Annotated in this window: 104 protein-coding genes (2 of these 104 cut by a window edge); 38 read left to right on the top strand and 66 right to left on the bottom strand. The window is 69.2% G+C overall.

The window, feature by feature from the left end; genetic code table 11:
• Window positions 1-506: the 3' portion of a Bug family tripartite tricarboxylate transporter substrate binding protein gene (locus AB6807_RS19120; protein ID WP_371085777.1), read on the top strand. It extends 205 nt beyond the left edge of the window; only the last 506 of its 711 coding nucleotides appear in the window; its start codon lies off the left edge, out of view; the stop codon is at window positions 504-506.
• 92 nt (window positions 507-598) lie between these two features.
• On the opposite strand, the gene AB6807_RS19115 is transcribed toward AB6807_RS19120, so the two are convergent.
• A complete protein-coding gene (locus tag AB6807_RS19115) occupies window positions 599-1,579 on the bottom strand; it encodes a Bug family tripartite tricarboxylate transporter substrate binding protein (RefSeq protein WP_371085776.1) in 981 nt (326 codons plus the stop codon).
• Window positions 1,580-1,690: 111 nt separating this feature from the next.
• Here AB6807_RS19115 and AB6807_RS19110 point away from each other — a divergent pair, with 111 nt between their 5' ends.
• The 7 genes from AB6807_RS19110 (at window position 1,691) to AB6807_RS19080 (ending at window position 8,719) form a co-directional block, all read left to right on the top strand.
• Entirely contained in the window at window positions 1,691-2,608 is a 918-nt protein-coding gene (locus AB6807_RS19110) for a LysR family transcriptional regulator (RefSeq protein WP_371085775.1), read from the top strand.
• Window positions 2,609-2,878: 270 nt separating this feature from the next.
• Window positions 2,879-3,658 carry a TatD family hydrolase gene (locus AB6807_RS19105; RefSeq protein ID WP_371085774.1) on the top strand — a complete coding sequence of 260 codons (780 nt, stop codon included), beginning with the start codon at window positions 2,879-2,881 and terminating at the stop codon, window positions 3,656-3,658.
• 149 nt (window positions 3,659-3,807) lie between these two features.
• Window positions 3,808-4,950 carry an ABC transporter substrate-binding protein gene (locus AB6807_RS19100; RefSeq protein ID WP_371085773.1) on the top strand — a complete coding sequence of 381 codons (1,143 nt, stop codon included), beginning with the start codon at window positions 3,808-3,810 and terminating at the stop codon, window positions 4,948-4,950.
• A 1-nt stretch (window position 4,951) separates the two neighbouring features.
• On the top strand, window positions 4,952-5,980 hold the full coding sequence (locus AB6807_RS19095) for an adenosine deaminase (RefSeq protein ID WP_371085772.1): 1,029 nt from the start codon (window positions 4,952-4,954) through the stop codon (window positions 5,978-5,980).
• Window positions 5,977-6,810 carry an ABC transporter ATP-binding protein gene (locus AB6807_RS19090; RefSeq protein WP_371085771.1) on the top strand — a complete coding sequence of 278 codons (834 nt, stop codon included), beginning with the start codon at window positions 5,977-5,979 and terminating at the stop codon, window positions 6,808-6,810. The genes AB6807_RS19095 and AB6807_RS19090 overlap by 4 nt, the downstream gene beginning before the upstream one ends.
• On the top strand, window positions 6,807-7,673 hold the full coding sequence (locus tag AB6807_RS19085; RefSeq protein ID WP_371085770.1) for an ABC transporter permease: 867 nt from the start codon (window positions 6,807-6,809) through the stop codon (window positions 7,671-7,673). The genes AB6807_RS19090 and AB6807_RS19085 overlap by 4 nt, the downstream gene beginning before the upstream one ends.
• A 41-nt stretch (window positions 7,674-7,714) precedes the next feature.
• Window positions 7,715-8,719, top strand: a complete 1,005-nt coding sequence (locus AB6807_RS19080; protein WP_371085769.1) for an isopenicillin N synthase family dioxygenase — start codon at window positions 7,715-7,717, stop codon at window positions 8,717-8,719.
• Between the two features lie 49 nt (window positions 8,720-8,768).
• On the opposite strand, the gene AB6807_RS19075 is transcribed toward AB6807_RS19080, so the two are convergent.
• The 7 genes from AB6807_RS19075 to AB6807_RS19045 form a co-directional block, all read right to left on the bottom strand.
• Complete coding sequence (locus tag AB6807_RS19075; protein WP_371085768.1) at window positions 8,769-9,773, bottom strand: LysR family transcriptional regulator; 1,005 nt, start codon at window positions 9,771-9,773, stop codon at window positions 8,769-8,771.
• Between the two features lie 130 nt (window positions 9,774-9,903).
• Window positions 9,904-10,692: an enoyl-CoA hydratase-related protein gene (locus AB6807_RS19070; protein WP_371085767.1), complete on the bottom strand. Its 789-nt coding sequence runs from the start codon at window positions 10,690-10,692 to the stop codon at window positions 9,904-9,906.
• A gap of 2 nt (window positions 10,693-10,694) precedes the next feature.
• Window positions 10,695-11,525 carry an SDR family oxidoreductase gene (locus AB6807_RS19065; protein WP_116909788.1) on the bottom strand — a complete coding sequence of 277 codons (831 nt, stop codon included), beginning with the start codon at window positions 11,523-11,525 and terminating at the stop codon, window positions 10,695-10,697.
• 31 nt (window positions 11,526-11,556) lie between these two features.
• Window positions 11,557-11,985, bottom strand: coding sequence for a MaoC family dehydratase (locus AB6807_RS19060; RefSeq protein ID WP_116909789.1), 429 nt, complete (start codon window positions 11,983-11,985; stop codon window positions 11,557-11,559).
• An 11-nt stretch (window positions 11,986-11,996) separates the two neighbouring features.
• Window positions 11,997-12,437, bottom strand: coding sequence for a MaoC family dehydratase N-terminal domain-containing protein (locus AB6807_RS19055; RefSeq protein ID WP_371085766.1), 441 nt, complete (start codon window positions 12,435-12,437; stop codon window positions 11,997-11,999).
• Window positions 12,438-12,447: 10 nt separating this feature from the next.
• Window positions 12,448-13,632, bottom strand: coding sequence for a lipid-transfer protein (locus AB6807_RS19050; RefSeq protein ID WP_371085765.1), 1,185 nt, complete (start codon window positions 13,630-13,632; stop codon window positions 12,448-12,450).
• Between the two features lie 58 nt (window positions 13,633-13,690).
• Window positions 13,691-15,265 (bottom strand): long-chain-fatty-acid--CoA ligase, encoded by a 1,575-nt coding sequence (locus AB6807_RS19045; protein WP_371085764.1) that lies wholly within the window; start codon window positions 15,263-15,265, stop codon window positions 13,691-13,693.
• Between the two features lie 96 nt (window positions 15,266-15,361).
• On the opposite strand from AB6807_RS19045, the gene AB6807_RS19040 reads away from it, so the two are divergent.
• Window positions 15,362-16,387 carry an AraC family transcriptional regulator gene (locus AB6807_RS19040; protein ID WP_371085763.1) on the top strand — a complete coding sequence of 342 codons (1,026 nt, stop codon included), beginning with the start codon at window positions 15,362-15,364 and terminating at the stop codon, window positions 16,385-16,387.
• Window positions 16,388-16,436: 49 nt separating this feature from the next.
• Window positions 16,437-17,012, top strand: coding sequence for a GbsR/MarR family transcriptional regulator (locus AB6807_RS19035; protein WP_116909793.1), 576 nt, complete (start codon window positions 16,437-16,439; stop codon window positions 17,010-17,012).
• Between the two features lie 64 nt (window positions 17,013-17,076).
• Here AB6807_RS19035 and cydX read toward each other — a convergent pair whose 3' ends face one another.
• The 11 genes from cydX to cynR form a co-directional block, all read right to left on the bottom strand.
• A complete protein-coding gene (gene cydX / locus AB6807_RS19030; RefSeq protein ID WP_116909794.1) occupies window positions 17,077-17,226 on the bottom strand; it encodes a cytochrome bd-I oxidase subunit CydX in 150 nt (49 codons plus the stop codon).
• Window positions 17,227-17,242: 16 nt separating this feature from the next.
• Entirely contained in the window at window positions 17,243-18,397 is a 1,155-nt protein-coding gene (cydB, locus tag AB6807_RS19025; protein WP_371085762.1) for a cytochrome d ubiquinol oxidase subunit II, read from the bottom strand.
• Window positions 18,394-20,055: a cytochrome ubiquinol oxidase subunit I gene (locus AB6807_RS19020; RefSeq protein ID WP_116909796.1), complete on the bottom strand. Its 1,662-nt coding sequence runs from the start codon at window positions 20,053-20,055 to the stop codon at window positions 18,394-18,396. The genes cydB and AB6807_RS19020 overlap by 4 nt, the downstream gene beginning before the upstream one ends.
• Window positions 20,056-20,098: 43 nt before the next feature.
• A complete protein-coding gene (locus tag AB6807_RS19015) occupies window positions 20,099-21,814 on the bottom strand; it encodes an amino acid ABC transporter ATP-binding/permease protein (RefSeq protein WP_371085761.1) in 1,716 nt (571 codons plus the stop codon).
• Window positions 21,811-23,508, bottom strand: coding sequence for a thiol reductant ABC exporter subunit CydD (cydD, locus tag AB6807_RS19010; protein ID WP_371085760.1), 1,698 nt, complete (start codon window positions 23,506-23,508; stop codon window positions 21,811-21,813). Before cydD ends, AB6807_RS19015 begins: the two co-directional genes overlap by 4 nt.
• A gap of 166 nt (window positions 23,509-23,674) precedes the next feature.
• A complete protein-coding gene (locus AB6807_RS19005; RefSeq protein ID WP_116909799.1) occupies window positions 23,675-24,787 on the bottom strand; it encodes an acyltransferase in 1,113 nt (370 codons plus the stop codon).
• Between the two features lie 65 nt (window positions 24,788-24,852).
• A complete protein-coding gene (locus tag AB6807_RS19000) occupies window positions 24,853-25,815 on the bottom strand; it encodes a nitronate monooxygenase family protein (protein WP_286514569.1) in 963 nt (320 codons plus the stop codon).
• Between the two features lie 90 nt (window positions 25,816-25,905).
• On the bottom strand, window positions 25,906-27,696 hold the full coding sequence (locus AB6807_RS18995) for an acyl-CoA dehydrogenase (RefSeq protein WP_371085758.1): 1,791 nt from the start codon (window positions 27,694-27,696) through the stop codon (window positions 25,906-25,908).
• A 74-nt stretch (window positions 27,697-27,770) separates the two neighbouring features.
• Window positions 27,771-28,703, bottom strand: a complete 933-nt coding sequence (locus AB6807_RS18990) for an electron transfer flavoprotein subunit alpha/FixB family protein (RefSeq protein WP_371085757.1) — start codon at window positions 28,701-28,703, stop codon at window positions 27,771-27,773.
• A gap of 2 nt (window positions 28,704-28,705) precedes the next feature.
• Complete coding sequence (locus AB6807_RS18985) at window positions 28,706-29,455, bottom strand: electron transfer flavoprotein subunit beta/FixA family protein (RefSeq protein ID WP_371085756.1); 750 nt, start codon at window positions 29,453-29,455, stop codon at window positions 28,706-28,708.
• Between the two features lie 326 nt (window positions 29,456-29,781).
• On the bottom strand, window positions 29,782-30,687 hold the full coding sequence (gene cynR, locus AB6807_RS18980) for a transcriptional regulator CynR (RefSeq protein ID WP_371085755.1): 906 nt from the start codon (window positions 30,685-30,687) through the stop codon (window positions 29,782-29,784).
• 144 nt (window positions 30,688-30,831) lie between these two features.
• Between cynR and AB6807_RS18975 the strand changes: the two genes are divergently transcribed.
• Window positions 30,832-31,482: a carbonic anhydrase gene (locus AB6807_RS18975; protein WP_371085754.1), complete on the top strand. Its 651-nt coding sequence runs from the start codon at window positions 30,832-30,834 to the stop codon at window positions 31,480-31,482.
• Between the two features lie 14 nt (window positions 31,483-31,496).
• On the opposite strand, the gene AB6807_RS18970 is transcribed toward AB6807_RS18975, so the two are convergent.
• A complete protein-coding gene (locus tag AB6807_RS18970; RefSeq protein ID WP_371085753.1) occupies window positions 31,497-33,557 on the bottom strand; it encodes a pyridoxamine 5'-phosphate oxidase family protein in 2,061 nt (686 codons plus the stop codon).
• A 66-nt stretch (window positions 33,558-33,623) separates the two neighbouring features.
• A complete protein-coding gene (locus AB6807_RS18965; RefSeq protein WP_371085752.1) occupies window positions 33,624-34,235 on the bottom strand; it encodes a glutathione S-transferase family protein in 612 nt (203 codons plus the stop codon).
• 170 nt (window positions 34,236-34,405) lie between these two features.
• Here AB6807_RS18965 and AB6807_RS18960 point away from each other — a divergent pair, with 170 nt between their 5' ends.
• Complete coding sequence (locus tag AB6807_RS18960) at window positions 34,406-35,305, top strand: LysR family transcriptional regulator (protein WP_116909807.1); 900 nt, start codon at window positions 34,406-34,408, stop codon at window positions 35,303-35,305.
• Window positions 35,306-35,314: 9 nt separating this feature from the next.
• On the opposite strand, the gene AB6807_RS18955 is transcribed toward AB6807_RS18960, so the two are convergent.
• From AB6807_RS18955 to AB6807_RS18945, 3 genes are all read right to left on the bottom strand, one after another.
• Window positions 35,315-35,527 (bottom strand): hypothetical protein, encoded by a 213-nt coding sequence (locus tag AB6807_RS18955; protein WP_371085751.1) that lies wholly within the window; start codon window positions 35,525-35,527, stop codon window positions 35,315-35,317.
• Between the two features lie 120 nt (window positions 35,528-35,647).
• Window positions 35,648-36,943 carry a mechanosensitive ion channel family protein gene (locus AB6807_RS18950; protein ID WP_371085750.1) on the bottom strand — a complete coding sequence of 432 codons (1,296 nt, stop codon included), beginning with the start codon at window positions 36,941-36,943 and terminating at the stop codon, window positions 35,648-35,650.
• A 69-nt stretch (window positions 36,944-37,012) separates the two neighbouring features.
• Complete coding sequence (locus AB6807_RS18945) at window positions 37,013-37,966, bottom strand: histone deacetylase family protein (RefSeq protein ID WP_371085749.1); 954 nt, start codon at window positions 37,964-37,966, stop codon at window positions 37,013-37,015.
• 102 nt (window positions 37,967-38,068) lie between these two features.
• Here AB6807_RS18945 and AB6807_RS18940 point away from each other — a divergent pair, with 102 nt between their 5' ends.
• The 5 genes from AB6807_RS18940 to AB6807_RS18920 are packed head-to-tail and all read left to right on the top strand — an operon-like array spanning window position 38,069 to window position 43,833.
• Window positions 38,069-38,989 carry a MoxR family ATPase gene (locus tag AB6807_RS18940; protein WP_116909810.1) on the top strand — a complete coding sequence of 307 codons (921 nt, stop codon included), beginning with the start codon at window positions 38,069-38,071 and terminating at the stop codon, window positions 38,987-38,989.
• Window positions 38,990-38,991: 2 nt separating this feature from the next.
• Window positions 38,992-39,969 carry a DUF58 domain-containing protein gene (locus AB6807_RS18935; RefSeq protein WP_116909811.1) on the top strand — a complete coding sequence of 326 codons (978 nt, stop codon included), beginning with the start codon at window positions 38,992-38,994 and terminating at the stop codon, window positions 39,967-39,969.
• Window positions 39,970-39,983: 14 nt separating this feature from the next.
• On the top strand, window positions 39,984-42,044 hold the full coding sequence (locus AB6807_RS18930; RefSeq protein WP_371085748.1) for a transglutaminaseTgpA domain-containing protein: 2,061 nt from the start codon (window positions 39,984-39,986) through the stop codon (window positions 42,042-42,044).
• Between the two features lie 53 nt (window positions 42,045-42,097).
• Entirely contained in the window at window positions 42,098-43,198 is a 1,101-nt protein-coding gene (mltB, locus tag AB6807_RS18925) for a lytic murein transglycosylase B (RefSeq protein WP_286514540.1), read from the top strand.
• 14 nt (window positions 43,199-43,212) lie between these two features.
• The gene (locus AB6807_RS18920; RefSeq protein WP_371085902.1) at window positions 43,213-43,833 is read left to right on the top strand and encodes an N-methyl-D-aspartate receptor NMDAR2C subunit; all 621 of its coding nucleotides are present in this window, start codon (window positions 43,213-43,215) and stop codon (window positions 43,831-43,833) included.
• Between the two features lie 36 nt (window positions 43,834-43,869).
• On the opposite strand, the gene AB6807_RS18915 is transcribed toward AB6807_RS18920, so the two are convergent.
• The 16 genes from AB6807_RS18915 to glpD form a co-directional block, all read right to left on the bottom strand.
• Window positions 43,870-44,373, bottom strand: a complete 504-nt coding sequence (locus AB6807_RS18915) for a hypothetical protein (protein ID WP_371085747.1) — start codon at window positions 44,371-44,373, stop codon at window positions 43,870-43,872.
• On the bottom strand, window positions 44,370-45,467 hold the full coding sequence (locus AB6807_RS18910) for a beta-ketoacyl synthase N-terminal-like domain-containing protein (RefSeq protein ID WP_371085746.1): 1,098 nt from the start codon (window positions 45,465-45,467) through the stop codon (window positions 44,370-44,372). Before AB6807_RS18910 ends, AB6807_RS18915 begins: the two co-directional genes overlap by 4 nt.
• On the bottom strand, window positions 45,464-45,706 hold the full coding sequence (locus AB6807_RS18905; protein WP_116910105.1) for a phosphopantetheine-binding protein: 243 nt from the start codon (window positions 45,704-45,706) through the stop codon (window positions 45,464-45,466). The genes AB6807_RS18910 and AB6807_RS18905 overlap by 4 nt, the downstream gene beginning before the upstream one ends.
• Before the next feature lie 38 nt (window positions 45,707-45,744).
• Window positions 45,745-46,902: an ABC transporter permease gene (locus AB6807_RS18900; protein WP_371085745.1), complete on the bottom strand. Its 1,158-nt coding sequence runs from the start codon at window positions 46,900-46,902 to the stop codon at window positions 45,745-45,747.
• A 9-nt stretch (window positions 46,903-46,911) separates the two neighbouring features.
• Entirely contained in the window at window positions 46,912-47,820 is a 909-nt protein-coding gene (locus AB6807_RS18895) for an ABC transporter ATP-binding protein (RefSeq protein WP_371085744.1), read from the bottom strand.
• A gap of 310 nt (window positions 47,821-48,130) precedes the next feature.
• The gene (locus tag AB6807_RS18890; RefSeq protein WP_371085743.1) at window positions 48,131-49,111 is read right to left on the bottom strand and encodes a BtrH N-terminal domain-containing protein; all 981 of its coding nucleotides are present in this window, start codon (window positions 49,109-49,111) and stop codon (window positions 48,131-48,133) included.
• Window positions 49,108-49,503 (bottom strand): hypothetical protein, encoded by a 396-nt coding sequence (locus tag AB6807_RS18885; RefSeq protein WP_371085742.1) that lies wholly within the window; start codon window positions 49,501-49,503, stop codon window positions 49,108-49,110. The genes AB6807_RS18890 and AB6807_RS18885 overlap by 4 nt, the downstream gene beginning before the upstream one ends.
• Window positions 49,504-49,505: 2 nt before the next feature.
• Complete coding sequence (locus AB6807_RS18880; protein WP_371085741.1) at window positions 49,506-50,642, bottom strand: beta-ketoacyl-ACP synthase III; 1,137 nt, start codon at window positions 50,640-50,642, stop codon at window positions 49,506-49,508.
• Window positions 50,632-51,642, bottom strand: coding sequence for a dialkylrecorsinol condensing enzyme (locus AB6807_RS18875; RefSeq protein WP_371085740.1), 1,011 nt, complete (start codon window positions 51,640-51,642; stop codon window positions 50,632-50,634). The genes AB6807_RS18880 and AB6807_RS18875 overlap by 11 nt, the downstream gene beginning before the upstream one ends.
• A gap of 176 nt (window positions 51,643-51,818) precedes the next feature.
• The gene (locus tag AB6807_RS18870) at window positions 51,819-53,552 is read right to left on the bottom strand and encodes an ABC transporter substrate-binding protein (RefSeq protein ID WP_116909822.1); all 1,734 of its coding nucleotides are present in this window, start codon (window positions 53,550-53,552) and stop codon (window positions 51,819-51,821) included.
• A gap of 98 nt (window positions 53,553-53,650) precedes the next feature.
• The gene (locus AB6807_RS18865) at window positions 53,651-53,959 is read right to left on the bottom strand and encodes a DUF2160 domain-containing protein (RefSeq protein ID WP_116909823.1); all 309 of its coding nucleotides are present in this window, start codon (window positions 53,957-53,959) and stop codon (window positions 53,651-53,653) included.
• A 55-nt stretch (window positions 53,960-54,014) separates the two neighbouring features.
• Window positions 54,015-54,827, bottom strand: a complete 813-nt coding sequence (locus tag AB6807_RS18860; protein ID WP_116909824.1) for a carbohydrate ABC transporter permease — start codon at window positions 54,825-54,827, stop codon at window positions 54,015-54,017.
• Window positions 54,824-55,714, bottom strand: coding sequence for a carbohydrate ABC transporter permease (locus AB6807_RS18855; RefSeq protein WP_116909825.1), 891 nt, complete (start codon window positions 55,712-55,714; stop codon window positions 54,824-54,826). The genes AB6807_RS18860 and AB6807_RS18855 overlap by 4 nt, the downstream gene beginning before the upstream one ends.
• A 166-nt stretch (window positions 55,715-55,880) precedes the next feature.
• Complete coding sequence (locus tag AB6807_RS18850) at window positions 55,881-56,951, bottom strand: ABC transporter ATP-binding protein (protein ID WP_371085739.1); 1,071 nt, start codon at window positions 56,949-56,951, stop codon at window positions 55,881-55,883.
• A 54-nt stretch (window positions 56,952-57,005) separates the two neighbouring features.
• Window positions 57,006-58,082: an ABC transporter ATP-binding protein gene (locus tag AB6807_RS18845; RefSeq protein WP_371085738.1), complete on the bottom strand. Its 1,077-nt coding sequence runs from the start codon at window positions 58,080-58,082 to the stop codon at window positions 57,006-57,008.
• Window positions 58,083-58,251: 169 nt separating this feature from the next.
• A complete protein-coding gene (glpD, locus tag AB6807_RS18840; protein ID WP_116909828.1) occupies window positions 58,252-59,928 on the bottom strand; it encodes a glycerol-3-phosphate dehydrogenase in 1,677 nt (558 codons plus the stop codon).
• A gap of 120 nt (window positions 59,929-60,048) precedes the next feature.
• Here glpD and AB6807_RS18835 point away from each other — a divergent pair, with 120 nt between their 5' ends.
• A complete protein-coding gene (locus AB6807_RS18835; protein ID WP_116909829.1) occupies window positions 60,049-60,819 on the top strand; it encodes a DeoR/GlpR family DNA-binding transcription regulator in 771 nt (256 codons plus the stop codon).
• A 74-nt stretch (window positions 60,820-60,893) separates the two neighbouring features.
• Entirely contained in the window at window positions 60,894-62,390 is a 1,497-nt protein-coding gene (gene glpK / locus AB6807_RS18830; RefSeq protein WP_371085737.1) for a glycerol kinase GlpK, read from the top strand.
• A gap of 41 nt (window positions 62,391-62,431) precedes the next feature.
• Here the strand turns inward: glpK and AB6807_RS18825 are convergent, their stop codons facing one another.
• Window positions 62,432-62,953 (bottom strand): SH3 domain-containing protein, encoded by a 522-nt coding sequence (locus tag AB6807_RS18825; protein ID WP_371085736.1) that lies wholly within the window; start codon window positions 62,951-62,953, stop codon window positions 62,432-62,434.
• Window positions 62,954-63,251: 298 nt separating this feature from the next.
• On the opposite strand from AB6807_RS18825, the gene AB6807_RS18820 reads away from it, so the two are divergent.
• Entirely contained in the window at window positions 63,252-64,919 is a 1,668-nt protein-coding gene (locus tag AB6807_RS18820; RefSeq protein WP_371085735.1) for a phosphoethanolamine transferase, read from the top strand.
• Window positions 64,920-64,971: 52 nt separating this feature from the next.
• Here AB6807_RS18820 and AB6807_RS18815 read toward each other — a convergent pair whose 3' ends face one another.
• Entirely contained in the window at window positions 64,972-65,877 is a 906-nt protein-coding gene (locus tag AB6807_RS18815) for a LysR family transcriptional regulator (RefSeq protein WP_371085734.1), read from the bottom strand.
• A gap of 165 nt (window positions 65,878-66,042) precedes the next feature.
• Between AB6807_RS18815 and AB6807_RS18810 the strand changes: the two genes are divergently transcribed.
• Both AB6807_RS18810 and AB6807_RS18805 read left to right on the top strand, forming a co-directional pair.
• The gene (locus AB6807_RS18810; RefSeq protein WP_371085733.1) at window positions 66,043-66,678 is read left to right on the top strand and encodes a glutathione S-transferase family protein; all 636 of its coding nucleotides are present in this window, start codon (window positions 66,043-66,045) and stop codon (window positions 66,676-66,678) included.
• Between the two features lie 215 nt (window positions 66,679-66,893).
• On the top strand, window positions 66,894-67,646 hold the full coding sequence (locus tag AB6807_RS18805) for an SDR family NAD(P)-dependent oxidoreductase (protein WP_371085732.1): 753 nt from the start codon (window positions 66,894-66,896) through the stop codon (window positions 67,644-67,646).
• A gap of 65 nt (window positions 67,647-67,711) precedes the next feature.
• Here the strand turns inward: AB6807_RS18805 and AB6807_RS18800 are convergent, their stop codons facing one another.
• The 9 genes from AB6807_RS18800 to AB6807_RS18760 form a co-directional block, all read right to left on the bottom strand.
• The gene (locus tag AB6807_RS18800) at window positions 67,712-68,668 is read right to left on the bottom strand and encodes an alpha-E domain-containing protein (protein WP_116909836.1); all 957 of its coding nucleotides are present in this window, start codon (window positions 68,666-68,668) and stop codon (window positions 67,712-67,714) included.
• Window positions 68,669-68,682: 14 nt separating this feature from the next.
• Entirely contained in the window at window positions 68,683-70,179 is a 1,497-nt protein-coding gene (locus AB6807_RS18795) for a circularly permuted type 2 ATP-grasp protein (protein WP_371085731.1), read from the bottom strand.
• A 101-nt stretch (window positions 70,180-70,280) separates the two neighbouring features.
• Window positions 70,281-70,964 carry an oxepin-CoA hydrolase, alternative type gene (locus AB6807_RS18790; RefSeq protein ID WP_371085730.1) on the bottom strand — a complete coding sequence of 228 codons (684 nt, stop codon included), beginning with the start codon at window positions 70,962-70,964 and terminating at the stop codon, window positions 70,281-70,283.
• Between the two features lie 358 nt (window positions 70,965-71,322).
• Window positions 71,323-73,428: an acetate--CoA ligase family protein gene (locus tag AB6807_RS18785; RefSeq protein WP_371085729.1), complete on the bottom strand. Its 2,106-nt coding sequence runs from the start codon at window positions 73,426-73,428 to the stop codon at window positions 71,323-71,325.
• A gap of 71 nt (window positions 73,429-73,499) precedes the next feature.
• Window positions 73,500-74,525: a tripartite tricarboxylate transporter substrate binding protein gene (locus AB6807_RS18780; RefSeq protein WP_371085728.1), complete on the bottom strand. Its 1,026-nt coding sequence runs from the start codon at window positions 74,523-74,525 to the stop codon at window positions 73,500-73,502.
• 59 nt (window positions 74,526-74,584) lie between these two features.
• Window positions 74,585-74,974 carry a Zn-ribbon domain-containing OB-fold protein gene (locus AB6807_RS18775; RefSeq protein WP_371085727.1) on the bottom strand — a complete coding sequence of 130 codons (390 nt, stop codon included), beginning with the start codon at window positions 74,972-74,974 and terminating at the stop codon, window positions 74,585-74,587.
• Complete coding sequence (locus tag AB6807_RS18770; protein WP_371085726.1) at window positions 74,971-76,143, bottom strand: thiolase family protein; 1,173 nt, start codon at window positions 76,141-76,143, stop codon at window positions 74,971-74,973. Before AB6807_RS18770 ends, AB6807_RS18775 begins: the two co-directional genes overlap by 4 nt.
• Before the next feature lie 2 nt (window positions 76,144-76,145).
• Window positions 76,146-77,012 carry an IclR family transcriptional regulator gene (locus AB6807_RS18765; RefSeq protein WP_371085725.1) on the bottom strand — a complete coding sequence of 289 codons (867 nt, stop codon included), beginning with the start codon at window positions 77,010-77,012 and terminating at the stop codon, window positions 76,146-76,148.
• A gap of 169 nt (window positions 77,013-77,181) precedes the next feature.
• Window positions 77,182-79,596, bottom strand: coding sequence for a DNA internalization-related competence protein ComEC/Rec2 (locus tag AB6807_RS18760; RefSeq protein WP_371085724.1), 2,415 nt, complete (start codon window positions 79,594-79,596; stop codon window positions 77,182-77,184).
• A 140-nt stretch (window positions 79,597-79,736) separates the two neighbouring features.
• Between AB6807_RS18760 and AB6807_RS18755 the strand changes: the two genes are divergently transcribed.
• The 6 genes from AB6807_RS18755 to AB6807_RS18730 all read left to right on the top strand — a co-directional run bounded on the left by AB6807_RS18755 (window position 79,737) and on the right by AB6807_RS18730 (window position 89,239).
• Window positions 79,737-83,297 (top strand): DUF2126 domain-containing protein, encoded by a 3,561-nt coding sequence (locus tag AB6807_RS18755; RefSeq protein ID WP_371085723.1) that lies wholly within the window; start codon window positions 79,737-79,739, stop codon window positions 83,295-83,297.
• A 62-nt stretch (window positions 83,298-83,359) separates the two neighbouring features.
• A complete protein-coding gene (locus AB6807_RS18750) occupies window positions 83,360-86,182 on the top strand; it encodes a circularly permuted type 2 ATP-grasp protein (protein ID WP_371085721.1) in 2,823 nt (940 codons plus the stop codon).
• A gap of 35 nt (window positions 86,183-86,217) precedes the next feature.
• A complete protein-coding gene (locus tag AB6807_RS18745) occupies window positions 86,218-87,060 on the top strand; it encodes a basic amino acid ABC transporter substrate-binding protein (RefSeq protein WP_371085720.1) in 843 nt (280 codons plus the stop codon).
• A 46-nt stretch (window positions 87,061-87,106) separates the two neighbouring features.
• Window positions 87,107-88,066, top strand: a complete 960-nt coding sequence (locus AB6807_RS18740) for a transglutaminase family protein (protein ID WP_116909848.1) — start codon at window positions 87,107-87,109, stop codon at window positions 88,064-88,066.
• The gene (locus AB6807_RS18735) at window positions 88,063-88,521 is read left to right on the top strand and encodes a RidA family protein (RefSeq protein WP_108139200.1); all 459 of its coding nucleotides are present in this window, start codon (window positions 88,063-88,065) and stop codon (window positions 88,519-88,521) included. Before AB6807_RS18740 ends, AB6807_RS18735 begins: the two co-directional genes overlap by 4 nt.
• A gap of 82 nt (window positions 88,522-88,603) precedes the next feature.
• Window positions 88,604-89,239, top strand: a complete 636-nt coding sequence (locus AB6807_RS18730) for a nucleotidyltransferase family protein (RefSeq protein ID WP_371085719.1) — start codon at window positions 88,604-88,606, stop codon at window positions 89,237-89,239.
• On the opposite strand, the gene AB6807_RS18725 is transcribed toward AB6807_RS18730, so the two are convergent.
• From AB6807_RS18725 to AB6807_RS18715, 3 genes are all read right to left on the bottom strand, one after another.
• Window positions 89,211-90,236 (bottom strand): hypothetical protein, encoded by a 1,026-nt coding sequence (locus tag AB6807_RS18725; RefSeq protein WP_371085718.1) that lies wholly within the window; start codon window positions 90,234-90,236, stop codon window positions 89,211-89,213. The genes AB6807_RS18730 and AB6807_RS18725 overlap by 29 nt on opposite strands.
• Window positions 90,233-91,153, bottom strand: a complete 921-nt coding sequence (locus AB6807_RS18720; RefSeq protein WP_371085717.1) for a hypothetical protein — start codon at window positions 91,151-91,153, stop codon at window positions 90,233-90,235. The genes AB6807_RS18725 and AB6807_RS18720 overlap by 4 nt, the downstream gene beginning before the upstream one ends.
• A gap of 179 nt (window positions 91,154-91,332) precedes the next feature.
• On the bottom strand, window positions 91,333-92,223 hold the full coding sequence (locus AB6807_RS18715; RefSeq protein ID WP_371085716.1) for a LysR family transcriptional regulator: 891 nt from the start codon (window positions 92,221-92,223) through the stop codon (window positions 91,333-91,335).
• Between the two features lie 103 nt (window positions 92,224-92,326).
• On the opposite strand from AB6807_RS18715, the gene AB6807_RS18710 reads away from it, so the two are divergent.
• The 3 genes from AB6807_RS18710 to AB6807_RS18700 are packed head-to-tail and all read left to right on the top strand — an operon-like array spanning window position 92,327 to window position 94,537.
• Complete coding sequence (locus AB6807_RS18710; protein WP_371085715.1) at window positions 92,327-93,310, top strand: aldo/keto reductase; 984 nt, start codon at window positions 92,327-92,329, stop codon at window positions 93,308-93,310.
• Window positions 93,311-93,352: 42 nt separating this feature from the next.
• Window positions 93,353-93,847, top strand: a complete 495-nt coding sequence (locus AB6807_RS18705; protein WP_371085714.1) for a cupin domain-containing protein — start codon at window positions 93,353-93,355, stop codon at window positions 93,845-93,847.
• Between the two features lie 33 nt (window positions 93,848-93,880).
• Complete coding sequence (locus tag AB6807_RS18700) at window positions 93,881-94,537, top strand: dihydrofolate reductase family protein (protein WP_371085713.1); 657 nt, start codon at window positions 93,881-93,883, stop codon at window positions 94,535-94,537.
• Window positions 94,538-94,606: 69 nt separating this feature from the next.
• Here AB6807_RS18700 and AB6807_RS18695 read toward each other — a convergent pair whose 3' ends face one another.
• Window positions 94,607-95,209 (bottom strand): DUF308 domain-containing protein, encoded by a 603-nt coding sequence (locus AB6807_RS18695; RefSeq protein ID WP_371085712.1) that lies wholly within the window; start codon window positions 95,207-95,209, stop codon window positions 94,607-94,609.
• Window positions 95,210-95,454: 245 nt separating this feature from the next.
• Between AB6807_RS18695 and AB6807_RS18690 the strand changes: the two genes are divergently transcribed.
• Window positions 95,455-96,939 carry an HD domain-containing phosphohydrolase gene (locus AB6807_RS18690; protein ID WP_371085711.1) on the top strand — a complete coding sequence of 495 codons (1,485 nt, stop codon included), beginning with the start codon at window positions 95,455-95,457 and terminating at the stop codon, window positions 96,937-96,939.
• 35 nt (window positions 96,940-96,974) lie between these two features.
• On the opposite strand, the gene AB6807_RS18685 is transcribed toward AB6807_RS18690, so the two are convergent.
• From AB6807_RS18685 to AB6807_RS18675, 3 genes are all read right to left on the bottom strand, one after another.
• Window positions 96,975-97,193: a hypothetical protein gene (locus AB6807_RS18685; RefSeq protein WP_371085710.1), complete on the bottom strand. Its 219-nt coding sequence runs from the start codon at window positions 97,191-97,193 to the stop codon at window positions 96,975-96,977.
• A gap of 28 nt (window positions 97,194-97,221) precedes the next feature.
• Window positions 97,222-97,542: a hypothetical protein gene (locus AB6807_RS18680; RefSeq protein WP_371085709.1), complete on the bottom strand. Its 321-nt coding sequence runs from the start codon at window positions 97,540-97,542 to the stop codon at window positions 97,222-97,224.
• A gap of 191 nt (window positions 97,543-97,733) precedes the next feature.
• Entirely contained in the window at window positions 97,734-98,342 is a 609-nt protein-coding gene (locus tag AB6807_RS18675) for a TetR family transcriptional regulator (protein ID WP_371085708.1), read from the bottom strand.
• Window positions 98,343-98,522: 180 nt separating this feature from the next.
• Here AB6807_RS18675 and AB6807_RS18670 point away from each other — a divergent pair, with 180 nt between their 5' ends.
• Together AB6807_RS18670 and AB6807_RS18665 are read left to right on the top strand one after the other, a co-directional pair.
• Window positions 98,523-99,245: an SDR family NAD(P)-dependent oxidoreductase gene (locus tag AB6807_RS18670; protein WP_371085707.1), complete on the top strand. Its 723-nt coding sequence runs from the start codon at window positions 98,523-98,525 to the stop codon at window positions 99,243-99,245.
• A 203-nt stretch (window positions 99,246-99,448) separates the two neighbouring features.
• The gene (locus AB6807_RS18665) at window positions 99,449-100,285 is read left to right on the top strand and encodes an alpha/beta hydrolase (protein ID WP_371085706.1); all 837 of its coding nucleotides are present in this window, start codon (window positions 99,449-99,451) and stop codon (window positions 100,283-100,285) included.
• Between the two features lie 88 nt (window positions 100,286-100,373).
• On the opposite strand, the gene AB6807_RS18660 is transcribed toward AB6807_RS18665, so the two are convergent.
• Both AB6807_RS18660 and AB6807_RS18655 read right to left on the bottom strand, forming a co-directional pair.
• The gene (locus AB6807_RS18660; RefSeq protein ID WP_371085705.1) at window positions 100,374-101,297 is read right to left on the bottom strand and encodes an NAD(P)H-binding protein; all 924 of its coding nucleotides are present in this window, start codon (window positions 101,295-101,297) and stop codon (window positions 100,374-100,376) included.
• A gap of 443 nt (window positions 101,298-101,740) precedes the next feature.
• Window positions 101,741-102,616: a hypothetical protein gene (locus AB6807_RS18655; RefSeq protein WP_371085704.1), complete on the bottom strand. Its 876-nt coding sequence runs from the start codon at window positions 102,614-102,616 to the stop codon at window positions 101,741-101,743.
• A gap of 156 nt (window positions 102,617-102,772) precedes the next feature.
• Here AB6807_RS18655 and AB6807_RS18650 point away from each other — a divergent pair, with 156 nt between their 5' ends.
• Window positions 102,773-103,546 (top strand): metallophosphoesterase, encoded by a 774-nt coding sequence (locus tag AB6807_RS18650; RefSeq protein WP_371085703.1) that lies wholly within the window; start codon window positions 102,773-102,775, stop codon window positions 103,544-103,546.
• Between the two features lie 98 nt (window positions 103,547-103,644).
• Here the strand turns inward: AB6807_RS18650 and AB6807_RS18645 are convergent, their stop codons facing one another.
• The 3 genes from AB6807_RS18645 to AB6807_RS18635 are packed head-to-tail and all read right to left on the bottom strand — an operon-like array spanning window position 103,645 to window position 107,443.
• Window positions 103,645-105,957: a xanthine dehydrogenase family protein molybdopterin-binding subunit gene (locus AB6807_RS18645; RefSeq protein ID WP_371085702.1), complete on the bottom strand. Its 2,313-nt coding sequence runs from the start codon at window positions 105,955-105,957 to the stop codon at window positions 103,645-103,647.
• The gene (locus tag AB6807_RS18640; protein WP_371085701.1) at window positions 105,954-106,940 is read right to left on the bottom strand and encodes a xanthine dehydrogenase family protein subunit M; all 987 of its coding nucleotides are present in this window, start codon (window positions 106,938-106,940) and stop codon (window positions 105,954-105,956) included. Before AB6807_RS18640 ends, AB6807_RS18645 begins: the two co-directional genes overlap by 4 nt.
• Window positions 106,937-107,443, bottom strand: coding sequence for a 2Fe-2S iron-sulfur cluster-binding protein (locus AB6807_RS18635; RefSeq protein WP_371085700.1), 507 nt, complete (start codon window positions 107,441-107,443; stop codon window positions 106,937-106,939). The genes AB6807_RS18640 and AB6807_RS18635 overlap by 4 nt, the downstream gene beginning before the upstream one ends.
• 324 nt (window positions 107,444-107,767) lie before the next feature.
• Here AB6807_RS18635 and AB6807_RS18630 point away from each other — a divergent pair, with 324 nt between their 5' ends.
• A complete protein-coding gene (locus tag AB6807_RS18630; RefSeq protein ID WP_371085699.1) occupies window positions 107,768-108,529 on the top strand; it encodes an SDR family NAD(P)-dependent oxidoreductase in 762 nt (253 codons plus the stop codon).
• Window positions 108,530-108,536: 7 nt separating this feature from the next.
• Here AB6807_RS18630 and AB6807_RS18625 read toward each other — a convergent pair whose 3' ends face one another.
• Complete coding sequence (locus tag AB6807_RS18625) at window positions 108,537-108,995, bottom strand: SRPBCC family protein (protein WP_286514416.1); 459 nt, start codon at window positions 108,993-108,995, stop codon at window positions 108,537-108,539.
• A 187-nt stretch (window positions 108,996-109,182) separates the two neighbouring features.
• On the opposite strand from AB6807_RS18625, the gene AB6807_RS18620 reads away from it, so the two are divergent.
• A complete protein-coding gene (locus AB6807_RS18620) occupies window positions 109,183-110,235 on the top strand; it encodes a CbrC family protein (RefSeq protein ID WP_371085698.1) in 1,053 nt (350 codons plus the stop codon).
• Window positions 110,236-110,238: 3 nt separating this feature from the next.
• Window positions 110,239-110,595 carry a hypothetical protein gene (locus tag AB6807_RS18615; protein WP_371085697.1) on the top strand — a complete coding sequence of 119 codons (357 nt, stop codon included), beginning with the start codon at window positions 110,239-110,241 and terminating at the stop codon, window positions 110,593-110,595.
• A 35-nt stretch (window positions 110,596-110,630) separates the two neighbouring features.
• On the opposite strand, the gene AB6807_RS18610 is transcribed toward AB6807_RS18615, so the two are convergent.
• Both AB6807_RS18610 and AB6807_RS18605 read right to left on the bottom strand, forming a co-directional pair.
• Window positions 110,631-111,560, bottom strand: a complete 930-nt coding sequence (locus AB6807_RS18610) for a dihydrodipicolinate synthase family protein (RefSeq protein WP_371085696.1) — start codon at window positions 111,558-111,560, stop codon at window positions 110,631-110,633.
• Window positions 111,560-112,181: the 3' portion of an SDR family NAD(P)-dependent oxidoreductase gene (locus AB6807_RS18605; protein ID WP_371085695.1), read on the bottom strand. Its footprint extends 140 nt past the window's final position; the window shows 622 of its 762 coding nt (coding positions 141-762); the start codon falls outside the window, past its right edge — the gene reads right to left on this strand; the stop codon is at window positions 111,560-111,562. The genes AB6807_RS18610 and AB6807_RS18605 overlap by 1 nt, the downstream gene beginning before the upstream one ends.

Raw genomic sequence — 112,181 nt, 5'->3', positions numbered from 1 at the left:
GAACCTCCGGCGCCGGTGGACTCGCGCACTTCGCGGGCCTGGAGTTCGGCAAGACGACCGGGCTCGAATGGACGCACATCGCCTTCAAGGGCGGCGCGCCGCTGGTCACCGACCTGATCGGCGGGCACCTGCAGGCGGCCATCGACACGCTGGTCGACCAGATCGAGCACCAACGCGCCGGCAAGATCCGCGTGCTCGGCATCTTCAGCGACAAGCGCTACGTGCTGGCACCCGAGATTCCCACGCTGGCCGAGCAGGGCATTCGCATGGCGCCGGTGGAGGGCTGGTTCGGCGCGTTCCTGCCCGCGAAGACGCCCCCCGCCGTGGTCGCGCAGATCGAGCAGGCGCTGGCCAAGGTCATGGCCGATCCGGAGGTGCAGGCGAAGCTGGCCAAGCTGGTGCTGCAGCCCGCCTACCTGAAGTCGAGCGACTTCACGCGGCTGCAGGCGGCCGAGCTGGCGCAGTGGGCGCCGGTCGTGAGGGATTCAGGCTTCAAGCCTGACTGACGCGGTTGCGCGGCATGGTGCTGACACCGGTGCTGGCACCGGTATTGGCATCGGTGCGACCGCGCCGCGCCGCGATGGCGCCTTGCGGCGCCTCAGTCCATCGTCGCGCCGGAGGCCTTCACCACCGCGCCCCAGCGCGCGGTCTCCGACTTGATGTACGCGGCGAGTTGCTGCGGCGACATCGTGGCTGCCTCGACCCCTTCGGACGCCAGGCGCGACTGGATCTCGGGCTGCTTCATGACCTTGTCGAGCGCGGCCGCATACTTCGCGACCAGCTCCGGCGGCGTACCGGCCGGCGCGACCAGGCTCTGCCAGGCCACCGCCTGGAAGTCGCCCATGCCGGCGGCACCCGACTCGGCCAGCGTCGCCACCTCGGGCATCGCCGACTGGCGCCTGGCCGACGTCACGCCCAGCGCCCGCAGCCGGCCCGTGCGCACATGGGCCAGGGCCGGGGGAATGTCGCTGAACATCAGCTGGATCTGCCCGCCGAGCAGGTCCGTCATGGCCAGCGCGCTGCCGCGGTAGGGCACATGCGTCAGGTCGGCGCCGGTGGCCGACTTGAACATTTCCACGGCCAGGTGCTGGGGGCTGCCGTTGCCCGCGGAGCCGTAGCTCCACTTGCCCGCCTGCGCCTTCGACAGCGCGACAAGTTCCGCCACGGAGCGCACCGGCACCGACGCGTTCACCACCGCCACCAGCGGCACCGAGCCGATCATGCCGATGGGCGCGAAGTCTTTGGCCGGGTCGTAGCCCAGGCGCTTGTAGAGCCAGGGGTTGATGGCCAGCGTGGTGCTCGTGGCCACGAGCAAGGTGCGGCCGTCCGCGGGCGCGTGCGCGACGTAGGCCGCACCCAGCCCGCTGCCCGCGCCGGGCCTGTTGTCCACGACGATGGTGCCGCCCAGCAGCGGCGCCATCTCCCGGGCCAGGATGCGCCCGAGCAGGTCGGTGGTGCCGCCCGGCGCGTAGGGAACCACGAGCGTGACGGGCTTGTCGCCCTGGGCCCATGCACGGGCCGCGGCCGTGGCCGCCGCCATGGCGGCGGCCGCCCGCAGGATCGCGTTGCGTCTGTTCATTGTTTGTCTCCGTTGCAGCCCGCGTTCGATGCAGGGGTCTGCAGGTTTGTGTTTTCAGGGAATGTTCTTGATTAGAGTCCAGGGCATGTTTTCTGAAAAATGAATCCTTCCATGACGATTCATAAGCAACCCTTATCTTCCTTTCCCTCGGTGCGGCAGTTGCGCGCCTTCGTGGCGGTCTACCACGCGGGCAGCGTGTCGGCCGCCGCGCAGGAACTCGCGCTCACGCAGCCGGCGGTCACCATGCTGCTGCGGGAGCTGGAGGGCAAGCTCGGGCTGAACCTGTTCGACCGCCACACGCGCGCCATCCACCGCACCGACGCCGCCACCCGCGCCATCGGGTACGCGCAGCGGGCCCTCGCGGAAATGGAGGGGCTGACGACATCGATGAACGAGCTCGCGGGCCTGCATGCCGGCCGCGTGCGCGTGGTGGCCACCGCCGCCGTGGCGCAGGCCATGCTTCCGCCGGCGATGCGCAGGTTCCTGGACCGCCACCCTGGCGTGAGCCTGGAGATCGAAGAGGTCGGCCCCGCCGATTTCGTCCACGCCATCGAGACCAGCCATGTCGACTTCGGCATCGGAACACTGGAGGCGCCCGTGGCCGGCCTGCGCGAGGAGGTGCTGATCCGCGAGACCCTGGTGGCCGCGGCGCTCCCCTCGCCCGCTTTCGCGGGCGGTGTTCCGATGACGTGGAAGCAGCTGAGCGCGCTGCCGCTGGTCACGGTGCGCTCGGGCTACGGCATCAGGGGCCGCATCGAGGCCGCCGCGCGCGAAGCCGGCGTGGAACTCAAGATCGCGCACGAGGTCTCGCTGCTCGCCACCGCGGTGGCGCTGGCGGCGAACGGGCTCGGCGTGGTGGTGGTGCCGCCGTCGATCGTGGCGCCCGAGAAGCGGCTGGTCACGCAACGGCTCATGCGCCCGACCATCGAGCGGGTGATCGGCGTGCACCTGCGGCGCGAGCGGTCGTTGTCGCCGGCGGCGGAAGCGTTTCTGCAGGTGCTCAAGCAGGGGGAGGTGCAGGGCATGTGAGCGGCTGTCATGGGCCGGGCATGGAAGCACCGGGCAAGCGAAAAATCCATCACGAAAGCCACCCCTCGGCCTACCTCTTTTCGGGTATTCCAAGCGCCGCGATCGCGCCCTAGACTGGCCGCTCGATCCTTCGTCCATGCGGACACCTGAGGGGATTGTTCGCCCGCCTTGCGCGGGCATTTTTTTGCACGCGACCCGCCGCGCACCGGCCCTGCCATCGCCTCGTACCATCGGCGCATGAGCACAGATTCGAAACACGAAGGCCCACGGATGGTCGACATCGGCGTCAACTTCCACGCGTCGCAACTGGCGTCGATCACCACGTCCCTGCTGGCGCGCGCGCAAGCGGCGGGCGTGGCGCAGATCCTGGCCACGGGCACCTCGCTCGCCTCCAGCCACCTTGCCCTCGAGCTCGCCAGGGCGCACCCCGGCGTGGTCTTCGCGACCGCGGGCGTTCATCCGCACGACGCGAAGTCGTTCGACGCGCACACCTTCCGCGCACTGGCCGAGCTGTGGAAGCACCCCGAAGTGGTGGCGGTCGGCGAGTGCGGGCTCGACTACAACCGCAACTTCTCCACGCCCGAGGCGCAGCGCGCGGCGTTCGGGCAGCAGCTGTCGATGGCCGTGCAGGCGGGCAAGCCGCTCTTTCTCCACTGCCGCGACGCCTTCGCCGATTTCCACGACATGCTCGCGCCCGTGGTGGCCGACGGCGCGCGGGGGGTGGTGCATTGCTTCACCGGCGACCGCGCGGAAGCGGAAGCCTTCCTGGCGATGGGGCTCGACATCGGCATCACCGGCTGGGTGACCGACCTTCAACGCGGCCAGGCGCTTCGCGAGGCCGTGCCGCACCTGCCGCTGGACAGGCTGCACCTTGAAACCGACGCGCCTTACCTGTTCCCGAAGAACGCCGGCAGCCGCCGCGGGCACAACGAGCCGGCGAACCTGCGCTGGGTTGCCGCGGGCGTCGCAGAACTCATGCAGCGCGAGGTCGACGAGATCGTGCAGGCCTGCAGCGCCAACAGCCGGCGCATGTTCGGGCTGCACGCCTGAGTGCATCGCTGGCAGAGCGCGTGCGGCAACGGCTTTTACGGTGCCGATTTAATGCGCTAAAAATTAGAACAATACAGACGGAATATTGATCCAAAGCGATTGGTTTCCGGGGCTAATCTCGCAACGATCCGACCAACACAGGATCGTTCATGCGCCCCCACCTGACACCCGCCCTCGCCCTTCTTTCCCGCGTGCATGACCGCATGGCCGCATGCGCCGCGGCCACGCTTGCCGCGCTGGCCTTGCTGCTGTCGAGCCCCGCGGCGCAGGCCCAGGCCAAGCCGCTGAAGCCCGTGACTATCGCGCTGGGCACGCAGGTCGTCAACGTCACCTACCCCTGGCTCACGCTGCCCATCGCGCTGGGCTACTGGAAGGACGAGGGCTACGACGTCAAGATCGTCACCACCGGCGGATCGCTGCAGGGCATCCAGCAGATGGTGGCGGGCGGCGTCGACTTCGCGCAGGTCAACTCCACCGGCCTCATCCAGGCGAACACGGAGAACAACGTCGCCGTGCGCGGGCTCATGGGCACCGGCGTGATCGACTGGGGCGTGGGCGTGCCGCAGGACAGCCCCGTGAAGACGGTGGCCGACCTGAAGGGCAAGAAGATCGGCATCTTCAGCCTGGGCACGGGCGGCATGCCGCTGCTGAAGGGCTACCTGCGCGCCAACGGCGTCAACCCCGACACCGAGGTGCAGATCATTGCCACCGGTGCCGGCGCGCCGGCGCTCGAGGCGCTGCGCACGGGCCGCGTGCAGGCGCTGATGTTCTGGGGCTCGGCGCTCACCGGCTTCCAGAACGCGGGCGCGAAGATGCGCGTGCTGTTCGACCCGGCGTGGCGCTCGCTGCCCGACTTCACCTTCGCCACCATGCAGAAGACCATCGACGCCGACCCGGCGATGGTCGAGGCCATCGCGCGCGGCGCGGCCAAGGCCACGCTGTTCGCGCAGACCGACCCCGAGTGCACGCGCCAGATCCACTGGAAGCACTTTCCCGGCGGCAAGCCCACGGGCACCGACGAAGCCACGCTCGCCAAGTGGGACCTCGCGCTGCTGCAGACGCAGCTGGAGACGATGGCCGACGCCCAGGCCATGAACGGCGGCAAGCTGATCGGCGCCATGAGCCCCGCCGCCTACGGCCGCATGCAGGACGTGATGCTGAAAGACGGGCTCATCAAGCGCACGCTGCCGCCCGAGTCGATGCTCTACCTGAAGCCAGGCTTTGTGGAGGCCATCAACCGCTTCGACCACAACGCCGTCGTCGAGGCCGCCAAGGCCTGCAAGGGGCTGTGACATGACACCCGAGCAATTCGTGGCGGGCCTGCCCAAGGCCGAACTGCACATGCACATCGAAGGCTCCATCGAGCCCGCGCTTTTCCTGCGGCTGGCCCGGCGCAACGGCGTGGCGATCCGCTGGCAGACCGAGGAAGAGCTGCGCGCGGCCTACAGCTTCACCGACCTGCAGGACTTTCTGGACCTGTACTACGACGGCTGCCGCGTGCTGGTGCAGCCGCAAGACTTTCATGACGTGACGCGCGACTACCTGCGCCGCGCGCAGGCCGACCGCGTGCTGCATGCGGAGATGTTCCTCGGCGTGCAAGGGCACACCAGCCGCGGCGTGCCGCTGGCTGCGGTGATGGAAGGCGTGCTGGGCGCCATGGAGGCCGCGCGCGCCGAAGACGCCATCAGCTCGGGCCTGATTGTCGTGGTGCAGCGCCACCGCAGCGAAGACGAGGCGCTCGCGCTGCTCGATGCGTTGCGCCCCTGGTACGACCGGCTGCTGGGTTTCGGCCTCGGCGGCGCGGAGGTGGGCAACCCGCCCTCGAAGTTCACCGAGTTCTTCCGCCGTTGCCGCGAGCGCGGCTTCAAGGTGGTGGCGCATGCGGGCGAGGAAGGCCCGGCCGCCTACGTGCGCGAGGCGGTCGAGCTGCTGCAGGTGCAGCGGCTGGACCACGGCAACGCCTGCCTCGACGACCCCGCGCTGGTCGCGCAGCTGGCGCAGGCGCGCATTCCGCTCACGGTGTGTCCGCTGTCCAACCTCAAGCTGCGGCTGGTGCCTTCGATGGCCGCGCATCCGCTGCGCAAACTGATGGACGCGGGCCTGTGCGTGACCGTCAACTCCGACGACCCCTCGTACTTCGGCGGCTACGTCAACGACAACTACCTCGCGTGCCAGCAGGCGCTCGGCCTGGGCCGCGACGACCTGGTGAGCCTGGCGCGCAACAGCTTCGAGGCGGCCTTCATCTCGCCGCAGCAACGCGCCGCGGCGCTTCGCGCCATCGACGCGTGGGTCGCGCACAGCACCGAGCAGGCCACGGCATGAGCGCGCTCGTTCAGTTCCCCGCGAGGCACACGACGCTGCAAGAGGCCTCGGGCGCCGTTCCGGCGTTTCGCTTCAAAGGCCTGCACAAGACCTTCCGTTCGAAGGATGGGGCCGACGTGGTCGCGCTGCACGACGTGAGCTTCAGCGTCGCGCGTGGCGAGTTCGTCACCGTGGTCGGGCCGAGCGGCTGTGGCAAGAGCACCCTGCTGCGCATCCTGGCCGGGCTGGAGCGCGCGAGCCGCGGCACGGTCGAGCTCGGCGGGCGGCGCCACAGCGGGCCCAGCCGCGACATCGGCGTGGTGTTCCAGGCGCCCGTGCTGCTGCCGTGGCGCAACATTCTCGACAACGTGCTGGTGCCCGCGCAGATCCAGCGGCGCGACCCCGCGGTCGCGCGCGAGCGCGCCCTGCACTACCTGCACCCGGTGGGGCTGGCGAGCTTCGAGACCAAGTACCCGCGCGAGCTGTCCGGCGGCATGCAGCAGCGCGTGGGCATTGCGCGCGCGCTGGTCAACGACCCGATGCTGCTGCTGATGGACGAGCCCTTCGGCGCGCTCGACGCCATGACGCGCGAGACCATGAACGTGGAACTGCTGAAGCTGCGCGAACGCACGGGCGCCACGATCATGCTCGTGACGCACAGCATTCCGGAGGCGGTGTTCCTCGGCGACCGCGTGGTCGTCATGTCGCCCCGGCCCGGGCGCGTCACGCAGGTGATCGACGTCGACCTGCCCGCCACCCGCACGCTGGAGCTGATCAACACCGAGCGCTTCGGCAGCCATGTGCGCGACATCCGCGCCAACCTGAATGCCAGTGGAGGGCTCGACGGATGAACGCCGCGAACAACATCCTCAACGAGAACATCGCAACCCCCGTGAACAACGAGGCCAACGACCTCGCGCCGCCCGCGCCCTGGCTCACGCCCTTGCGGCGCAAGGCGCTCACCGTGGCCGTCTTCGTGGCGGTGGTGGCCGCGTGGCAGCTGGTGGTGAGCGCGCTGGGCGTCTCTCACCTGATCTTTCCGGGGCCGGTGGGCGTGGCGCGCTCGATGTACGAGGTGTTCCAGTCCGGCGAGGTGTGGCCGCACCTGTGGGTCACGCTCTACGAGATCCTCGCGGGCTTCGCGCTCGGCGCGTTCGCCGGCTTTGTGCTGGGCGCGCTGATCGGGCAAAGCGCCTTGCTCGAACTGGTGCTCTACCCGTACGTGGTCGCTTTCCAGACCGTGCCCAAGGTGGCGGTGGCGCCGCTGTTCGTGCTGTGGTTCGGCTTCGACACCACGTCGAAGGTGGTGATCACCGCGACCATCGTGTTCTTCCCCGTGCTCGCCAACACCATCGTGGGGCTGCGCTCGGCGCCCCGGGAACAGATCGACCTGATGCACGCCTTCACCGCGTCGGGCTGGCACGTGTTCCGCATGGTGCGGCTGCCGCATGCGCTGCCCTATGTGTTCGCGGGGCTGGACATCGGCATCGTGCTGGCCGTGATCGGCGCCATCGTCGGCGAGTTCGTGGGCGCGCAGGCCGGCCTGGGCTACCTCATCCTGCAGCGCAACTTCTCGATGGATGCGGCGGGCATGTTCGCCATCCTCATCGTGCTGTCGGCCATCGGCATCGTGCTGCACGGCGTGGCGAAGGCCATCGCGCGGCGCGTGGTGTTCTGGGCGGACGCGTTCACCGACCTCTCCCGCGGCACATGAGGCCGCCACACCCCACACCACACCCACGAAGGAGCAACGCAATGACCCAAGACGAACAGAAGCTGGAAGCCCCGCGCCGGGCCTCCGCGCAGGAGATGCCCATCCTCGACCTGGGCCCGTGGCTGGCCGGCGGCCCCATCGGGCCGGTGGTCGAGCAGTTCAAGGCCGCATGCACCAACACCGGTTTCTTCTACGTGAAGAACCACGGCGTGCCGCAGGCCGTGATCGACGCCGTGTTCGACGCCACCCGCCGCTACATGTCGCTGCCGATGGAAGAGCGCCTGAAGGACCGCATCGACGAGCGTTTTCGCCGCGGCTTCATGCCCATGGGCGTCACGCAGCATCCGGGCCACAAGCCCGACCTGAAGGAAAGCTACGAGCTCGGCATGGACCTGCCGCTCACCGACCCCGACGTGGCCGGCGGCCTGCCGCTGCACGGCCCCAACCGCTGGCCCGCCGACAAGCCGTGGCTCGCGCCCGCGGCCATGGCCTACTTCGACGCCACCATCGCGCTGGGGCGCAACCTGCTGAAGATCTTCGCCTCGGCCGTGGGCAAGGACGAAGGCTTCTTCCTGCAGTACGCGACCAAGCCGATGGTGCAGTCGCGGCTCTTTCACTACCCGCCGCAGGAGTCGTTCACCAACCTGGAGCTGGGCGCCGCCGCGCACACCGACTACGGCATGCTGACCGTGCTGGCGCAAGACCCCATCGGCGGTCTGGAGCTGTGCACGCGCGGCGGCGAGTGGGTGGCCGCGCCTTATGTGGAAGGCACGCTGGTGGTCAACCTGGGCGACCTGGTGAAGGTGTGGACCAACGACGTCTATGTGTCGAACCCGCACCGCGTGGCGAACCGCACGGGCAGGGAGCGCTATTCGATTCCCACCTTCTTCAACCTCGACTACGACACGCCCGTGGCCTGCCTGCCCGAGTTCGCGCCGCGCGAAGGCGAGCCGCGGCATGCGCCCATCAAGTCGGGCGAGTACCTGGTGCGGCGCTTCGCGGCCGTGCAGAAGTACAAGACGCCCGCGGAGCTGGCTGCGGGCTGAGCTGGCGGCCAGCTAGGCCAGCCCGACACGCCGCCGCGCGGCGCTTGCCTCACTTGCCGGGCCGGGCCTTCGGCGCGCGCGATGCCCGTGATGCCTGTGATGTGCGCGGTTCGGCCCGCGGCTCCTCGGCCGGCCTCGCCAGCTTCTCGGCCTCCTCGAGCGCGGCGGTCAGCTCCGACAAAAAGGCGGCCACCGGAATCGGCAGGCTGCGGCCCTTGTGCACGCTCAGCGCCAGGCGCTGCGGCCGGGCGCGCGGGTCTTTCAGCGGCACGTAGGAGCCCGCCCTGGGCCGCCCGTGCGGGTCTTCCAGCGGCGTGGTCGTGAAGGTGAGGCACATGCCCTCGGCCGCCACGTTGCGCATGAGTTCGTAGGAGTTGGTTTCCAGCGCGATGCGCGGACGGATCTTCGCCTTGGCGAGCATCTCGTCGTACTGCTGCTTGGCCCACAGCGACGAGTCGAGCCACGACAGGCTGTACTCCGCGCAGTCGGACAGCCGCAGCGACTCGAAACCTTCCAGCGGATGCCCGTTGGGCACCAGCACATACAGCGGCAGCAACCGCGAATAGACCACCGACAGGTCGTGGAAGGCGATGTCGCCGAAGGTGAAGCAGGCGTCCAGGTCGTCGTTGAGCAGCATCTCGCCCAGCGTGGGGCTGCCGCTGACCTTCACGCTGAACGAAATGCCCGGATAGCGCTTGGCGAAGCCGGAGAAAAACTGCGGCATGAAGTCGCGCGTGAGCGATTCAGGCATGCCGAAATTCACGTGCCCGCGCTTCAGGCCCTGCAGCGCTTCGATCTCCGAATGCAGCCGCCCCGACTCCTTGACGACGTTCTTGTGATACCGCATCAGGATCTCGCCGGCCGCCGTGAGCTTGACCTTGCCGCGCCCCTGGCGCCGCTCCAGCAAGGGCGCGCCCAGCGAGTCTTCGAGCATGGCGAGCTGCCTGCTGATGGCGGAGGCCGCGACGTACAGGTTCTCGGAAGCCGCCCTGATCGAACCGGTGCGAACGACTTCGGCGAAGTACCGAAGCGAGGTCGTGGAGACAAGACTCAAGAAGAAACTCCGTGGGCTGGCACCAGGTGAGGTGCCGCGGCATGCAAGGCGATGCGCCGCGGAGATTCTTGCACGCATCGCGCGCGGACGGCACAGCCGCCACGGCGGCTGCCACAGTGCGCGCGCGGGCTCAGCGCCCGGTGAACCGCGGCGCGCGCTTCTCCACGAACGCCGTCACGCCTTCCCGCGCGTCGGCGCTGCCGGCCCGCTCGCGCAGCAGCTTGCGCTCCATGGCCAGGTGCTCGTCGAAAGGCCGCGCGGGTGCGCCCGCGCACAGCGCCTTGATGCCCGCGAACGACGCGCTCGCCCCTTGCGCGAGCCGCGCAGCGAGCGCTTCGGCGGCGGCGGCCAGCTCGGCGTCGGGGTGCAGCGCATCGACCGCGCCCCAGGCCAGGCATTGCCGGCTGTCGATGGCGTCGCTCAGCATCAGCAATTGCTGCGCCCGCACCGGCCCCACGCGACGCGCGAGGAAATACGACGCCCCGGCATCCGGCGACAGGCCGATGGCCGCATAGCCCGTGCGCAGCTTCATCGACTCCGCCGCGAGCACGAAGTCGCCGCACAGCGCCAGCCCCACGCCCGCGCCGCCGACAGCGCCGTTCACCGCGACGACCAGCGGCGCGGGCTGGTTCGACAGGCGCAGCAAGGCCGGATGCAGCAGTTCGAGGATGTCGTCGACCAGCGCCGGCAAGGCATCGCGCGCAGCCACGAACTCGTCGATGTCGCCACCGGCGCAGAACACGCGGCCCTCGCCGGTCAGCAAGATGGCGCGCGGCGCCTGCGCGATCACCTCGTCGATGGCGCGCACCAGCGCAAGGCCGCTGGCGCGCCCGATGGCGTTGGCGCGCTCGGGCCGCTTCAGCACGATGCGCCCGATGTCGCCGGCCACGGCCCAGGCGATGCCTTCAAGCTGCTGCATGCTCAGATTCCGGTGAGGCCGCCGGTGCACATCAGCGTCTGGCCGCTCACGTAGTCGGACTCGGGCGCGCACAGCAGGTACACCGCGCCGGCCGCTTCCTCGGGTGTGCCGCCGCGACCCAGCGGAATGGACTGCTCCATCATCGACAGCAGCCCCGGGTTGATGCCCACCTTGATCTCGCGGCCCTCGATGTTGGCGGTCGTCGCCTCGGCGGTGCTCGCGGTCAGCCGCGTCTGGATGAAGCCGAAAGCCACGCAGTTCACGGTGACGTTCATGCGGCCCCACTCCTTCGCCAGTGTTTGCGTGAGCCCGACGATGCCGGCCTTGGCGGTCGCGTAGTTGGCCTGGCCCGCGTTGCCGAAGAGCCCCGCCACCGACGAGATGTTGACCACCTTGCGCACCACGCGCCGGCCCGCCTCGGTCTCCGACTTCGACAGCGCACGAATCACCGGCTGCGCCGCGCGCAAGATGCGAAAGGGTGCCGTGAGGTGCACGTCGATCATGGCGTACCACTGCTCGTCGGTCATCTTCTGCAGCACGCTGTCCCAGGTGTAGCCGGCGTTGTTCACGACGATGTCGAGGCCCTTGTATTCGCTCACCGCCGTGCCGACGAAGCGCTCCGCGAAGTCCGGCGCGCCCACGCTGCCGACGCAGGCCACGGCCTCGCCGCCCGCCTCGCGAATGGCCTGCACGGTTTCTTCGGCCGGCGCGGCGTCGAGGTCGTTGACGACGATGCGCGCGCCTTCCGAGGCGAGCTTCAATGCAATGGCGCGGCCGATGCCGCGGCCCGAACCGGTGATGAGGGCGACCTTGCCGTCGAGCTTGGATGTCATGGTGTTCGTCTCTCTTTTTTCTTTGAGTGAATCAGCGCAGCGCGACCAGCGCCTCGCCGGCGATGCGGGCCTGGCCGTACTGGTTGGCGCTCTGGATTTCCACGCGCACGCAGGGCTCGCCGTCGTGCACCAGCTTCTCGACCACGCGCCCGCTGCAGCGCACCGCGTGGCCCAGGTGGGTGATGCCCTGGAAGCGCACGTCGAAGCGGCGCAGCTGCGACTGCGGCGCCCACTGCGTGAGCAGCCGCCCCAGCCAGGCCATGCCCAGCATGCCCTGCGCGAACACGTCGGGCATGCCCGCCTTGCGCGCGAAATCAGTGTCGATGTGAATGGGGTTGTGGTCGCCCGAGGCGCCCGCGAACAGCGCGAGCGTGGTGCGGTTCACCGGCGGCAGTTGCAGCGCGGGCAGCTCGTCGCCGACCTGCACGGCGTCGTACGTCAAGGGGGTCGCTGTGGTCATGGCGTGTGCTTTCAATGCCTGCAGACGATCACGGCGCGCAGCTCGGCCACCAGTTCGTCGCGCTGGTTGGTGGCGCGCGAGGTCTTCACCACGAACTCGAGCGCGCCGTTCTTCTTGTCGTAGATGTCGGTGATGGTGGAGCGCACCGTCACCGTGTCGCCCACGCAGGCCGCGCGGTGGTACCTGAAGCTCTGCTCGCCGTGCAGCAGCTTGGCGAGCGGAATCTGCAGGTCGGCCAGCAGCCGGTCGGACGCGCCCGAGTCGAGCTCGGCCGCGAACAGGAAGGTGGGCGGCGCGGGCAGGTCGGCGTAGCCGGCGTCGCGCGCGGCGGCGGCGTCGGTGTAGATGGGATCGGTCTCGCCGATGGCCTTGGCGAAGAACTGCAGCCGCGTGCGCTCGATGGGGAGCACCGAGGGTGGCAGCTCGTGGCCGATCCATTTCTTGTCGATCATCGTGTTGTCCTTACACGCGTTCGTACAGCGTGACCACGCACGCACCGCCGAGGCCGAGGTTGTGCTGCAGCGCCAGCCGCGCGCCCTCGACCTGGCGCTTGTCCGCGGTGCCGCGCAGCTGCTGGACCAACTCGGTGCACTGGGCCAGCCCGGTGGCGCCCAGCGGATGCCCCTTCGACAGCAGCCCGCCCGAGGGGTTGGTCACCACCTTGCCGCCGTAGGTGTTGTCGCCGTCGACCACGAACTTTTCCGCGCCGCCCACCGGGCACAGGCCCAGCGCCTCGTAGCTGAGCAGCTCGTTGTGCGCGAAGCAGTCGTGCAGCTCGACCACGTCGACGTCTTGCGGGCCCACGCCGGCCGCGTCGTACACCTTCTGCGCGGCCTCCTGCGCCATGCTGAAGCCGACCACCTCGCGCATGTCGCGGCTCTCGAAGGTGATGGGGCGGTCGGTGGTCATGGCCTGGGCCTTGATGCGCACGCTGCGGTCGAGGCCGTGGCGTTCCGCGAAGCGCGGCGAGCACACGACGGCCGCGGCGGCGCCGCAGGTGGGCGGGCAGGCCATGAGCCGCGTCATCACGCCAGGCCACATCACGGGCGCGGCCATGACCTCGTCTTCGGTGACCACGGTGCGGAACAGCGCCACCGGGTTGTTCGACGCATGGCGGCTGGCCTTGGCGCGGATCTTCGCGAAGGTGGACATCTGCGTGCCGTACTGCTGCATGTGCGCCAGCCCGGCGCCACCGAAGTAGCGCAGCGCCAGCGGCACCTGCTCGTTGCCGACCAGTTCGTCGGTGATGTGCTCGAACTGGTCGAACGGGCTCGGGCGGTCGTTGAACACCGCGCCCAGCGCGCCGGGGCTCATGTGCTCGAAGCCCAGCGCCAGCACGCAGTCGGCCGCGCCGCTGGCCACGGCCTGGCGTGCGAGGAACAGCGCAGTGGAACCGGTGGAGCAGTTGTTGTTGACGTTGACGACCGGAATGCCGGTCATGCCCACCTCGTACAGCGCGCGCTGGCCGGCGGTGGAGTCGCCGTACACGTAGCCCACGTAGGCCTGCTGCACCAGCTCGTAGCCGATGCCGGCGTCTTTCAGCGCGGCGTTGGTGGCGTGGCTGGCCATTTGCGGGTAGGGCTGGTTGGCGCCCGGCTTGGTGAACGGGATCATGCCGACCCCGACCACGTAGACGTCTTGACTCATGGGAATGGCTCCTGAAGGTGATGGATGAAAGAGCAAATGAAATAGTGAATGGAGTGGCTCAGGCCACGCTGCGCTGGCGGTCTTGCCAGAAGGGCTCGCGCAGCTTGGTCTTCAGCACCTTGCCCGCGCCCGACAGCGGCAGCGCGTCGACCACGGCCACGCTGCGCGGGCACTTGTAGTTGGCGATCAGCGTCTTGCAGTGCGCGATGAGTTCCTCGGGCTGCACGCCCTGCCCCGGCTTCAGCACCAGCACCGCATGCACCGCCTCGCCCCACGCGTCGCTCGGGATGCCGATGACGGCGCAGGCGGCCACGGCCGGGTGCTGGTTGATGGCGTTCTCGACCTCGGCGGAGTACACGTTCTCGCCGCCGCTGATGATCATGTCCTTCATGCGGTCGACCACGAAGATGAAGCCGTCGTCGTCCATGTAGGCGCCGTCGCCGGTGTGCATCCAGCCGTCGCGCAGCGCGGCGGCCGTCTGCTCCGGCTTGTTCCAGTAGCCCTGCATGGTGTTGGGGCCGCGCACGGCCACCTCGCCCACGGTGCCGCGCGGCACCTCGGCGCCCTCGACATCGACCACGCGCACCTCCATGCACACGCTGGCGCGGCCCGCCGAGCGCAGCTTGCCGGCCTTGCGGCCTTCGGCCGTGTGGAAGAACGCGGGCAGCAGCGTGGCGATGGGCGACAGCTCCGTCATGCCGTAGGCCTGCGCAAAGGCGACGCCGGGGAAGGCGTCCATGGCGCGGTTGAGCACCGCCTCCGAAATGGGCGACGCGCCGTAGGTGATGTTCTTCAGGCTGCTCAGGTCGCGCGGCTTGCGCATGGCGGGATGGTCGACCAGCATCTGGATCATGGTGGGCACCAGCAGCAGGCTGGTCACGCGGTCGCGCTCGATGGCGTCGAGCACGCCCTCGGGCGTGAACATCGGAATGACGGCGTGCGTGTTGCCCACGAACCAGTGCGGCGTGGCCAGCCCCATGTCGGCCAGGTGGAACATGGGCGCGGCGTGCAGGTAGCAGCCGCCGGGCGCCGCCAGCCCCTCGGCCTGCGCGGCGAGCGCCGAGCTGCAGATGTTGGTGTGGCTGAGCATCACGCCCTTGGGAAAACCCGTGGTGCCGCCGGTGTAGAAGATGCCAGCCAGGTCTTCGCCGCGGCGCACCGCATCGGGCACCGGCTCGGCGTTGTCGATCAGCCCTTCGTAGCCGTGCATGCCGGCGGGCACGGCGCCGTCGCCGCAGTACACCACCTCGCGCAGGCTCTTCGACTGGCCGCGCATCTGCTCGACCACGGCGCGGAAGGTCTCGTCGACCAGCAGGATGCTGGAGCCCGAATCTTCCAGCGAGTAGAGGATTTCCGCGGGCGACCAGCGGATGTTGCAGGGGTTGAGCACGCCCCCGCCCCAGGGCACGGCCATCTGGTACTCCAGGTAGCGGTCGGAGTTGAGCGACAGCATGGCGACACGGTCGCCGGCCTGCATGCCGAGCCGCTGCAATGCGCCCGCCAGGCGCGCGACACGCCCGGCAAGGTCGCGAAAGTTGCGCGATCGGCCGGCGAAGCGCACGGCAATGGCATCGGGGCGCTGCTGGACGGCCCGGTGAAGGCCCTGGGTCATGTACATGGTGTTTGTCTCCATCTCGTTCTTGTGCCGTCGCATGGTAGAAAACCGGCCACCGCCCGGCGATTGCACTTCGCTTCGATCGCATGGCAGAAAAGGTCAATCCGCCGACACATGCTGCAACCGCCCGTCACCATTCCGATTGCCTTCGTGCAGGGCATGCTCTCGGGCGTGCGCGCGCGCGGCGCCGAGGCGGCGGTGTGCGTGGACACCGCGCTGGAAGACGCAGGCATCGCGCCCGCGCTGCTGCACGAGGTGGGCGCGCGAATCACGGCCGAGCAATACGTGGCGCTGTTCGCGCTGCTGATGCAGCGCATGGACGACGAGGCGCTGGGCTTTCTCACGCGGCGGCTGCGCTGCGGCAGCTTCGCGCTGATGACGCGCTCCACGCTGGGCGCGCGCACCTTCGAGGTGGCGCTGCGCCGCGTGGCGCACACCTTCGGGCTGCTGCAGGACGACCTGTCGCTGGTGCTGCTGCGCGAAGGGCCGCTGGCGGGCTTCGGGCTGCAGCTGAACCACCCGCCCGCCACCTACCAGAACTTTCTTCACGAGCTGATGCTGCGCGTGTACTGGCGCCTGTCGGCATGGCTGCACGGCGGGCGGCTGGTGGCGCGCCGCTTCGACTTCGGCTTCGAGCTGCCGCCCTATGCCGACGGCTACGCCAAGGTGTTCCCCGGGCCGCTGCAGTTCGGCCAGCCGCTGTCGGCCGTGTGGTTCGACGCCAGCGCGCTCGACACGCCCGTGCACCGCGACGCGCAGGAGATGCAGGCGTTCCTGGCGGCCTCGCCGGCCAACGTGATCCTGCCGCGCATGGCCGAGCAGGCCGTGAGCGCGCGGGTGCGCGCGGTGCTGCAGCAGCACCGCCCCGCCTGGGCCGACCTGGCGACCACGGCCGACGTGCTGCACATGTCGGTCAGCACGCTGCAGCGGCACCTGGCCACGGAGGGCACCTCGTTCCAGTCGCTGAAGGACCAGCTGCGGCGCGACCTGGCCATCGTGCGGCTGAACACCAGCACGGTGCCGCTCGCGGTGCTGGCCGAAGAGCTGGGCTTTGCCGACAGCGCGGCCTTCCAGCGGGCCTTCAAGGCCTGGACGGGCGGCGCGCCGGGGTCGTACCGGCGGCGCATGCCGCAGGGCTGAGTTTTCAGAACTTTCCGGAATTACAGCCATCCGCGCGACAATTCGGCGCATGGCTTCTTCCACCGACCTTCCTCCCCTCAACCGCCAGTTCGTCGCCCATTTCGGCGAGATGGGCAGCAAGTGGGGCATCAACCGCACCGTCGGGCAGATCTATGCGCTGCTCTACCTGTCGCAGCGCGCGCTCAATGCCGACGAAATTGCCGAGCTGCTGGAGTTCTCGCGCTCCAACGTCAGCATGGGCCTGAAGGAACTGCAGGCCTGGCGCCTGGTGCACCTGCGCCACCACGCGGGCGACCGGCGCGAGTATTTCGAGGCGCCTTCGGACGTGTGGGAAATCTTTCGCGTGCTGGCTGAGGAGCGCCGCCGCCGCGAGATCGAGCCCACGCTGTCGATGCTGCGCAACGCGCTGCTCGAGTCCCCGACCAGCGACGCCGAGCGCCATGCGCAGGAGCGCATGCGCGAGATGCACGACCTGATCGACCGGCTGATGACATGGTTCGACGACGTGCAGCGGCTCGCGCCCGAAACCGCCATGAAGCTCATGGGCATGGGCGCGACCGTGACGAAGGTGCTGACGCTGAAGGACCGCATCACGGGCGGCGGAGCGTCGAAGAAAAAACCCTGAGCGCGACTTGAAAGAGCCTTGAAAGAGCCTTGAGAGGGCCCCCGAAAGGGCGCCTGCAGGCTCATCAGAGCCGCTCCTGCCCTCCCGCGGGCTCGGGCGTCTCGAGCTTGGCCTTGCGAACGGCGTCGTCGTCCATCAGTTCGTACCACATGGCGTTGAGCACGGCGAATGCGGCTGCCAGCGGCAGGCCGAGGATCCAGGCGAAGTACCACATCTTTTTTTCCTCCGGTTCAGTAGGCGTGTCCGCTCTCGTCGCGGATCGCCTGTTCGTCGACCTTGCCCCACAGCACGTGGTAGACCCAGCTGGTGTAGGCCACGATGATGGGAATGAAGAACGCCGTGACCACCAGCATGATGAACAGCGTGAGGTGGCTCGACGACGAGTCCCACACCGTGAGGCTGGCGCGCGGGTCGATCGACGACGGCAGGATGAACGGGAACATCGATGCGCCCACGCTCAGGATGATGCCGGCGATGCCCAGCGCCGCGGTCAGCAGCGCCAGCACCGGGCGGCGCAGCATCAGGCCCAGCAACGCACCCAGCGCACCGACGAAGCCGAGCGCGGGCGCGGCCAGCGTCCAGGGGTGGGCGGCGTAGTTGGCGGTCCATGCGCCGGCGTGCAGCTCGACGGTCTTCAGCATCGGGTTCGACGGCCCCACCGTGTCGACCACGCTGCTGATGCGGTAGCCGCCGATGCTCGAGGCCAGCAGCACGCCGGCCAGCGCATAGAGCGCGATGGTGAGCACCGCCGCGACCATGCCGTAGGTGCGCGCGCGCTCGGCCACCGCGCCCTGCGTCTTCAGCAGCAGCCAGGCCGCGCCGTGCATGACGAGCATGGCGACCGACACCAGCCCGCACAGGATGGCGAAGGGGTTCAGCAGGCCGAAGAAGCCGCCGTCGTAGAAGATGTGCATGTCGGCGTTGAAGCGAAACGGCACGCCCTGCAGCACGTTGCCCACGGCCACGCCGCAGATCAGCGCGGGCACGAAGCCGCTGAAGAACAGCACCCAGTCCCAGCGCGCGCGCCACTGCGCGGACTCGCGCTTGCTGCGGAACTTGAAGGCCACGGGCCGCAGGATGAGCGCCGTGAGAATCACGAACATCGCCAGGTAGAAGCCCGAGAACGACACGGCGTACAGCTGCGGCCACGCCGCGAAGATGGCGCCGCCCCCGAGGATCAGCCAGACCTGGTTGCCCTCCCACACCGGCCCCACGCTGTTGATGACAACACGCCGCTCGATGTCGTCGCGCGCCGCGAAGGGCAGCAGCATGCCGCTGCCCAGGTCGAAGCCGTCGGTCACGGCGAAGCCCACCAGCAGCACGCCGATGAGCAGCCACCAGATGAAGCGCAGGGTGTCGTAGTCGAGGAGTGTGTGGAGAATCATGCGGCGCTCCCGGTGGAAGAAAGGGCGGCGGCCGAGGCGGTGCTGGCACCTGTGCCTGCACCTGTGCCTGCACCTGTACCTGCGTGGGCCGGCGGAACGTGCGACAGCGTGTCGCCCTCGTCGGGCGAGTGCTCGGCCTGCGGGCCCTTGCGAATGGCCTTGAGCATCAGCTTCATCTCGATGACGAGCAGCACGGTGTAGATGGCGATGAAGCCCGCGAGCGTGAGCAGCAGCGTCTTCACGCCCAGGTTCGACACGGCCACCGCGGTGGGCAGCACGCCTTCGATCACCCAGGGCTGGCGGCCGAACTCGGCCACCAGCCAGCCGGACTCGATGGCGATCCAAGGCAGCGGAATCGCGAACACAGCGAGCTTCAGCAGCCAGCGGTAGCTGTCGAGCTTGCGGCGCGCCGACAGCACGAAGAAGGTGCCCGTCAGCAAGATCAGCAGCATGCCGATGCCCACCATCACGCGGAACAGCCAGAACAGTGGCGCCACCTGCGGCACGGTGTCCCATGCGGCCTTGGTGATCTGCTCGTCGGTGGCGGTGCGCGGGTCGTCCACGTAGCGCTTGAGCAGCAGCGCGTAGCCCATGTTGATGCCGTTGTCCTCGAAGTCGCCGCGCACGCCCTGCGTCACCTTGCCGGTGCCACCGGCCTCGCGGATCTTCTGCAGCGCGTCGTAGGCCTTCAGGCCCTCTCGAATGCGGGCTTCGGCGCGCTTCACGAGCTCGTCGATGCCGGGCATCACCGTGTCCAGCGAGCGCGTGCCGATGAGGCCCATCACGCCGGGAATGTGAATGGCGTAGTGCGTCTCGCGCGCCTCCTGGTCGGGAAAGCCGATGACGGTGAAGGCCGCGGGTGCGGGCTGCGTCTCCCACATGGCCTCGATGGCGGCGAGCTTCATCTTCTGGTGTTCGCCCGAGAGGTAGCCGCTCTCGTCGCCGAGCACCGCCACCGACAGCGCGGCGGCCAGGCCGAACGAGGCCGCCACTGTCATCGAGCGCTTGGCCAGCTCCAGGTGACGGCCCTTGAGCACGTACCAGGCCGACACACCCAGCACGAACACGGCGGCGCACACATAGCCGGCCGACACGGTGTGCACGAACTTGGCCTGCGCCACCGGGTTGGTGAGCACCGCGAAGAAGTCGGTCACTTCCATGCGCATGGTCTGCGGGTTGAAGGCCGCGCCCACGGGGTTCTGCATCCAGCCGTTGGCAATGAGGATCCACAGCGCCGAGAAGTTCGAGCCGATGGCCACCGCCCACGTCGCCGTCAGGTGGCCCACCTTGGAGAGCTTGTCCCAGCCGAAGAAGAACAGGCCCACGAAGGTGGCTTCCATGAAGAAGGCCATGAGCCCTTCGATGGCCAGCGGCGCGCCGAAGATGTCGCCGACGTAGTGGCTGTAGTAGCTCCAGTTCATGCCGAACTGGAACTCCATCACGATGCCGGTGGCCACGCCCATGGCGAAGTTGATGCCGAACAGCACGCCCCAGAACTTGGTCATGTCGCGCCAGATCACGCGCCCGGTCATCACGTAGACCGTCTCCATGATGGCGAGGATGATCGAGAGCCCGAGCGTGAGCGGCACGAACAGGAAGTGGTACAGCGCCGTCACGGCGAACTGCAGGCGCGATAGCGCAACGATGTCGAGGTCCATGGGGTTCTTCCTTTGGTGTTCCCTGTTTTCTTGTTCTCTGAAATCAGTCGGGGCGCAGGCTGCGCCATGCGGTGTCGAAGGCGTCGCTGCCCCGGCGCAGGTCGGCCACGATGCGGCCTTGGCGCATGCACAGCAGGCGGTCGGCCAGCGCGGCCTCGCGGCGCAGGTGCGTGGCGATGAGCACCGTGCGCGCACCGGCGTGCCGCGCAAGGCGCTGCAGCACGTCGTGCGCGACGCCCGCGTCGAGCGCCTCGGTGGGTTCGTCGAGCAGCCACAGCGGCACGGGGCGCAGCAGCAGGCGGGCCAGCGCGAGGCGGCGCGATTGGCCGCCCGAGAGGCCGAGGCCGCCTTCGCCCAACCGTGTGTCCAGGCCCGCGGCCATGGCGCGCACATCGGCTTCCAGACCTGCAGCTTGCAGCGCGGCGTACAGCTGGTCGTCGGTGGCGGCGGGGTTGGCGAGTCGCAGGTTGTCGCGCAGGCTGTCCTGGAAGAGTTCGGTGCGTTGCGTCAGCAGGCAGGCGGGCTGCGCAGTCGCAAGGCCGTGCTGCGGCGCGATCTCGCCAGCAATGGCGGCGAGCAAGGTCGACTTGCCCGCACCGCTCGCGCCGATCAACGCCACGCGCTCGCCGAGGCCCAGCGTCAGCGAGATGTCGCGCAGCACCGGCGTCGCGCTGCCGGCGTGCGCGAAGCTCACGTGCTCCAGCCGCAATGCGGCAGCGGCTTCGTTGCGCGGTTCGACTTGCACTTCTTCATCTGCCATGCGCGGCGCAAGGCGACGAACCGCGAGCCAGGTGCGGCCCGCGTCGAGCGCGCCGCGGCGCAAGGCCGCGAAAGGTTCGGTGGCCGTGAGCGCCACCAGCAGCGCCAGCGCGGCGGCCGGCACGCCGATCAGGCCCTCGCCGACCAGCGCGCCGACGGCGAGCAGAACGCCAACGAGTGTCAACGTGCCCGCGCTGCCGTAGGCGAAGCCGGCCGCGGCCTCGAGCTTGTTCAATGCGAGGTCGGCCTTGGCGAGTTGCGCATCGGCGTTCATCAGTGCCGCGCGCTGTGCATCGATGCGGCCCGCCATCACCAGGTCGGTCTGGCCCGCCACAAGGTCGACGGTGCGTGCGCGCAATGCTTCGATGGCGCGCGCGCGCTGCACGGCGGGGCGGCGCGCGCGGCTTGCGACGATCCACGCGATGCCCCAGCCGACGACCACCAGCCAGAGCGCCAGCGCCACGCCCATGCCGACATGCATGAAGCCGAGCACCACGCCCGCCAGCAGCGCGGCGCCCAGCGCGGCGGCGGCCGGCACGAACAGCTGAAGGTAGAGCGACTCGAGCGCGTCGATGTCCGAGGTCAGGCGGAACAACAGCCGGGCGGGCTGCATCAGCAACGCGCGAGCAGCCCCGGGCCTTGCCCAGCCGCGGAACAGACGCACGCGCAGCGCGGCAAGCACGGCGAAGGTCGCGTCGTGCGTCACCAGCCGCTCGCCGTAGCGCGACGCCGTGCGGCCGAGCGCCAGCAACCGAATGCCCGCCGAGGGCATGAACACGTCGAAGGTGAAGGCGGTGGCTGCATGCAGGCCGGCCAGCGCGGTCGCGGTGATGAACCAGCCCGAGAGGCCGAGCAGCGCCATTCCGGTGAGCACGGTAAGGGCTGCGAGCAGGCAGCCCAGCAGCAGCGGGCGCGGCTGCGCGGCGAGAAAGGGGCGCAGCACCAGGCGCAGGTCGCGCCAGTTGTCACGCCAGTTTGTCGAGGCTTGGGCGGCCTTCATGCAGCCTGCTCCATCGCGTCATCGCCGAGGCTGACCGTGCGGTGCATGCGAGTGGCGAGCACCGGGTCGTGGGTGGCGACGATGAGCGTCTTGCCGCGCGCGAGCGCGACCAGCGCGTCGGCCACGCGCTCTGCGGTCTCGGTGTCGAGGTGCGCTGTCGGCTCGTCGACCAGCAGGAGATCGGCGTGCGGGTGCACGGCGATGCGGGCCAGCGCGAGGCGCACGGCCTCGCCGCCCGACAGGCCATGGCCGCCCTCGCCCAGCGCCACGCCCGGATGCGCCTGCGCCACCTCTTCGAGCGAGGCGAAGCGCATGGCGGCGCTGACCTGCGGGGTATCGACGCCTGCGCGCCCCAAGGTGACGTTGGCCTCGACGGAGCCGGCGAAGACATGCGGCGACTGCCCCATCCACGCCATGCGCTGGCGCAGCGCGGATACGGTGTGGTCGGTGAGGGTCACGCCGCCGATCGAGATCTCGCCGCGGCTGGCGGGGACCAGGCCTGCGATGAGCGCGAGCAGCGCGGTCTTGCCGGCGCCGCTGGGGCCCGTCAACGCGACATGCTCGCCGGCGGCGATGCGGAGTTCGAAGCCTTCGAACACTGCTTGCGCTTCTTGCGCTTCGCCGGGCCAGGAGAAGTGCAGGTTGTGGATGACCAGCGCGGGTGCGGCGTGCTTGTCGCCTGCAGCGGCGCGCGTCAGCGAGGCGCTCGCGCCGGGCAGCGGCAAGGCGTTGCGCTGCAACCGGTCGAGCGACTCCCACGCCGCCTCGCCCGCCGCGCGGTCGTGCCACACGGCCGACAGCTCGCGCAGCGGCTCGAAGAAGGCCGGCGCCAGCAGCAGCACGAAGAGCCCTTCGCCCAGGCTCAGTTGCCGGCCCCAGGTGCCGAAGCCGAGCGTGCCCAGCAGATGGAAACCGACGTAAGCCGCCACCATCGCAACGCCCAGGGCAGAGAACAGTTCCAGCACGGCCGACGACAGGAATGCGATGCGCAGCACCGCCATGGTCCGCCGGCGAAGCGACTGCGCGGCATCGCCCAGGCGCTGGGCCGTGGCGTCGACCGCGCCGAGCGCGCGCAGCGTCGCCAGGCCGCGCAGGCGGTCGAGCAGAAAGGCGTTCATGCCGCCAAGTTCGACCATCTGCGCTTCGCTCGCGGCCTTGGCGCGCCAGCCGACGATGGCCATGAACACGGGAATGAGCGGCGCCGCGAACAGCAGCACCAGCGCGGCCACCCAAGAGAGCGCGGCCACGGCACACAGGATGAACAGAGGCACCACCGTCGCGCGCCAGCGTGCCGGCTGGTAGCGCACGAGGTACGGCACCAGCGCCTCGGCCTGCTCGGCGAGCACGCTGGCGGCCAGGCCGGAAGGGGCGCGGCTGCGGTCCAATGGGGACCCTGCGGCCAATGCTGCCGCCGTCTGCGCGCGCAACGCCGAGAGCTGCGCCCTCGCCCGCCCGAAGGTGCGGCGCGAGCCCCAGGCCTCGCAGCCCGCGCGCAGCAAGCCCAGCAGCAGGATCGCAACGGCCGGCCACAGCACCGCCGCAAAGCCCCTGCCCGACGCCAACCCTTGCACCGCCATCGCCAGCAATGCGGCCTGTGGCAGCCAGAACAACGCGGCAGCACCCTGCACCACCCCGCCGACGTCGGGCGACGCGAAGGCCTGCAACGGCGATCGTGATGGCGTGGGCTTGGTCATTCCTTGGTTTCGTGGATTTTCAGTAATTACTGAAATTTCCACAATCATACCGAAGACAACAGCGACTTTATGAGCCCGGAGACTGCGCGTCCCGGGGCTCTAAAGCAAGCAATTGAGAAAAATCAAGCCACGGCGTCAGGGCGTGGCGAGCAGGAACGCCGGGCGATTAGTGCGAAACGACTACGCCGCTGACCAGCAATGCAGCAAAAAGCGTGAACACGCCGCGCCACGACGCCGGGCGCGCCTCCACCCAGCGGTACAGCAGCGCGGCGGCCGCGATCGACAGCGCGAAGGTCGCCACCAGCCCCGCCGCGTCGAACCACGCGCCGTGCGGCCCGGCATTGGCCACCGCCGCGTTCATGGCGAGCAGCACCGGAAAGTGGATGAGGAACAGCGAGTACGACATGCGCCCCAGCCGTTGCAGCGGCACCGCCGCGGCCGGCCAGTGCGGCGGCGACAGCCAGTGCCGCCGTTGCGCCACGGCCAGCAGCAGGGCCGTGACCAGCGCGGTCGCGATGCGGCTGCGCCAGTCGATGGCCAGCGCGCCCGCACCCACCAGCCCCAGCAGCGCGATGGCGCTCTGCCAGGTGCTGAAGCGCGTGGCGCGGCCGATCCAGAACACCAGCATGCCGAGGCCGTAGGTGCCGAAGAAGTAGAAGGCCGTGTCGTCCAGCCCCGCGTTGCGGTTGAAGAGCGCCAGCGAGGCCACGGCCAGGCCGATGACCAATGCCACCGGCATCCAGCGCGCGCGCAGTGCCGCCGGCGCGGCGCCGCTCGTGCGCTGCAGCAAGGTCGGCAGGCCGACCAGCGCCAGTGCGAGCGCGAACAGCTGGAAGTCGATAGCCACGTACCAGACGCCGGTCGAGAGCGACTCGTAGCCCAGCAGGTCCTGCAGCAGCAGCCCGTGCGCAACCAGCTGCCCGAAGGTAGGCGATGCGGGCACCACCTCTTCGTCGAGCCACGGCCGCACCACCGCGGCCACCAGCACGCACACCGTGAGCGCGGCCAGGTACGGCATCACCAGCCGGCCGTAGCGCTGGAGAATGCGCGCCACCGGCCGCTCCACGCGCAGGGTGCCGTCGGGCGCGAGGCTGGCCGCCGCGAGAAAACCGGCGATCACCAGGAACACCTGCACCGCGAGGCGGCCCTGGTCGGACAGCCAGGCGAAGAAGTCGGGCGCGAGCGTGTACGCGCCGGCCGGCATCGGGCCGTAGCGCGAGAGGTGGTGCCCGACGATCACCGCGCAGGCGATGCCCTTGGCCGCGTCGAGCAGCGGCATGCGCCCCAGCGATGAAGACGGCGCGCCGGCAGGTTCAGCGGGTGCCGCGCCGTTCGCGATGGCGGTCAAAGCGCCAGCCGTTGCCTTGCCTGCTGGTATTCGCGCTTCAGCTTCTCGATGAAGGCGGCGGCGCTGGCCACTTCGGTGACGGCGCCAATGCCCTGGCCCGAGCCCCATATGTCTTTCCAGGCCTTGGCCTTGCTGCCGTCGCCGGTGGCGAAGTTCATGGTCTTCAGGTCGCCTTCGGGCAGGTTGGTCGGGTCCATGCCGGCGGCCACGATGCTGGGCGCGAGGTAGTTGCCGTGCACGCCGGTGAACAGGTTCGAGTACACGATGTCGTCGGAATTGCCGTCGACGATGGCCTGCTTGTAGTCGTCGCTCGCACGAGCTTCCTCGGTCGCGATGAACGCGGTGCCGATGTATGCGAAGTCGGCGCCCATGGCCTGCGCGGCGAGCACCGCGTCGCCGGTGGCGATGGAGCCCGACAGCGCCACCGGGCCGTCGAACCACTGGCGGATTTCCTGGATCAGCGCAAACGGGCTCTTCACGCCCGCGTGGCCGCCGGCACCGGCCGCCACGGCAACGATGCCGTCGGCACCCTTCTCGACGGCCTTCTGCGCGAACTTGTTGTTGATGATGTCGTGCAGCGTGACGCCGCCGTAGCTGTGCACCGCGTCGTTCACGTCGGTGCGCGCGCCCAGCGAGGTGATGACGATCGGCACCTTGTACTTCACGACCATCTCCATGTCGTGGTCGAGGCGGTCGTTGCTCTTGTGCACGATCTGGTTGATGGCGAAGGGCGCGGCGGGCTTGTCGGGGTTGGCCTTGTTGTACGCGGCCAGCTCCTCGGTGATCTCGATGAGCCACTCTTCCAGCTGCGCCGCGGGGCGCGCGTTGAGCGCCGGCATCGAGCCGACCACGCCGGCCTTGCATTGCGCGATCACGAGCTTGGGGGTGCTGATGATGAACAGCGGCGAGCCGATGATGGGCAGCGGCAGGTTCGCCAGTACGGGGGGCAGCTTGGACATGTTGTCTCCGGGAATGGGTTCGGTTTTATATGAGGGAAAAAAGCGGCGCGCCGCTGGCGCCCGTCGGATGGGCGACAGCGGCGCGCGGTGTCAGAACGCGTCGAGCGCCAGCGCCGTGACGCTCTCGGCGCCCTCGACGATGCTGTCGCGAATGCCCGGCACCTTGTTCAGGATGTGCTCCGCATAGAAGCGCGCGGTGGCGATCTTGGCCAGCATGAAATCGGTGTCGAAGCTGCGCGAGGCGAGGTCCTGCGCAATGATCAGCGAGCGCGCCAGCTGCCAGCCGGCCACCAGGTTGCCCGCGAGCATCAGGTAGGGCACGCTGCCCGAGAACACGGCGTTGGGCGAGGCCTTGGTCTGGCCGGCGACGAAGTCGACCACATCGATGAAGGCCAGGCGCGCGGCGGTCAACCGCTTGAGCACGGCGGCGGCCGCGGGCTGGTCGCTCTTGGCCAGTTCGGCCTCGGTCTTCTCGATCTGCGCAGCGATGGCCTTGGCCGTCTGGCCGCCGTCGCGCGCGGTCTTGCGGCCCACGAGGTCGTTGGCCTGGATGGCGGTGGTGCCTTCGTAGATCGTCAGGATCTTGGCGTCGCGGTAGTACTGCGCCGCGCCCGTCTCCTCGATGAAGCCCATGCCGCCGTGCACCTGCACGCCCAGCGAGGCCACCTCCAGGCTCATCTCGGTGCTGTAGCCCTTCACCAGCGGAACCATGAATTCGTAGAAGGCCTGGTTCTGCTTGCGCGCATCGGCGTCGGCGCTGTGGTGCGCGGCGTCGTAGGCGGCGGCGGCCACCGAGGCCATCGCGCGGCAGCCTTCGGTGTAGGCGCGCATGGTCATCAGCATGCGCTTGACGTCGGGGTGGTGAATGATGGGCGCGCTGGCGTTCATCGAACCGTCGACCGGGCGGCTCTGCACACGGTCTTTGGCGTAGGCCACGGCGTGCTGGTAGGCGCGCTCGGCAATCGCGATGCCCTGCATGCCCACCGCGTAGCGGGCGGAGTTCATCATGATGAACATGTACTCGAGGCCACGGTTCTCCTGGCCCACGAGATAGCCGACGGCACCGCCGTGGTCGCCGTACTGCAGCACGGCGGTGGGCGAAGCCTTGATGCCCATCTTGTGCTCGATGCTCACGCAGTGCACATCGTTGCGCTCGCCCAGCGCGCCGTCCTGGCCGACGATGAACTTCGGCACCACGAACAGGCTGATGCCCTTCACGCCCTCGGGCGCGCCGCTCACGCGGGCGAGCACGAGGTGCACGATGTTCTCGGCCATGTCGTGCTCACCGTAGGTGATGAAGATCTTGGTGCCGAACACCTTGTAGGTGCCATCGGGTTGCGGCTCGGCGCGCGTGCGCACCAGCGCCAGGTCGCTGCCGGCCTGCGGCTCGGTGAGGTTCATCGTGCCGGTCCATTGGCCGCTCACGAGTTTCTCGAGGTACACCGCCTTCAGTTCGTCGGAGCCGGCCGTGAGCAGCGCCTCGATGGCGCCGTCGCTCAGCAGCGGGCACAGCGCGAAGCTCATGTTGGCCGAGTTGAGCATCTCGCCGCAGGCCGCACCGATGGTCTTGGGCAGGCCCTGCCCGCCGAAGTCCGCCGGATGCTGCAGGCCCTGCCAGCCGCCCGACACGTACTGCGCAAAGGCGTCCTTGAAACCCGGCGTGGTGGTGACCACGCCGTCCTTGAAGGACGAGGGGTTGCGGTCGCCTTCGATGTTCAGCGGCGCCACCACGTCCTGGTTGAAACGCGCGCATTCCTCGAGCACGGCCTGCGCGGTTTCCAGGCCGGCGTCTTCGAAGCCCGGCAGCTTGGCGATCTCGCCGATGTTGGCCAGGTGCTCGATGTCGAACAGCATGTCCTTGAGGGGGGCGGTGTAGCTCATGTCATGTCTCCAGATACAGCGGATACGAAAAGGGCATCGCGAACGATGCCCTCTGGCTCATTGCGGCTAGACGCTCAGAGCGCTTTCACCAGTTCGGGCACGGCCACGAACAGGTCGGCGACGAGGCCGTAGTCGGCCACGCTGAAGATCGGTGCTTCTTCGTCCTTGTTGATCGCGACGATGACCTTCGAGTCCTTCATGCCGGCCAGATGCTGGATGGCGCCGGAAATGCCGGCTGCGATGTACAGCTGCGGCGCGACGATCTTGCCGGTCTGGCCGACTTGCCAGTCGTTCGGGGCGTAGCCTGCATCCACTGCGGCGCGGCTGGCGCCCAGGCCCGCGTTCAGCTTGTCGGCGAGAGGCGCCATCACTTCGGTGAATTTCTCTGCGCTACCCAGGGCACGGCCACCGGAGACGATGATCTTGGCTGCGGTCAGTTCGGGGCGTTCGCTCTTCGTGACTTCGCGGCCGACGAAGCTGCTCTTGCCGCTGTCTGCGACGCCTTCAGCGGTTTCGATTGCTGCGCTGCCACCGGTGGCTGCTGCTGCGTCGAAGCCGGTCGTGCGAACGGTGATCACCTTGGTGGCATCGCTGCTTTGCACGGTGGCGATGGCGTTACCAGCGTAGATCGGGCGCTCGAACGTATCCGGGCTGTCTACCTTGGTGATGTCGCTGATCTGGGCCACGTCGAGCTTGGCGGCAACGCGGGGCGCCACGTTCTTACCGTTGGCGGTCGAGGGGAACAGGATGTGGCTGTAGTTCGCTGCAATCGCCAGCACCTGGGCTGCGACGTTCTCGGCGAGGTTCTCTGCCAGGCTGGGGCTGTCTGCTGCGATGACCTTGGTCACGCCGGCGATCTGTGCTGCTGCCTTGGCGGCTTCTGCAGCGTTCGCGCCTGCGACGAGAACATGCACTTCACCGCCACAAGCGATGGCAGCGGTCACGGTGTTGAGCGTTGCCGGCTTGATGCTGGCGTGGTCGTGTTCGGCAATAACTAGTGCGGTCATGTTCAGATCACCTTCGCTTCGTTCTTCAGTTTGTCCACCAGCGCTGCAACGTCGGGCACCTTGATGCCGGCACCGCGCTTCGGTGGCTCCGCGACCTTCAGCGTTTTCAGGCGCGGCTTCACGTCCACGCCCAGGTCTTCGGGCTTGAAGGTGTCCAGCTGCTTCTTCTTGGCCTTCATGATGTTCGGCAGCGTCACGTAGCGCGGCTCGTTCAGGCGCAGGTCGGTCGTGATGACCGCGGGCAGCGTGAGGGTCAGCGTTTCCATGCCGCCGTCGACTTCGCGCGACACGGTGACCTTGTCAGCTGCGAGGTCGACCTTCGAGGCGAAGGTGGCTTGGGGCAAATCGGCCAGCGCAGCCAGCATCTGGCCAGTCTGGTTCGCGTCGTCATCGATGGCCTGCTTGCCGAGGATGATCAGCGACGGCTGTTCCTTGTCGACCAGCGCCTTCAGCAGCTTGGCGACGGCCAGCGGCTGCAGCTCTTCGGTGGTCTCGACCAGGATGCCGCGGTCCGCGCCGATGGCCATCGCGGTGCGCAGCGTTTCCTGGCACTTCGCGTCCCCGCAGGACACCGCGATCACTTCCGTGACCACGCCCTTTTCCTTCAGGCGAACCGCTTCTTCGACCGCAATCTCGTCGAACGGGTTCATGCTCATCTTCACGTTGGCAATGTCCACCCCGGTGCCGTCGCTCTTCACGCGCACTTTGACGTTGTAGTCGACGACCCGTTTGACAGGTACAAGAACCTTCATTGACTTGACTCCATTGGATTGCAAAAAGGGGGCTTTTGAGGGCAACCGGTCATTCTAGGACGCGACCTTTGCAGCCTCTGCATTCTTCGTCTCGGCAATTGGCGCCAATAAAAAGAACGATCGTGCTTTTTCACGATTATAAAACAGCGTTAACCGCCTCGGCGAGACCCGGCGGTAAAGATATTGGCACATCCTCGTTTCCCTCTGGCGGGACTTGGGTGCAGCACCAAGAATCTCTATCGAACGCGTGGAACCGTTTGCCCTTTTCGATGGCGCTTTCAATGGCCTTCTTGTGACATTCCGAGCGGCCGCCGAGCCTCGTTTTGTTACTTCTTCCGACCGCTCGGCAAGCCATGCCACCTGCCCTCCAAAGCCATGGCCGCAAAGGCCCGCGCCGCAGCGCTGCGGTAGGCGTCTCTGCGCTGCAGCAAGGCGATGGCGCGCGACGGCATCGCGGGCCTGAGCTTGATCGGCACCAGGTCGCTGTGCCCCTGCGTGACAGCCATTGGCAAGAGCGTGGCGAGCCGCCCGCGCCGCACGATCTCGACCGCCGCGCCCACCGAATTGGTCTCCACCGCAATGCGCGGCGAAATGCCGTGCGCCGCCCAGTAGCGGTCTACATGCCTGCGCGTCGCGAAGCTCTCGTTCAACAGCACCAGCTGAAGCGCTTCGAAGGCGGCGCTCGCCAGGGGCGCGGCACGGCCCGCCAACGGATGCGCCTCGCCGACCACCAGCGCCAGGCTCTCCTCGAACATCACCTGCCGCTCGATGTCCGGCGAGCGCACGTCGTCGAACGCGATGCCGAGGTCGAGCGCGTCGTCGTTCAGCAGCACCTCCATGCGCTCCTGCGGCATCTCCTCGATGCGCAGCGTGATCGCCGGATAGCGCGCGTTGAACGCGTCGACCAGCGGCCCGATCAGGTAGGTGGTGAACGTGGGCGCCATCGCCAGGCGCAGCGATCCACGCGTGAGCGCGTGCACGTCGTGCAGCGCGCGCCGGCCGGCCTCGAGGTTCTGCAGCGCGAGCCGGGCGTATTGCATGTAGGCCTCGCCGGCTTCGGTCAGCCGCACCGCGCGGCCGGAGCGGTCGAGCAGCTGCACGTCCAGCGTGTCTTCGAGCTGCCTGATCTGCTGTGACAGCGTGGGCTGCGACACGTGCAGCGCCTCCGCCGCGCGCGTGAAGTTCGCGTGCTCGGCCACGGCGAGAAAGTAGCGGATGTGCCTCAGGAGCATGGCGACGGACGAGATGACGGACCGGGAAGACAGGAAACAGGTATTGGCATGGCCTATCGATCAGATCAGAAATTGGTCTTGGACGCTATGCCTGAAACACGCGATCCTCACCCCATCGACTCACACACCATGCAGGAGCAGGCCATGCGCGACATCATCGAAGGCGTTCTCAGGTTCCAGCGCGACGCCTATCCCGCGCGCGCCGGGCTGTTCCGCGAACTGGCCGGCGGACAGCACCCGGGCACGCTGTTCATCGCCTGCTCCGACAGCCGCGTGGTGCCCGAGCTGCTCACGCAGCGCGAGCCTGGCGAGCTCTTCGTGATCCGCAATGCGGGCAACATCGTGCCGCCCTACGGTGCGGGCGCCGATGGCGTTGCGGCGACGGTGGAATACGCCGTCACGGCATTGGGCGTTTCGGATGTCGTGGTTTGCGGCCACTCCGACTGCGGCGCCATGACTGCCGTGGCCGGCTGCCAGTGCCTGGCGCACATGCCCGCCGTGGGCCACTGGCTGCGCCATGCCGCGCCGGCGCCGCGCCTGCATGCCCATGCGACGACGCGCGAGCGCATCGACGCCACGGTGCGCGAGAACGTGATCGCACAGATCGCCAACCTGCGCACCCACCCGTGCGTGGCGACGGCGCTGCAAGCCGGCCGGCTCGCGCTGCATGGCTGGGTCTACGACATCGAGACGGGTGCCATCGATGCGCTGCAAGGCGATACGCGCTGCTTCGTGTCGTTGGCGGACCATCCTGGCGTATGTGCCACCCCGTCGCTACTGGACCTGGCGGCCTGATCGCGTGCCGGGCGTCAAATCGCCAGGTGCAGGGCCTGCTTCGACGCCTGCGACGGCACCGCGCAGCAGATCAGCGCCTCGCCCTCCTGCACGGGAAACGACGGCTGCGCCGCGTAGGTCACCTCGCCTTCGAGCACCCGCGCCTTGCAGGTGCCGCAGCTGCCACCCCGGCAGCCGAACGCCGGCGACAGGCCGCGCGCCTCGGCCACGTCGAGCAGCGACCCGTCGCCCGGGTTCCAGCGGCCTTCCTTGCCCGATTCCGTGAACACGACACGCACCGGCTCGGTCGCCACAGGCGGCAACGCCGCCACCTCCGCGCCTGCGGAAGAACGGCGCAGGGACGACGGCCCGAAGGTCTCCGCGTGGATGCGCGCATCCGCCACGTTCAGCGCGCGCAGTCCGTCGTAGGTCGCCTGCATGAACGCGGCAGGGCCGCAGAGGTAGAAGTCGTGGTCGTCGAAGGGCAGCGTCGCCTTCAGCAGCGCCATGTCGATGCGGCCTTCCTTGTCGTAGTCGCGCCCCTGCACCGCGGCCCCGGGCTGGCTCAGCGTGCGAACCCACCGCACGCCGCCCTTGCCCGCCTCCACCAGCGCCGCGATCTCTTCGTCGAAGGGGCGCTCCTCGCGCGTGCGCGCTGAATGAAAGAGCCAGGCAGGCCTGAGCGTTCGGGTGCGCTTTCCCTCGTGCACCAGGTGGCGCAACATGGCCAGCAGCGGCGTGATGCCGATGCCCGCGGCGAGCAGCACCGCCGGCCTTCTCTCGGCGGCGTCCACGGTGAAGCCGCCGGCCGGCGCGCGCACCTCGAGCAGGTCGCCTTCGCTCAGCGCGTGCAGGTGGCGCGAGGCGCGGCCCTCTTTCTTCACGCTGATGCGGTATTGCCCGTCCGACGGCGCCATCGACAGCGTGTAGGTGCGGCTGAACACCTGCGCGTCGTCCAGCGTCATGCGCACCGGCAGGTGCTGGCCCGCCAGTGGGGGAATCAGGGCCACGCCGTCCGTCGGCGTGAGGTACAGCGAACGCACGGTGCTGCTTTCTTCCACCACGCGCGCCACGCGAAACGTCCGCCAGCGCTGCGCGAGCGCGGCGGCGGCCAGGCGCTCGGCGGCGTCTTTCCAGCTGCCGGTCATCTCCAGGTTGGGCGACCAACCGCCTGCTTCCATGCGCCAGCGCAGCGGCAGGCCTTCTGGCCGGTGCACCACCTGGCGCGCGGTGAAGGTCCACAGGCGCTCGGCACCTTCGAAGGCGGCGATCTCGGGCGAATCGAGCACGACCTGCGCGTCGCCGGTCATCTGCAGCATGTCGCCGGTTTCGGAATCGATGAAGAGCAGGCCCGTCTTCGGGTTGACGTGGATGTTGCCCAGCGTCATGAAGAACAGGTTGCCCGAGAAGTCGGGAATGGTGAGCACGCCGTCGTCGCCCACGCGCACGAAGCCGGGCTTGCCGCCGCGGTGCGACACGTCGACCTGCCGGGTGCCGTCTTCGCGCGCGATGTAGGAGGCGACGTAGAACGTGTCGGCGCGCGCGATCATGTCGCGGGCGCGCGCATCGAGCGCGCCCAGGCGCACCACCGGCAGCGCCGACGGCAGCGCGGCGTCACGCGCAAAGCTGAAGCTGCGGTTCTGTATGTAGCGCGGGCAGTTGCCGAAGCTCTGCGTCACGTCGATGTCGAACGCACGGCTGCCGGTGCGGCGGATGTGGCCGTTCAGCCGGTTGCGCCGGCGCGTCATGAGGTCCACGCCGAGCAGGCCGATCGCGTCGCCGTCTTCCATGCCGGCTTCCGCCGGATCGCTCGCGTCGCGCAGCGCGGCCACGCTCAGCGTGGCCGCGTCGGGCGATTGCAGAAAGCCGGGTTCGCCCGCGCGCACCGTCGCCCACGCGTCGCCCTGCGCATCGACCGCCCCTAGCGCGACGAAATGCAGCAGCGGATAGAAGCTGCGGTGCTGGTCGAGCAGGAAGTTGCGCACGTACAGCCGGCCGGGCCGGTCCATGTGCTGGACCACGCCGATGCTCTGCTGGATCGCGAGTTCGCCCGCGTGCCACGGCGAATCGGAAGGGGCGTTGGCCGAAGGGGTCATGGTGCTGTGCTTCGCAAGCGGGGATAAGCGGGGCGAGGGAACGAGGGAACCGCGGCCTTCAGGCGTTCACCCAGCGAGGCCGACCGGCGTCCGGCGGAACTCCACGAAGCCAGGCAGCGCCTCGATGCGCGCGAGCCACGCGCGCACCTTCGGGTAGGCCTGCAGGTCGACGTTGCCCTCGGGCGCGCGGGCGATGTAGCTGTAAAGCGCAACGTCCGCGACGGTGGGCAACGCGGCGGCGATGAAGTCGCGGCTGGAGAGTTCCGCTTCGACCACGGCGAGCAGCGCATGGGCGCGCGTGATGACTTCTTCAGGCCTGAACGGTGCGCCGAACACGGTGACGAGCCGCGCCGCGGCGGGCCCGTAGGCGACCTGCCCCGCGGCGACGCTCAGCCACTTCTGCACCGCGGCGGCGGCGACCGGTGTCTCGGGCAGCCAGTCGCCCAGCCCGAGCTTCTTCGACAGGTAGACCAGGATGGCGTTCGAGTCGGTCACGATGGTTCCGTCGTCGTCCAGCACCGGCACCTGGCCGAAGGCATTCAGCGCGAGGAATTCGGGCTTCTTGTGCGCGCCGGTGCTCAGGTCGACTTCGACCAGGTCGTGCCCGGCGCCGATGAGGCCGAGAAACAGGCGCACTCGGTGCGAGTGGCCGGACAGGGGGTGGTAGTAGAGCTTCATGAGTGATTCCTTTGGAGGGGTGGACCATGTGGAGCCGGAGGGGTCCACGCAGCGAGCACCGATGGTCCGCTTTCAGGCGCGCCTCTAGAATCCCCGCCGGTCGCAAGTCACCCTTGCAAAAACGTCAATAAACCCCCGCGACCCCGGCACACGAAGAGGCACACACAAAGATGGATCGGCTCCAGGCCATGGCGGTGTTTGTCACGGTGGTCGACACCGGCGGGTTCGCCTCGGCCGCGCGGCGGCTGAACGTGTCGCCCTCGGTGGTCACGCGCGCGGTGGGCGAGCTCGAAGCGCACCTGGGCGCGCGCCTGCTCACGCGCACCACGCGCTTCGTGCGCGTCACCGAGGCGGGCACGCACTACGCCGAGCGCTGCCGCCGCATCCTGGCGGATGTCGAAGAGGCCGACAGCACGGCGGCGGGTGCGCATGCGGTGCCGCGCGGCCAGCTCACCGTGACCGCATCCGTGAACTTCGGGCGCATGTACGTGGCGCCCATTGCGCGTGCCTACCTGATGCAATACCCGAAGGTGGACATCAACTGCTGGTTCATGGACCGCATGGTGAACCTCGTGGACGAAGGCGTGGACGTGGCCATCCGCATCGGCGAGCTGCCCGACTCCTCGCTGCAGGCGGTGCGCGTGGGCCGCGTGCGCCAGGTGCTGTGCGCCTCGCCGGCGTACCTGGAGCGCCACGGCACGCCCGCGCGGCCCGAAGAGCTGACGCAGCATGTGCAGATTGCCGCCACCGGCATCACACCGACCAATGAATGGCGCTTTCGCGACGGCGCCAGGCCCGTGCTGGTGCGCCTGCAGCCGCGGCTCGCGACCACGACCAACGAGGCCGCCGCCGAAGCCGCGTCGGCGGGGCTGGGCATCACGCGCCTGCCGCTCTACCAGATCGCGCAGGCGGTGAAAGAGGGAACGCTGGCGCTGGTGCTCGAGGACTTCGAGCGGCCCGCGGTGCCCATCCACGTGGTGCACCGCGAAGGCCGGCACGCCACGCACAAGGTGCGCGCCTTTCTCGACATGGCGGTCGATGCGTTGCGCAACGACGCCGACCTGCAGTAGCGCGCGGCGTCAGGACGCGGGTGGCCTTGCCCACGCGGGCGCAGGCGTCGTCACCCTGATGTTCGACCACATGTCCGCGAGACGGCGCAGCAGCGAGCAGCTCGGCGCTGCCGGGGCTGCCGGGGCTGCGTGAGCTTCATGGGCTGCGGACTGGGCGCGCAGCCACACCTCGTCGCCGCCGATGTCGGCGGGAAACTCGTCGTAGAAAGGAGATGGCAGCATGCTTCGGCTCCAGGGTTGTGACCTGGGTCGAATGTGCGGCGGCGGGCGGTCTTCGGGAATCCGCGTGGGCGGCAATTCACTCCTGCAGCCACCGCAATGCTGCGCGGGGCTGTTGGTGGGCTACTGGCCCGACGGCGCCTGCACAGACGCTTCCACCGGCACCGCGCCCGCAGGCAGCGACTCCACCCGCACCACGCGCTGCGGGTACGGAATGTCGATGCCCGCGCCGCGCAGCCCGTCGAGGATGGCGATGTTGATCGCCGAGCGCAGGTTGTCCTTGCCCTTGTCGGGGTCGGCCACCCAGAAGTTCAGCGTGAACTCCAGCCCGTCGGGCGCGAAGTTCATCAGGAACGCCACGGGCGCCGGGTCGCTCATCACGCGCGCCTGCGCCTTGGCGGCCTCGCACAAGATGCCTTGCACCTGCGCCACGTCGCTGTCGTAGCCGACCACCACGGTGGTCGCGATGTTGAACTTGCGGTCGGCCAGCGACAGGTTTTCCACCCGGCTGGTGATGAGCGATTCGTTCGGCACGATGGCCTCGCGCCCGTTGCCCGCGCGAATGAGGGTGTAGCGCGTCTTGATGTCGGTGATGCGGCCTTCGAAGGTGTCGACCTTCACGTTGTCGCCGATGCGGATCGACCGCTCGAGCAGGATGACAAAGCCGCTCACGTAGTTGGCCGCCAGCTTCTGCAGCCCGAAGCCCAGGCCCACGCCCAGCGCGCCGCCCAGCACCGACAACGCCGTCAGGTCCACGCCCACGGCCGACAGCGCGAACAGCAGGCCCACCAGCAGCAGGAAGGCACGCACCGCGTTCGACGCCACCTTGCGCATCGACAGGTCGGTGACGGCCTCGCGCAGGATGCGCTTCTCGATGGTGCTGGCGATCCACAGCGCAATCACCATCACCAGGCCGGCCGACAGCACGCCCTGGAAAATGGTCTGCAGGCTCACGCGCGTCTTGCCGAAAGCCAGCGTGATGTCATCCAGCTCGGCCAGCACCGGCGGCAGCAGCCCGACGATCCACAGCACCGCCGCGATCCACGCCAGCCACGAGATGGTGCGCTCCAGCAGCCGCACGAGGTTGGACGCCGGGAACACCGCGCGCAGCACCCGCGCAAAGAGCCTGATGACCGCCAGCGACAAGAACACCGACACCGCGATGCGCAGCACCAGCACCGTCTGGAAGTCGATCACCACGCGCCGCGCCACCTCGGTGAGCACCAGCGCCAGCAGCGGGAACAGCACGCCGTCGAAGGTGCGTTCGCCGAACCAGATGGAGTCCTTGGGCTGGTCGCGCCCGAACCATTTGCACAGGGCCCAGGCCGCGGCCACGCAGGCCACCAGCGCAACCAGTTCGATGCCGAGGCCGCGGGCGTCGACCTGGGCGAGGCGTTGGGTGAAGTCGTTGAAATTCATCTCTTGCGAATGGTCAAAGCGCTGGAGCGTGGCGCCGCGCGCGCCGGCCGTAGGCAGCCCCCGCGCAGGCTAAAGATCGGCCAGCACGCGGATGTGGGCTTCCACGCTGCGCGCCAGGGCGTCGAGGTTGTAGCCGCCTTCCAGCATGGAAACGATGCGACCCTTGGCATGGCGCCTGGCCACGTCGTGCACGCGCCCGGTGATCCAGGCGAAGTCGTTCTCGTTGAGCCCGAGCTGGCCCAGGTCGTCTTCGCGGTGGGCGTCGAAGCCGGCGCTGATGAACACCATCTGCGGCTTGAATTCCTCGAGCCGCGGCATCCACACCGCCTCGATCATCTCGCGCACGTCCATGCCCCGGGTGTAGGCCGGAATGGGCATGTTCAGCATGTTGGGCGCGGGGTGGTCGGTGCCGCTGTACGGATAGAACGGGTGCTGGAAGAAGCCGACCATCAGCACGCGCGGGTCGTTCGAGAGGATGTTCTCGGTGCCGTTGCCGTGGTGCACGTCGAAGTCGACGATGGCCACGCGCTCCAGGCCGTGCACCTCGATGGCGTGGCGCGCGGCAATGGCCACGTTGTTGAAGAAGCAGAAGCCCATGGCCTGCTCCCGGCAGGCGTGGTGGCCGGGAGGGCGCACGGAGCAGAAGGCGTTTTCCAGCTCGCCGGCCATCACGGCGTCGGTCGCGGCAATGGCGGCGCCGGCGGCGCGGCGCGCGGCCAGCAGGGTGAAGCGGGTGAGCACGGTGTCGGGGTCGACCTGTGCATGGTCGGGGCCGCCGGCGGGCTCGTCGGCCACCAGGCGCTGGTGCAGGGCCTCGAGGTTTTCCACATGGGCCGCGCTGTGCGCCCGGGTGATCTGGGGCAGGGTGGCCAGCGGCACGTCGCGGTGGTCGAGGGCATCGCCCACGCCGGTGAGCAGCAGGCGGTCTTCGATGGCATCGAGCCGGCCGGGGCACTCGGGGTGCCCCTCGCCCATGTCGTGCTTCCAGAAGTCGCGGTGTGTGAAGTAGCCTGTCTTGCCCATGTGTCTATCGTCACGTGCCCATGTGTCTCTATCGCCACGCCTAGACCTCACGCAGCATGGGGCTGGCAAGTCTTACGGTATCGTTTGCATATGGATACAAATATGGACGTTGCTGCAAAGCTAGCCACATTGCTAAACCAGCTTAACACGGTGATCGTGGGCAAGGAGGCCCAGGTTCGCGACTGCGTGGCCTGCCTGCTGGCCGGCGGCCACCTGCTGATCGAGGACGTGCCGGGCGTGGGCAAGACCACGCTGGCGCACGCGCTTTCGCACACCTTCGGGCTGCAGTTTTCGCGCGTGCAGTTCACCGCCGACCTGATGCCGGGCGACCTGTCGGGCGTGGCCATCTACGACCGGGCGCAGCAGGCCTTCGTGTTCCACCCCGGCCCGATATTCGCGCAGGTGCTGCTGGCCGACGAAATCAACCGCGCCAGCCCCAAGACACAAAGCGCGCTGCTCGAGGCCATGGAAGAAAAGCAGGTCACGGTCGAAGGCGAGACCCGCCCGCTGCCCACGCCCTTCTTCGTGATCGCCACGCAGAACCCGCAGGACCAGCTCGGCACCTTCGCGCTGCCGGAGTCGCAGCTCGACCGCTTCCTGATGCGCATCTCGCTGGGCTACCCCGACCGCGCCGCCGAGCGCCAGCTGCTGGCCGGCGCCGACCGCCGGGAGATGCTGTCCACCCTGCCCGCCTTGCTGACCGCCGGCGAGCTGACCGCGCTGCAGCAGCGCGTGCAGCAGGTGCACGCGGCCGACGCGCTGCTGAACTACGTGCAGGACCTGATCGCCGCCACCCGCTCGGGCCGCTGGTTTCTGCAGGGCCTGTCGCCGCGCGCCGGCATCGCGGTGCTGCGCGCGGCCAAGGCCCAGGCACTGCTGGCCAACCGCAACTACGTGGCGCCCGACGACGTGCAGGCCGTGCTGCCCCAAACCATTGCCCACCGCCTCACGCCCGTGGGCGATGCCGGGCGCGGCGCGGTCGAGCAGGTGCGCGCCATGATCGCGGCGGTGCCCTTGCCGTGAGCATGGCCGGCGCCCTGCGCTCGCGCATCGACGGCTGGTTCCTGTCGCGGCGTGCGCCGTCGGACACGCTGGAGCTCACGCAGCGCAACGTCTACATCGTGCCCACGCGGGCCGGCTGGACGCTGGCGGCCACGCTGCTGGTGCTGCTGATCGCGTCGATCAACTACCAGCTCAACCTGGGCTACCTGCTGACCTTCCTGCTCGCGGGCAGCGTGGCCGTGGGCATGCACGTGTGCCACGGCACGCTGCGCGGGCTGGCGATGCACATGGTGGCGCCCGAGGCGCACTACGCGGGCGCGGCGGCGGTGTTTCGCGTGGTGCTGCACAACACGCGGCGCAGCGTGCGCTACGGCATCGGCATGGCCGTGCGCGGCAGCGGCCAGTGGGCCTGGACCGACGTGCCGGCCGAAGGCACGTCGACCGTGGAAATCGCCTTCAAGCCCGAGCGCCGGGGCCTGCACCCCGTGCCGCCGCTCACGGCGGAAACCCGCTTTCCGCTCGGCACCTTCCGCGTGTGGACCGTGTGGCGGCCGGCCGCGCAGATGCTGGTGTACCCCACGCCCGAGGCGCACCCGCCGCCGCTGCCGCCGGGCGAGCCGCTGACCGGCGCGGCCGCCGTGTCCGCCGCGCAGCGCTCGCACAGCGCCGGCGAATACGACGGCGTGCGTGCCTACCGGCGCGGCGATCCGCTGAAGCTGGTGGTGTGGAAGAAAGCCGCGCGCGCGCAGGCCGCCGGCTCCGAAGACCTGGTGAGCCGCGACACCCAGCAGACGCAGCGCGAAGAACTCTGGCTCGACGCCCAGCACACCGGGGTCGCGGCGACAGAGACCGAGGCCCGCATCTCGCGCCTGTGCGCCTGGGTGCTGATGGCCGACCGGCTGGGCGTGGACTACGGCGTGCGCGTGGCGGGCCGGGTGGTGAAGCCCTCGCAGGGCGAAGCGCACCGGCGCGCCTGCCTCGAGGCGCTGGCCCTGTGCTGAAGAAAGCCTGACCCATGAACAAGCTCATGACCCGGCTGGCCGCCCTGCCACGCGACGCGCGGGACACGCTCTTCCTGCTCGCGGTCATCGCGCTGGTCGTGCTGCCGCAGGTGGAGAACCTGCCGTGGTGGTGCAGCGCCATCACGGCGATGGTGCTGGTGTGGCGCGGCATGCTCGCCGTGCAGGCGCGGCCCTTGCCGAGCAAGTGGTGGCGCATCGCGCTGCTGGCGATGACGCTGGGCGCCACCTACGCCACGCACCGCACTTTGCTGGGCCGCGACGCGGGCGTGACGCTGGTCGTGATCCTGCTCGCGCTGAAGACGCTGGAGTTGCGCGCGCGGCGCGACGCCTTCGTCATCTTCTTCCTGAGCTTCTTCGCGATGCTCACGAACTTCTTCTACTCGCAGTCGCTGCTCACCGCGCTCACCATGTTGCTGGCGCTGCTGGGCCTGCTCACGGCGCTGGTCAACGCGCACATGCCGGTGGGCCGCCCGCCGCTGATGCAGGCCGCGCGCACTGCCGGGTGGATGGCGCTGGCGGGTGCGCCCATCATGCTGGCGCTGTTCATGCTGTTCCCGCGGCTGGCGCCGCTGTGGGGCACGCCGGGCGATGCGATGGCGGGGCGCACGGGGCTGTCGAACACCATGCGCGTGGGCACCATCGCCGAGCTGGCGCTCGACGAGAGCATTGCCGCGCGCATCCGGTTCGAGAACGACAAGGCGCCGCCGCAGAGCCAGCTGTACTTCCGCGGCCCGGTGCTCGCGCAGTTCGACGGCCGCGAATGGACCGCGCTGCCCCTGTGGGCCCGCGGTGCTCAAAGCGGCCAGGGCGCCTCCAACCTGCGCGTGAGCGGCGAGCCGGTGCGCTACGAGGTCACGCTCGAACCCAGCAACCGCCCCCTGCTGCTGACGCTCGACGTGGCGCAGAAGGCGCCCGTGGCGCCGGGGCTGGAAGTGACTGGCACCTCCGACATGCAGTGGTTCGCCAACCGGCCGCTGAACGACCTGGTGCGCTACCGCGCCGAGAGCTACACCCAGTTCCAGAGCGGCCCGCTCAAGCGCACCGCCGGCCAGTTGCAGGCCTACCTGGCGCTGCCGCCCGACACCAACCCGCGCACCGCCGCGCTGGCCGCCGAGATGCGCGCCGACCCCGCGCTGGCCCCGCTCAGTCCGCAGGCCGACACGCAGGCCTTCGTGCAGGCCGCGCTGCGCCGCCTGCGCACCGGCGGCTACACCTACACGCTGGAGCCCGGCGTGTACGGCAACGACACCGCCGACGAGTTCTGGTTCGACCGCAAGGAAGGCTTCTGCGAGCACATCGCCTCGGCCTTCGTGGTGCTGATGCGCAACCTGGGCGTGCCGGCGCGTATCGTCACCGGCTACCAGGGCGGCGAGTTCAACGGCATCGACAAGTACTGGGTGGTGCGCCAGAGCGACGCCCACGCGTGGGCCGAGGTGTGGCAGGAAGGCACGGGCTGGACGCGGGTGGACCCGACGGCCTCGGTGGCGCCGGGGCGCATCGGGCAGTCGCAGCGCCTGGTCCAGCAGCCCGGCCTGTTCGCCGGCGCCATCGGCGCCATGAGCCCCACGCTGGCGCAGAACATCCGCGCCGCCTGGGAGGCCGTGAACAACGGCTGGAACCAGTGGGTGCTCAACTACACGCAGAGCCGCCAGCTCAACCTGCTGAAGAACATCGGCTTCGACGCGCCCAGCCTCGAGGACCTGGCCTATGTGCTGCTCTATCTGCTGGTGGGTGCGAGCCTGGCCGGCGCCGCCTGGACGCTGTGGGAGCGCACCCGCCACGACCCCTGGCTGCGCCTGCTCGGCCAGGCGCGCGCGCGGCTCGCCAAGGCGGGCCTCGCGCTGCCCGAGACCGCCCCGCCGCGCCAGATGGCGCAGGCGGCCGACGCCCGCTTCGGCCCGGCCGCGCGACCGGTGCGCGACTGGCTGCTGAAGCTCGAGGCGCAGCGCTACGCCCCGTCCGGGTCTCCGGGGCCCTCCGTACCGGCATCGCTCGCCACCCTGCGATCGGAGTTCCGCCGCCTCGCATGGCCCGGCGCGAACTCGCGCGGCTGAAACCGCATGTGTCGATGAAAGGCCTTCGCGCGCCCGGGCGGCACAATCGTGCCATGCGATTTTTTCTCCCTACGCCGTCCCGCGCCGCCGCGGCAGCCGCCCTTCTTGCCGCCTGCTGCGCCTGGTCCCCGGCAGCAGTCGCACAGAAGTCTTCCAACGGCCGCCCGGCCGGCGTCACCCCGGTGAAGGGCAGCACGCCCTACGCCACGCGCGAGGACGCCATGCAGTTCGCCGACGAAGTGGCCGAGCGCCGCGGCCTGGACCGCAACTGGGTGCGCGCCACCATCGGCAGCGCGCGCTTCCTGCCCAACGTGCCGCGGCTGATGCTGCCGGGCCCGGTCGGCACGGTGAAGAACTGGCAGACCTACCGCAGCCGCTTCATCGACCCCGTGCGCATCGCGGCCGGCGTGCGCTTCTGGCGCGCCAATGCCGACACCCTGGCGCGCGCCGAGCAGGTGTACGGCGTGCCGCCGGAAATCGTCGTCGGCATCATCGGCGTGGAAACCATCTACGGTCGCAACATGGGCAGCTTCCGGGTGATCGACGCGCTGGCCACGCTGTCGTTCGACTTCCCCGACGGCCACCCGCGCGCCGCCGAGCGCCAGGCCTTCTTCCGCGGCGAGCTTGAAAGCTTCCTGAGCACCGAGAGCCGCACCGCCGACGACCCGCTCACGCCGCTGGGCAGCTACGCAGGCGCCATGGGCATGCCGCAGTTCATGCCCAGCAGCATGGCCAAGTACGCGGTCGATTTCGACGGCGACGGCCGCATCGACCTGGTCAACAACCCGGCCGACGTGATCGGCTCGGTCGCCAACTACTTCAAGGGCTTCGGCTGGAAGCCCGGCATGCCGGCCATCTACCCGGTGCACTTCGACGAGGCACGGCTGCAGAAGGCGCTGCTGCTGGCGCCCGACATCCTGCCGACCTTCAGCGCCGACAGCTTCGTGGCCGCGGGCGCGGTGCCCGAGGGCGAAGGCATTCGCCACAAGGGCCTGCTCGCGCTGATCGAGCTGCAGAACGGCGCCGACGCACCGCCGAGCTACGTGGCCGGCACGCGCAACTTCTACGTGATCACGCGCTACAACTGGAGCAGCTACTACGCCATGTCGGTGCTCGACCTCGGACAAGAGGTCAAGGCCGCGATGGAGCAGTGAGAACGACAAGCGCCATGACGCCCGATGCATTGCGCGCTAACTGGCACCAGGCCTGGCAGGCGCTGGGTGTCGCCGCGCCGGACGACGCGCTGTGCAGCGAGCTGCAGCGCCGCTACGCCGAGCCCCAGCGCCACTACCACACGATGCAGCACCTGGGCGAATGCCTCGGCTGGTTCGAGCGCGAGAAGGCGCTGGCCGAACACCCCGGCGAAGTGGCGCTCGCGCTGTGGTTCCATGATGCGGTGTACGACGTGCACGCACACGACAACGAAGCACGCAGCGCCCACTGGGCACGCGAGGCCTTGCGCACGGCGGGTGCCGGCGAGGCCGCGGCCAAACGGGTGCATGCGCTGGTGATGGCCACCTGCCACGACGCGGTGCCCGAAGGCCGCGATGCGGAACTGCTGATCGATATCGACCTGTCGATCCTCGGCGCCGAGCGTGCGCGCTTCGACGAGTACGAGCGCCAGGTCGGCGAGGAATACGGCTTCGTTCCGGCGGCGGTGCGGCTGCCGCGGCGGCGCGCGATTCTCCAGCGCTTTCTGGACCGCGACGCCATCTACGCCACGCCGCGCATGCACGCGCTGCTCGAGGCACGGGCGCGCGCCAACCTGCAGCGGTCGATCGCGGGCTGAGGCCGCGCCCCACACGCCGCGTTCAGTCGAGCATCGTCAGGCGGGCACCAGCCGCCACCATTCGGTCCGCGGCGCTGCGCCCTCGCGCGGCTCTTCCACCACGCCGAACAGCAAGCCCTCGCGCGAGGCGCCCAGCTTCGCAAGCTGCAGCAGCCGCTGCGCATCGCGGCACAGCATGAAGCTCGCATCGCCCTGCCAATCGAGGCAGCGGCCCACTTCGGCCAGCATCAGCGCGGGCTGGCTCTGCATGAAGGTGAAGGGCATCGGCAGGCCCGCGTCGAGCTGCGCCAGCCCCGCGTGCGTGGCGTCCCACGCGCCGCGCAGGCTCGCCACGCGCATGCGCGCGCCGACGGGCAATGCGACTTCGCCGGCCGCGTCGACGCAGCAGCGCGCGCCATGCATCGCCAGCTCGGTCCACAGGCCGACGCGGCGCGGCCTGCGGCCCAGGCGCTGCGCCAGCGCATCGCGCCAGTCCGCCGGCGGCGGATCGGCCACGAAGTGCCCGACGGTGCGCCAGCCGCTCAATGCATCGGGTGTCATGCGGTGCAGTCCTTCAGCACCAGCGACGCGTGCCCGCCACCGAACCCCACGACGTTCAACAGCATGTGACGCAGCCTGCGCGGCGCCTGTGCGCTCAGTGCGATGCCCAGCGTGTCATCGAGGGGGTAGTCCACCGCCGGCCAAACGCCGCCCTCGATGCATCCGACCAGCAAGGCCAGCTCCGCCGCGCCGGCCGCGCCCAGCGTGTGGCCGATGGCCGACTTCAGCGACACGAGCGGCGGCAGCGGGTCGAACACCTGCTTCAACGCCTCGACCTCGATGGCGTCGTTCACCGGGCTGCCCGCGGCCTGCACCTTGACGAGATCGATGTCAGCGGGCCGCAGGCCGCCCTGCGCCAAGGCCTCGCGGCACATGGCCCGCACGGCGCTGCCCTCGGTGCCCGAGGGGTTGCGGCCGTCGACCACGTTCGCGCCGCCCAGCACCTGCCAGCGCGCCGGTTGCGAGCGCAGGCGCAACGCGGCCACCGCCTCGCCGAGCACCAGGCCCTTGCGCTGCGCGCCGAAGGGCTGCGCGCGGTCGGGCGCCAGCAGTTGCATGGCGCCGAAGCCGGCGACGGTGAAGCGGTTGTCCATCTCGGCACCGATGACCAGGGCTTCTTCGGCACCGCCGCCACGAACCAGGTCGGCCGCCGCCAGCACGGCGTTGAGCGCCGAGGTGCAGGCCGTGGACACGGTGAACACCGGCCCCTGCCAGTCGAGCGCCGTCGCCACCACGTCCGCGAAATCCTGCAGGTCGCCGTCCAGCCGTTGCGACTGCGGCAGCTGCTCCATGCCGCCGATGTCGAGCGACGAAGACGCGACGAACAGCGGCGCGGTGCGCGCGCCCCAGTCGCCGGTTTGCGCGACCACGTGGCGCAGCGTGCGGCGCACGCGCCGGGTCCAGTCGCCTTGCCGGCCTTCTTCACCGTGTTGCCCTTCGTCGCGCGCCAGCTTGTAGACCGGCCAGTGCACGCCCTCGGCAACCTTCACCGGCGTGGGCGGCACGCCGCCGCGTCGCAGCGCGGCCAGCACGGCGGGCATGTCGTCGCCCAGCACGCAGGCCAGGCCCATGCCGGCGAGGAACACCGCTGTCATGCTTTTCCGGCAAGCGCCAGGTGCTGTGCCAGGTGTTCCGCAAGGTGCGCGACGGAGCTCAGCGCCCGGCGCGTTTCCTTGCTGTCTGGCATGCGCAGGCCGAAGCGCTGCTGGATCGTCATGGACACCTGCAGCGCATCGAGCGAATCGAGGTCGAGCCGGGCCTCGGGGCCGAACAGCGGCTCGTCGTCGCCCAGGCCGCCGGGGGGCGCATCCTTCTCGACTGCTTCGAGCACCATGGCCTTGAGGCTGGCGATGAATTCGGGGGTGACTGTGCTCACGGTGTGCGCCTGCGAAACAAGAAAACGGCCAGCAAGAACATCAGCGCCGCAAAGCCGACCAGCCGGGCAACCTGCGGCATCGCATCGGCCACGCCGCCGCCGCGCAGCAGCACGGTCAGCAGGGCCTCGAGCCCCCAGTTCATCGGCGACACCTCGACCAGCCGCTGCATGAACCCGGGCATGACGAACTTGGGAACCATGATGCCGCCCGCCGCGGCCATCAGCACATTGACCATCGGTCCGATGGTGGCGGCCTGCGCATGGCTGCGCACCAGGCAGGCCAGCGCGAGCGACAGGCTCACCGCCGCCAGGCTGACGGCCGCGAGCGACAGCAGCAGCGCGCCCCAGTGGATGCCCGCGAGCGAGAGCGCGTCGCCGCCCACGAGCGGCATGAACCAGATGCCGGCGGCCAGCATGAACACGGCCTGCAGCGCGTTCACGCCCAGGTAGGGCAAGGCCTTCGACGCCAGCAGCGTGGTGCGCGACACGCCCAGGCTCTGCAACCGGCCCAGCGCGCCCGAGCTGCGCTCCTGCACGAACAGGCTCGACAGCGAGGCCACCACGAAGAACATGCCGAACACCAGCCACGCGGGCACGTTCTGCTGCACCGAGGTCGGCCGCGGGCCGGCGGTGGAAAAGCGCTCGGCGTTCACCATCGCCTGGATCGACGCATCGGGCGCGGGGCTGGCCGTGCCGGGCACCGCCAGCGCAAGCCGCGCCTTGAGCTCGCCCGACGCGCCGACGAGCTCGGCGCGCAGCGCGTTGAACAGGTTGGCGTCGATGCCGGGCTCGGTCAGCAGGCGGATGCGCGCCTGCGTCGACAGCGCGGCCGATTCCAGTTCCTCGGACAGGCCCGGCTCCATCACGATCACGTACTTGAGCGAGCCGTTGCGCAGGCGCGCCTGCCAGTCGGCGCCCAGCGGCTGGGGCGCGCCGTGGTTGCGCTGCCAGAGCTGCAGCAGCCACTGCGCGGGCGTGGCGCTGTCGCGCATGTCGACGGCGTAGTTCAGCTCGGCCAGCGGCGGGCGGTAGATGTCCTTCAGCGTGAGCGACATCAGCACGATGAACACCATGGGCATGAAGAACAGCGCGGCCAGGCCGTGCATGTCGCGCACGAGGGCGAGCAGTTCCTTCTTGATGAGCGCGAGGAGCATGGGGTGCGTTCAGTCGCGCAGCGAGCGGTGGGTGAGCGTCATGAAGAGCTGCTCGAGGTCGTGGCGGCCGAACTCGGCGTGGCGCACCTCGATGCCGGCGGCTTCGAGCGCGGCCAGCACGGAAGCGGGCCCGTTGCCGGCGCTCAGGTGCACGCGCCAGTGCGTACCGGCTTGCTCCACCGTGCCGAAGGGCGAGAGCATCAGCGCATCGAGCCCGTCGGCGGCCAGGGTGAGCAACATGGCGCTTTTCGAAAGCAGTTCGTCGAGCGCGCCTTCGCGCAGCACCTGGCCGTGGTCGAGGATGGCGACGCGGTCGGCGATGGCCTCGATTTCTTCCATGTAGTGCGACGCATAGATCACGGCCGCGCCCTGTTGCGCCAGGCTCTTGATGGCGTCGAGGATGAACGCGCGCGACTGCGGATCGACGCCCACGGTGGGTTCGTCGAACAGCATCAGCTCGGGCTCGGGCAGCAGCGCGATGGCAAGGTTGAGCCGCCGCTTGAGGCCACCGGAAAGTCTTTCGGCGCGCACGCTGGAGAACTGTTCCAGTTGCGCGAACTGCGTGCAGGCCGTGATGCGCTGCTTCTTGCGCGCGCCCGACAGACCGCCTGCCGAGGCGAACACCGCGAGGTTCTCCGCCACGGTGAGCATCGGATAGAACGCGTGCTCCTGCGGCGCGACGGCGATGCGCGTCGGTGTCTTCGCACGTACCTGCTGCAGCGGTTTTTTGTCGATGAGTATCTGTCCCGACTGCACCGCGAGCGCGCCGGACAGGTGCGAGATCAGTGTCGTCTTGCCTGCACCGTTGGGGCCGAGCAGGCCCATCACGCAGCCTCTGGGAACTTCGAGCGACACGTCGTCGAGTGCGGGTGCCTGTGCTTGCGGGTAGCGGTAGCTGAGGTTCTTCAGTTCCAGCATCTGGCTCCCGCTTTTTGTTCTCCGGCGTCTGCAGGCCGCCGTTCGGGGCGTGTGAACGGGCCGCCGGGTACTTCCCTTCGCGAATGTCCCCCGGGGCTGCGCCCCTCCTCCTTTATTTCGCTGCGGGAAGCACCCGACGCCCTGTTCAGCTGGGCACGCAGCGGGTGATCTGCGATCAACGACTGCATTGCCCAACGATCACGACGGCGGGGTGTCCCTTTTCGAGAAATAAAGGAGGAGGCCGAAGGCCGGGGGACATTCGAGAAAAGGGATACCCCGTCGGCGTGATCGCACCCTGAATGACTTGCCATCAAGCAACCGCAGCCTTGAGATCGCGAAAGAAGCGCTCTTCCTCCTGCGCCTGCTCCCGCAGCTTGCCCGCCAGCGCGACCGGGTCGACCGCTTCGCGCCCCTTCACCATGCGCGCGGCCTTCAGCGCGAAGGCGCGCCAGCCATCGCCGATGGCGATGAGGCGCTCCGACATCTGTTGCAGCTGCGGCTTGTCAAGCAGCTGCGCGGCCTCTTGCAGGAAGCCCGCGTAGATGAAGCGAAAGCCCGCGCCGCCCGTGCCGATTTCTTCCTGCATGCGCACCACGTGGCCGATGAAGTCGACGCTGCGCGGGTCGGTGGGCGACAGCTTCTGCATGCGCCTGGCCAGCGTGTGCATGCCGCGCACGCCCACGATGGGAATGGGCGCGAGCATGTTGCGCACGGTCTTGCGGATGGCCTTGGTGACCGAGGCCGCATCCACCGTCTTGCGGTCGATGGCCTGGGGGTAGTACATGAGGCCCTTGGGCGCGAGCACGCCCTTGGCGAAGCGGGCGCGGGCCAGGTCGGCGCTGGCGCATCGCACGGGCTCCTCGAACACAGGGTCGCTGATGAGGTAGTCGTCGCCCTCCTTGCCGTACACCAGCAGGTTGTGCGCGTTGAAGTGAAAGCGCATGTTCGGCGGAAAGTACGGCAGCCAGTAGACCGAGGTCTGCAGGCCCACCAGCTTGCCGTCGGCCAGCAGCGCGTCCAGCCGTTGCTGGCCGGCTTCGGGGCTGCGAAAGGTCTCGAAGCGAAAGCGCGCGGCCATCGGCGCCAGCAGGCCCTTGATGATGGCCTTGGGCGGCATGCGGTATGAAATGAGCGGCAGGCCCGACAGCTTGATGAACGGCAGGTACGCGAACGAAATGGCGGACGACAGGCCCAGCGCCATGCTCTCGCTCATCGGCGCGCCATGGTGGCGCATGAGGCTGGAGATGACGCCGCTTTCGCAGTGCGCCGCCTGTTGGTGTTGAAACTTCACGGCAAGCCCTGCAAGGTGGAAACGCTCAGGCCCAGCGCGTCGCCGTAGCGCGCGAGCTGGGCCGGCGACAGCGCGGCGAAATGCCGCGGTTGCAAATGGCGGCGCACGCGCCACTGCCAGAAACCGCTGGTCTGCGAGAGCAGCGCCACGTCCATGCGGCGCTCGTACATCCAGTATTCCAGCGGCGATGCCAGCCCCGCCTTCACACGCAGCCTGGCGGCCTGCGCCTGCCCGACCAGCAGGTCGACCGCGTGGCTGGTGACGATTTCTTCCGCCTCCCAGCCGCGCGAGGTGGTGGTGACCACGCGGCCCTGCGCGTCGCGGGCGTACATCAGCTTCGAATGACCGGCCAGGGTGGCATTGCCTTCCTGCGGCACCGCGTCGAGATCCATGGCTACACAGCCTCCATGTAGATGAAACCGCTGGAGAAGCGGCCGCTTTCGGGCACGAACATCAAGAGCTTCTGGCCCGGCTTGATGCGGCCCGAGCGGAACAGCTCGTCGAGCATGATGTACGGCGACGCCGAGCCCGTGTTGCCCTTGCTCGCGAGGTTGCTGAACCAGCGCTCGCGCGGAATCGGCAGGCCGATGGCTTCCAGGCACCGGGCCACCGGCTCGACGAAGTAGTGCGACGACAGGTGCGGCAGGAACCAGTCGATGTCCGTCGCCTTCAGGCCGCGCCGCGCCGCGATGGCCGCGAGCGGTTCGCCCAGCGTGGCGCGCACGATGTTCTCGTTGAGCAGGCGCACGTCCTGCTTCACGGCGAAGGTCGATTCGCGTTGCCAGTCGTCGGGCGACTTGCGCGCCCAGCCATCGAGGCCGCCTTCGGCGTTCTTCTCGGCGCCGGCATACATGCACACTGGCAGCTCGTGCGCGGCGGAAGACAGGTCGATCCAGTCCACGCGCAGCGACAGCGCGCCGCGCGGCTCGCGCTCCAGCAGCACGGCGCCGGCGCCGTCGGACAGCATCCAGCGCAGGAAGTCCTTCTCGAAGGCCAGCTCGGGGCGGGCCTCCAGCGCCTCGAGCTTGTGTTCCAGCTCGGCCTCGAAGCGCGAGCCGCGCATCACGGCCGACGCCAGCTCCGAGCCCGTGGCCACGGCGCGGCGCGCATCGCCCGCGCGCACCGACAGCCACGCATGCTTCAGCGCCGCGGTGCCGGCCAGGCAGATGCCCGCGCAGGCCACCGCCTCGAGCCGCGGCCAGCCGAGCTCGCCGTGCACCATCACCGCGTGGTTGGGCATGAGCTGGTCGGGCAGCGAGGTGCCGGTGGCCAGGCAGTCGACCGGGCCCAGGTCGTCGCCCAGCGCGCGAATGGCCGAGGCCGTGAGCTGCGCGTTGGTCATGGCCAGCGCGCCGGTGGCGCGGTCGATGGCGTAGTGGCGCGACTGGATGCCGTTGCTGCGCAAGATCAGCCGGCGCGCACGCGAGGCCTTGCCGCCGATGCGGCCGAGAACCTCTTCGATGTCTTCATTGCTGACCGGGGCAAAGGGCAAAAAGGCGGCGGTGCGGGTCAGGAAGACATCAGTCGTCATACAGGGAGGTGCGGTCCGTGGCGGAGCCCGAAGGGCACTCGAATTGGGCGGTCATTTTAGTCAGCCACCCCCTGAACAACGGTCGCAACAGTGCCTGCAGCGTCAGGCTCACGGGCACCACGGTGACGATGAGCGCGATGAGGAACACCACGTACAGCAACAGAAGCGGCTTGCGCTGCCAGGCGCCGGGCCCGCCGGCCGCCATGATGAGCTTGCCCCAGAGGTAGAAGCTGCGCGTGCCGGCCTTCTCGCTGACCAGCAGTTTCGCGTCGGCCCGCACCGCGCCCAGGCCGGCCAGCAGCGGCTGCGTGCCGCGCTCCAGGCCCTGGTGCAGCGCGTCGCGCAGGGCGCGGCCGAAGCGCGCGGTGCCGCGTATCTGCTCGCTGCTCAGGCCGGCGTCGGGCATGCCCCAGAAGCCGCGCTTGCGGCCCCAGATGAGCCACGCCGGCGTCGTGAAGAAAGTGGCCAGCGTGGGGCCGGGGTCGGTCAGCACCACGTTGTCGATCAGCCGCGCGCCCACGTCGCCCAGCATGCCCTTGAGCTTCTCGTGCGCGAGCAGCCACATGTTGCGGCACGCGATGACGGTGACCACCGGCTTGCCCGCGAGCAGCCGCGCCGCCACGGGGTGCTTCAGGAATGCGGTGACCGGCTGCGAAGGCGCCAGGAACCACACCTGGTACGGCAGGATGACGAGGTCGAAGTCTTCATCACCGGTGAGCGACAGGGGCGCCAGCGGCTGCGGCTTCATGTGGGCCGATTCCGGAAAGGCGTCGAAGAACCTGAGGAACGGCCACGGAAAGGGGAACGGCGCGAGCGGGCGCAGCACTTCCTCGTGCAGCTCGATCGACGGGTCGGCGCGCAGCGGCGCCACGACCTGATCGGTGACCCGGTCGAGCTGGCCGGACTGGGAGTAGCGAAGGACCAGCACGCGCTTGACGGCGCTCGGGGCGGTGGCGGCTGGCTCGGGCGAGCTGGAGGGGCTGGAGGAACTGGAAGTCACTGGGCGGCATTTCGGGGCCGTCGAATGTAAGCGAAGGTCGGGCCCCACGCATCTGCCATTGGTCATGCCGTCGCGGCAATCAGACGATCAAACGTCCGCAGTGCCAAAAAGGACCGAAAAAAGGGGCCGCACCTTGCGGCGCGGCCCCCGTGATGCGGCCAAGAAAAGGCGCGTGCTCAGCGCACCTTGCCGTCCTTCCAGGCGGTCAGCAGCTTGTTGTAGTCGATGGTCTCGCCCTTGGGCTTCTCGTTGGCCAGCTTCTTCCACGGGGCGTGGTCGTCGCTCAGGTACTTGGCCGGGTCGCCCTTGGGGTTGAGCTTGGGCGCGCACTTGGCCATGCCGGCGCGTTCCAGCCGGGCCATCACGTTGTCCATCTCGTCGGCCAGGTTGTCCATGGCCTTCTGCGGCGTCTTCTCGCCCGTGACGGCCTCGGCCACGTTCTTCCACCAGAGCTGCGCGAGCTTGGGGTAGTCGGGCACGTTCGTGCCGGTCGGGGTCCAGGCCACGCGCGCGGGGCTGCGGTAGAACTCGATCAGGCCGCCGTACTTGTTGGCGTTCTGCGTGAAGAAGTCGGAGCGGATGTCGCTGTCGCGAATGAAGGTCAGCCCGGTGATCGACTTCTTCAGCGAGGTGGTCTTGGCGGTGATGAACTGCGCGTAGAGCCAGGCCGCGGCCGTCTTGTTGGCGTCGTGGCCCTTGAAGAAGGTCCACGAGCCCACGTCCTGGTAGCCGTTCTGCATGCCCTGCTTCCAGTACGGGCCGTTCGGGCCGGGCGCCATGCGCCACTTGGGCGAGCCGTCGTCGTTCACCACCGGCAGGCCCTTCTTGGTCATGTCGGCGGTGAAGGCCGTGTACCAGAAGATCTGCTGCGCGATCTGCCCCTGCGCCGGCACCGGGCCCGATTCGCCGAAGGTCATGCCCATGGCTTCCTTGGGCGCGTACTTCTTCATCCAGTCGATGTACTTGGTGAGCGCGTACACGGCCGCCGGCGAGTTGGTGGCGCCGCCGCGCGACACCGACGCGCCCGTGGGCGTGCACTTGTCGGCGGCCACGCGAATGCCCCACTCGTCGACCGGCATGCCGTTGGGAATGCCCTTGTCGGCGGCGCCGGCCATCGACAGCCAGGCGTCGGTGAAGCGCCAGCCCAGCGACGGGTCCTTCTTGCCGTAGTCCATGTGACCGTAGATGGGCTTTCCGTCGATGGTCTTCACGTCGGTGCTGAAGAACTCGGCAATGTCCTCGTAGGCGCTCCAGTTCAGCGGCACGCCCAGGTCGTAGCCGTACTTGGCCTTGAACTTGTCCTGCAGGTCCTTGCGCGCGAACAGGTCGGCGCGAAACCAGTAGAGGTTGGCGAACTGCTGGTCGGGCAGCTGGTAGAGCTGGCCGTCGGGGGCGGTGGTGAAGCTGGTGCCGATGAAGTCCTTCAGGTCGAGCCCGGGGTTGGTGAACTCCTTGCCCGCGCCGCCCATGTACTCGGTGAGCGACATGATCTTGCCGTAGCGGTAGTGCGTGCCGATCAGGTCCGAGTCGGACACCCAGCCGTCGTAGATCGACTTGCCCGACTGCATGGAGGTCTGCAGCTTCTCGACCACGTCGCCTTCCTGGATCAGGTCGTGCTTCACCTTGATGCCGGTGATTTCCTCGAAGGCCTTGGCCAGCGTCTTCGATTCGTACTCGTGGGTGGTGAGCGTCTCGGAGACGACCGACACCTCCTTCACGCCCTTGGCCTGCAGCTTCTTGGCCGCGTCGATGAACCATTTCATTTCTTCCATCTGCTTGTCCTTGGACAAGGTGGACGGCTGGAACTCGCTGTCGATCCATTTCTTGGCCTCGGCTTCTCCGGCCGATGCAGCCCCGTGCGCGGCGAACATCGCCGCTGCCAGTGCCAATGCGGTGTAGCGCATCTTCATGATGAATGTCTCCTCGGTTGGTGCTCCCGGTCTCTCCTGTCGCGGCCCCGGGAAGCGGAGAGCCGGACGTTTCCTCGACACGAAAAAAAGGCCGGGCCTCAGCCCTTGCGCATGACCAGCGCGAGCAGGCCCATCGACAGCACGAAGCTGATCCAGATCGACGGCTCGGCCTCCAGGGCGAGCCACTCCTGGAACTTGCCCGCCAGGCCGATGAAGATGAGGTTCAGGTAGGCCGCGGCAAGCAGCCCGATGAAGAGCCGGTCGCCGCGCGTGGTGGCCATGGGCAGCCAGCCGCGGCGCAGCGTGGTGGGCGACTTGAACTCCCACACGGTCATGCCGACCAGCATGAGCGCGATGCAGGTGAAGAAAACGGCCACGGGGGTGGTCCAGACCATCCAGTCGAACATGTCAGAGTCTCCTTGTCGTCTCTTGCTCCTTCCCCCTTTGGGGGAGGGAGAAGTTTCAAACACGGCCCATCGCGAACCCCTTCGCGATGTAGTGCCGCACGAACCAGATCACGATCGCGCCCGGCACGATCGTCAGCACGCCCGCCGCGGCCAGCGTCGCCCAGTCCATGCCCGACGCGCTCACCGTGCGCGTCATGGTCGCCACGATGGGTTTGGCGTTCACGCTCGTGAGCGTGCGCGCCAGCAGCAGTTCGACCCAGCTGAACATGAAGCAGAAGAAAGCCGCCACGCCCACGCCGGCCTTGATGAGCGGAAGAAAGATGCGCACGAAGAAGCGCGGGAACGAGTAGCCGTCGATGTACGCCGTCTCGTCGATCTCGCGCGGTATGCCGCTCATGAAGCCCTCCAGGATCCACACCGCCAGCGGCACGTTGAACAGCAGGTGCGCCAGCGCCACGCCCAGGTGCGTGTCCATCAGCCCGACCGTGCTGTACAGCTGGAAGAAGGGCAGCAGGAACACCGCGGGTGGCGTCATGCGGTTCGTGAGCAGCCAGAAGAACACGTGCTTGTCGCCCAGGAACGAATAGCGCGAGAACGCATAGGCCGCCGGCAGCGCCACCGCGAGCGAGATGACGGTGTTGATCGCCACGTAGATCAGGCTGTTGATGTAGCCCGAGTACCACGACTCGTCGGTGAAGATGCGCGCGTAGTTGGCCCAGGTGAGCTGCTGCGGAAAGAACGAGAAGCTCGACAGGATCTCCTCGTTCGTCTTGAAGCTCATGTTGACCATCCAATAGATGGGCAACAGCGCGAACACGATGTACAGCACCAGGAAGATGCTGCGCTTGTGGAACCGCTTGTCGTTCATTGCGTCACCTCCGCCTGCTGCGTGCCCACGCGCTGCATCCAGTTGTAGAGCACGAAGCAGAACAGCAGGATGATGAGGAAGTAGATCAGCGAGAACGCCGCCGCCGGCCCCAGGTCGAACTGCCCCACGGCCTTCTGCGTGAGGTACTGGCTCAGGAAGGTGGTGGCATTGCCCGGCCCGCCGCCCGTCAGCACGAAGGGCTCGGTGTAGATCATGAAGCTGTCCATGAAGCGCAGCAGCACCGCGATCATCAGCACGCCGCGCATCTTGGGCAGCTGGATGTAGCGGAACACCGCGAACTTGCTGGCCCCGTCGATGCGCGCGGCCTGGTAGTAGGCGTCGGGTATGGAGCGCAGGCCGGCGTAGCACAGCAGGGCCACCAGCGGCGTCCAGTGCCACACATCCATCACCAGCACCGTGAGCCAGGCGTCGGTGGCGCTGCCGGTGTAGTTGTAGTCGATGCCCATCTTCTGCAGCGCGTGGCCCAGCAGGCCGATGTCGGCGCGCCCGTAGATCTGCCAGATGGTGCCCACCACGTTCCACGGAATGAGCAGCGACAGCGCAATGACCACCAGCACCGCGGACGACTTCCAGCCCTTGGCCGGCATCGACAGCGCCAGCCCGATGCCCAGCGGAATCTCCACCAGCAGCACCGACAGCGAGAAGCCCAGCTGCCGCCACAGCGCCTGGTGCAGCTCGTCGTCGCGCATCACCGAGGCGAACCATTCGGTGCCGACGAACACGCGGCGCTCGGGCGAGATGATGTCCTGCACCGAGTAGTTGACGACCGTCATGAGCGGCACGATGGCGGAGAAGGCCACGCACACGAGCACGGGCAGCACGAGCCACCAGGCTTTCTGGTTGATGGGCTTGTTGGTGGCGTTCATGACCTTCTCCTCCCCTCCGTCTCCCTCTCCCCTTGCGGGGAGAGGGTTGGGGTGAGGGACGACGGCGTTGGAAAGATGGCGAACGGCGACCAGGCCGAAGCCCTCACCCTGACCCTCTCCCCGCAATGGGAGAGGGGACAAGACCGGCGACTGGGTGATAGATGTGTCATGCCACCAACTCCTCGTCCTTGTAGTAGCACGTGTGCGCATCCAGCACCCGCACCCACACGGTGTCCCCCACCGCGGGCGGCGCGTCGTCCGAATGCAGCCGCGCCTTCAGCACGCTGCCCCCCGCCTCCACGCTCAGCATCACGTGCGTGCCCACGTCCTGCACGTTCTTCACCACCGCGGGCACCGCGCCGGCCGCGCCCGCGGCCGACAGCCGCAGGTACTCCGGCCGGATGCCGATCTTCAGCGCCCCTTGCGGCAGTTCGCGCGTGGGCACCAGCGGCGTGCCCGCCACCTCGAGCGTGCCGTTGCCGCTTGTCGCCGACAGGAAGTTCATGCCCGGCGAGCCGATGAAATGTCCCACGAACGTATGCGCCGGCCGCTCGAACAGCGCCTCGGCGCTGCCCACCTGCACCGCCTTGCCGCGCGTCATCACGACCACTTCTTCAGCGAAGGTGAGCGCCTCGACCTGGTCGTGCGTCACGTAGATCAGCGTGAGCTTCAGCTCGCGGTGGATCTGCTTGAGCTTGCGGCGCAGCTGCCACTTCAGGTGCGGGTCGATGACGGTGAGCGGCTCGTCGAACAGCACCGCCGACACGTCGCTGCGCACCAGCCCGCGGCCCAGCGAGATCTTCTGCTTGGCGTCGGCCGCCAGGCCCGCGGCGCGCTGGTTGAGCTGGCCGCTCATGTCGAGCATCTCGGCGATCTCGCCCACGCGTTTCTTGATCTGCGCCTCGGGCACCTTGCGGTTGCGCAGCGGAAACGCAAGGTTCTCGGCCACGGTCATGGTGTCGTAGATCACCGGGAACTGGAACACCTGCGCGATGTTGCGCTCCTGCGGCGTGGCACGCGTCATGTCGCGGCCGTCGAAAGTCACCGTGCCCTGCGAAGGCACGAGCAGGCCCGAGATAATGTTCAGCATGGTCGTCTTGCCGCAGCCCGAAGGGCCGAGCAACGCATAGGCGCCGCCGTCGCGAAAGCTCATCTGCAGCGGCAGCAGCGCATAGTCGCTGTCCTGCGTGGGGTGGGGGCGGTAGGCGTGCGCCAGGTTCAGATCGATGCGGGCCATCTCACACCTCCCCCTCGGGGGGCAGCGAATACACGCAGTGATGAAAGAGGGGGCTCATACGTTTCCTTTGCGCCACGCAGGCGCCAGCGCCAGCTGCTCGCCGGCATCGAACACATAGGCCTGCGCCGCGCTGAAGTACAGCGTGATCGAGGCACCCAGCTCGAAGCGGTGCACGCCGGTGAGCTGCGCCACCAGCTCGCCCACCGCGGTGTCGACGTGCACGAAGGTGTCGGAGCCCGAGATCTCGGCCAGCTCCACCTTGCCGGGCAAGGCGATGTCGCCCGCCCCCGCGTTCACGTTCAGCGCGCTTGCGCGCAGGCCCACTGTCATGGCCCCCGTCATGTGTTCAGGCACGGCCAGCGCCAGCGCCGGACCGCCCGTGAGCTGCACCCCGCCCGTCGTGGCGGTGCCGGGCAGCAGGTTCATCGGCGGGTCGCTGAAGGCGCGCGCCACGCGCAACGACTGCGGCGCGTGGAACACCTCGGCCGTCGGGCCGTACTGCAGCAGCTCGCCGGCGTCCATCACGGCCGTGTAGCCGCCGAGCAGCAGCGCCTCGCCGGGCTCGGTGGTCGCGTAGATGACGGTGGAGTCACCGGTGGCGAAGAGCTGCGTCAACTCCTCGCGCAGGCCTTCGCGCAGCTTGTAGTCGAGGTTCACCAGCGGCTCGTCGAGCAGCATCAGCGGCGCGTTCTTGGCCAGCGCGCGGGCCAGCGCCACGCGCTGCTGCTGGCCGCCCGAGAGCTCGGCCGGCAGGCGCTCCAGGAACATGCCGATGTGCAGCTTGTCGGCCAGCGCCTTCACGCGGGCATCGATGTTCGTCTCGCCGCGCAGCTTCAGCGGCGAGGCGATGTTGTCCGCCACCGTGAGCGACGGGTAGTTGATGAACTGCTGGTACACCATGGCGACGTTGCGCTCGCGCACCGGCATGCCCGTCACGTCCTTGCCGTCGACCAGCACCCGGCCCGCGGTGGGGGTGTCCAGCCCCGCCATGAGCCGCATCAGGCTGGTCTTGCCGGCCTGCGTGGCGCCGAGCAGCACCGTCACCGCGCCGCTGCGGGGCGCGATGCTTTGCTCGTAGAGCCAGGTTTGCGCGCCGACCTTCTTGGTCACGCGCTCCAGAGTCAGTTGCATGTGTCCCCTCCGCCCGTTACGGGTCTTGGTTCAGCCGCTGGTCACTCGCTCTCGGTCCCGGTATCGCTCTTGGTATCGCTTTCGGTATCGCTGTCGCTTGCTCTGTCTGACTATCGCCCTGCTCGTCTGTGTCGATCGGCCTTCGCAGACCGCCCTTTTCCCCGCCGTTTTAAACCGCTTTCGCGTGCCGCTGCATCCACGCATCCACCTGTTCGCGCTGTTCGGGCGTGTAGTGCAACCCCAGCTTCGAGCGGCGCCAGAGCACGTCCTGCGCGCTCACCGCCCACTCGTGGTCCTGCAGAAAACGCAGTTCGCGCTCGAACAGCCCGGGCGCCACTTCGGCGCCCAGGTCGGCAAAAGACCTGGCGTCGCCCAGCACGTCGCCAATGCGCGCGCCGTAGGCCCGCGCCAGGCGGCGGGCCAGCTGGCCGTACAGCCACGGGTGCTTGGCCTGCACGGCCGACACGAAACGCTCGAAGTCGGTGTCGGGGCGCTGCGCGGCGCCGATCCAGCCCGACAGGTCGCCGCCCGCGAGGAAGGCGCCGTCGGTCCAGGCCGGGCGCTGCTCGCTCGACTGGCCCAGCATCTTGCCGACCTCGGCGGCCGCGTCCTCGGCCAGCTTGCGAAAGGTGGTGATCTTGCCGCCCCACACCGACAGCAGCGGCGCGGCCGCGGTGTTCGACTCGAGCAGGTAGTCGCGCGTGACCGCCGACGGGTCGCCCGAGGCGTCGTCCAGCAGCGGGCGCACGCCCGAGTAGGTCCACACCACGTCGGCCGGCACGATGGGCTTGTCGAAGTAGCGGCTGGCCTGGGTGCAGAGGTAGTCGATTTCTTCCTGCTCGATGCGCGCGCCGCCCGGGTCGTCGCCGCTGATCTCGATGTCGGTGGTGCCGATCAGCGTGAACTCTTCCTGGTACGGAATGGCGAAGATGATCCGCTTGTCGGGGTTCTGGAAGATGTAGGCGTGGTCGTGCTCGAACAGCCGCGGCACCACGATGTGGCTGCCCTTCACCAGCCGCAGGCTCTTGGTGGCCAGCGCCTCGCCCTTGGCCGAGTGCGCCACGCCGCGCAGAAAGGACTCGGCCCACGGCCCCGCCGCATTCACCACCGCGCGGGCGCGCAGCGTGCGATGGGCGCCGTCGGGCCCTTCCAGCGTGGCGACCCAATCGTCGGCGCCGCGCTGCACATGCACGCAGCGCGTGCGCGTGAGCACCTCGGCCCCGCGTGCTTGCGCGTCCAGCGCGTTCAGCACCACCAGGCGGGCGTCGTCGACCCAGCCGTCGGAATACACGAAGCCGCGCTTGTACTGGTCCTTCAGCGGCTTGCCGGCCGCGTGGCGGCGCAGGTCGACGCTGCGCGAGGGCGGCAGCACCTCGCGCTTGGCCAGGTGGTCGTACATGAACAGGCCGATGCGGATCATCCAGGCCGGGCGCAAGGACTTGTCCCGGGGGTCGTGCGGCATGACGAAGCGCAGCGGCCACATGATGTGCGGCGCGCTCTTCAGCAGCACCTCGCGCTCCTGCAATGCCTTGCGCACCAGCGAGAACTCGTAATACTCCAGGTAGCGCAGCCCGCCGTGGATCAGCTTGGTGGAAGAAGAAGAGGTGTGCGAGGCCAGGTCGTCCTTCTCGCACAGCACCACGCGCCAGCCCCGGCCGGCCAGGTCGCGCGCGATGCCGCAGCCGTTGATGCCGCCGCCCACGACCAGCACGTCGCAATCCGCGGCGGCGGGGGCCGGGTTCGCTGGCTGGGGCGAGGCGGAGGAGAAATCGCTCACTGGAAGAACTTCCGTGGATCCGTGACCTGGGTCACCAACGGCGGCCATTGTATTTTCGAGATTTTTCACTTAGGTTCCTTTTAGCGCGATTTTCCCCCGAGTTTTCCCTAAGTGCATTCGTTTTCTTTCGTTTTAAATTGGGGCGCACTGTAACCTTGGCGCAGTTTTCCCGCACTCCACGACGCCTCTGTGAACTCCAATCCGCGCCAGATCAACCTCCTTGACACCGTGCGCACGCGCGGCTCCGTCACCGTCGAACAGCTGGCCGAGATGCTCGGCGTGACCCTCCAGACCGTGCGGCGCGACGTGCAGCGGCTGGCCGACGCGGGCTTGCTGACACGGTTCCACGGCGGGGTGCGGGTGCCCAGCTCGACCACCGAGAACATCGGCTACCAGCAGCGCGAGACCCTGAACGCCGAAGGCAAGGCGCGCATCGCCCGCCGCGTGGCCGAGCTGGTGCCCAACGACTGCTCGCTGATCCTGAACATCGGCACCACCACCGAGGCCATCGCCAAGGCGCTGATGCGCCACACCGGCCTGCGCGTGATCACCAACAACCTGAACGTGGCCACCATCCTGAGCGGCAACACCAACTGCGAGGTGATCGTGGCGGGCGGCTCGGTGCGCCCGCGCGACCGCGCCGTGGTGGGCGAGGCCACCATCGACTTCATCCGCCAGTTCAAGGTGGACATCGCGCTCATCGGCGTGTCGAGCATCGAGTCGGACGGCTCGCTGCGCGACTTCGACCTGCGCGAGGTGAAGGTGGCGCAGACCATCATCGCGCAGGCCCGCGAGGTGTGGCTGGCGGCCGACGCGAGCAAGTTCAACCGGCCCGCGATGATCCAGCTGGGCACGCTGTCGCAGATCGACTGGCTGTTCACCGACGCGCAACCGCCGGCGCCGTTCCCGGAACTGCTGGAGAGCGCGCAGGTGCGCCTGGAAATCGCCAGGGACGCATGAGCACGCGGCCGCGCCTGCCAGCCTTGCCCCACAGGGGCAAGGCGCAAGACCGGACTACGAGGACCACGTAAACCATGACCACCTACCTGCTCGCCCTCGACCAGGGCACCTCCAGCTCGCGCAGCATCGTGTTCGACCGCGAAGGCCGCATCGTCGCCATCGCGCAGAAGGAGCTCACGCAGATCTACCCGCAGCCAGGCTGGGTCGAGCACGACCCGATGGAAATCTGGCGCAGCCAGCTCGCCACCGCGCGCGAGGTGCTGGCCAAGGCCGGGCTTCAGCCCACCGACATCCACGCCATCGGCATCACCAACCAGCGCGAGACCACCGTGCTGTGGAACCGAAAGACCGGCCAGCCCGTGCACCACGCCATCGTCTGGCAAGACCGGCGCGCCGAGCCGCTGTGCGCCAGGCTGCGCGACGAGGGCATGACCGACACCATCCGCGAGAAGACCGGCCTGGTGATCGACGCGTATTTTTCCGGCACCAAGCTGCGCTGGCTGCTGGACAACGTGGCCGGCGCGCGCGCGCAGGCCGAGCGCGGCGAGCTCGCCTTCGGCACGGTCGACAGCTGGCTCATGTGGCAGCTCACCGGCGGCAAGGTGCACGTGACCGACGTGAGCAACGCCTCGCGCACCATGCTCTTCAACGTGCACGACAACGCATGGGACGCCGACCTGCTGAAGGCGCTCGACATTCCCGCCGCGCTGATGCCGCAGGTGCAGCCGTCGAGCTCGCACTTTGCCGACACCGACGCCGCGCTGCTGGGCCACGCGCTGCCCATCGGCGGCGTGGCCGGCGACCAGCAGAGCGCGCTGTTCGGCCAGGCCTGCTTCGAGGCCGGCATGGCCAAGAACACCTACGGCACCGGCTGCTTCCTGCTGATGCACACGGGCGGCGCCTTCCAGCCTTCGCACAACGGCCTGCTCGTGACCAGCGCCGCGCAGGCCGACACCACGCCGCAGTACGCCATGGAGGGCAGCGTGTTCGTCGGCGGCGCGGTGGTGCAGTGGCTGCGCGACGGCCTCAAGGCCATCAAGGGCAGCGCCGAGGTGCAGTCGCTGGCCGAGAGCGTGCCCGACGCGGGCGGCGTGATGATGGTGCCGGCCTTCACCGGCCTGGGCGCGCCCTACTGGGACGCGGACGCGCGCGGCACCATCACCGGCCTCACGCGCGGGACCACGGTCGCGCACATTGCGCGCGCTGCGCTGGAAAGCATCGCGTACCAGAGCGCCGCGCTGCTGCAGGCCATGAGCCGCGACGCGGTGGCCGCGGGCGGCAAGCCCGTGGCCGAACTGCGGGTGGACGGCGGGGCCAGCGTGAACGACCTGCTGATGCAGTTCCAGGCCGACCTGCTGGGCATTCCGGTGGTGCGGCCCGAGGTCGTCGAGACCACCGCGCTGGGCGCGGCCTACCTCGCGGGCCTGTCGACCGGCGTGTACAGCGACGCGCGCCAGCTGTCGAAGCTGTGGAAGGTCGAGCGCCGCTTCCTGCCCACCATGGGCCGCGCGCAGGCCGAGGAATCGATGGCGCGCTGGGAGCGCGCGGTGCGCCAGGCCACGGCGACCTGAGGCGACTGCGCGCGGCTGCCAGCACCAGCAACCCACTTCGGTTACCAACCCCAGGTCAGCCGCGACTGCACCCAGCCGGTGGTGCCGCCTTCGTGCTGCACCTTGAGCCAGTCGCCGCGGCGCTCCAGCGTGCGCAGCACGTCGCCGTAGCCGGCCTTCTTCACCACCGGGCTGCGCGTGCCCGGTGCGCGGCGCAGGTTGGCCAGGGGCGCCTTCACCACGCGGTGCGGCGCCTTGCTGGTCATCGGGCGGAAGACCCAGGCCTTGTCGCCCTCGAAGTCGCTCACGTGCAGCCAGTCGCCCTTGCGGCCGATCACCTTGAACGGGTAGCCCTTGCTGACGGTCCAGTGCGTCTCGTAGCGCGGGCCCGGGCCGGTGCGCATGTTGAGCGTCTTGACGGCGACGCTGACCATCTGGGGTTGTGCGGCGGACGCGGCCGGCAGCACCAGCCACGAAAGCGCGAAGGCGAGCAGCAACGCAAAGGCACGCGTGAAGACACCGGTGAAGGCACGGGTCACGACAGGGGTGGGGCGGTGGGCGAGCAAGCGGCTGGGTCTGACCATGGAGCGAGGGTTCCTTTTCTGTAGCTATGGAGGGGTGTCCGGCGGCGCCGGCTGAGCCCGTCTGGGCGCCCCGATGGTGAACAAGTTCCATCGGCACCCCGCTGAAAACACCTTGCCGCCATCGGGGCACTGGGGGGCGCGGCGCGTGCGGCGGGCCAGAATGCGGCCGCCCAGACCGTGCCCCTTGCTGCCTGCCTGCCTGCCCGCCCCGGCCCTTGCTTTGCTCCTGCCGCACACAGCGCGCCCCATTCCCTTGACCACCCCTCTGCCAGACGCCCCTGCGTCACTTGCGTCACCTGTGCCACCTGCACCAGGCCAACCGCCTCCCCGCAGCGCCCTGCTCGCCTGCGGCGTGGTCGGCGCCACGCTGCTCGCGCTCATCGCGCTGGGCCACGACGGGCGGCGCATCGCGCAACTCGCCGTGCTGGCCGCCCCCGCCGTGCTGTGGCTGCTGTGGCCGTTGCGCAGCGCGCGCATGCGGCGGTTGCGCACGCTGTGCGTCTGGCTCTGGGCCATGGGCTTCGCGCTCGACGGCGCCGTGCGCGCCTACCTGCTCGACACCTACCAGGCCGCGCCCGACGGCGCCATGGTGCTGGGCGCCGCGGCCAACACCAATGCGCGCGAAAGCAGCGAGTACCTGTGGATGCACTGGCGCTCGGCGGCCGTGTGGTGCGCGGTGCTGGTGGGGGCGGGCGTGCTGGTGGGCATGTTCGCGCGGCGAGGGGCGCAAGGTTCGCAACGAGAAGCACCGGCGACCCCATCAACGGCTTCGACGGCCCGCGCCCCCCGCTCATCGCGCTGGCTCACCGCGCTGGTCGCGCTCGCGCTGCTCGTGTCCTGCGCGGCCTATGCGAGCAAGCCCTGGCGACGCCTGCATCCCGCCATCTTCTGGGTGCAGTGGGTGGAATCCCTGCACACGCTGCAGTCCGCCTGGGCCGACCAGCAGAAGCAGCGCGACCGCCTCATGGCGCAGGCCAAGGCCATCGCGCCCGTCTTCACGCAGGCCGGGCCTTCCACCGTGGTGCTGGTCATTACCGACAGCATCAACCGCGACAACATGGGCCTTTACGGCTACGGCCGCCCGACCACGCCGCGCCTGCAGGCGCACAAGGCGCAGGCCGGCGAGCAGATGGCCGTGCTGAAGAACGCATGGTCGGTCGACGCCAGCACGCTGCCCGCCTTGCGCAACATGTTCCATTTCGGCCTGCCTGAGAGCGACAACCCGCCGCATGTGCTGGCCCTGGCGCGCGCCGCGGGCTACAAGGTCTGGTGGATCAGCAACCACGACGACCTGGCCATCGAGCAGCAGCACGCGCGCTTCGCCGACGTGGTCGACATGGTCAACCGCACGCCCGGGCGCGCCAGCGCGTCGCTCGACGGCGAGATCCTCGACTGCGTGCAGGAGGCCTTCGCGGACACCAGCACCGAGCGCAAGCTGATCGTGGTGCACCTGATGGGCGCGCACCCGCACTACAGCCTGCGCTTCCCGGCCAACGCCAACCCCTTCGACGACGTCGACGCGGTGGAAAACGGCCTGGTGAAGGAAGGCCGCTCGGCCTGGGTGCGCCGCTTTCGCCAGGAGTACGACGCCGCGCTGCTGTACCACGACTTCGTCGTGTCGGAGCTGCTGCAGCAGACGCGCAGCGCGGGCAAGCCCGACGAATACCGCGCGTGGATGTACCTGTCGGACCACGGGCAGGAGGTGGGCCACGTCAGCGACCGCGCGGGGCACAGCCCGTCGACCGCTTCGGGCTACCGCATCCCGGCCGTGGCCTGGCGCAACCAGCAGCCCTGGCCGCCGCACGCCGCGCAGCAACCGTTTCGCGCGGACTGGACGGGGTGGACGCTGATGGACATGCTGCGCATCCAGTGGAGCGGGCAGAAGGCGGAGCGCGATGTGCTCGGCGGCAGCTACCGCTGGGAGGCGCCGGGCATCCCGGTGGCCGTGGAGTCGTTCACCCGATAAGGCGACTGCGACTACGACTGTGACGGTGAAGGCCGAGCTGTAGCCTGCCTCGTCACGGCGCCGACGTGCCCACGCCCGCAGCGAGCGCGGCCTGGACATGGTCGACGAAGGCGCGCGCCTTCGCGCTGGCCCGGCGCCCCGAGGGGTACATGGCCCACAGGTCCATGGGGGGCAGCGCCCACTCAGGCAGCACATCCACGACGCGGCCATCGGCGAGCTCGGGTGCGAACATCCATTCGGAAACGACGGCCAGACCCATGTCGGAGAGCACCGCCGCGCGCAAGCCTTCGGCCGCTGTCACGCGCAGCCGCCCGGAGAGGGTCACGGAGGCCTCGCGCCCTTCCTTGCGGAACTGCCAGGCGCTGCCCCCGCCACCGCGGTCGTAGACGACCGCCTGGTGCGCGACAAGATCGTCGGGCGACTGCGGCGTGCCGGCGAGCGCCAGGTAAGCGGGCGTTGCCACCACCAGGCGCCGGGACTGCCCGATGCGGCGCGCCGTCATCACCGAATCGGGCAGCTCGCCCATGCGCAAGGCCACGTCGATGCCTTCTTCGACAAGGTCCACGTTGCGGTCGTCGAGCATCACGTCGATCGACAGCCCGGGGTGGGCCGCGAGGAACCCCTTCAGCTGGGGAACCACGTGCAGGCGGGCAAAGGTGACCGCGGCGCAGATGCGGATGCTGCCCGTCAGCGCGATGGCGCTGCCGCGGGCGGCCTGCTCGGCCTCTTCGGCTTCGTCGAGCGCGCGGCGCGCGTAGGAATAGTAGGCACGCCCGGTCTCGGTGGTCGTCAGTTGGCGGTTGCCGCGCAGCAGGAGGCGCGCGCCTAGCCTGTCCTCGAGGTTCGCCACCGACTTGGAGACCGCCGGCTGTCCGACCTTGAGCCTTCGCGCCGCAGCCGAGAACGAACCCGTTTCCACGACGGCCACGAAGGTTTCGATTGCAGCGAATCTGTCCACGGGAGCCCTTTTTTTCTTGGCGCATCCGGTCGGGGACGCACGGTGTTCATGACATGAAATCTCGAGCAGCCGCGCCTCGAAGGAATAGCCGGTATGCGGGCCGCAGGCGTATGCGATCGCACAAGGCCTCAAGAGAATGGCCGCCCGATTCAACGGCTTTGACCCATGTACCAACTCTACGCATTTGCAACTCCCAACAGTGTGAAAGTGGCGATCGCTCTCGAAGAGCTCGGCGCCGGCTACGAACTCCTCCCAATCAACGTTCGCAAGGGCGAACAGAAAGCAGCGTCGTTTCTCGCGCTGAATCCGAACGGCAAAGTGCCGGTGCTGGTCGACACCGACCTGCCGAGCCGCGAGCCCCTCGCCGAGTCCGCGGCGATCCTCGTGTACCTCGCGGAGAAGCACGGCCAGCTTCTGCCCGGCGATGGCATCGGGCGGGCTCGCGTGTTCGAGCAGCTTTTTCTTCATGCGTCCGGCCTTGCGCCGGCGTTCGGCCAGGCGGGCTTCTTCCTGAAGAACGCGAGCGAGAAATTGCCGTTGGCCATCGACCGTTTTCACGGCGAGGCGCAGCGGATCGTGACGCTGCTGGACCGCCTGCTCGCCGAGCGCCGGTATGTGGCGGGCGACCTCTACTCGATTGCCGACATCGCCCACTTCGGCTGGTTCCGGCGGCGCGCGTTCGCCGACATCGATTTCAGCGCGGCGCCGCACGTCGGCCGCTGGTACGACGAGGTGCAGCAGCGCGACGCTGTGCAGCGCGCCACCCGGCGCCTCGAGGCACTGGTTCCGCCCGCCGTTTGACAGGCCTTGCCGTCATGCGAATCGACGTGGAGGCGCGTCTGTCTTGTCAGGTATTCGCGTCGGGAATGGCCGGTATGTCCGCCACCTGTCTGGTGCGAAACGGCTCCCGTCCCGACCATTGGATCTGGTCGTCGCAAACCGTCATCGAGCGCCCGAAGCAAGGGGACACGGTTGCAACGCCCGCGTGAATCCATCAACAACCATCGGAGTAAATCTTGAACAATCTCAAAGGCAAAGTCGCCATCGTCACCGGCGCATCGAAGGGCATCGGCGCTGGAATCGCCCGCGCGCTGGCGTCGTCGGGCGCCGCCGTCGCCGTCAACTACGCCACCGACAAGGCCGGGGCGGAGGGCGTCGTGGAAGCGATCCGCAGCGCAGGCGGCACGGCCATCGCGGTGCAGGGCGACGTCGCGAAGGCGCAGGACGTCCAGCGCCTGTTCGCCGAAACCGTGAAGACGCTGGGCACGCCGAACGTCCTGGTCAACAACGCCGGCGTCTTCCAGTTCGAGCCCATCGACGCCGTGACCGAGGAGACCTTTCACTGGCAGTTCAATACCAACGTCCTCGGACCGGTGCTGCTGACGCAGGAGGCCCTGAAGGCGTTCCCGGCGAGCGGGGGCAGCATTGTCAACATCGGCACGGTGATCAGCAACAACCCCTTCGCGAACGCATCGATCTACGCGGCGACGAAGGCGGCGATGGACGCGATCTCGATCTCGCTGTCCAAGGAGCTCGGCGCCCGCAACATCCGCGTCAACACCGTGGCGCCGGGCCATACCGAGACCGAAGGCACGCGCCGCATCGGCTTCGTGGGCAGCGATGCCGCCAAGCAGATGGTGTCGCAGACCCCGCTGGGCGGCCGCTTCGGGAGCCCGGACGACATCGCCCCGACGGTGGTGTTTCTCGCCTCCGACGACGCGGCCTGGCTGACCGGCGAGCGCATCTGCGCCTCTGGCGGCTGGCGCTGAGGCAAGGCCAGGTCAGACCGGCGCGAGGGTTGAGGGTTGCCCTCGGTCGCCGGCTTCGGTTCAGCTCAGTGCGCCGGAACCAGAAAGTCCTGGCTGATTCGCCCGCCCAGCTCGTTCACGCGATCGAGAAACTGCGTGAGGTACGCATGCAGCCCCGTCGCCAAAATCTCGTCGACCCGCGCGTACTGCAGGTCGGCCAGCAGCTTGCCGGCGCGGCGCTGCGTTTCGGCGCTCTGCTCGTTCTGCACCTTGGCCAGGTTGTTGACCACTTCGACCAGGCTGGCGTGCAGCGAGCGGGGCATGTCGGCGCGAAGAATCAGCAGCTCGGCCACGCGCTCGGGCTTGATCACGTCGCGGTAGACCTTGCGGTACACCTCGAAAGCCGAGACGCTGCGCAGGATGGCGCTCCAGTGATAGAAGTCGTACTCCTGGTCTTCCTCGGTGGCGGCACCGAAGAACTCGCTGTTCAGCGCGTGGAACTTCACGTCGACCAGGCGCGCCGTGTTGTCGGCGCGTTCAAGGAAGGTGCCCAGGCGCGAGAAGTAGAAGGCCTCGTCCTGCAGCATGGTGCCCAGCGTGACGCCGCGCGACAGGTGCGAGCGGAACTTGACCCACTCGAAGAACTGGCCCGGGTCGCGCTCGAAGTCGCCCGCGCGCAGCATGCGGTTCACTTCGAGCCAGGTGGTGTTCTGCGTTTCCCAGGCCTCGGTGGTGAGCGCGCCGCGCACGGCGCGTGCGTTTTCGCGCGCGGCCTTCAGGCACGACACGATGGACGAAGCATTGCTCTCGTCCTTCACCATGAACTCCATCACCTCGTTGGGCGTGATCTGGTCGTACTTCTTGTTGTACCAGGGCAGCAGCTCGCTGATGGACAGCACGCCCTGCCAGCCGTACTTGGCGACTTCGGCGGACTGCGGCAGGAGCGAGGTCTGGTAGTTGACGTCCAGCATGCGCGCCGTATTCTCGGCGCGCTCGGTGTAGCGGGACATCCAGTAGAGATGGTCGGCGGTGCGTGACAGCATCGGGTGTGCTCCTACTACGATTGGCTTTGCGACTGCGCGGGCGCGGCCTTGGGCTTGGGCGCGCGGTCGGCTTCGAGAATCCAGGTGTCCTTGGTGCCGCCGCCCTGCGACGAGTTGACCACCAGCGAACCCTCCTTCAGCGCCACGCGCGTGAGGCCGCCGGGCACCATCTGCACCTCGCTGCCCGAGAGCACGAAGGGCCGCAGGTCGATGTGGCGCGGCGCGATGCCGGCGTCCACGAAGGTCGGTGAGCTCGACAGGCTCAGCGTGGGCTGGGCGATGTAGCCGTCGGGCTTGGCGATCACGGCCTTCTTGAAGTCCTCGATCTCGGCCTGCGTGGCGGCCGGGCCGATGAGCATGCCGTAGCCGCCGGCGCCGTGCACCTCCTTCACGACCAGGTCCTTCATGTTGTCCAGCGTGTACTGCAGCTCGTCCTTGTTGCGGCACATGTAGGTGGGCACGTTCTTCAGGATCGGCTTCTCGCCGAGGTAGAACTCGATCATCTTGGGCACGTACGGGTAGATCGACTTGTCGTCGGCCACGCCGGTGCCCACGGCATTGCAGATCACCACGTTGCCCGCGCGGTAGGCGCGCATCAGGCCGGCCGTGCCCAGCGTGGAGGTGGGGCGGAACACGTCGGGGTCGAGGAAGTCGTCGTCCACGCGGCGGTAGATGACGTCCACCCGCTTCGGTCCGCGCGTGGTGCGCATGTAGACGAAGTCGTCCTTCACGAACAGGTCCTGCCCCTCGACCAGCTCGATGCCCATCTGCTGCGCCAGGAAGGCGTGCTCGAAGTAGGCGCTGTTGTACATGCCGGGCGTGAGCACCACCACCGTGGGCTCGGCCGTGGCCGGCGGGGCGCTGGCGCGCAGGGTTTCCAGCAGCAGGTCGGGGTAGTGGGCGACGGGCGCGATGCGGTTCTGGTTGAACAGCTCGGGGAACAGCCGCATCATCATCTTGCGGTTCTCGAGCATGTAGCTCACGCCGCTGGGCACGCGCAGGTTGTCTTCGAGCACGTAGTACTCGCCGTTGCCGTCGGCGTCGGGCGCCCGCACGATGTCGATGCCCGAGATGTTCGAGTAGACGTTGTGCGGCACGGTGACGCCCATCATCTCGGGGCGGAACTGCGCGTTGTTCAGGATCTGCTCGGGCGGGATGATGCCGGCCTTGATGATCTCCTGGTCGTGGTACACGTCATGCAGGAAGCGGTTGAGCGCGGTCACGCGCTGCACTAGCCCCTTTTCCATGCTGTCCCACTCGTGGGCGGGAATGATCCGGGGCAGCAGGTCGAACGGAATGAGCCGCTCGGTGCCGGAGCCGTCCTCGTCCTTCGCGCCGTACACGGCGAAGGTGATACCGACCCGGCGGAAGATCATTTCCGCCTCTTCACGCCGCGAACGCATCACCTCCGCGGGTTGCTTCGCAAGCCATTGGTCGTAGCGCTTGTAGTGCTGTCGGATCGCAGCCCCCGAATAGGGCAACTGCTCATACATCTCGTCGAATTTGTGCATGGAACGACCAATCTCCTTGAGCCATAGCTTAGCAAGTTCAAGGCCAGTGAAAGCCCTGATATGCGGCGCAAGGAACGGTCGAGGGTCTTTCTCCCCGCGAATTACGAGGCGGTGCCGTCGCCGGCCTGCGCCGCCTTTCTCGGGGCGAGAAATTTCTTGATCCGCTCGCCGGCCTCGTCGCCGTAGAGGCTGGTCAGGAAGGATTCACGTTCGGCGTCCAGCTGCTCGCGCCGGGCGCGTCCGCGCGCGCCGTGCACCAGCGCCTTGATGTGCGCCTGCGCCTCGAACGGCCCGCGCGCCAGCTGCTGCGCCCAGGCGAGCGCCGCCGCGTACGAGGTGCCGCTGGGCACCACCTTGTTGACCACGCCCCAGCCGTGCAGGCGCTCGGCGCTCACCGGCGTGCCGTCGAGCAGCATTTCCAGCGCGGCCTGCGGCGGCAGCGCGCGCGCCAGCGAATCGGTGCCGCCGGCGTCAGGCGACAGGCCCATGTTGACGTACGACATGGCAAAGCGCGCGTCCTCGGCGGCCACGATCAGGTCGCAGGCCAGGCACAGCGAAAAGCCGCCGCCCATGGCCGCGCCCTCGACGGCGGCGATCACCGGCTGGGGCGCCTCCTGCAGCGCCATGATCCATTCGTGCAGCGCGTCGATGTGGCCGCGCTGCTCGGCCTCGGGAAACTTGCGCTGGCGCGCCAGCCGCTTCAGGTCGCCGCCGCCGGAAAAGTGCGCGCCCTCGCCGGTCAGCACGATGGCGCGCACGGTGCGAAAGCCCGCGGTCGCGCGCACGGCCTGCGCGGCGGCGCGGTAGATGCCGGGGTTGAGCGCGTTGCGCGCGCGGGTTGCTCAGCGTGAGCACCAGCACGGCGCCCTCGCGGTGCGTGCGCAGGCGCGCGCCAGCGGGCTCGCCGGGCTCACCGATCGTGCCGGGGCCGGAACCGAAGCCGTCGAGCGCGGGAAAGGTGTCGGCCTTCATGGGAAGACCCCGGCAAACGACGGAACAAGAAGCTGGCGAACGGGCGAGGAGGAGTGGCGCATGAAGTTTCCTTTCGGAAATGAATACGAAACTACTCAACGCGGAAGATTCAACCCGGGAGGGCCCGGGCCGCACTTTCGCCGCCGGATTTGCCAACTACTTCACGAAATCTCAGCTTCCGGCCCGCTCCACCAGCGCATCGACCACCATCGCGCCCTCCCCCGCGGCCCCGACCATGACCGGGTTCACGTCGATGGACGCGATGCTGCCCGCCCCCGCCACGATGAGCCGGCCCACCGCCACCACCACCGCCGCGAGCGCCTCCACGTCCAGCGGCGGCTCGCCGCGCACGCCGCCCAGCAGCGGCGCGATGCGCAGGGTGTCCAGCGCCTTCTTCACCTCGGCGGTGTCGAAGGGAGGCAGCAGCACGGCCACGTCCGGCAGGGCCTCGACGTAGGTGCCGCCGTCGCCTACCACCACCACCGGGCCGAACACCGGGTCCAGCCGGGCGCCGACCATGAATTCATGCCGCCCCTTGTGCATGGCCGCGACCAGCACGCCCTCTTGCGCGGCGCCCAGCGCGGCCAGCTTCGCCCACTGGGCGTCGAACAATGCCGCCGCGGCGTCCGCGCTGCCGATGCGCAGCGCCACCAAGCCGTGTTCCGACTTGTGCGGCACGTCGGCCGAGCAGGCCTTCACCACGGCCGGCGCACCCACCGCGCCCCAGGCGTCGCGCGCCTCGGCCGCCGAGCGGCACAGCCGATGCGCCACCACGGGCACGCCGTGCGCGGCCAGCAGCGCCAGGCTCTGGGCCTCGTTCAGGAAACGGCCCGTGCCCTGGGGCAATGCCGACGCCGACCCCGGCGCGGGCGCCAGCGCTTCCGGCCAGGGCGCGTGCGACTCGCGCATCAGCGCCGTGTGCGACGCCAGCTGCGCCAGCACGCCCAGCGCCTCGGTCTCGTTGCCGAAGGTGGGAATGCCGCGCGCCTTGAAGGGCGCCGCCACCGAGGCCTGCCAGGCCGCCACCACCACCGGCTTGCCGGTCGCGGCCTCGAACCTGGCGGTGTCGTTTGCGAAGGCCTCCACGTCGTAGCCCGCCCCCGCCACCGGAATGTTGATGAAGAACAGGTCGGCCGCCGGGTCCGCGGCCACCGCGGGCAGCACGTCGCCGAACAGGCCGCTGTTGGACAGCAGCGCGGCGGTGATGTCGATCGGGTTGGTCGCCGTCGCGAAGCCCGGCAGCCGCGAGGCCACGTTCTCCCGCGTGGAGGCCGACAGCTCGGCCAGCGGCAGGCCGAATTCTTCCGATGCGTCCGCCCCCATCACGCAGCTCGCGCCCGAGTTGCTGATGACCACCAGCCGCCGCCCCTCGGGCCGCCAGCCCTTCAGGTACGCCTCGGCCGCGAGCGCCTGCGCATGCGGGTCGCGCACCCGCCAGATGCCGTGGTGGCGAAAGAAGGCGTCGACCGCCCGGTCTTCGTTGGCCAGCGAGCCGGTGTGCGACGACGCCGCCTTCTGCCCGCTGGCGGAGCGCCCGGCCTTCACCGCGACGATAGGCAGGTCGCGCTCGCGCGCATGGGCGGCGGTGCGCGCCAGCAGCTCGGGATCGGCGATGGTTTCCAGGTACAGCAGCAGCAGCTTCACGTCGGGGTCGTGCGCCACGGCCCAGGCCATGTCGGAGACCGTCACGTCGGCTTCGTTGCCGGTGGCGTGCACGTGGCGCACGCCCAGGCCGCGCCCGCGCAGCAGGCCGTAGGCCATGGCGCTCATGCCGCCGCTCTGGCTCACCACGCCGATGGGGCCGTCGGCCGGCGGTACCTCCACGAACATGGTCGAGAAGCCCGCGATGGCGCCGTTGCCGAAGTTGGCCAGCCCCTGCGTGTTGGGGCCGTACAGGCGCATGCCGGCGGCGCGCGCGCGCCGGGCCATGGCCCGCTGCACCTCGCGGCCTTCTTCGCCGGCCTCGCCGAAGCCCGAGGCGATGACCACCGCCGACTTCACCCCGCGCGCCGCGCATTCGTCCACCGCGGTTACCGCCTTCTCGCCGCCCACGATCACCAGCGCCAGGTCGGGAGCCTCGGGCAGGGCGGCGAGCGACGCGTAGCTCTTGAGCCCCTGCACCTCCTCGCGCTGCGGATTGATGGGGTAGATGCGCCCGGCAAAGCCGAACTTCTGCATGTAGTGGATCGGCCGCCCGCCGATCTTGTGGATGTTCTCGGAGGCGCCGATGACGGCGACGGACTTGGGGTTCAGTGCGGATTCGAGCAGGTCGGACATGGACGCTTTCAGTTTCTGGATGGCCTGGGTGTTCGTGAGTCTTCGGGTATCGGCTGCGGCTGGGCGATGGCTCAGTCCACCGTCGCACCCGACACCTTCACCACCTGCGCCCACTTCTCGACCTCGGTGTTCATGAAGCCGCCGAAGGCCTCGGGCGTGTTCCAGGTCGCGGCGAAGCCCTGCGCGGCGAACTTGTCCTTCACCTCGGGCAGCGTCAGCGCCTTCTTCAGCTCGGCGTTGAGCCGCGCCACCACCTCGGGCGGCGTGCCAGCCGGCGCGAGCAGGCCGTTCCATGCGATGGCCTCGTAGCCCTGCAGGCCCGGCACGCCGGACTCGGCCACCGTCGGCACATCAGGCGCGGCGGGCGAGCGCTGCGCGCTGGTGACGGCCAGCGCCTTGAGCTTGCCGCCCTTCACGTGCGGCATGGCCGAGAGCATGGTGTCGAACATCAGCTGCGCCTGCCCGCCCATGACGTCGGTGAGCGCCGGCGCGCTGCCCTTGTAGGGGATGTGCGTCATCTTCACGCCGGCCATCGAGGCGAACAGCTCGGCCGCCAGGTGGGTCGATTGCCCGTTGCCCGACGACGCGAAATTCAGCTGCCCCGGTTTGGTCCTGGCCAGCGCGACGAGTTCGGCCACGTTCTTCGCGGGCAGCGCGGGGTTGGCCACGATCACCAGCGGGCCGCTGGTGAGCAGCGACACCGGCGCCAAGTCCTTGGTGAGCCGGTAGCCCAGGTTCTTGAACAGCGACGGGTTGATCGCGTGCGCGGTGGTCGCGATCAGAAGCGTGTAGCCGTCGGGCGCGCTGCGCGCCACCAGCTCGGCGCCGGTGTTCCCGCCGGCCCCGGGGCGGTTGTCGACGATGAACTGCTGCCCGGTCTGCTCCGACAGCTTCTGCGCCACCACGCGCGCCACGATGTCGGTGGGGCCACCCGGCGGGTAGGGCACCACCAGCTTGACGGGCTTGGTCGGGTAGGCCTCGGCGTGCGCCGGGGCTGCGGCCGCGAGACACAGGGCGACACCGAAGGCGCCCAGCGCGGCCAAAGTACGGGTGGCACGGGGCAGCTGCCGCCGGACGAAGGATCGGAACGAATGCATGCGCTTGTCTCCTGCTTGTGGTTGTGAGGTCGGTGAGCGTCGTGGGGAACCGGCGCCGCTCAATCGGGCGGCGGGGACGCGGGCGCGGGCGCGGGCGAGAAACGCACCAGCACATGTCCCGCGTGCGCGAAGAAGCCGGCGGCCACGCGATCGCCGATGCGCACGCCGGGCGCGGCATGGGCCATCAGCCGCGGGCCTTCGTCGAGCGTGACCAGCACCAGCGTGTACGGCGCCAGCGCGCGGAATTCGTCGGAGGGCGCGCGCGAAACGACGGTGACCGCGTGCACCGTCGCCCGGCCGCCGGCGGTCTTCCAATCGAGCCGCGTGCTGCCGCACGCCGCGCAGGCGTAGCGCGCCAGGGTCTGCGCATGGCCGCAGGCCGCGCAACACTGGTAGCGCAGCTCGTGCCGCGCCAGGCCTTCGACGAAGGGGGCCGCGAGCGCGTTCATGCCGCGCCTCCGCGCGACAGCACCAGGCTGACATGCGACGACATCACGCCGCCGTCCGCATGCACGAAGGCGTGGCGCGGGCGGCGCAGCTGCCGGCTGCCGGCCTGCCCCGTCATCTGGCGGAACACCTCCACCGTGTGCGCCATGCCGCCGGCCACGCCGCAATGGCCGAAGGACAGCAGGCCGCCGTGGGTGTTCAGCGGCAGCGGGCCGTCGGCGCGAAAGTCGCCGTTGCGCACGCGCTGCGCGGCGCCGCCGCGGGGCGCGAAGCCGATTTCCTCGAGCAGCATGGCCAGCGTGATGGTGAAGGAGTCGTAGATGCCCAGGCAGTCGATGTCGTCCACGCGCAGGCCGGCCTCGCCGAACGCGCGCTGCGCCGCCTCGGCCGCGCCGCACTGCATCACGTCGGCCATCGCGCTCAGGTGCTGGTGGCGGTGCGCCTGGCCGGCGCCGGCCATCGTCACGCATGCATCGCCGCGCGGCGTCGCCGACACCACCAGCGCCATCGCGCCGTCGGAGATGGGGCAGCAGTCGAGCAGCTTCAGCGGCGCGGCGATGGGCTTGGAGGCCAGCACGTCGTCGACGGAGATGGGCGCCTTCAGGTGCGCATCGGGGTGGCCTGCCGCGTGCGCGCGCATCAGCACCGCGAGCTCGGCCAGGTCGGCTTCGCGCGTGCCGGTTTCGTGCAGGTAGCGCGAGGCCAGCAGGCCGTAGTAGGCCGGCACCGAGGCGCCGTTGGGCACTTCGAAATCGGCGTCGCCCACCTGCGCCAGCGTCTGGATGGCGCTGTCGCGCGACTGGCCGCTGAGCCGGTTCTCGCCGGCCACCACCAGCACATTGCGGCAGCGCCCGGCGCGCACCAGGTCGCGCGCCAGCATCAGCATGGCCGAGCCCGTGGCGCCGCCCAGCTGCAGGCTGTGCGCGTAGGCGGGCCGCAGCGAGAAGCGCTCGCAGAACAGGGTGGACAGCATCAGGTGCGGCAGCGTGGTCGCGTAGCCGCAGAGCAGGCCGTCGATGTCGCCGCGGGCGAGGCCGGCCGAGCCGAGCGCCTGCTGCGCGGCCTCGGCCATCAGGTCGAGCGCGCCGCGGCCTTCGTGGCGGCCGAAGGCGGTGTTGCCGGCGCCGACAAGATGAGCGGTGGGAGCCGTGGGTGTGGTGGGGAAGCTCATGCTCAATGCACCCTGCCGCGCCGAGCCCCGGCCCCTGCTCCCACGGCGCGCGAAGCCACGGCGCTCTGGTGCGCCGCGCCGCTCCACAGCACCTCGCAGGTGGCGCACTCGCGCTTCAGCGCCTTGGCCAGCTCGGCCTCGCGCGTGGTGATGCGGTCGTTCAGCGCCGCGATGCTCAGCGCCCCGACCGGCCGGCCGTCGGCACCAAGGATGGGTGCGGCGATGCCGCCCATGCGCTCCACCACCACGTCGAGCAGCACCGCGTAGCCGCGCTCGCGGGCTTCGAGCGCGCGGGCCTCCAGCAGCTCGGGCGTGATGCGCGGGTAGCGCTGCAGCTGCGGCCCGATGACGGCCAGCGCGGCCTGCCGTTCGGCGTCGGGCATCCAGGCCAGCAGCGCCAGGCTGCCGGCGCCCACGCCCAGCGGGCGGCGGCTGCCCACCGACAGGTAGTTGGCGCGAATGGGGAAGCGCCCTTCTTCCACGTCGACGCACAGCGACTCGATGCCGCTCGGTATCGACAGGACCACGCTGTCTTCGAAGGTGCCCGTCAGGCGCAGCAGGCTGGGGCGCACCAGCGGGCGCGGGTCGAAGCGCGCCAGCGCCGCCGCGCCGAGCACCAGCAGCTCGGCGCCCAGGCTGTAGTGCTTGGTCTGCGGGTTGCGCACCACGAAGCCGTCGCGCATCAGCACCTCGACCACGCGCAGCACCGTGGTCTTGTCCAGCCCGGTGGCCAGCGAGATGTCGGTCAGGCGCGTGACGCCGGGGTCGGACAGCGCCCGCAGGATGCGGCAGGCCCGCTCGACCGACGAGGTCGGCTCGGCGGCGCTGTGGGTGAGCACGGATGCAACGGAACGAGGTCGGGCGGCCATCGGTGTGTCTCTTCGTTGTTTCAATCTTCGGAACCGTGATTGCTGCGCTATTGGAGAACTGGCGCAGGCACGGGTCAAGAAAACACGAAGAAGTTGCCGAGGACGGAACTTTTTGAGGGAAAACCCGGGCGCGTTCGGGTGGCCGCGGGCGGGTGGTTGCCCCGCAGGTTCAGGGCCCGCGGTGCTGCCAGTAGCGCGCGTTTTTCTCGCGCTCGCACACGACATCGCGGGGAGCGGCGCTGGTCCAGTGCGCCGCGCCGCAACGCGCGTTCTCCACCAGCCGCACGCCCCGGCTCGCGTAGCGCCCCGCCACGTCCGGCGCCGGGTGGCCGAAGCGGTTGCGGTAGCCGGCCTGGACCAGCGCGATGCGCGGCTGCACGGCGTCGAGAAAGGCGTCGCCCGACGAGGTCTTGCTGCCGTGGTGCGGCACCAGCAGCACGTCGGCGCGCAACGCCTCAGGCATGCGCGCCACCAGCGCGGCCTCCTGCAGGCGTTCGATGTCGCCGGCCAGCAGCACCGTCGCGCGGCCGTTGCCGATGCGCAGCACGCACGACACGGCGTTGGGCCGGGTGAAGCTGCGGTAGTCCATGTCGAAGGGATGCAGCACCTCGAAAGCCACGCCGTCCCAGGTCCAGCGCTGGCCCGCTTCGCAACGCCGCGCCGGGCGCAGCGCCTGCAGCGGGTGCGTGGCCTCGATGGAGCTCAGCAACGCGGCCTGCGGCTGCATGGCGAGCACGGCAGGCGCGCCGCCGGTGTGGTCGCTGTCGCGGTGGCTCAGCACCAATGTGTCCAGGCGCTCGCCGTGGGCGCGCAGCAGCGGCACCAGCACGCGGTGGCCGGCGTCGCTCTCCAGGCTGTAGCGCGGGCCGGTGTCGTACAGCAGGCTGTGCGTGGCGGTGCGCACCAGCACCGCGTTGCCTTGCCCGATGTCGGCGGCCAGCAACGCGAACTCACCCACTGCAGGCCGCGGCGCCTGCCACAGCAGCACGGGCAGCAGCAGCGGCACGCCCAGCGCGCGCAGCGTCCACGGCAGGCGCATGGCCAGCAGCGCGCCGCCGGCGACGCCGACAACGGCCATCCACAGCGGCGGCGCAGGCATCGACAACGTGGCCCACGGCAGGCCGGCCAGCCACTGCAGCAGCAGCGCCAGCAGCCGCACGGCGTGCGCCGCCAGGTCCCACAGCGGCGCCACGACCACGCCGAGCATGGCCAGCGGCGTGACGACCAGCGTGACCCACGGAATGGCCACCGCGTTGGCCAGCAACCCGACCAGCGACACCTGCTGGAACAGCAGCAGCACCAGCGGCGTGATCGCCAGCGTGATGACCCATTGCTCGCGAAAGAACTGCAGCAGCCGCGCGGCGCCGCCCTTGCGCGGGTCGCCGGGGCTGGTAGCGTCTGTCGCGAACAGCACGCCGACCGCCACGAAGCTCAGCCAGAAGCCCGCCTGCGTCAACGCCCACGGGTCGGCCGCCACCACCACGGCCGCCGTGAGCAGCCACACGTGCGGCCAGGGCCAGCGCCGACCCGCGAGGCGCAGCAGCGCCACCGTCGCGAGCATCCACACCGTGCGCTGCGACGGCACGCCCCAGCCGCTGAAAAGCGCGTACAGCGCGGCCAGCAGCACGCCGCCGAGCAAGGCCGCCTGCTGTGCCGGCACGCGCAGCATCAGGCGCGTGCTGCGCCGCCAGAGCCAGCCGACGATGTGCGCGGCGAACCAGGCAAACATCGTGATGTGCAGGCCCGATATCGCGACGAGGTGGGCCACCCCCGTGGCGCGGAACACCTCCCAGCCCGCGCGGTCGATCGCGCTCTGGTCGCCGGTGACCAGCGCGGCGATCACGCCCGCCTGGGCGCGGTCCGCCACGCGCGCGAACACGGCGTCGCGCACCGCTTCGCGGGCGCGCTCGACGGGGTGGCGCCATGTCGTTTGCAGCAGGGCGGGCGCTTCATCGCGCGAGCCGGTGCGCACGTAGCCGCTGGCGTGCAGGCCCTGCTCCCACATCCACAGTTCGCTGTCGAAGCCGTGCGGGTTGCGATGGCCGTGCGGCGCCTTCAGCCGCACCGTGAGGCGCCAGCGCTCGCCGGCATGCGGCACGGCCTGGAGGTCTTCGGCGTACCAGCCGAGGGCGATGCGATCGGGCACGAGCGGGGGTGCGATGTCGGCAGGGCCTGGGCCTGGGCCTGGGCTGGGGCCGGGCCAGTGCGCGGATTCGACGTCGAGGCGAAACCGTGTTCCACCGTCGCTGCGCTGGGGCATCTCGGCGACCACGCCGGTGACCTGCAGGTCCAGGCCTTCGAGCGCCGGACGCAACGCGCCTTGCGCATAGGCCACGGCGCGCCAGCCTGCATGGCCGCCGCCGGCCAGCGCGCCGCACGCGAAGGCGATGGCAACGAGCCAGCGAACCGGCATGCGCCACCTTGCGAGACCGAGCGCCGCGGCACCCGCCACCAGCAGCAACACCGCGTAGAACCACCACGGCCACAGCACCGGTTGCCGCAGCTGCAAGGCCGCGCCCAGCAGCGAGCCGCCCAGTGCCGCGAAGGCGCCCGTGGCACCGCGCGCCGAGTGAAACGGCGTCAATCCAAGCCCCCCATCCCCATGATGCAAACCCTCCCCAAGTCACGCTCAGTGGCGCGTTAATTGCTTGGCATCTGGGCTAGTATGCGTCTCACCAGAGACATCTTTTCGATGCAATCTGTCAGTACTGCACACAAAAACGCATGTCCATTCACGCCGCTCTCCACCACGTCACCCACTACAAATACGACCGCCTGGTGCAGTTGGGCCCCCAGGTCGTGCGCTTGCGTCCCGCGCCGCACTGCCGCAGCAACGTCATCTCCTACTCGCTGCGGGTCGAGCCCGCCGAGCACTTCGTCAACTGGATGCAGGACCCGTTCGCCAACTACCAGGCGCGGCTCGTGTTCCCCGAGAAGACACGCGAATTCAAGGTCACGGTCGACCTCGTGGTCGAGATGGCGGTCTACAACCCCTTCGACTTCTTCCTCGAGCCCCAGGCCGAGAACTTTCCGTTCAAGTACACGGCGTCGCAGGCCGAAGAACTCGCGCCCTACCTCGTGGCCGACCCGGTCACGCCGCTGCTGGAGGCCTACCTCGACAAGGTCGACCGCAAGGAGCAGCGCACCATCGACTTCCTGGTCGGCCTGAACCAGCAGGTGCAGCAGGACGTCAACTACCTCATCCGCATGGAACCCGGCGTGCAGACGCCGGAAGAAACGCTCACCAACGGCAGCGGCTCCTGCCGCGACTCGGGCTGGCTGCTGGTGCAGCTGCTGCGCCACATGGGCCTGGCCGCGCGCTTCGTCTCGGGCTACCTCATCCAGCTCACGCCCGACGTGAAGTCGCTGGACGGCCCGAGCGGCACCACGGTCGACTTCACCGACCTGCACGCCTGGTGCGAGGTGTTCCTGCCGGGCGCCGGCTGGATCGGGCTGGACGCCACCTCGGGCCTGATGGCTGGCGAAGGCCACATTCCGCTGGCCTGCACGCCCACGCCGTCGAGCGCCGCGCCCATCGAGGGCGGCGTGGACGAGTCGGAGGTCGAGTTCGGCCATGAAATGAAGGTGACGCGCATCTACGAATCGCCGCGCGTCACCAAGCCCTACACCGAAGAGCAATGGGCCGAAGTGCTGGCGCTGGGCGACGCGGTCGACGCGCGCCTGAAGGCCGGCGACGTGCGCCTCACCATGGGCGGCGAGCCCACCTACGTGGCCACCAGCGACCGCGACGCGCCCGAGTGGAACACCGACGCCCTGGGCCCCACCAAGCGCGGCTACGCCACCGAGCTCGTGCAGAAGCTGCGCGCCGAATACGGCAACGGCGGCTTCCTGCATTTCGGCCAGGGCAAGTGGTACCCGGGCGAGCAGCTGCCGCGCTGGGCGCTGTCGATCTTCTGGCGCGCCGACGGCCAGACGCTGTGGCACGACCCCGAGCTGTTCGCCGACGAGCGCTTTCCCACGCACTACACCAGCGAAGACGCGCGCCGCTTCACCACCGTGCTGTCGCACAAGCTCGGGCTGACCGAGCGCTACATCCAGCCCGGCTACGAAGACACCTACTACTACCTCTGGCGCGAACGCCGCCTGCCGGTGAACGTCGACCCCTTCGACTCGAAGCTCGACGACGAACTCGAACGCGTGCGCCTGCGCCGCGTGTTCACGCAAAAGCTCGACGCGGTGATCGGCTACATGCTGCCCATCGAGCCCGGCAACGCGAACGGCGACGCCCCCGCGCTCGCCGGCCCGGCCTGGAAGACCGGCCCCTGGTTCCTGCGCGACGACCGGCTCTACCTGATTCCGGGCGACTCGCCCATGGGCTACCGCCTGCCGCTCGATTCGCAGCCCTGGGCCAGCAAGGGCGACTACCCGTACCTGATCGAACGCGACCCGACCGCGCCGCGCGGCACGCTGCCGAGCGCGGCGGACTACCGCGCGCGGTATGCCGTGGATGTGGCAGGCGTGGATGTGGCAGGCGTGGCCAGCGCGAACGGCACCCGCGCCGACCTGGGCGACGTGCCCTACGCCTTCGGCACGCCGCCGGTGGTGGCGGCTTCGCTGCGCATGCAGGCACCGGGCGCGGCAAGCAAAGGCGAAGGTGACGGCGATGCCGCCGCGGCATCCGACGACACCGCAGCCACGAACGCAACGACCGCCACGCGCCAGCCGCTGCGTGGCGAGTCGGCCCACTGGGTCACCCGCACCGCGCTGTGCGTGGAGGTGCGCGACCCGCGCCGCGCCAACGGCCCCTCGGCCGAGAAGAAGGGCAGCGCCTCGGGCGTGCTCTACGTCTTCATGCCGCCGCTGGCGCGCCTGGAGGACTACCTCGACCTGGTCGCGGCCGTGGAAGCCACCGCGCGCGACCTGGGCGTGCGCATCGTGATGGAAGGCTACCCGCCGCCGCGGGACCCGCGCCTGAAGATGCTGGCCGTCACGCCCGACCCGGGCGTGATCGAGGTCAACATCCACCCGGCCCACAACTGGAAGGAACTGGTCGCGCACACCGAGTTCCTCTACAACGCCGCGTTCGAGACCCGCCTGTCGGCCGAGAAGTTCATGACCGACGGGCGCCACACCGGCACCGGCGGCGGCAACCACTTCGTGATGGGCGGCGCCACGCCCGCGGACAGCCCGTTCCTGCGCCGGCCCGAGCTGCTGGCCAGCCTGCTGCTGTACTGGCACAACCACCCCTCGCTGAGCTACCTGTTCTCGGGCATGTTCATCGGCCCGACCAGCCAGGCCCCGCGCGTGGACGAAGCGCGCAACGACCAGGTCTACGAGCTTGAAATCGCGCTGAAGGAAATCGCGAAGAACCGCGAGATCTACGGCCAGAACATGCCGGCATGGCTGGTGGACCGCACACTGCGCAACATCCTGATCGACGTGTCGGGCAACACGCACCGCAGCGAGTTCTGCATCGACAAGCTGTATTCGCCCGACTCCAGCACCGGCCGGCTCGGCCTGCTCGAGCTGCGCGCCTTCGAGATGCCGCCGCATGCGCGCATGAGCATCGCGCAGCAGCTGCTCATTCGCGCGCTGGTGGCCCGCTTCTGGGACGAGCCCTACAAGGCGCCCGTGACGCGCTGGGGCACCGAGCTGCACGACCGCTTCCTGCTGCCGACCTTCGTGAAGATGGACTTCGACGACGTCATCAGCGAAATGCGCCAGGCCGGCTTCGCCTTCGACGCCGACTGGTTCGCGCCGCACTTCGAGTTCCGCTTCCCTCTGGTGGGCCAGATGCAGGCCATGGGCGTGGAGCTGTCGCTGCGCAACGCGCTGGAGCCCTGGCACGTGATGGGCGAGGAAGGCTCGGCCGGCGGCACGGTGCGCTATGTCGATTCGTCGCTCGAGCGCATCGAGGTGCGCGTGACCGGCCTGAACGAAAGCCGCCACGTCATCACCGTCAACGGCAAGGTGCTGCCGCTGCAGCCGACCGGCGTCACCGGCGAGTTCGTGGCCGGCGTGCGCTACAAGGCCTGGAACCCGCCTTCGGCGCTGCACCCGAGCATTCCGGCGCACGCACCGCTGACCTTCGACCTGGTCGACACCTGGATGAAGCGTTCGCTGGGTGGCTGCCAGTACTTCGTGGCGCACCCGGGCGGCCGCAACTACGACACCTTCCCGGTGAACGCCTACGAGGCCGAGAGCCGCCGCCATTCGCGCTTCACGCGCACCGGCCACACGCCGGGGCTGATGCGCACGCCCCCCGCCACCATCGAGCTCCCAGGCAGCCGCGAATTCCCGTTCACGCTGGATCTGCGGCGATAAGGGGACATTCAGCACACTGCCCGCACGGACACCCGTGACGGCGGTGTGACAATCCCCCTCCTGTGGAACCCCTGAACGAATCCCTGTTCGACGCCCAGGCACTGGACTTTCCAGCGGCCCTGGCGTCGGCGCTCGCCCCGGCCGCGCTGCCTGGCCATTTCGACGAACTGCGCGGCCAGGCCACGGCGGCCGTGCCTGTGCGAACGGCTGCCGGCACCGCGGCGCCCGCGCCCGCCGCGCCCTTGCTGTACGACGCCACGGCGGAGCGACCGGCCATGCCGGCCCCGCCGCTGGCCCCGGCGCCCTCGCAGTCTCAAAGCCAGTCTTCTTCGGCGCAGTCCGGGCCATCGACACAGTCGCAGTCCCAATCCTCGTCACAGTCGTCTTCTCAATCGCAATCCCAGCAGCAGGGCCCGTCCGGCGAACACCCGCCGCTCACGCCCGCCTGGAACGCCTTCTTCGAGCAGCTCGGCCCGGGCGGCTTCAACGACCTGCCGCGGCGCGCCGTGAGCCTGGAGCGCCAGATTCGCGACAACGGCGTCACGTACAACGTGTACGCCGACGCCAACGGCCCGCAGCGGCCCTGGTCGCTCGACCTGTTTCCGCTGATCGTCTCGCCCGAGAGCTGGAGCCAGATCGAGGCCGGCGTGCTGCAGCGCGTGCGCGTGCTCGACCGCGTGATGGCCGACGTGTACGGCCCGCAGCAGCTGCTGGCCGAAGGCCTCATTCCACCGGCGCTGGTGCGCGGCCACCCCGGCTACCTGCGCGCGCTGCACGGCGTGAAGCCGCCGGGCGACACCTGGCTGCACATTGCCGCCTTCGACCTGGCGCGCGGCCCCGACGGCAACTGGTGGGTGGTGTCGCAGCGCACGCAGGCGCCCTCGGGCCTGGGCTACCTGCTGGAGAACCGCCTGGCCATCACGCGGCAGTTTCCGCAGGCCTTCGAGGCGCTGCACGTTCAGCGCCTGGCCGCCACCTACAGCGCCATGATGGAAGGGCTGCAGCGCATGTGCCCGGCCGGCGTGCCGCCGCACATCGCGCTGCTCACGCCCGGCCCGTACAACGAGACCTACTTCGAGCACGCATACCTCGCGCGCTACCTGGGCATCACGCTGGTCGAGGGCAACGACCTCACCGTGCGCGACCAGCGGCTGTACCTGAAGACCCTGCAGGGCCTGCGCCCGGTGCACGGCCTGATCAAGCGGCTGGACGACCAGTACCTCGACCCGCTGGAGCTGCGCCCCGACTCCACGCTCGGCGTGCCCGGCCTGCTGCAAGCCATTCGCGCGGGCAACGTGCTGGTGGCCAACATGCCGGGCTCGGCCTTTCTCGAATCGCCCGCGCTGCTGGGCTTCTTGCCCGGGCTGGCGCGCCGGCTGATCGGCGAGAAGCTCAAGCTGCCCGCGCTGCCCACCTGGTGGTGCGGCGAGCGCGCCGCGCTCGAATCGGTGCTGCCGCAGCTCGGCGACTGCGCCATCAAGCCCACCTACCCCGGCTTCGAGGGCCGCGCCAGCTTCGACGCCGTGCTCGGCAGCCAGCTGGGCCGGCGCGAGCTCGACGAGTGGGCCGGCCGCATCGTGCGCGAAGGCGACGTGCACACCGTGCAGGGCTACCTGCCGCTGTCGCAGATGCCCACCTGGGCCAACGACATGGGCCCGGGCCACATCGCGCCGCGCGCCGTGCTGTTGCGCGTGTTCGCGGTGAGCGACGGCGCGCAGTCGTGGCGGGTTCTGCCCGGCGGCTTGGCCCGGCTCGCGGGGCCCGATGCGCAAATCGCTTCCATGCAGCGCGGCGGCAGCAGCGCCGACGTGTGGGTGCAGACGCACGGCGAAGTCGACCGCACCACGCTGCTGCAGCCGCACGCCACGCCGGCCTCGCTCGCGCGGCACCGCGCGCCCGTGACCAGCCGCGCGGCGGAAAACATGTTCTGGCTCGGCCGCTACACCGAGCGCGCCGAGAACGCGGTGCGCCTGGCGCGCCTCACGCTCAACCTGCTGGGCGGCGAAGACCAGTCGTCCCGCCCGCTGCTCGAATGGCTGCACCGCATGGCGCTGCGCAACGCGCTGGTGCCGGCCGAGGCGCCCAGCGCGCCACAGTCGCGCCGCGTGTTCGAACGCGCCCTGGTGGCCGAGCTCGGCGACGTGGAGCGCGGCGGCAGCGTGGGCTACAGCCTGCGCTGCATACGGCAGGCCGCGGCCGCGGTGCGCGAGCGCCTGTCGCAGGACAACTGGAACCAGATCGTGCGCGCCGAAACCGAGTTCCTGCGGCGCGCCGCGGAGCAGGCCGGTGAAGGCAGCTTCGCGACCAGCGCGGCCTTGCGCGCGCTGGAGTCCGCCAGCACCGCGCTGGCCGCCATGACCGGTGCGCAAACCGACCGCATGACACGCGACGACGCCTGGCGGCTGCTGTCCATCGGGCGCCACATCGAGCGGCTCGGCTTCCTGTCGAACGCGCTGGAGGCCGGCTTCGAGAACGGCGCCGTGCACGAGGTGAGCGGCTTCGAGGCGATGGTGGCGCTGTTCGACAGCACCATCACCTTCCATGCGCGCTACCAGCAGCGCCGCGACGTCGCCACCATGGTCGACCTGCTGGTGCTCGACGCCGAAAACCCGCGCTCGCTCGCCTGGGTCACGCAAACGCTGCGCGGGCGCATCGCGCGGCTGGCCGGCAGCGCGCCGGGCAAGCTCACCGCGCTGTCCTACGAGCTGCCCGACCCGGCCGGCTGGACGCTGGAGCACCTGTGCGCCGCCGGGCCCGATGCCAACTACCCGGCGCTGCTCGAGCTGCTGGCCCACTGCGAGGCCGCGGCCTACCATGTGTCCGACGCCATCGGCACACGCTACTTCACGCTGACTTCCGAATCGCTGCGCTCCGTCGGCGCCTGATTCGCAGCCAACGACAGTTCCAAGGAGGCATATCCATGTCAGGCATCGCCATCAACCGCCGCTTCGCCCTGGCCGCTTCGGGGCTGTGCACAGCCCTGGCCCTCACCGTGGCCCTTGCCGGTTGCGGCAAGCAGGAAAGCGCCACCCCCGCCGCCTCGAACGCCGCGCCGGCCGCACCCGCCGCGGTGCCCGCGCGCGTGCTGGTCGTCGGCACCGACGCCGCCTACACCCCCTTCGAGTCGCAGAACGACAAGGGCGACATCGTGGGCTTCGACATCGACGTGGTGAAGGCCGTGGCGCAGAAGGCCGGCATCGAGGTCAAGTTCGTCAACACGCCGTGGGAGGGCATCTTCAACGCGCTCGACCAGGGCGACCGCGACCTGCTGGTGTCGGCCATCACCATCACCGACGAGCGCCGCCAGACCATGGACTTCTCGCAGCCGTACTTCGACGCGAAGCAGCTCATTGCCGTGAAGAGCGATTCGCCCGTCGCCAGGTTCGACGACCTGAAGCCGCTGAAGGTGGGCGTACAGAACGGCACCACCGGCGACGAGGTGGTCGGCAAGCTGCTGGGCAAGTCGAGCACCGCCATCAAGCGCTTCGAGTCGACGCCGCTCGCGCTGAAGGAGCTGGAGGCCGGCGGCGTGCAGGCCGTGGTGGCCGACAACGGCGTGGTGGTGCACTACCTGGCCAACAACACGGCCGGCGGCTTCAAGACGGTGAGCGACGCGGGCTTTCCGGTCGAGAAATACGGCATCGCGGTGAAGAAGGGCAACGCCGCGCTGCTCGCGAAGATCAACCAGGGCCTCGAAGGCATTCGCGCCGACGGCACCTACGCCAAAATATTCGCCTCGCACTTCGGTGCCGAGGCGAAGTAGGCCGTTCCCTCTCACCTTCCCCACCCTTCTTCAGACCCCGCGCGCCATGCTCCTCCACGTCACCCACGAAACGCGCTACGAGTACGCGCCGCCGGTCGAGACGGCGCAGCACCTGGCCCACCTGAAGCCGCTGGCCACCGACTCGCAGCGCCTGGTGAGCCACAAGCTCGCCATCGAGCCGCCGCCCGCGCAGCGCGGCGAGCAGAACGACCTGTACGGCAACACGCGCGCCTTCTTCGCGCTCGAGGCCACGCACGACCGGCTGGTCGTCACGGCCGAGAGCGTGGTCGAAACCTCGGTGCCCGTGCTGTCGCCGAACGTGGCGCGCGAACTGCCCTGGGAGACCGTGCGCGAGCGCTTCCGCTTTCGCAAGGACGCCACGTTCGACGCGGCTTCGGAGTTCGTCTTTCCGTCGCCCTACGTGCCGCGCCACGACGACTTCGCGGCCTACGCGCGCGCCAGCTTCGTGCCCGGCCGGCCGGCCTTCGACGTCGCCATGAACCTCACCGAGCGCATGTACGACGACTTTGCGTACGACGCCGACAGCACCGAGATCAACACCCCCGCGGTCGAAGCGCTCGCGCAGCGCAAGGGCGTGTGCCAGGACTTCGCCCACATCATGATCGCGTGCTTTCGCACCATGGGCCTGCCCGCGCGCTACGTGAGCGGCTACCTGCTCACGCAGCCGCCGCCGGGCCAGCCGCGGCTGGTGGGCGCCGACGCCTCGCATGCGTGGGTGTCGGTGTACCTGCCCGGCGAAGCCAACGGCAGCCCCGGCGGCTGGGCCGACTTCGACCCCACCAACGGCCGCCAGCCGGGCGAGGACTACGTCACGCTGGCCATCGGGCGCGACTACTCCGACGTGTCTCCCATGCGCGGCGTACTCCATGGCGGCGCCCGGCACACGCTGCGTGTCGGCGTGACCGTGCAGCCCGTGGGGGAAGCCGAAGAGGCCGCCGAACAAAGCCGGACACAATCACTTTCCCAAGACAAGGAGTCTCCATGAGCGTTTACGACAAACTTTCCAGCCTCGGCATCACCCTTCCCCCGGTCTCGGCACCCGCCGCGGCCTACGTGCCCTTCGTGCAGACCGGCAACCTCGTGTTCCTGTCGGGCCACATCGCGAAGAAGGACGGCAAGGTCTGGGCCGGCCAGCTCGGCGCCAACATCACGACCGACGAAGGCAAGCAGGCCGCACGCGCCATCGCCATCGACCTGCTGGGCACGCTGCACGCGGCCGTGGGCGACCTGAACAAGGTCAAGCGCATCGTGAAGGTCATGAGCCTGGTGAACTCGGTCGGCACCTTCACCGAGCAGCACCTGGTGACCAACGGCGCCAGCGAGTTCTTCGCCGAAGTGTTCGGCCCTGAGAAGGGCGCGCATGCACGCAGCGCCTTCGGCGTGGCGCAGATCCCGATGGGTGCCTGCGTGGAAATCGAACTGATCGCCGAAGTGGGCTGATCGATCCGGCTTCGACAGCATCACGTTTTCGAGGCCTGGCGGCATTGGTCGCCAGGCCTTTTCTTATGGCTTCTCGCAAACCATGACATTGACCGCCACCGATTTCGTCGCCCAGGCCCTGCAAGACCCGGCCAACGCGGCCCTGCTCGAACGCCTGCCCGCGCTGGGCCTGCCGCAGGGCTTCCTGACCGCGGGCAGCCTCTTCCAGGCGACCTGGAACCGTGTCTCCGGCAAGCCGCCGGGCTGGGGCGTGAAGGACTACGACGTCTTCTACTTCGACGATTCGGACCTCTCGTGGGACGCCGAAGACGCCGTGATCCGCCGTGTGCACGACGCGGTGGCCGACCTGGGCGTGACCGTGGAGGTGAAGAACCAGGCGCGCGTGCACCTCTGGTACGAAGCACGCTTCAAGTCGCACTACCCGCGGCTGCGCAGCGCGCGCGACGGCATCGACCGCTACCTCATCGCGTGCACCCGCGTGGGCATCGCGCTGGCCGACCAAACGCTCCATGCGCCCGATGGGCTGGACGACCTGGCCGCGGGCGTGCTGCGCATGAACCCGCTGCTCCCCATGCGCGAGCTGTTCCTGAAGAAGGCCGGCGATTACCAGGCGCGGTGGCCGTGGCTGCAGGTCGTGCAGCCCGAAACCACCCGCGCCGATGAGGCGGCCACACCCGCCGATGAAGCGCCTACTTGCGCCTCCAGCTCGCCACGGTGATGAACACGCCGGTCTCCTTCGCGTCGCGCAGGCGCACGCTGTAGCGCGTGCCACCGTCGGTGCCGTTGAAGACGACTTCGCGCCCCTCCTGCTCCGGGTTCGCGTTCTTCGTGAGTTCCGCGTAGGTGTCGACCAGCGTGCCGAGCGCGGCGTAGCTGCGCAGCGTGACTTCGGCGTCGGGCAGCTCGGGCTCGTTGCGCTGCGAGCGTTGGTAGTCGGTGCGCATCGGCTTGCCTGCGAGGCCCTTGGGCAACACGATCTTGCCGGCGCTCGCCGAGCTGTTCACCTCGCCCGCCTGCACCAGCAGCCGATGCAGCGACGCGGGAAAGCCCGGCGGCAACTGGTCCTTGCGCCAGCCGGGCGCGTCGGGCTGGCCGGTGATGTATTCAACGCTTGCAATCTTCTGCGCGTCCGCTGCTTGTTCAGGGTCGTCGCTCTCGGCCATCGCTGCCGGGAACGCGGGCAGCTTCTTCGCCCAGGCGATCAGCGGCGCGGCATCGGCCTGCGGCGCGCCGGCGGGCTGGAAGATCGACAGCACGCTTTGCGGTGCCGGGTTGCACACATCGGGCGCGTCAGTTTTCGCGGCGGATGCGGGCGCGCGGCAGTGCCCGTTGACCAGCCCCAGCGCGATGAGCTTGCCCTCGGTGTCGATCAGCATCGCCGCGCGCTTCTCGCCATGGTCGCCGCCGTTGACCGACGCGAGCACCTTGCGCCCGTCGGGCCACACGGTGCGCGTGATGTCGTGCCGCGAGCGCATGCCTTCGAGCACCTGCTGCGCGATCAACGCATCGGGGTCGGTGAAGCTGCCGCGCGCGTAGCCCACCATGGCGATCACCGCGGCGCGAATGGCCGGCTGCTCGCTCAGCCGCAGCGGCGGCGCGGGCAGCTCGGTGGTCACGGGCGCGGATGCCTCGGGCACGGTGCCCTGTGCCTGCGCACCCAGCACGCAGGCGAACAGCAGCGACGCGGCGATGGTCTTCGACATCCGCGCGTTCATTGAGCCAGTTCCATTTCGATGTTCGTGATGGCGGGTATGCGGCGCCCGTGCGTCAGGTTGACCACGAAGGCCACGCCCTTGCTGCTGCCCGCGACGAAGCCGGTGGACACGCTCGCGTCGGAGACGAAGTCTTTCAGCGGCGGCGACAGCTGCTTGTAGAACGCGATCACCTGTTCGCGGCTGTCCGTGGTCTGCAGGCGCAGCACGCGCCCTGCCTTCGCATTGCTCACCGCCGACTGGGCGGTGGCGTTGAGCTGCGCGTTCGGGTACAGCGGCACCTGCGCCGAAAAGCCCTTGGGCCGCTTCGGCGCACGGGCGGCGGTGTGCGCGGCGTCGAGCACGATGAACTCGGTGCGCACGATCTTCTCTTCCTCGCCGGAGTCCAGGTCGTCCTTGGGCACCTGGGTGCTCCATGCCAGCAGCGGCTGCGCCTCGGCGCGGTCGACACCGGGGCGCAGGAACACCACCAGCTCGGCGTGCTGGTCGTCGCCACGGCAGCTCACCTTGCCGTCCACGCCGCAGCCGCGGTGCGCCAGCGCGGCGGCCAGCACCTCGCCGCTGCGGTCGTCGACGAGCACCGCGGCGCGCTCGGCGGCGCCGTTCATCCGGCGGTACGACGACAGCAGCCGCCGGTCGCTGGGCAAGGCCAGTTCCTTGCGGTGCATGGCGGTGGCCAGGCCGTCAATGAGCTGCTCGGCCACCAGGCCTTGCTCCCAGTAGTACGAGCCCGACGCCATGCCCGCGAAGCGCACCACGGCGCGGTCCAGCGCGGGCACAGGCTCGGCCTCCGAAGGGCCGCCGGCGTTCAGGAACGGAAGCGGTCCGGCCGCGAGGACCGGGCTCAGCGTGCACAGGGAAGCGACGAGAAAGGCGGAGGACAAGGAGGCGCGCAGCGCGAAGCGGAATCTGGAGGGCATCGAGACGAAAAAAAGAAAAACCGAGAAAGGAGCGTTGCGCTCCGTGCGGGCTGCATGCAGCCGCTTGGGGGGCGGATTCTAGAAGGCGGCCTCGATCACGTTGGTCCGGAATGGTTGTTGCCAAGCCGGCAGCGACGCAGCTACCGACGCAGCCACCGACCCCGCCCGCGCGCGCTTGTCTACTGCGTCTTCTCGAGGCGCAATGCCTCGACCACCAGCATCAACGCCTGCGAGGCCCGACGCGTCGCGTAGTAGAGGTGATAGCCGGGGTAGGTGATGGTCCAGCGGTTCAGCGTCGTCACCAGCCGCCCGGCCTCGATGTGCTCGTCGACAAGGTCTTGCGGCAGCCACGCCAGCCCATGCCCGGCAAGCGCCGCCTCGACGACCAGCTGGTTCTGGTTGAACACCAGCCGGCCCTTCACATGCACGTTGACCGCCCGCTTGCCCTGCCTGAACTCCCACGGCAGCAGGCCGCCGTAGGTCGGCAAGCGAAGCCCGATGCAATCGTGCTCGCCCAGGTCCTGCGGCGTCGACGGCTGCGGGTGGCGAGCGAAGTAGGCGGGGCTGCCGACGACCACGATGCGCATGTCCGGCGCCACGCGCACGGCGATCATGTTCTTGGCAACGTCGTCGCCCAGGCGAATGCCGATGTCGAAGCGCTCGCCGACGATGTCGGCGAACCGGTTGTCGCTGCTGATCTCCAGCTTGATCTCCGGGTACTTCGCAAGCCATGGCAGCAGCCGCGGCCAGACCAGGGTCCGCACCGCATGCTCGGTCGCCGTGATGCGCACCGTGCCGACCGGCTTGCCGCGCATCTCGCCGAGCGTGGCCAGCTCGGCCTCGATGTCTCCGAGCCGCGGCTCGACCGTGCGGTAGAGCGTTTCGCCCGCCTCGGTCGGGGCCACGCTGCGCGTGGTCCGGTTGAGCAGCTTCAGGTCGAGCCGCTTTTCCAGCGTGCGCACCGTCTGGCTCAGCGCCGACTGCGTCACGCCGAGCTTGGCGGCGGCGCGGGTGAAGCTCCCTTCGCGCACGACGGCCGCGAACGCCGCAAGGTCATCGAACCGGCCCATTGATCAGCTCCACTAATGATTGAATGCCAATTCAGCAGTCTAGTCTTTCAATGCCGGGGCGCCTAGATTCAATGGAGTCGCAACGCGCACAAGGAAACGCTTCATGAAAACCCGTCAACTCGGCCGCCACGGCCCCACCGTCTCTGCCCTGGGACTCGGCTGCATGGGCCTGAGCTACGGCTACGGCCCGGCGACCGGCACCACGGACGCCGTCAAGCTGATTCGCGCGGCCTTCGAGCGCGGCATCACCTTCTTCGACACCGCCGAAGCCTATGGCCCGTTCGTCAACGAAACCGTGGTGGGCGAAGCGCTGGCGCCAATGCGCGACCAGGTCGTGATCGCCACGAAATTCGGCTTTCGCGAAGGCGACACCGCCCAGGGCCTCGACAGCCGACCCGAACGCATCCGGCAGGTGGCCGACGCGGCGCTGAAGCGCCTTCGAACGGACCGCATCGATCTTTTCTACCAGCACCGCGTCGATCCGGCGGTGCCGATCGAGGACGTCGCCGGCACAGTCAAAGACCTGGTGCGCGAAGGCAAGGTGAAGCACTTCGGGCTCTCCGAGGCGGGCGCCGCCAGCATTCGCCGCGCCCACGCGGTGCACCCGGTCGCGGCCCTGCAAAGCGAGTATTCGCTGTGGTGGCGCGAGCCCGAGCAGGAGGTCCTCCCGCTGCTCGAAGAACTCGGCATCGGCTTCGTTCCTTTCAGCCCGCTCGGCAAGGGCTTCCTGACCGGCGCCATCGACCAGGCCACCGCGTTCGACGCGAGCGATTTCCGCAACACGGTGCCGCGCTTCTCGCCCGACGCGCGCCAGGCGAACCGCGCCCTGGTCGATGTGCTGGCCGGCATCGCGGCGCGCAGGCAGGTAACGCCCGCGCAGCTCGCGCTGGCATGGCTGCTTGCGCAGAAGCCCTGGATCGTGCCGATTCCCGGCACCACCAGGCTGGGCCGGCTCGAAGAAAACGCGGGCGCCGCGAGCGTCGTGCTGTCGGCGGACGACCTGCAGGAGATCGAGCTCGCCGTGTCGCGTGTTCCGGTGCAAGGGGCGCGCTACTCGGCGGACCGCCAGAAGCTGGTCGGCAAATAAGCGCCCGAAAAAGACAACGATCACACAACCCGCGAGACCCTCATGAAATCACTGATCGCCACCGCCACGCTCGCCCTCACGATGCTCGAGCCCGGCCTTGCCGCCGAACCCGGGCTGCGCGTCAGCCGCGCCGGCACGCGCGCCGTCAACAACGCGCCGGCCGAGAACTTCACCGGCAGCGTGAAGGTCGAGATGCTGTTCACACCGACCGGCCCCGACCGCGCCTCCGCCGGCAGCGTGAGCTTTTCGCCAGGCGCGCGCACCGCGTGGCACACGCACCCGCTCGGGCAACGGCTGGTCGTGACATCGGGCATCGGCCGCATCCAGCGCTGGGGCGGGCCGGTGGAGGAGATTCGCGTCGGCGACGTGATCGAGATTCCCCCGCACGTGAAGCACTGGCACGGCGCCGCACCCGACACCGCGATGACCCACATCGCGATCACCGAGATGCTCGACGGCAAGGCCGCCGACTGGCTTGAGAAGGTGGCGGACGAAGCACCGCAGCAGCAGCCACAACAACAGCCGCAGCGGCGCTAAACTGCCACCCCGCTTTTGCAGGAGACGATGGCCATGACCCGCTTGCTCGTTCGCAGCTTCGGCGTTTCGCTCGACGGCTTTGCCGCCGGCCCCGACCAGAGCCTGGAGAACCCCCTGGGCGTTCGCGGCCCCGAGCTCATGGACTGGTTCTTTCCCACGCGCGTCTGGCAGCAGATGCACAACCCGGGCGAGGCCACCGGCGAGGCCGGCATCGACAACGAGATCGCCGAGCAAGGCTTCGCGCAGATGGGCGCCTGGATCCTCGGGCGCAACATGTTCGGCCCGGTGCGCGGCCCCTGGCCCGACGACAGCTGGAAGGGCTGGTGGGGCGACGAGCCGCCGTACCACGTGCCCGTCTTCGTGCTGACCCACCATGCCCGCCCACCGCTGGCGATGCAGGGCGGCACCACCTTCCATTTCGTCACCGGCGGCATCCACGAGGCGCTGGCGCTGGCGAAGGCCGCGGCGGGCGAACGCGACGTGCGCGTGGGCGGCGGCGCGGCGACGGTGCGCGAATACCTGAAGGCCGGGCTCATCGACGAGTTGCACCTGGCCGTGCGCCCGGTGCTGCTGGGCAAGGGCGAGGCGCTGTTCGCGGGCCTGGACCTGCCGGCGCTGGGCTACCGCTGCGAACGGCAGGTGGCCGGCGAGCGCGCCACGCACATGTTCCTGCGCCGCAGCGCGCCTTGAGGTAACGAGCGGCCCGGGTGTCGGCGAGGTCCTGTCACGATCTCGTCGGCTTCAGCTTCAGCTTCAGCATCAACCCTCGCGCGCCACGCCGCCGACGCCGCCCTTGGCCTGCCGGAACAGGATGACAAGCCCCGACAACAGAAAGTACACCGCCCCGACCGCCGCATAGCCGCCGAAGGTCTGCACCACGGGCGCCGCGCTGCCCTGCTGCGCGATGAAGAACGCCCCGGCCAGCGCGGACTGCGCGCCGCTCAGCATCATCACCCACTGCCCCTTGTCGCTCTTGCGGCGACGGATGGCGGTGGCCAGTTGCAGCAGCCCCGCGACGATGGCCCAGCCACCGAAGATCACCAAAATGATCTGCATCCCCAGCACCAGCGAAGCCACCACGGCCACCGTGACCAGCCCGCTCATCCAGGCGTTCAGGATCTGCGTGGGGTTCGCTTTCGCGCCCCCGCTCATCCTCGCGTCCAGCAGGTTGGCCAGCGCGTCCCACGCGGGGTACACGACCAGCAAGCCGCTGGCGAGCGCGGGCGAGCCCTTGGCCACGGTGAACGCGAGCGCGACCCACGCGAAGGAAAAGGCGGCGCGAACGAAGTAGAGCTTGCGCAGCCATGCGGCGCGCTGCGGAGGGGACAGGGGAGGCAAAGGGGACAGATGGGTGTTGGACATGGTGTGGGCGGCGAGACCGCGAGATCGGTAGAAAGATCGCAACCCCATTGGCGGGGCCGGTGCAACAGATTCTGTTCAGGCCGCCCCCGACGCGGTATCGGTCGAATGACCGACAAGCCCCGAAAAACAGCGGCTGTGCGATGCTGGGCCTTCGCCTTCGCCTTCGCCTTCGCCTTTGCCTCCGCCTCCGCCTCCGCCTCCGCCTCCGCCACCCTGAGCCTCTGAACCACCCGCTGCTGCATTCCATGCCCGACGACACGACCATTGCCGTTTTCGACGCGGTCCGCGCGCTCGCCTTCATCGGCGACCTCAGCATGGGCCAGCCGACCGACCATTCGCTGCGCACCGCGTGGCTCGCCGAAATGATCGCGACGGCGGCCGGCTGCGAGGCCTCGCAGGTCGAGGCCGCCCGCCACGTCGCGCTGCTGCGCTGGTCGGGCTGCACGGCCAATGCCCAGGAGTTCGCGGACTTCATGGAAGACGACGTGCAGGGGCGAAGCGCCCTGCTCGCCTCGCAAAAGCCGCGTGCGGCGCAGCAGCCGCCGCGCAGCGTGCCGCTGCCCGACGGCATGCTGGCCATGGCGACCATCCATTGCGAGATTGCCGGCGACATCGCGAACACGCTGCGCCTGGGCCCCGACACCGAAGCCGCGCTGCGCGCCATCTTCGAGACCTACGACGGCGGCGGCGTGCCCGGCCTGCTGCAAGGCGACGATGTGCCGCTGGCCACGTACGTGGTGGCCCTGGCGAGCGACCTCGAGATCTTCAGCCGCCTGTACGGCCTCGACCAGGCGCTGGCGCTGGCCCACGGGCGCGCGAACAGCGTCTACCCCGGCTTTCTCGTGGACGCCAGCACGCCGCAGGTCGCTGCGTGGATGAAGGCGCTGGACGCCGCCGTGCCGCCATGGACCGACGTTGCCGACCCGCCCGCTTCGATGCGCGAGCGCATCGGCCTGGAGCTGGTGGGCGACGTGATCGACCTCAAGCTCCCGTGGATGACGGGCTACTCGCGCCGCGTGGCGCAACTGGCGCGCGACTGCAGCGTGCGCGCCGGCCTGGACGAGGCCCTGTGCCAACGCACCTACAAGGCGGGGCTGATCCACGGCATCGGGCGCGCGTCGGTGCCCAACGCCATCTGGAACGCGCCCGAGCCGCTGCCGGCCTCGTCGCTGGAGCGCCTGCGGCTCGTGCCTTACTGGACCTCGCGCGCGGCCGGGCAAGTCGACGGGCTCGCGCTCGAAGCGGAAATCGCGTCCTTCGCTTTCGAGCGGCGCGACGGCTCCGGCTACTTTCGCGGGCGTTCGGGCACTGCCATGCCGCTGGAGGGGCAGATCGTCGCCGCGGCCGAGCAATGGGTTTCCCTGCGCACGCGCCGGCCATGGCGCGATGCGTTCACCGAAACACAGGCACTCGATCGCATGAGGGAAGAGGTGGCGGCGGGCCGCTTCGACCAGGCAGTCGTCGATGCGCTGTTCGCCAGCGTTCTGTCGCACGCGACCGCCAAGCCCGTGGTGCCGGCGGCACCGGTGCGCGGCGAGCAGCCGCTTTCAGAGCGCGAACTGGAGGTGCTGCGCTGCATCGCCCGGGGCGAGAACACCAAGCAGGTGGCGCGTGCGCTGGACATCAGCCCGCGCACGGTGCGAACGCATGTCGAGCGCCTGTTCCTCAAGCTCGAATGCTCGACGCGCGCGGCCGCGACGTTGAAGGCGGCGACCCGGGGGCTTATCTGAAGTGAGGCCGGCCCGCAGGGGCGCGGCTGGCGCGGCTATTGCGGGGCGAGGCTGGTGGAGCCATCCCGCAGGTCCACCACGCTTCTTGCCGCGGCCTGCGCCTCGGCGCGTGCGGAAGGCTCGTCCATCGCGGGCGAGGCGCGGAGCGAAACCAGCTTTCCGCCGTCGATGCGGAATTCCCACCCGAACCTGTCGCCGTTGTTGAACGCGCTGACCAGGATGCGGTGACCGCGGTAGTCGAACTGTTCTTCCATCTGTTGCGCTCCAGGCCGGTGCCTGCGCTCAGCCCATCGCGCTTTCTTCATGCACCCCGTGCGCGGGCGCACCGGCGCGCTGCCAGCGAGAAATGGAAGGGCCATTCGACAGCCGCGCCTGGAACTTGGCGACCGTCTCCAGAAGTTGGCGCTCGCAAATCTCCGCCGCCAACCTGTCGCTGAACTCCGCCCACTCGACAAGACCTTGTTGCTCCGATCGGCCGCGCCCCGCCGCGCTGTGGCCGCGCGTGGCTTGCGTGAAGGCGAACACGAAATCGGTGTCACGCCCGTAGTGCTCGACCAACTGGCTGGGGACGGCGACTTCGACTCGGTACGTGGTTTCAATCATGGTCTCTCCTGATCGGCTTGTGCTCGGCTTGTGCCCGTCGTGTGTTCGGCGTGCACTCGCGAACAGCGCTCCGGCGCGTGTATACATCCGGGATTCGATAGCAAATCTAGCCATCCGGGCCAAGGCTGTCTATGGGACAGGTTTGTTCGCCTGTCCCATCAATCGGACCACTGGCAGGGCAAGGCCACCCCTCATGCCCGTGCCTGTACGCACGCCTGGATGGCCTCGCCGGCGAGCGCGGCGAGCTTTCGCTGCGAGGCGTCGGCCAGCGTGGGCGAGTCGAGCAGGTGACGCATGGTTGCCAGCCCGATCACATACGACCCGATCAGCGCCGCGCGAAGCTCCGCATTCCGCCCCCGGAGCTTTTTTGCCAGCGGCGCAACAAACTCCGCGTGAAACTGCGCGCTGACCGTCGCTGCGGTTTCAGGGCTCGCCGCTGCCAGGATCAAGAGCCGCAGGGCATTGAAACCGTCGTCGGTCGAACCCTCGTCGTCCGCGCGGCCCTCCGCCATCACGCCTTTCACCAGGAACTCGCCCAGTGTGTCGAGCGACTCCGGAAGGTGCTCTTCGACACGGAATGCGCCCTGCACCACCTCGGCGAACAGCATTTCCTTGTTGCCGAAATAGCGGTTGACAAGCGCCGCGTCGACGCCCGCGGCGCGGCCTATTTCGCGAACACCGACGTTTTCGTAGCTGCGGCGCGAGAAGCAGGCGCGCGCCGCCTCGAGGATGCGGCCACGGGTTTCGGTCGCGTTGCGCGACGCAACGGCTTCCGTCGACTTGGGCACGGCTTCGGTCATGTCTTCCTGGTCCATTTTTTCGGGCATTCAGAGATTATGTCATCGCTTGTTGACATTGAATCCCGCAACAGTCAAACTTCATGTCATCAGTCGTTGACTTGACTGCAATCCACAGCACGCTCACCTGCGCCGAGCGACAAAGGAGTCGAAGAAATGTTGGATCGAAAGCTCGACGGCAAGGTGGTCGTCATCACCGGTGGCAGCAGCGGCGTCGGCCTTGCAACCGCCCGCCTGTTCATCGCGCACGGCGCGCGCATCGCGATCGCGGGGCGCAGTGAAGAGACTCTGCAGTCGGCGCGCGAAGCCTTGGGCGGCAACGTTCTCGCGGTGCGGACAGACGTCGGCCGCGCGGCCGACCTCCGGGCGCTCATGAACACGGTTCACGATGCGCTCGGCCCCATCGACGTTCTTTTCGCCAATGCGGGAATCTCGGAATGCCCCGACATCTTCGAGACCGGCGAAGCCTTCTTCGACGAGGTGATGCACACCAACGTGAAGGGAGTGTTCTACGCGTTCACCGAAGCCTTCGCATTGATGTCCGAGGGCGCGAACGCGGTGTTCACCAGCTCGGTGGTGCAACAGCGCGGGCGACCGGGCGACGTGCTGTATGCGGCATCGAAGGCCGCGGTGCGCAGCCTTGCGCGGACGCTTGCCGCCGATGAGCGCGTGTTGGCCAAGCAGGTGCGCGTCAACGTGGTGAGCCCTGGCGCCATCGAGACGCCACTGACCGCCGCCGCGACGGCGGACCCGGAGGTGCGCGCCTGGGTCGAAGCGCAGGTGCCCATGGGCCGCTGGGGGCAGGCGGACGAGGTTGCCAAGGCCGTGCTGTTCCTGGCGTCTTCCGACGCCAGCTACCTGACCGCGGGAGAAATTGCCATCGACGGCGGGCTGGGGCAAATCTGATGCACGACCGGCCGTCACCCTCAGTGGCCGCAGGCCGCCCGGCCGACGGGCACCCAGGAACAGCCCGAGCGCCAGCGCTGGCACCGGCCCGCATGAAGTTGTCCGCAAGGTGGGGCGCATACGCCCTTCGTGCAGCCTTCTGGCTGTTTCCTCGGACGCCCCGGCAGCTGACGTTTCGGGGCGGCGACATCGCGCCCAGCCGGATGACCGTGACGACGCGCCATGGCCCGGTGCGTTGCGACGTGTACCGCGCCCCCGAAACCGGGCCGGGCGCGCCACCGCCACCCGTCTATGTGAACTTCCACGGCGGCGCCTTCATCGTTCGCGAGCCACGGCAGGACGCGCACGCGTGCCGCTTCATTGCAGCGACCACGGGGGCCGTGGTGATCAATGTGGACTACGCCACCGCACCGGCTGTGCAATACCCCGTTGCCGAGCAGCAGGCCGCGGACGTGCTCGCGTGGGTGCAGCAGCACGGCCGCTCGCGGGGATGGAACACCGAAGAGATCGTCGTCGGAGGATTCAGCGCGGGCGCCAAGCTCGCGGTCAACGTCTGCCAGCAGATCCGCGACGATGGCGGACGAATGCCGCTCGGCCTCGTCGCCTGCTATCCCGCGTTGAACATGACGCTGCCTCCCGGATCGCGCTTGGAGACGGTGCCGGAAGCGAGATGGGCGGGCCGGCCCGGTCCCGCGGTCGCGCCCTGGCTCATCAAGCTCATGTACGACAGCTACTTTGCACAGGCCATGCGCCGCCACGAGCCGTTGGCATCGCCCGAACTCGATACCGACCTCGCGGCTTTCCCGATGACCCTCGTGCTGACGGGCGCCCTGGACTCGGTGGCCGCTGAAGCGAAGCGCTTTGCCGCGTCGCTCGCGCGCAGCGGCGTCGACGTGCGCCACCGCGGCTTCGAGAACAGCGACCACGGCATGACGCACAACCTGCCCGCGGACCTGGCCAGGGAAGCGCTCGAACTCGTCGCGGAGCACATCGCGCAGGCGTTCGCGATGCACCGTTCGTCCGGGTACTTCGCTTCATAGAAGCGACGCTTGCGTTCAGCGCCGCATCGTTTCCGGTCCGTTCTTCACGCCACGCCGCGCAGAACGGCTCCGCCGGGCTGCCGCGTCGCTATGCCCCGAGGATCACCGCCCGGTGCGCCTGCAGAAACGCCCGCATGCCGGTCGGCGCCCGTCCAGGCAGCGCCCGCAACAGCTCGCGCAGGTCGCTGCCCGGTATCTCCATGTCGCCGCTTGCCGTGCTGCGGTCCATGCCGGCGAAAACGCGGGCCATGCCTGGCGAGGCACCGCATGCGAGCCATGCCGCCTCGAGCTGGTCGGGCATCGTTTCGACGGCCTCGATGGGCGTGCCAAGCACCTCCGATGCCATCGACGCCAGCGCATGGGCGTCCAGCGCTTCTTCGCCCGCCACGGACAGCACGCGGCGTCCGTCGAAGCCGTCCACCAGCGCCGCCGCCGCGGCTGCGGCGCAGTCGGCGCGCGCGACCAGGGTCATGCGCCCACGGCCCGGCGCGCACGGCAGCCGGCCGCTTCGGCGAGCCAGCGGCAGGGTCGCGAGCAAAAGCTCGGCATAGAAAGCGTTGCGCAGGATGCTGAAGCCCGCCTGCCCTTCGCGCAGCACCTGCTCGGTGGCGGCGTGGTCGGCGGCCACAGGCCCGGGCTTGGCCACGCCGGCCGTGGCGAACGACGTGTACACCACGTGCTGCACACCGCAGCGCCTGGCCGCCTCGATGGCATTGCCGTGCTGCGTGACACGGCGTGGCGGTGCATCGGGTGTGTTGGTGCTCACCAGCAGCATGCGCGTCGCGCCCGCGAAGGCGGCGTCGAGCGAGCCGGGCTGGTCGAAGTCGGCGAAGCGCACCGACACGCCGCGCGCCGCCAGGTCGTCCAGCTGGCGGGGTTGGCGGGTGCTTGCAATGAGGGGCACGCGGGGCCGGTGGCGCAACAGCAGCTCGATCACCTGGCGCGCGAGCGCGCCGGAGCCGCCGCTGACCAACAACGCGCCGCCGGTGGAAGTGGAATCAATGGAAGTCATGAGAAAAGTCTTTCGTGTACGGAGCGCGCGTTTCAACGCTTCAGCGCTCCACGCGATTCGGTCGCTTGCCTCCAGGCAATCAGGCGCACGGGCGTACAGGCGTACAGGCGTACCGACACGTGCCGCTTGCACGAGGCAAGCGAACAGACCTGAATGAGAGGAGGCGATGAAGCCGGAAGCACCCGCACGCATCAAGGCGCGGGCGGCCTCCGGAAATCAGCGAAAGACAATGCGCATGAAGGCATCTTCGCACGCGGGCATGAAGGGTGAGATGCCGTGCCGAATAGAGCAACGGTTACGAACACGGCGCTCGAAAAAATTGCGGGCATGCCGCAAGCGAAAGCGCGGCATCTCGAAGGCCACGTTAAGGGGTACCTAGACGCTCCCCCTCGGGTGAAACCCCCGTTGTCGAAACCGGAAGCGCCGGACCTGCACGGGCGTCTTCAACCGCCCGGCTCGTCAGGCTTCTTCGTCCCGGCGTGCGGCTGCCGTGCCGCGATGGCCTCGGTCCACACCGCCACGTCTTCGGCCGTCATGGTGCTGACGGGTGTGAGGCGCCCGTCGACATAGCCCAGCCGTTCGACGTCGTGCAGGTACTGCTCGCGCGACAGCAGGGTGCCGGCGCACACATGCGCGTCAGGCCCGCCGGGCGCCTGGGTCTCGCGTGCCAGCCGCTCGGTCAGCTCCAGCATCACCCAGGCGGGCACGTGGTCGCGCTCGCCGGGGTAGATGTAGCCGAACAGCGCCAGGTGCGCGAGCAGCACGCGCCAGTGCCCGCCGAAGCGCTCCAGCAGGCTGTGCCAGTCCAGCCGCTGCGCGTTGACCTGCAGCAGGTGCGCGATGTCTCCGCCGTCGTAGCGCTCGCGCTCCATGATGAAGGCCTTCGACAGCAGGCAGTCCTCGATGTTGGCCACCCGCACCGGCACGCCGAGGATCTCGGCCGTGCAGTTGTCGCGAAACCAGCGGTCGTCCACCGGCATCAGGCCGTTGCCCGAATTGAAGATCAGGTCGATGAACTCCGGCCCCTGCTCCGGCCCCTGGTAAATCTTGGCGAGCCAGTGCGGAAAGGTCGTCTCGGTGCGGCAGCCCAGCGGCGCCATCAGTTGCGCGATGCGCTCGCAGTCGTCGCGGCAAATGAACAGATCCAGGTCCTTGGTCGAACGGCGGATGCCGGTGTAGCAAGCCTGGGCAAAGGCGCCCCCCACCAGGAACCGGATGCCCGCGCCGTTCAGCGCGCGCAGCGTCTGCCGGTAGAAGTCGGCCACGCCGGGCTCGATCTCCTTTTCCAGCGACGGCGCAAGGGCGGTGACGGGGCTCATGGAAAGCGAAGCTACTTGCGCGCGGCGCACCGCGGCGCAAAGCAAACGGCCTCATCGAACGTCGGCGGGCGCCTACAGCCGTTGCGGGAGGGTGCCGATGAGCGCAGGCCGCGCGCGGGCGCAGGCTGAAGACAAACGATCGAACGCGAAACGCCCATGTCCAACCCCAAATCCTCCTCCCACGTGCGGTTCGCCGCGGTCGGCGACATCCATGTGCACAAGGACTCCGCAGGCACCTTGCGCAGCTTCTTCGCCCAGGCCTCCGACGAAGCCGACGCCCTGCTGCTGTGCGGCGACCTGACCGACTACGGCACCGCCGAAGAGGCCAGGGTGCTGGCCGAGGAACTGGGCTCCGTGTCCGTTCCCATCGTCGCGGTGCTGGGCAACCACGATTTCGAGTCGGGCACGCCCGAGGTGGTGGTGGAGGCGCTCGCGCAGGCGGGCGTTCGCATGCTCGACGGCTCGGCCTGCGAGATCGACGGCGTGGGCATTGCCGGCGTCAAGGGTTTCGGCGGCGGCTTCGGGCGCGGCTCGCTGGGGGCGTGGGGCGAACCGGCGATCAAGCTCTTCGTGCAGGAGGCGCTCAACGAGGCGATGAAGCTCGAATCGGCCCTGGCCAAGCTGCGCACGCGCCGTCGCATCGCCGTGCTGCATTACTCGCCCATCGTGGGAACGGTGCAGGGCGAGCCGGCGGAGATCTTTCCGTTCCTGGGCAGCAGCCGGCTCGAGGAGCCGCTGCTGCGCTACCCCATCGATGCGGTGTTCCACGGCCATGCGCACCGCGGCACGCTGCAGGGGCGCACCATCAATGGCGTGCCGGTATACAACGTGGCCAAGCCGCTGCTGCAGCGCAGCCGGCCCGATGTGCCGCCCTTCTTCCTCTACAAAGTGCCGCGCGAGCCGGCTGAGGAAGTTGCAGGAAGCACGTAGGGCACACAAGGCACAGAGCACCCAAGGCGCCGAGGCCTTGCGGGTGCGAAAGAGGCGCGGCCGCGGGCAGTTGCTGGCGCCTGCCGCGCGGGCGGCTGCTACATCAACTTGTCCAACGTAATCGGCAGCGAGCGAACGCGCTTCCCGCAGGCGTTGAACACCGCATTCGCCACCGCCGCGCCCACGCCGGTGATGCCGATCTCGCCCACGCCGCGCGCGCCCATCGGCGAATGCGGGTCGGGAATGTCGGTCCACATCACGTCGATCTCGGGCACGTCCATGTGCACCGGCACGTGGTAGTCGCTGAGGTTGGCGTTCATGATGCGGCCGTTGCGCTCGTCGAACGCCGTTTCCTCCATCAGCGCCAGGCCCAGCCCCATGACGATGCCGCCGCGAAACTGGCTGGACGCTGTCTTGGCGTTCAGGATGCGCCCGCAGTCGAACGAGCCCAGGAAGCGGCTGACCCGCACCTCGCCCGTGACCGCGTTCACCCGCACCTCGCAGAACATGGCGCCGTGCGAATGCATCGACCAGTGCTGCACCTCCAGCGGCGGCGGGGCGCTGGCCTCGCCGACCAGCTGCGCGCGCCCGGCCTGCGAGAGGATGGCCGCATAGCTCTCGAAACGCTCCGGCTCGTCGAGCTTGCCGAGGCCGCCGTCGCGCCCGACCACCTCGTCGGGCTTCAGGCCGTGCAGGGGCGAGCCCTTGTCGCACAGCTTCAGCAGTTGCGCGAAGAGTTCGTGCTGCGCGGCCATCACCGCGCTGCCGATGGCCGCCGACTGCTGCGAGCCGCCCGCGAGCACCACGCCCGGAAAGCGCGAATCGCCATGGCAGAACTTCACCTTCTCCATGGGCAGCCCGAGCCGCTCGGCCGTGACCTGGGTCTGCGCGGTGGCGGTGCCCATGCCCATTTCATGCGCGGCGATCTCGACCATGGCGTGGCCGTTGCTGTCGAGCGTGATGCGCGCCGCGCCGCCCGGCATGCGGTAGTAGGGGTACGTGGCGGTGGCGCAACCCATGCCGACCCACCACTCCCCTTCGCGCCGCGTGCCGGGCGTGGCGCTGCGCCGGCTCCAGCCGAAACGCTCCGCGCCGGCGCGGTAGGCCTCCACGACGTTGCGTGACGAGAAGGGCGCGCCCGTGGTCGGGTCCTTCTCGGGCTCGTTGCGCAGGCGCAGCGCGATCGGGTCCATCTGCATGGCGTGGGCCAGCTCGTCGATGGCGCTTTCGAGCCCGAAGGTGCCGACCGATTCGCCGGGCGCGCGCATGAAGGTGTTGGCCAGCATGTCGAGCGTTGCCACCTCCACGTCGAGCTTGAAGCTGCCCGCCGCGTAGGCCGAGCGCGCCGGCAGGATGAAGGGCTCGGGCATGTTGTTGTGCTCGGTCATGGTCACCATGCCGGTGTGGATGAGCGCGTCGAAGCCGCCGTCGGCCTGCGCGCCGAGGGCCACGCGCTGCTCGGTGCTGGTTCGCCCGCCCACCACGCGGTACACGCCTTCGCGCGTGAGCATGATGCGCACCGGCCGGCCCGCGAGCTTCGAGGCCGCCGCGGCCAGCACGTGGTGGCGCCACAGCGTCTTGCCGCCGAAGCCGCCGCCCACGTAGGGCGAGGTGACGTGCACCTGCTTCTCGTCGAGCCCGAAGATGTCGGCCATCGACCACGCCATGTGCGCCACGGCCTGCGAGGCGTCGTGGATCATCAGCTCGTCCCCGTTCCACGCCAGCGTGGCCGCATGCAGCTCGATGGCGTTGTGGTTGTGGCGCGGCGTGGTGTAGGTCACGTCGACCCGGTGCGGTGCGGCGGCCAGCGCCGCTTCGGCATCGCCGATCTCCAGCTTGAGCGGCTCGCCCTGGAAGGTGCCGGGCTGCGTGCCCTTGGCCCTGGCCGCGGCAACGGAAGTGGTGGCCGGCGCGCTGTCGTACACAACGCGCACCAGCGACTTCGCATGGTCGGCCTGCTCCTGCGTGTGCGCCAGCACCACCGCGACCGGCTGGCCGTTCCAGTGCACCTGGTCGTCCTGCAGCACCGGCAGGTCGTCGCCGCCGGCGGCCTTGTCCTTGGACATGAAGAGCGGCATGGGCTTCATGCGCGGTGCGTTCTCGTGCGTCATCACCAGCACCACGCCGGGCGCCGCCTGTGCCGCGCTGGTGTCCATGCTGGCGATGCGCCCGCGCGGCACCGTGCTGTAGACGAGCGCGGCGTAGACCATGCCTTCCATCGGGAACTCGGCCGCGAAACGCGCCTGGCCCTGCACCTTCAGCGGGCCGTCGAGGCGCGAGACCGGCGCGCCGATCAGGCCGGTGTTGCGCGCGATCAGCGGGTCGGGTTTTCCGCCGGGCATCCACGCGTCGGGCGCGAGGGCAATGGCTTTTTTCATGACCGCCTGGACGGCCTCTTGAATGACGCTCATGCTTGCATCTCCTTCAGTTCGCCGAGCACGGCGGTGATCGCGCGTGCGGCCAGTTCCACCTTGAATGCGTTGTCTCGCAGCGGCTGCGCGGCCGCCAGTTCGGCCTGCGCCGCGGCGCGGAAGGCCTCCGCGCTGGCCGGCTTGCCGCGCAGCGCGTCTTCGGCCTTCCATGCGCGCCAGGGCTTGTGCGCCACGCCGCCGAGGGCGATGCGCACGTCTTTCACGGTGTCGCCGTCGAGCTCCAGCGCGGCCGCCACGGACACCAGCGCGAAGGCGTAGCTCGAGCGGTCGCGCACCTTGCGGTAGGTCGAGCGCGCCGCGAATGGCAGCGCCGGCAGCTCGACGGCGGTGATGAGTTCGCCGGGCTCCAGCAGCGTCTCCGCTTCCGGATGGTCTTCGGGCAGGCGATGCAGGTCGGTGAACGCCAGCGTGCGTTCGCCGCGCGCGTTGCGCAGGTGCACCACGGCGCCCAGCGCCGCCAGCGCCACGCACATGTCGGAGGGGTGCGTGGCCACGCAGCTTGCGGAAGCACCCAGGATGGCGTGATAGCGGTTGAAGCCGTCGACCGCGTCGCACCCCTGGCCCGGGCTGCGCTTGTTGCAGCGCGAGCCCTCGTCGTCGTAGAAATACGCGCAACGCGTTCGTTGCAGCATGTTGCCGCCGACGGTCGCCATGTTGCGTATCTGCGCCGACGCGCCGGCGGTGATGGCGCGGGCCAGCACCGGGTAGCGCGCGCGCACCGCGGTGTGCGAGGCGAGCGCGGTGTTGCGGGTCGCGGAGCCGATCAGCAGGCTGCCGTCGTCGCGCTCGTCGATTTCGCACGACAGGCCCGTCACATCGACCAGCGAGACCGGGTGCTCGATGGTCTCGCGCATCAGGTCGACCAGGTTGGTGCCGCCGCCGAGGTACTTGGCCCCCGGCTGGCCGCCGCGCTGCAGGGCATCGCCCGCGTCCTGCGCGCGCACGTAGGTGAAGGGGTTCATGTGGGTGCCCCCTCGAAGGTTTCGGCGATGGCCGCGACGATGCCGTTGTAGGCACCGCAGCGGCACAGGTTGCCGCTCATGCGTTCACGCAGCTCGTCGTGCGTGAGCGCGATGGTCGGCGTACAGAGGTCGCCCGTGACATGGCTGGGCACGCCCTGTCGCAGCTCGCGCGCCATGCCCACGGCCGAACAGATCTGCCCCGGCGTGCAGTAGCCGCACTGGAAGCCGTCGTGCTCGACGAAGGCCTTCTGCAGCGGATGCAGCTCGCCTTGCGGGGCGAGCCCTTCGACGGTGGTGACCGAGCGGCCCTGGCACTGCACGGCCAGCGACAGGCACGACAGCACGCGCTCGCCGTCGACCAGCACGGTGCACGCGCCGCACGCGCCCTGGTTGCAGCCCTTCTTGGCGCCGAACAGATGCAGATGCTCCCGCAGGAGATCGAGCAACGAAACCCGCGGATCGTCCGGCAGCTCGACCGGCGCTCCGTTGATGGTGATGGACATGTGCTTCCTCGTGGGGTTGAGGGTTGAGGTGAGGGGTAAACAGTTGTCACAGCGCTGCGTGGCGATGCGATCGACTTCCCTGGGACCTTTGTCTTAGCACGCCCGAATGCGCGGCGGCGTCAGCATTTTTCTTCACCGGGTAGGGCACTGCGCTGGCAAGCGCGGCTGCTAAGTGCGGCCGGCCAAGGAGGCCGGCACGCACGGCCCCGGCCACGCACAAACGTGGTGCTTGCCGTGCCGACGCACGCCCTTGTTCAGCCCTGTCCTACGGCCTGCCCGCGCAGCGCGCCGGACGCTCGGCGTTCTTTTCAAGGAGCAGCGAACATGGAACGTTTCAAGGGCAAGACCGTCATCGTCACGGGCTCGGCCTCGGGCATCGGCAAGGGCGTGGCGCAGCGCTTTTCACAGGAAGGCGCGAACGTGGTGCTGTGCGACATCGACGAGAAGAAGCTGGCCGCCGTGGCCGCCGAACTCCCGGGCGAGCGCACGCTCGCGCAGCGTTGCGACGTGACGCGCTTCGACGAGGTCGAGGCGCTGGTGAAGCAGGCGGTGTCGCGCTTCGGCGCGCTCGACGTCATGGTCAACAACGCCGGCATCGCCTCCGAAGGCACCGCGCTCGAGGTGCCGCTGCAGGAGTGGGGCAAGACCATCGACACCGACCTGAGCGGCGTGTTCCATGGCTGCCGCGCGGCCTTGCCCGAACTGCTGAAGACGCGCGGCTGCATCGTCAACACCGCGTCGGTGTCGGGCCTGGGCGCCGACTGGGCCATGTGCGCCTACAACGCGGCCAAGGGCGGCGTGGTGAACCTCACGCGCTCGCTCGCGCTCGACTTCGGCAAGCAAGGGGTGCGCGCCAACTCGGTGTGCCCTTCGCTCACGCACACGGGCATGACCGAGGACATGGTCAAGGACAAGGCCCTGGTCGGCAAGTTCATGGAGCGCATGCCGCTGGGCCGCGTGGCGGAGCCGGCCGACATCGCGGCCGTGGTTGCGTTTTTGGCGAGCGACGACGCGCGATTCGTCAACGGGGCGAACATTCCCGTGGACGGCGGCGTGATGGCGTCGAACGGCCAGCCGCCGCAGTAGCAGCCGCTCAACCCGGAATGTCGGGCTCGACCAGCTGCGCCAGCGCCACCAGCGATTCCTGCCAGCCCAGGTAGCACATCTCGGTGGGAATCATCGCGGGAATGCCTTCCTGCACCACGGCAATCTCGGTTCCACAGGACACCGCCGTCAGGGTGACGGTGGTCTTCATGGTGCCCGGCAGGTTGGCGTCGTCGAAGCTCGCGTCGTAGACCACGCGCTGGCCGGGAACAAGCTCCAGGTACTTGCCGCCGAACGAATGGCTGTGGCCGCTGCTGAAATTGGTGAAAGACATGCGCCAGGCGCCGCCCACCACCGCTTCCATGCTGTGCACCTTGCCGACGAAACCGAAGGGCGGCAGCCAGCGCTCGAACGCGCCGGGTTCGACGAAGGCACGGTAGAGCCGCTCGGGCGGCGCGCGCAGAACGCGATGCAGGCGCACGGTATTTGTCTGTGTCTGGGTAGCCATGGTTGGTTTCTCCTGTGGGAAAGGTGCAGAGGACGACCCTCTATGGTTACGTCGAACGAGCCCGCGCAGGATCGACATCCGCAAGGATCGGGGAAAACCCTGAGCCGCCATTCCACCGCCTCGGTCGCCAGCGTGCCTGATCGCGTCGCGCGGTCGCGGATACTTTCCCGCCCACTTGTCCATCGCCATGCCCCCGCACGTTCCCCCACCCCCCGCACCTGAAAGCGCCTTGCGCGCGCTCGAAGAAAAGCTCGGCGCCGCGTTGCCGCCGGTGCTCAGGGCCCGCTACGCCGCCAGCAACGGCGGCACCTTCGGCGACCCGCGCCAGCGCGACTGCGAGTGGCGGTTGCACCCGGTGTTCGACGCCACCGACCGCAAGCAGATGAAGCGCACGGCCGAAGACATCGCGCATTACACGCGGCTTGCGCTGAAGGACGCGCGCTTTCCGCGCCAGGGCGTCAGCATCGCGCACGACTACTCGCTGATGCGGCAGCTGCTCGTGCTCCGCGGCGAGACGACCGGCAAGGCGACCGGCGCGATGGCCGACGGGATCGCCGACGCGGTCTTCCTGTTCGACGTGTACACCGGCGAGTGGTGCGCGCCCTACGCGGCCGACCTGCAGGCTGCCATCGCCCAGGCCCGCGTGCCCGAGGCCGTGCAGCCCGACCCCGCCCGCGCGCTGCCCACGTTCCGCTACTACGCCGACCCTTTCGCCGCGGGCGTGCTGCGCACCTCGGGCGAAAGCTGCCAGTGCTGCGGCCAGGCCACCGGCTACATCTACGACGGCGGCTTCTACGCGGTGGGCGACGCATCGCACTTCTGCCCGTGGTGCATCGCCGACGGCTCGGCGGCGGCGAAGTTCGACGGTGAGTTCAACGACGCGGCCGGCGTGGGCAGCGTCGACGGGCCGGGCACCGACGAGGTCGGGCTGCCCGCGAGCGTGGTCGACGAGGTCTCGCAACGCACGCCCGGCTTCTTCAGCTACCAGCAGGAGCGATGGTGGGCGCACTGCAACGACGCGGGCCGCTTCCTCGGCGAGATCGAGCATGTGGACGCCGCGCTGCTGGCGTCCGAAGCGGCCAGCGACTTCGTGCGCGACACCTGCGACGCGGCCCGCCTCGGCGGCGACACCGATTGGCAGTGGCTGCTGCGCACACCTTCGCGCAAGCGCGGCATCGCGGTGTTCGTCTTCGGCTGCCTGCACTGCGGCAAGCTCGGCGGCTATGTGGACCACAGCTGAGGCATGAACCCCCGCAAGATCGTCATCGGCACGCGCCGCTATGCCTGGGTGGTGCGGCGCATCGACGCCCACTACCTGATGCTGCGCGTGTGGCCCGGCGAGCGCCAGCGAAAAGACTTTCCGCTGGAGGTGCGCCTGCGCTTCGACGACCCGTGGCTGAACTTCGGCGAGCTGCTCGCCTCGCCGCCCGAGCGACGCGGCGAGGTGTTCCAGCTGGCGCCCGTCACGCCGCACATGGTGCGCGGCACCATCGAGGCGGCGCTGGCGGCGGGCTGGGCTCCGGCGCACCCGAGCGACCACCGGCGCTTCGACCGGGGGCCGGACGGCACGCTGACGCCGACGGGAATGCCGGCCGCCTGACGGTCACGCGGTCATGCCGTCACGCGCTCACTCGCTCATCGTCCCCAGCGCAGCACCATCGGATCGAGCCGCCGCGCGGTCTCGATCAGTTCGCGCCGCGTCAGCGGATGCATCGCGGGCCACGGATGGCGCGGTGCCTCGCAGGCGATGACGCCGCCTTCCTTCATCAGCGCCTTGGCCGCGAGAAAGCCCGACTGCCGGTTCTCGTGGTTGATGAGCGGCAGCCAGCGCTGGTAGCGCGCGAAGGCCGCGTCGCGCTCGCCCTGTCGGTGCGACTCGACGATGGGCCGCAGCCCGTCCGCATAGGCGCCGCCCGTCATCGCGCCGGTGGCGCCGGCCTCCAGGTCGGCGAACAGGGTGATGCCCTCTTCACCGTCCCACGGCCCTTCGATGGCGTCGCCGCCCTCCTCGATGAGCGCGCGCAGCTTGGCCGCCGCGCCGGGCGTCTCGATCTTGAAGTACGCCACCTGCTCGATCTGCCGCGCCATGCGCGCCAGCAGCGCGACCGGCAGCACGGTGCCGCTGGCCGGCGCGTCCTGCACCATCACCGGAATGCCGATGGCGTCGGACACGCGCGCGTAGAAGGCCTCGATCTGCACCTCGGGCACGCGGAAGGTGGCGCCGTGGTACGGCGGCATCACCATGACCATGGCCGCGCCCATGTCCTGCGCGCGCCGGCTGCGCGCCGCGCACACGGCGCTCGAAAAATGCGTGGTCGTGACGATCACCGGCACCCGCCCCGCCACGTGTTCGAGCACGGTGCGCGTGAGCAGCTCGCGCTCGTCGTCCGCCAGCAGGAACTGCTCCGAGAAGTTCGCCAGGATGCAGATGCCGTCCACGCCCGAATCGATCATGAAGTCGATGCAGCGCTTCTGGCTGGCCAGGTCGAGCTCGCCCACTTCGGTGAAGGTGGTGGGCGCCACCGGAAAGATGCCGCGGTAGCGCGGCGCGCGCAGCCCCGCCATCAGGGCATCACCTGCCCGCCGTTCACCTCGACGACCTGGCCCGTGACGTAGCCGCTGGCCGCCGCGCTCGCCAGGAACAGGAAGGCGCCCACGCATTCATCGGCCGTGCCCAGGCGGCCCATGGGAATGGCGTTGGCGAAGTTCTTCAGCACCTCGGGGCTGGAATGCCCGTCGTGGAAGGGCGTCTCGATGACGCCCGGCGCCACCGCGTTCACGCGGATGTTGTCCTTCACCAGTTCCTTGGCCATGGTGCGCGTGAGGGTCGACACGAAGCCCTTGCACGCCGCGTACAGCCCCGCGCCCGGCCCGCCGCCGGTGCGCGCGGCCTGCGTGGTCACGTTGACGATGGCGCCGCCGCCGCCCGCGGCCATCAGCGGGATCACGCGGCGGCTCACGGCCACCACCGAGCGCGCGTTCAGGCGGAACACGGCGTCGATGTAGTCGTCGTCCGCGTCCACGATGGGCGCGCGCCTGACGAAGCCGCCCGCGTTGTTCACCAGCACGTCGATGCGGCCGAACTCGGCGTGCACGGTCTTCACCATGCGGTCGACGGCGGCGGAATCGGTCACGTCGGCCTGCACCAGCAGCGCGCGGCCGCCCGCGACCTCGATGTCGCGCGCC

It is taken from the genome of Variovorax sp. RCC_210 (assembly GCF_041355175.1).
Lineage (GTDB): Bacteria > Pseudomonadota > Gammaproteobacteria > Burkholderiales > Burkholderiaceae_C > Variovorax.
This window is presented reverse-complemented; position numbering and strand designations above follow the sequence as displayed.

Bases quoted from the DNA above. Each gene is read 5' to 3' on its own strand.
- AB6807_RS19115 (WP_371085776.1), bottom strand. From the start codon at position 1,579: ATGAACAGACGCAACGCGATCCTGCGGGCGGCCGCCGCCATGGCGGCG.
- AB6807_RS19110 (WP_371085775.1), top strand. From the start codon at position 1,691: ATGACGATTCATAAGCAACCCTTATCTTCCTTTCCCTCGGTGCGGCAG.
- AB6807_RS19105 (WP_371085774.1), top strand. From the start codon at position 2,879: ATGGTCGACATCGGCGTCAACTTCCACGCGTCGCAACTGGCGTCGATC.
- AB6807_RS19100 (WP_371085773.1), top strand. From the start codon at position 3,808: ATGCGCCCCCACCTGACACCCGCCCTCGCCCTTCTTTCCCGCGTGCAT.
- AB6807_RS19095 (WP_371085772.1), top strand. From the start codon at position 4,952: ATGACACCCGAGCAATTCGTGGCGGGCCTGCCCAAGGCCGAACTGCAC.
- AB6807_RS19090 (WP_371085771.1), top strand. From the start codon at position 5,977: ATGAGCGCGCTCGTTCAGTTCCCCGCGAGGCACACGACGCTGCAAGAG.
- AB6807_RS19085 (WP_371085770.1), top strand. From the start codon at position 6,807: ATGAACGCCGCGAACAACATCCTCAACGAGAACATCGCAACCCCCGTG.
- AB6807_RS19080 (WP_371085769.1), top strand. From the start codon at position 7,715: ATGACCCAAGACGAACAGAAGCTGGAAGCCCCGCGCCGGGCCTCCGCG.
- AB6807_RS19070 (WP_371085767.1), bottom strand. From the start codon at position 10,692: ATGCAGCAGCTTGAAGGCATCGCCTGGGCCGTGGCCGGCGACATCGGG.
- AB6807_RS19065 (WP_116909788.1), bottom strand. From the start codon at position 11,525: ATGACATCCAAGCTCGACGGCAAGGTCGCCCTCATCACCGGTTCGGGC.
- AB6807_RS19060 (WP_116909789.1), bottom strand. From the start codon at position 11,985: ATGACCACAGCGACCCCCTTGACGTACGACGCCGTGCAGGTCGGCGAC.
- AB6807_RS19055 (WP_371085766.1), bottom strand. From the start codon at position 12,437: ATGATCGACAAGAAATGGATCGGCCACGAGCTGCCACCCTCGGTGCTC.
- AB6807_RS19050 (WP_371085765.1), bottom strand. From the start codon at position 13,632: ATGAGTCAAGACGTCTACGTGGTCGGGGTCGGCATGATCCCGTTCACC.
- AB6807_RS19045 (WP_371085764.1), bottom strand. From the start codon at position 15,265: ATGGAGACAAACACCATGTACATGACCCAGGGCCTTCACCGGGCCGTC.
- AB6807_RS19040 (WP_371085763.1), top strand. From the start codon at position 15,362: ATGCTGCAACCGCCCGTCACCATTCCGATTGCCTTCGTGCAGGGCATG.
- AB6807_RS19035 (WP_116909793.1), top strand. From the start codon at position 16,437: ATGGCTTCTTCCACCGACCTTCCTCCCCTCAACCGCCAGTTCGTCGCC.
- cydX (WP_116909794.1), bottom strand. From the start codon at position 17,226: ATGTGGTACTTCGCCTGGATCCTCGGCCTGCCGCTGGCAGCCGCATTC.
- cydB (WP_371085762.1), bottom strand. From the start codon at position 18,397: ATGATTCTCCACACACTCCTCGACTACGACACCCTGCGCTTCATCTGG.
- AB6807_RS19020 (WP_116909796.1), bottom strand. From the start codon at position 20,055: ATGGACCTCGACATCGTTGCGCTATCGCGCCTGCAGTTCGCCGTGACG.
- AB6807_RS19015 (WP_371085761.1), bottom strand. From the start codon at position 21,814: ATGAAGGCCGCCCAAGCCTCGACAAACTGGCGTGACAACTGGCGCGAC.
- cydD (WP_371085760.1), bottom strand. From the start codon at position 23,508: ATGACCAAGCCCACGCCATCACGATCGCCGTTGCAGGCCTTCGCGTCG.
- AB6807_RS19005 (WP_116909799.1), bottom strand. From the start codon at position 24,787: ATGCCGCTGCTCGACGCGGCCAAGGGCATCGCCTGCGCGGTGATCGTC.
- AB6807_RS19000 (WP_286514569.1), bottom strand. From the start codon at position 25,815: ATGTCCAAGCTGCCCCCCGTACTGGCGAACCTGCCGCTGCCCATCATC.
- AB6807_RS18995 (WP_371085758.1), bottom strand. From the start codon at position 27,696: ATGAGCTACACCGCCCCCCTCAAGGACATGCTGTTCGACATCGAGCAC.
- AB6807_RS18990 (WP_371085757.1), bottom strand. From the start codon at position 28,703: ATGACCGCACTAGTTATTGCCGAACACGACCACGCCAGCATCAAGCCG.
- AB6807_RS18985 (WP_371085756.1), bottom strand. From the start codon at position 29,455: ATGAAGGTTCTTGTACCTGTCAAACGGGTCGTCGACTACAACGTCAAA.
- cynR (WP_371085755.1), bottom strand. From the start codon at position 30,687: ATGCTCCTGAGGCACATCCGCTACTTTCTCGCCGTGGCCGAGCACGCG.
- AB6807_RS18975 (WP_371085754.1), top strand. From the start codon at position 30,832: ATGCGCGACATCATCGAAGGCGTTCTCAGGTTCCAGCGCGACGCCTAT.
- AB6807_RS18970 (WP_371085753.1), bottom strand. From the start codon at position 33,557: ATGACCCCTTCGGCCAACGCCCCTTCCGATTCGCCGTGGCACGCGGGC.
- AB6807_RS18965 (WP_371085752.1), bottom strand. From the start codon at position 34,235: ATGAAGCTCTACTACCACCCCCTGTCCGGCCACTCGCACCGAGTGCGC.
- AB6807_RS18960 (WP_116909807.1), top strand. From the start codon at position 34,406: ATGGATCGGCTCCAGGCCATGGCGGTGTTTGTCACGGTGGTCGACACC.
- AB6807_RS18955 (WP_371085751.1), bottom strand. From the start codon at position 35,527: ATGCTGCCATCTCCTTTCTACGACGAGTTTCCCGCCGACATCGGCGGC.
- AB6807_RS18950 (WP_371085750.1), bottom strand. From the start codon at position 36,943: ATGAATTTCAACGACTTCACCCAACGCCTCGCCCAGGTCGACGCCCGC.
- AB6807_RS18945 (WP_371085749.1), bottom strand. From the start codon at position 37,966: ATGGGCAAGACAGGCTACTTCACACACCGCGACTTCTGGAAGCACGAC.
- AB6807_RS18940 (WP_116909810.1), top strand. From the start codon at position 38,069: ATGGACGTTGCTGCAAAGCTAGCCACATTGCTAAACCAGCTTAACACG.
- AB6807_RS18935 (WP_116909811.1), top strand. From the start codon at position 38,992: ATGGCCGGCGCCCTGCGCTCGCGCATCGACGGCTGGTTCCTGTCGCGG.
- AB6807_RS18930 (WP_371085748.1), top strand. From the start codon at position 39,984: ATGAACAAGCTCATGACCCGGCTGGCCGCCCTGCCACGCGACGCGCGG.
- mltB (WP_286514540.1), top strand. From the start codon at position 42,098: ATGCGATTTTTTCTCCCTACGCCGTCCCGCGCCGCCGCGGCAGCCGCC.
- AB6807_RS18920 (WP_371085902.1), top strand. From the start codon at position 43,213: ATGACGCCCGATGCATTGCGCGCTAACTGGCACCAGGCCTGGCAGGCG.
- AB6807_RS18915 (WP_371085747.1), bottom strand. From the start codon at position 44,373: ATGACACCCGATGCATTGAGCGGCTGGCGCACCGTCGGGCACTTCGTG.
- AB6807_RS18910 (WP_371085746.1), bottom strand. From the start codon at position 45,467: ATGACAGCGGTGTTCCTCGCCGGCATGGGCCTGGCCTGCGTGCTGGGC.
- AB6807_RS18905 (WP_116910105.1), bottom strand. From the start codon at position 45,706: ATGGTGCTCGAAGCAGTCGAGAAGGATGCGCCCCCCGGCGGCCTGGGC.
- AB6807_RS18900 (WP_371085745.1), bottom strand. From the start codon at position 46,902: ATGCTCCTCGCGCTCATCAAGAAGGAACTGCTCGCCCTCGTGCGCGAC.
- AB6807_RS18895 (WP_371085744.1), bottom strand. From the start codon at position 47,820: ATGCTGGAACTGAAGAACCTCAGCTACCGCTACCCGCAAGCACAGGCA.
- AB6807_RS18885 (WP_371085742.1), bottom strand. From the start codon at position 49,503: ATGGATCTCGACGCGGTGCCGCAGGAAGGCAATGCCACCCTGGCCGGT.
- AB6807_RS18880 (WP_371085741.1), bottom strand. From the start codon at position 50,642: ATGACGACTGATGTCTTCCTGACCCGCACCGCCGCCTTTTTGCCCTTT.
- AB6807_RS18870 (WP_116909822.1), bottom strand. From the start codon at position 53,552: ATGAAGATGCGCTACACCGCATTGGCACTGGCAGCGGCGATGTTCGCC.
- AB6807_RS18865 (WP_116909823.1), bottom strand. From the start codon at position 53,959: ATGTTCGACTGGATGGTCTGGACCACCCCCGTGGCCGTTTTCTTCACC.
- AB6807_RS18860 (WP_116909824.1), bottom strand. From the start codon at position 54,827: ATGAACGACAAGCGGTTCCACAAGCGCAGCATCTTCCTGGTGCTGTAC.
- AB6807_RS18855 (WP_116909825.1), bottom strand. From the start codon at position 55,714: ATGAACGCCACCAACAAGCCCATCAACCAGAAAGCCTGGTGGCTCGTG.
- AB6807_RS18850 (WP_371085739.1), bottom strand. From the start codon at position 56,951: ATGGCCCGCATCGATCTGAACCTGGCGCACGCCTACCGCCCCCACCCC.
- AB6807_RS18845 (WP_371085738.1), bottom strand. From the start codon at position 58,082: ATGCAACTGACTCTGGAGCGCGTGACCAAGAAGGTCGGCGCGCAAACC.
- glpK (WP_371085737.1), top strand. From the start codon at position 60,894: ATGACCACCTACCTGCTCGCCCTCGACCAGGGCACCTCCAGCTCGCGC.
- AB6807_RS18825 (WP_371085736.1), bottom strand. From the start codon at position 62,953: ATGGTCAGACCCAGCCGCTTGCTCGCCCACCGCCCCACCCCTGTCGTG.
- AB6807_RS18810 (WP_371085733.1), top strand. From the start codon at position 66,043: ATGTACCAACTCTACGCATTTGCAACTCCCAACAGTGTGAAAGTGGCG.
- AB6807_RS18800 (WP_116909836.1), bottom strand. From the start codon at position 68,668: ATGCTGTCACGCACCGCCGACCATCTCTACTGGATGTCCCGCTACACC.
- AB6807_RS18795 (WP_371085731.1), bottom strand. From the start codon at position 70,179: ATGCACAAATTCGACGAGATGTATGAGCAGTTGCCCTATTCGGGGGCT.
- AB6807_RS18785 (WP_371085729.1), bottom strand. From the start codon at position 73,428: ATGTCCGACCTGCTCGAATCCGCACTGAACCCCAAGTCCGTCGCCGTC.
- AB6807_RS18780 (WP_371085728.1), bottom strand. From the start codon at position 74,525: ATGCATTCGTTCCGATCCTTCGTCCGGCGGCAGCTGCCCCGTGCCACC.
- AB6807_RS18775 (WP_371085727.1), bottom strand. From the start codon at position 74,974: ATGAACGCGCTCGCGGCCCCCTTCGTCGAAGGCCTGGCGCGGCACGAG.
- AB6807_RS18770 (WP_371085726.1), bottom strand. From the start codon at position 76,143: ATGAGCTTCCCCACCACACCCACGGCTCCCACCGCTCATCTTGTCGGC.
- AB6807_RS18765 (WP_371085725.1), bottom strand. From the start codon at position 77,012: ATGGCCGCCCGACCTCGTTCCGTTGCATCCGTGCTCACCCACAGCGCC.
- AB6807_RS18755 (WP_371085723.1), top strand. From the start codon at position 79,737: ATGTCCATTCACGCCGCTCTCCACCACGTCACCCACTACAAATACGAC.
- AB6807_RS18745 (WP_371085720.1), top strand. From the start codon at position 86,218: ATGTCAGGCATCGCCATCAACCGCCGCTTCGCCCTGGCCGCTTCGGGG.
- AB6807_RS18740 (WP_116909848.1), top strand. From the start codon at position 87,107: ATGCTCCTCCACGTCACCCACGAAACGCGCTACGAGTACGCGCCGCCG.
- AB6807_RS18735 (WP_108139200.1), top strand. From the start codon at position 88,063: ATGAGCGTTTACGACAAACTTTCCAGCCTCGGCATCACCCTTCCCCCG.
- AB6807_RS18730 (WP_371085719.1), top strand. From the start codon at position 88,604: ATGACATTGACCGCCACCGATTTCGTCGCCCAGGCCCTGCAAGACCCG.
- AB6807_RS18725 (WP_371085718.1), bottom strand. From the start codon at position 90,236: ATGAACGCGCGGATGTCGAAGACCATCGCCGCGTCGCTGCTGTTCGCC.
- AB6807_RS18720 (WP_371085717.1), bottom strand. From the start codon at position 91,153: ATGCCCTCCAGATTCCGCTTCGCGCTGCGCGCCTCCTTGTCCTCCGCC.
- AB6807_RS18715 (WP_371085716.1), bottom strand. From the start codon at position 92,223: ATGGGCCGGTTCGATGACCTTGCGGCGTTCGCGGCCGTCGTGCGCGAA.
- AB6807_RS18710 (WP_371085715.1), top strand. From the start codon at position 92,327: ATGAAAACCCGTCAACTCGGCCGCCACGGCCCCACCGTCTCTGCCCTG.
- AB6807_RS18705 (WP_371085714.1), top strand. From the start codon at position 93,353: ATGAAATCACTGATCGCCACCGCCACGCTCGCCCTCACGATGCTCGAG.
- AB6807_RS18700 (WP_371085713.1), top strand. From the start codon at position 93,881: ATGACCCGCTTGCTCGTTCGCAGCTTCGGCGTTTCGCTCGACGGCTTT.
- AB6807_RS18695 (WP_371085712.1), bottom strand. From the start codon at position 95,209: ATGTCCAACACCCATCTGTCCCCTTTGCCTCCCCTGTCCCCTCCGCAG.
- AB6807_RS18690 (WP_371085711.1), top strand. From the start codon at position 95,455: ATGCCCGACGACACGACCATTGCCGTTTTCGACGCGGTCCGCGCGCTC.
- AB6807_RS18685 (WP_371085710.1), bottom strand. From the start codon at position 97,193: ATGGAAGAACAGTTCGACTACCGCGGTCACCGCATCCTGGTCAGCGCG.
- AB6807_RS18680 (WP_371085709.1), bottom strand. From the start codon at position 97,542: ATGATTGAAACCACGTACCGAGTCGAAGTCGCCGTCCCCAGCCAGTTG.
- AB6807_RS18675 (WP_371085708.1), bottom strand. From the start codon at position 98,342: ATGACCGAAGCCGTGCCCAAGTCGACGGAAGCCGTTGCGTCGCGCAAC.
- AB6807_RS18665 (WP_371085706.1), top strand. From the start codon at position 99,449: ATGACCGTGACGACGCGCCATGGCCCGGTGCGTTGCGACGTGTACCGC.
- AB6807_RS18660 (WP_371085705.1), bottom strand. From the start codon at position 101,297: ATGACTTCCATTGATTCCACTTCCACCGGCGGCGCGTTGTTGGTCAGC.
- AB6807_RS18655 (WP_371085704.1), bottom strand. From the start codon at position 102,616: ATGAGCCCCGTCACCGCCCTTGCGCCGTCGCTGGAAAAGGAGATCGAG.
- AB6807_RS18650 (WP_371085703.1), top strand. From the start codon at position 102,773: ATGTCCAACCCCAAATCCTCCTCCCACGTGCGGTTCGCCGCGGTCGGC.
- AB6807_RS18645 (WP_371085702.1), bottom strand. From the start codon at position 105,957: ATGAGCGTCATTCAAGAGGCCGTCCAGGCGGTCATGAAAAAAGCCATT.
- AB6807_RS18640 (WP_371085701.1), bottom strand. From the start codon at position 106,940: ATGAACCCCTTCACCTACGTGCGCGCGCAGGACGCGGGCGATGCCCTG.
- AB6807_RS18635 (WP_371085700.1), bottom strand. From the start codon at position 107,443: ATGTCCATCACCATCAACGGAGCGCCGGTCGAGCTGCCGGACGATCCG.
- AB6807_RS18630 (WP_371085699.1), top strand. From the start codon at position 107,768: ATGGAACGTTTCAAGGGCAAGACCGTCATCGTCACGGGCTCGGCCTCG.
- AB6807_RS18625 (WP_286514416.1), bottom strand. From the start codon at position 108,995: ATGGCTACCCAGACACAGACAAATACCGTGCGCCTGCATCGCGTTCTG.
- AB6807_RS18620 (WP_371085698.1), top strand. From the start codon at position 109,183: ATGCCCCCGCACGTTCCCCCACCCCCCGCACCTGAAAGCGCCTTGCGC.
- AB6807_RS18615 (WP_371085697.1), top strand. From the start codon at position 110,239: ATGAACCCCCGCAAGATCGTCATCGGCACGCGCCGCTATGCCTGGGTG.
- AB6807_RS18610 (WP_371085696.1), bottom strand. From the start codon at position 111,560: ATGGCGGGGCTGCGCGCGCCGCGCTACCGCGGCATCTTTCCGGTGGCG.